The 113,792-nt window shown below is 69.4% G+C and carries 106 protein-coding genes (2 of these 106 running past the window's edge); 52 read left to right on the forward strand and 54 right to left on the reverse strand.

Annotated features, from left to right (window positions below; all coding sequences use genetic code 11):
- A protein-coding gene (locus tag NTM_RS14070) for a fumarylacetoacetate hydrolase family protein (RefSeq protein WP_163766646.1) crosses the window boundary here: on the forward strand, positions 1 to 716 show its 3' portion. Its footprint begins 193 nt before the window's first position; the window shows 716 of its 909 coding nt (coding positions 194–909); the start codon falls outside the window, past its left edge; its stop codon occupies positions 714 to 716.
- 4 nt (positions 717 to 720) lie between these two features.
- On the opposite strand, the gene NTM_RS14075 is transcribed toward NTM_RS14070, so the two are convergent.
- Positions 721 to 1,266: a YceI family protein gene (locus tag NTM_RS14075; RefSeq protein WP_163766647.1), complete on the reverse strand. Its 546-nt coding sequence runs from the start codon at positions 1,264 to 1,266 to the stop codon at positions 721 to 723.
- A gap of 368 nt (positions 1,267 to 1,634) precedes the next feature.
- Between NTM_RS14075 and fdxA the strand changes: the two genes are divergently transcribed.
- The 4 genes from fdxA (at position 1,635) to NTM_RS14095 (ending at position 8,849) form a co-directional block, all read left to right on the forward strand.
- Entirely contained in the window at positions 1,635 to 1,958 is a 324-nt protein-coding gene (fdxA, locus tag NTM_RS14080) for a ferredoxin (RefSeq protein WP_104863929.1), read from the forward strand.
- Positions 1,959 to 1,985: 27 nt separating this feature from the next.
- Positions 1,986 to 3,107 (forward strand): succinyldiaminopimelate transaminase, encoded by a 1,122-nt coding sequence (gene dapC / locus NTM_RS14085; RefSeq protein WP_232079928.1) that lies wholly within the window; start codon positions 1,986 to 1,988, stop codon positions 3,105 to 3,107.
- Positions 3,108 to 3,418: 311 nt separating this feature from the next.
- Positions 3,419 to 5,365: an Ig-like domain-containing protein gene (locus NTM_RS14090; protein ID WP_163766648.1), complete on the forward strand. Its 1,947-nt coding sequence runs from the start codon at positions 3,419 to 3,421 to the stop codon at positions 5,363 to 5,365.
- 40 nt (positions 5,366 to 5,405) lie between these two features.
- Positions 5,406 to 8,849, forward strand: a complete 3,444-nt coding sequence (locus NTM_RS14095; protein ID WP_163766649.1) for a bifunctional proline dehydrogenase/L-glutamate gamma-semialdehyde dehydrogenase — start codon at positions 5,406 to 5,408, stop codon at positions 8,847 to 8,849.
- Here NTM_RS14095 and NTM_RS14100 read toward each other — a convergent pair.
- Positions 8,837 to 9,337: an Rv2253 family sensor-like surface protein gene (locus tag NTM_RS14100; RefSeq protein WP_163766650.1), complete on the reverse strand. Its 501-nt coding sequence runs from the start codon at positions 9,335 to 9,337 to the stop codon at positions 8,837 to 8,839. The two genes, NTM_RS14095 and NTM_RS14100, sit on opposite strands and share 13 nt — an antisense overlap.
- A gap of 166 nt (positions 9,338 to 9,503) precedes the next feature.
- Positions 9,504 to 10,040, reverse strand: coding sequence for an NUDIX domain-containing protein (locus NTM_RS14105; protein ID WP_104863924.1), 537 nt, complete (start codon positions 10,038 to 10,040; stop codon positions 9,504 to 9,506).
- 42 nt (positions 10,041 to 10,082) lie between these two features.
- Here NTM_RS14105 and NTM_RS14110 point away from each other — a divergent pair, with 42 nt between their 5' ends.
- From NTM_RS14110 to NTM_RS14120, 3 genes are all read left to right on the forward strand, one after another.
- Positions 10,083 to 11,501 (forward strand): acyl-CoA synthetase, encoded by a 1,419-nt coding sequence (locus NTM_RS14110; RefSeq protein WP_163766651.1) that lies wholly within the window; start codon positions 10,083 to 10,085, stop codon positions 11,499 to 11,501.
- Positions 11,492 to 11,839, forward strand: a complete 348-nt coding sequence (locus NTM_RS14115) for a VOC family protein (protein WP_163766652.1) — start codon at positions 11,492 to 11,494, stop codon at positions 11,837 to 11,839. Before NTM_RS14110 ends, NTM_RS14115 begins: the two co-directional genes overlap by 10 nt.
- Positions 11,840 to 11,940: 101 nt before the next feature.
- Positions 11,941 to 12,498 carry a M15 family metallopeptidase gene (locus NTM_RS14120; RefSeq protein ID WP_163769486.1) on the forward strand — a complete coding sequence of 186 codons (558 nt, stop codon included), beginning with the start codon at positions 11,941 to 11,943 and terminating at the stop codon, positions 12,496 to 12,498.
- A gap of 55 nt (positions 12,499 to 12,553) precedes the next feature.
- Here the strand turns inward: NTM_RS14120 and NTM_RS29010 are convergent, their stop codons facing one another.
- Positions 12,554 to 14,005, reverse strand: coding sequence for a hypothetical protein (locus tag NTM_RS29010; protein WP_163764962.1), 1,452 nt, complete (start codon positions 14,003 to 14,005; stop codon positions 12,554 to 12,556).
- A gap of 339 nt (positions 14,006 to 14,344) precedes the next feature.
- On the reverse strand, positions 14,345 to 15,289 hold the full coding sequence (dapD, locus tag NTM_RS14130) for a 2,3,4,5-tetrahydropyridine-2,6-dicarboxylate N-succinyltransferase (protein ID WP_104865101.1): 945 nt from the start codon (positions 15,287 to 15,289) through the stop codon (positions 14,345 to 14,347).
- Positions 15,290 to 15,335: 46 nt separating this feature from the next.
- On the opposite strand from dapD, the gene dapE reads away from it, so the two are divergent.
- Positions 15,336 to 16,400, forward strand: coding sequence for a succinyl-diaminopimelate desuccinylase (gene dapE / locus NTM_RS14135; protein ID WP_104865100.1), 1,065 nt, complete (start codon positions 15,336 to 15,338; stop codon positions 16,398 to 16,400).
- A 78-nt stretch (positions 16,401 to 16,478) separates the two neighbouring features.
- The gene (locus NTM_RS14140; RefSeq protein WP_163766653.1) at positions 16,479 to 18,098 is read left to right on the forward strand and encodes an ABC-F family ATP-binding cassette domain-containing protein; all 1,620 of its coding nucleotides are present in this window, start codon (positions 16,479 to 16,481) and stop codon (positions 18,096 to 18,098) included.
- Here NTM_RS14140 and NTM_RS14145 read toward each other — a convergent pair.
- Positions 18,095 to 18,832 carry an ESX-1 secretion-associated protein gene (locus NTM_RS14145; RefSeq protein ID WP_163766654.1) on the reverse strand — a complete coding sequence of 246 codons (738 nt, stop codon included), beginning with the start codon at positions 18,830 to 18,832 and terminating at the stop codon, positions 18,095 to 18,097. The genes NTM_RS14140 and NTM_RS14145 overlap by 4 nt on opposite strands.
- Before the next feature lie 82 nt (positions 18,833 to 18,914).
- A complete protein-coding gene (locus NTM_RS14150; RefSeq protein WP_435405095.1) occupies positions 18,915 to 20,897 on the reverse strand; it encodes an AAA family ATPase in 1,983 nt (660 codons plus the stop codon).
- Between the two features lie 31 nt (positions 20,898 to 20,928).
- On the opposite strand from NTM_RS14150, the gene log reads away from it, so the two are divergent.
- The 7 genes from log to NTM_RS14185 all read left to right on the forward strand — a co-directional run bounded on the left by log (position 20,929) and on the right by NTM_RS14185 (position 26,663).
- Positions 20,929 to 21,492, forward strand: a complete 564-nt coding sequence (gene log, locus NTM_RS14155; protein ID WP_083146385.1) for a cytokinin riboside 5'-monophosphate phosphoribohydrolase — start codon at positions 20,929 to 20,931, stop codon at positions 21,490 to 21,492.
- A 37-nt stretch (positions 21,493 to 21,529) separates the two neighbouring features.
- The gene (gene fadD6 / locus NTM_RS14160; RefSeq protein ID WP_104865097.1) at positions 21,530 to 23,335 is read left to right on the forward strand and encodes a long-chain-acyl-CoA synthetase FadD6; all 1,806 of its coding nucleotides are present in this window, start codon (positions 21,530 to 21,532) and stop codon (positions 23,333 to 23,335) included.
- Between the two features lie 77 nt (positions 23,336 to 23,412).
- Positions 23,413 to 24,288, forward strand: a complete 876-nt coding sequence (folP, locus tag NTM_RS14165) for a dihydropteroate synthase (RefSeq protein ID WP_104865096.1) — start codon at positions 23,413 to 23,415, stop codon at positions 24,286 to 24,288.
- Positions 24,285 to 25,244, forward strand: a complete 960-nt coding sequence (locus NTM_RS14170; RefSeq protein WP_083146388.1) for a glucosyl-3-phosphoglycerate synthase — start codon at positions 24,285 to 24,287, stop codon at positions 25,242 to 25,244. The genes folP and NTM_RS14170 overlap by 4 nt, the downstream gene beginning before the upstream one ends.
- Before the next feature lie 52 nt (positions 25,245 to 25,296).
- Positions 25,297 to 25,674 carry a DivIVA domain-containing protein gene (locus NTM_RS14175; RefSeq protein ID WP_163766655.1) on the forward strand — a complete coding sequence of 126 codons (378 nt, stop codon included), beginning with the start codon at positions 25,297 to 25,299 and terminating at the stop codon, positions 25,672 to 25,674.
- Between the two features lie 5 nt (positions 25,675 to 25,679).
- Entirely contained in the window at positions 25,680 to 26,339 is a 660-nt protein-coding gene (locus tag NTM_RS14180) for a DNA-3-methyladenine glycosylase I (protein WP_232079929.1), read from the forward strand.
- 156 nt (positions 26,340 to 26,495) lie between these two features.
- Positions 26,496 to 26,663, forward strand: a complete 168-nt coding sequence (locus tag NTM_RS14185) for a DUF3117 domain-containing protein (RefSeq protein ID WP_003931055.1) — start codon at positions 26,496 to 26,498, stop codon at positions 26,661 to 26,663.
- Between the two features lie 11 nt (positions 26,664 to 26,674).
- On the opposite strand, the gene glgA is transcribed toward NTM_RS14185, so the two are convergent.
- Positions 26,675 to 27,838, reverse strand: coding sequence for a glycogen synthase (glgA, locus tag NTM_RS14190; RefSeq protein ID WP_179963935.1), 1,164 nt, complete (start codon positions 27,836 to 27,838; stop codon positions 26,675 to 26,677).
- A 161-nt stretch (positions 27,839 to 27,999) separates the two neighbouring features.
- On the opposite strand from glgA, the gene glgC reads away from it, so the two are divergent.
- Positions 28,000 to 29,214 (forward strand): glucose-1-phosphate adenylyltransferase, encoded by a 1,215-nt coding sequence (gene glgC, locus NTM_RS14195; RefSeq protein ID WP_104865093.1) that lies wholly within the window; start codon positions 28,000 to 28,002, stop codon positions 29,212 to 29,214.
- Here the strand turns inward: glgC and NTM_RS14200 are convergent.
- The 7 genes from NTM_RS14200 to NTM_RS14230 all read right to left on the reverse strand — a co-directional run bounded on the left by NTM_RS14200 (position 29,211) and on the right by NTM_RS14230 (position 34,981).
- Positions 29,211 to 29,693: an MSMEG_6728 family protein gene (locus tag NTM_RS14200; RefSeq protein WP_104865092.1), complete on the reverse strand. Its 483-nt coding sequence runs from the start codon at positions 29,691 to 29,693 to the stop codon at positions 29,211 to 29,213. The two genes, glgC and NTM_RS14200, sit on opposite strands and share 4 nt — an antisense overlap.
- A gap of 53 nt (positions 29,694 to 29,746) precedes the next feature.
- On the reverse strand, positions 29,747 to 30,340 hold the full coding sequence (locus NTM_RS14205; RefSeq protein ID WP_163766656.1) for a DUF4126 domain-containing protein: 594 nt from the start codon (positions 30,338 to 30,340) through the stop codon (positions 29,747 to 29,749).
- 25 nt (positions 30,341 to 30,365) lie between these two features.
- Entirely contained in the window at positions 30,366 to 31,040 is a 675-nt protein-coding gene (locus NTM_RS14210; protein ID WP_104865090.1) for a methyltransferase family protein, read from the reverse strand.
- Positions 31,037 to 32,626, reverse strand: a complete 1,590-nt coding sequence (locus NTM_RS14215; RefSeq protein WP_163766657.1) for an ABC transporter permease — start codon at positions 32,624 to 32,626, stop codon at positions 31,037 to 31,039. Before NTM_RS14215 ends, NTM_RS14210 begins: the two co-directional genes overlap by 4 nt.
- Positions 32,626 to 33,531, reverse strand: coding sequence for an ABC transporter ATP-binding protein (locus NTM_RS14220; protein ID WP_163766658.1), 906 nt, complete (start codon positions 33,529 to 33,531; stop codon positions 32,626 to 32,628). The genes NTM_RS14215 and NTM_RS14220 overlap by 1 nt, the downstream gene beginning before the upstream one ends.
- The gene (locus tag NTM_RS14225) at positions 33,524 to 34,183 is read right to left on the reverse strand and encodes a TetR/AcrR family transcriptional regulator (RefSeq protein WP_163766659.1); all 660 of its coding nucleotides are present in this window, start codon (positions 34,181 to 34,183) and stop codon (positions 33,524 to 33,526) included. Before NTM_RS14225 ends, NTM_RS14220 begins: the two co-directional genes overlap by 8 nt.
- A gap of 117 nt (positions 34,184 to 34,300) precedes the next feature.
- Complete coding sequence (locus tag NTM_RS14230) at positions 34,301 to 34,981, reverse strand: O-methyltransferase (protein WP_104865086.1); 681 nt, start codon at positions 34,979 to 34,981, stop codon at positions 34,301 to 34,303.
- Positions 34,982 to 35,146: 165 nt separating this feature from the next.
- On the opposite strand from NTM_RS14230, the gene sigE reads away from it, so the two are divergent.
- The 4 genes from sigE to tatB all read left to right on the forward strand — a co-directional run bounded on the left by sigE (position 35,147) and on the right by tatB (position 38,483).
- On the forward strand, positions 35,147 to 35,992 hold the full coding sequence (gene sigE, locus NTM_RS14235; protein WP_163766660.1) for an RNA polymerase sigma factor SigE: 846 nt from the start codon (positions 35,147 to 35,149) through the stop codon (positions 35,990 to 35,992).
- Positions 35,993 to 36,074: 82 nt separating this feature from the next.
- A complete protein-coding gene (gene rseA, locus NTM_RS14240) occupies positions 36,075 to 36,470 on the forward strand; it encodes an anti-sigma E factor RseA (protein ID WP_163769489.1) in 396 nt (131 codons plus the stop codon).
- Positions 36,471 to 36,560: 90 nt separating this feature from the next.
- Positions 36,561 to 38,057 (forward strand): serine protease HtrA, encoded by a 1,497-nt coding sequence (gene htrA / locus NTM_RS14245; RefSeq protein ID WP_163766661.1) that lies wholly within the window; start codon positions 36,561 to 36,563, stop codon positions 38,055 to 38,057.
- A gap of 3 nt (positions 38,058 to 38,060) precedes the next feature.
- On the forward strand, positions 38,061 to 38,483 hold the full coding sequence (tatB, locus tag NTM_RS14250) for a Sec-independent protein translocase protein TatB (RefSeq protein ID WP_163766662.1): 423 nt from the start codon (positions 38,061 to 38,063) through the stop codon (positions 38,481 to 38,483).
- A gap of 17 nt (positions 38,484 to 38,500) precedes the next feature.
- On the opposite strand, the gene NTM_RS14255 is transcribed toward tatB, so the two are convergent.
- The 4 genes from NTM_RS14255 to NTM_RS14270 all read right to left on the reverse strand — a co-directional run bounded on the left by NTM_RS14255 (position 38,501) and on the right by NTM_RS14270 (position 42,982).
- Positions 38,501 to 39,628 carry an Mrp/NBP35 family ATP-binding protein gene (locus NTM_RS14255; RefSeq protein ID WP_163766663.1) on the reverse strand — a complete coding sequence of 376 codons (1,128 nt, stop codon included), beginning with the start codon at positions 39,626 to 39,628 and terminating at the stop codon, positions 38,501 to 38,503.
- Between the two features lie 52 nt (positions 39,629 to 39,680).
- A complete protein-coding gene (locus NTM_RS14260; RefSeq protein WP_163766664.1) occupies positions 39,681 to 41,060 on the reverse strand; it encodes a lytic transglycosylase domain-containing protein in 1,380 nt (459 codons plus the stop codon).
- 78 nt (positions 41,061 to 41,138) lie between these two features.
- Positions 41,139 to 41,690, reverse strand: coding sequence for a DUF1003 domain-containing protein (locus NTM_RS14265; RefSeq protein WP_104865079.1), 552 nt, complete (start codon positions 41,688 to 41,690; stop codon positions 41,139 to 41,141).
- Positions 41,687 to 42,982, reverse strand: coding sequence for a magnesium transporter MgtE N-terminal domain-containing protein (locus NTM_RS14270; RefSeq protein WP_163766665.1), 1,296 nt, complete (start codon positions 42,980 to 42,982; stop codon positions 41,687 to 41,689). Before NTM_RS14270 ends, NTM_RS14265 begins: the two co-directional genes overlap by 4 nt.
- Before the next feature lie 25 nt (positions 42,983 to 43,007).
- Here NTM_RS14270 and NTM_RS14275 point away from each other — a divergent pair, with 25 nt between their 5' ends.
- The gene (locus NTM_RS14275; RefSeq protein ID WP_163766666.1) at positions 43,008 to 43,964 is read left to right on the forward strand and encodes an HpcH/HpaI aldolase/citrate lyase family protein; all 957 of its coding nucleotides are present in this window, start codon (positions 43,008 to 43,010) and stop codon (positions 43,962 to 43,964) included.
- On the opposite strand, the gene NTM_RS14280 is transcribed toward NTM_RS14275, so the two are convergent.
- Positions 43,961 to 44,665 carry a DUF4190 domain-containing protein gene (locus tag NTM_RS14280; RefSeq protein ID WP_163766667.1) on the reverse strand — a complete coding sequence of 235 codons (705 nt, stop codon included), beginning with the start codon at positions 44,663 to 44,665 and terminating at the stop codon, positions 43,961 to 43,963. The two genes, NTM_RS14275 and NTM_RS14280, sit on opposite strands and share 4 nt — an antisense overlap.
- A 126-nt stretch (positions 44,666 to 44,791) precedes the next feature.
- Here NTM_RS14280 and NTM_RS14285 point away from each other — a divergent pair, with 126 nt between their 5' ends.
- From NTM_RS14285 to NTM_RS14295, 3 genes are read left to right on the forward strand one after another with little or no spacing between them, the layout of a single operon-like run.
- Entirely contained in the window at positions 44,792 to 45,319 is a 528-nt protein-coding gene (locus NTM_RS14285; protein ID WP_104865075.1) for a YflT domain-containing protein, read from the forward strand.
- Between the two features lie 2 nt (positions 45,320 to 45,321).
- Positions 45,322 to 46,497: an ABC transporter ATP-binding protein gene (locus tag NTM_RS14290; protein ID WP_163766668.1), complete on the forward strand. Its 1,176-nt coding sequence runs from the start codon at positions 45,322 to 45,324 to the stop codon at positions 46,495 to 46,497.
- A complete protein-coding gene (locus tag NTM_RS14295; protein WP_163766669.1) occupies positions 46,494 to 47,087 on the forward strand; it encodes a suppressor of fused domain protein in 594 nt (197 codons plus the stop codon). Before NTM_RS14290 ends, NTM_RS14295 begins: the two co-directional genes overlap by 4 nt.
- A 71-nt stretch (positions 47,088 to 47,158) precedes the next feature.
- Here the strand turns inward: NTM_RS14295 and corA are convergent, their stop codons facing one another.
- Positions 47,159 to 48,271 (reverse strand): magnesium/cobalt transporter CorA, encoded by a 1,113-nt coding sequence (corA, locus tag NTM_RS14300; protein ID WP_163766670.1) that lies wholly within the window; start codon positions 48,269 to 48,271, stop codon positions 47,159 to 47,161.
- Positions 48,272 to 48,388: 117 nt separating this feature from the next.
- Between corA and NTM_RS14305 the strand changes: the two genes are divergently transcribed.
- Both NTM_RS14305 and NTM_RS14310 read left to right on the forward strand, forming a co-directional pair.
- Complete coding sequence (locus NTM_RS14305) at positions 48,389 to 49,558, forward strand: NAD(P)-dependent malic enzyme (RefSeq protein WP_104865071.1); 1,170 nt, start codon at positions 48,389 to 48,391, stop codon at positions 49,556 to 49,558.
- Positions 49,558 to 50,424 carry a glycine betaine ABC transporter substrate-binding protein gene (locus tag NTM_RS14310; RefSeq protein WP_163769490.1) on the forward strand — a complete coding sequence of 289 codons (867 nt, stop codon included), beginning with the start codon at positions 49,558 to 49,560 and terminating at the stop codon, positions 50,422 to 50,424. Before NTM_RS14305 ends, NTM_RS14310 begins: the two co-directional genes overlap by 1 nt.
- A 95-nt stretch (positions 50,425 to 50,519) precedes the next feature.
- Here NTM_RS14310 and NTM_RS14315 read toward each other — a convergent pair whose 3' ends face one another.
- The gene (locus NTM_RS14315; RefSeq protein WP_104865069.1) at positions 50,520 to 51,350 is read right to left on the reverse strand and encodes an SDR family NAD(P)-dependent oxidoreductase; all 831 of its coding nucleotides are present in this window, start codon (positions 51,348 to 51,350) and stop codon (positions 50,520 to 50,522) included.
- Between the two features lie 125 nt (positions 51,351 to 51,475).
- Here NTM_RS14315 and NTM_RS14320 point away from each other — a divergent pair, with 125 nt between their 5' ends.
- Positions 51,476 to 51,832, forward strand: a complete 357-nt coding sequence (locus NTM_RS14320) for a DUF732 domain-containing protein (protein ID WP_083144187.1) — start codon at positions 51,476 to 51,478, stop codon at positions 51,830 to 51,832.
- Positions 51,833 to 51,940: 108 nt separating this feature from the next.
- Here NTM_RS14320 and NTM_RS14325 read toward each other — a convergent pair whose 3' ends face one another.
- The gene (locus NTM_RS14325; protein WP_232079930.1) at positions 51,941 to 55,696 is read right to left on the reverse strand and encodes a multifunctional oxoglutarate decarboxylase/oxoglutarate dehydrogenase thiamine pyrophosphate-binding subunit/dihydrolipoyllysine-residue succinyltransferase subunit; all 3,756 of its coding nucleotides are present in this window, start codon (positions 55,694 to 55,696) and stop codon (positions 51,941 to 51,943) included.
- Between the two features lie 256 nt (positions 55,697 to 55,952).
- Positions 55,953 to 56,696: a hypothetical protein gene (locus NTM_RS14330; RefSeq protein ID WP_163766672.1), complete on the reverse strand. Its 744-nt coding sequence runs from the start codon at positions 56,694 to 56,696 to the stop codon at positions 55,953 to 55,955.
- A gap of 143 nt (positions 56,697 to 56,839) precedes the next feature.
- Here NTM_RS14330 and NTM_RS14335 point away from each other — a divergent pair, with 143 nt between their 5' ends.
- Together NTM_RS14335 and NTM_RS14340 are read left to right on the forward strand one after the other, a co-directional pair.
- Positions 56,840 to 58,114 (forward strand): multidrug effflux MFS transporter, encoded by a 1,275-nt coding sequence (locus NTM_RS14335; protein ID WP_104865066.1) that lies wholly within the window; start codon positions 56,840 to 56,842, stop codon positions 58,112 to 58,114.
- 141 nt (positions 58,115 to 58,255) lie between these two features.
- Positions 58,256 to 59,998, forward strand: coding sequence for an MFS transporter (locus NTM_RS14340; RefSeq protein ID WP_163766673.1), 1,743 nt, complete (start codon positions 58,256 to 58,258; stop codon positions 59,996 to 59,998).
- Here NTM_RS14340 and NTM_RS14345 read toward each other — a convergent pair.
- From NTM_RS14345 to NTM_RS14360, 4 genes are all read right to left on the reverse strand, one after another.
- The gene (locus NTM_RS14345) at positions 59,983 to 61,398 is read right to left on the reverse strand and encodes an NAD(P)-binding protein (protein ID WP_163766674.1); all 1,416 of its coding nucleotides are present in this window, start codon (positions 61,396 to 61,398) and stop codon (positions 59,983 to 59,985) included. The two genes, NTM_RS14340 and NTM_RS14345, sit on opposite strands and share 16 nt — an antisense overlap.
- 36 nt (positions 61,399 to 61,434) lie before the next feature.
- On the reverse strand, positions 61,435 to 62,793 hold the full coding sequence (locus NTM_RS14350; RefSeq protein WP_104865063.1) for an FAD-binding oxidoreductase: 1,359 nt from the start codon (positions 62,791 to 62,793) through the stop codon (positions 61,435 to 61,437).
- Positions 62,790 to 66,239 (reverse strand): TM0106 family RecB-like putative nuclease, encoded by a 3,450-nt coding sequence (locus NTM_RS14355; RefSeq protein WP_163766675.1) that lies wholly within the window; start codon positions 66,237 to 66,239, stop codon positions 62,790 to 62,792. Before NTM_RS14355 ends, NTM_RS14350 begins: the two co-directional genes overlap by 4 nt.
- Before the next feature lie 104 nt (positions 66,240 to 66,343).
- Positions 66,344 to 66,904, reverse strand: coding sequence for an LppP/LprE family lipoprotein (locus NTM_RS14360; RefSeq protein WP_104865118.1), 561 nt, complete (start codon positions 66,902 to 66,904; stop codon positions 66,344 to 66,346).
- 106 nt (positions 66,905 to 67,010) lie between these two features.
- On the opposite strand from NTM_RS14360, the gene NTM_RS14365 reads away from it, so the two are divergent.
- The 3 genes from NTM_RS14365 (at position 67,011) to NTM_RS14375 (ending at position 70,633) form a co-directional block, all read left to right on the forward strand.
- Positions 67,011 to 68,699 (forward strand): DEAD/DEAH box helicase, encoded by a 1,689-nt coding sequence (locus tag NTM_RS14365; RefSeq protein WP_104865061.1) that lies wholly within the window; start codon positions 67,011 to 67,013, stop codon positions 68,697 to 68,699.
- On the forward strand, positions 68,696 to 69,847 hold the full coding sequence (locus tag NTM_RS14370; RefSeq protein ID WP_163766676.1) for an acyltransferase family protein: 1,152 nt from the start codon (positions 68,696 to 68,698) through the stop codon (positions 69,845 to 69,847). Before NTM_RS14365 ends, NTM_RS14370 begins: the two co-directional genes overlap by 4 nt.
- A 69-nt stretch (positions 69,848 to 69,916) precedes the next feature.
- Positions 69,917 to 70,633: a siderophore-interacting protein gene (locus NTM_RS14375; RefSeq protein ID WP_163766677.1), complete on the forward strand. Its 717-nt coding sequence runs from the start codon at positions 69,917 to 69,919 to the stop codon at positions 70,631 to 70,633.
- Here the strand turns inward: NTM_RS14375 and NTM_RS14380 are convergent.
- From NTM_RS14380 to NTM_RS14390, 3 genes are all read right to left on the reverse strand, one after another.
- Positions 70,618 to 71,205: a TetR/AcrR family transcriptional regulator gene (locus NTM_RS14380; RefSeq protein ID WP_163766678.1), complete on the reverse strand. Its 588-nt coding sequence runs from the start codon at positions 71,203 to 71,205 to the stop codon at positions 70,618 to 70,620. The genes NTM_RS14375 and NTM_RS14380 overlap by 16 nt on opposite strands.
- Entirely contained in the window at positions 71,205 to 72,446 is a 1,242-nt protein-coding gene (locus NTM_RS14385) for a cytochrome P450 (protein WP_163766679.1), read from the reverse strand. Before NTM_RS14385 ends, NTM_RS14380 begins: the two co-directional genes overlap by 1 nt.
- Positions 72,447 to 72,706: 260 nt before the next feature.
- Positions 72,707 to 73,297: an SDR family NAD(P)-dependent oxidoreductase gene (locus NTM_RS14390; RefSeq protein WP_232079710.1), complete on the reverse strand. Its 591-nt coding sequence runs from the start codon at positions 73,295 to 73,297 to the stop codon at positions 72,707 to 72,709.
- Between the two features lie 168 nt (positions 73,298 to 73,465).
- On the opposite strand from NTM_RS14390, the gene NTM_RS14395 reads away from it, so the two are divergent.
- Complete coding sequence (locus NTM_RS14395) at positions 73,466 to 76,225, forward strand: AAA family ATPase (protein ID WP_232079711.1); 2,760 nt, start codon at positions 73,466 to 73,468, stop codon at positions 76,223 to 76,225.
- On the opposite strand, the gene NTM_RS14400 is transcribed toward NTM_RS14395, so the two are convergent.
- The 6 genes from NTM_RS14400 to NTM_RS14425 are packed head-to-tail and all read right to left on the reverse strand — an operon-like array spanning position 76,222 to position 81,403.
- The gene (locus NTM_RS14400) at positions 76,222 to 77,676 is read right to left on the reverse strand and encodes an ATP-binding protein (RefSeq protein WP_163766681.1); all 1,455 of its coding nucleotides are present in this window, start codon (positions 77,674 to 77,676) and stop codon (positions 76,222 to 76,224) included. The two genes, NTM_RS14395 and NTM_RS14400, sit on opposite strands and share 4 nt — an antisense overlap.
- Before the next feature lie 37 nt (positions 77,677 to 77,713).
- On the reverse strand, positions 77,714 to 78,364 hold the full coding sequence (locus NTM_RS14405; protein WP_083144201.1) for a nitroreductase: 651 nt from the start codon (positions 78,362 to 78,364) through the stop codon (positions 77,714 to 77,716).
- A 10-nt stretch (positions 78,365 to 78,374) separates the two neighbouring features.
- On the reverse strand, positions 78,375 to 79,097 hold the full coding sequence (locus NTM_RS14410) for an SDR family NAD(P)-dependent oxidoreductase (RefSeq protein WP_163766682.1): 723 nt from the start codon (positions 79,095 to 79,097) through the stop codon (positions 78,375 to 78,377).
- Positions 79,094 to 79,834 (reverse strand): SDR family oxidoreductase, encoded by a 741-nt coding sequence (locus tag NTM_RS14415; protein ID WP_104865054.1) that lies wholly within the window; start codon positions 79,832 to 79,834, stop codon positions 79,094 to 79,096. Before NTM_RS14415 ends, NTM_RS14410 begins: the two co-directional genes overlap by 4 nt.
- Positions 79,831 to 80,244: a cupin domain-containing protein gene (locus NTM_RS14420; protein ID WP_104865053.1), complete on the reverse strand. Its 414-nt coding sequence runs from the start codon at positions 80,242 to 80,244 to the stop codon at positions 79,831 to 79,833. Before NTM_RS14420 ends, NTM_RS14415 begins: the two co-directional genes overlap by 4 nt.
- On the reverse strand, positions 80,237 to 81,403 hold the full coding sequence (locus tag NTM_RS14425) for an NAD(P)/FAD-dependent oxidoreductase (protein WP_104865052.1): 1,167 nt from the start codon (positions 81,401 to 81,403) through the stop codon (positions 80,237 to 80,239). Before NTM_RS14425 ends, NTM_RS14420 begins: the two co-directional genes overlap by 8 nt.
- 171 nt (positions 81,404 to 81,574) lie before the next feature.
- Here NTM_RS14425 and NTM_RS14430 point away from each other — a divergent pair, with 171 nt between their 5' ends.
- Positions 81,575 to 82,522 carry an alpha/beta hydrolase gene (locus NTM_RS14430; RefSeq protein WP_104865051.1) on the forward strand — a complete coding sequence of 316 codons (948 nt, stop codon included), beginning with the start codon at positions 81,575 to 81,577 and terminating at the stop codon, positions 82,520 to 82,522.
- A 43-nt stretch (positions 82,523 to 82,565) separates the two neighbouring features.
- Positions 82,566 to 83,591, forward strand: coding sequence for an NAD-dependent epimerase/dehydratase family protein (locus NTM_RS14435; protein WP_163766683.1), 1,026 nt, complete (start codon positions 82,566 to 82,568; stop codon positions 83,589 to 83,591).
- A gap of 57 nt (positions 83,592 to 83,648) precedes the next feature.
- Here NTM_RS14435 and NTM_RS14440 read toward each other — a convergent pair whose 3' ends face one another.
- On the reverse strand, positions 83,649 to 85,010 hold the full coding sequence (locus NTM_RS14440; RefSeq protein WP_163766684.1) for an FAD-binding oxidoreductase: 1,362 nt from the start codon (positions 85,008 to 85,010) through the stop codon (positions 83,649 to 83,651).
- 63 nt (positions 85,011 to 85,073) lie between these two features.
- On the opposite strand from NTM_RS14440, the gene NTM_RS14445 reads away from it, so the two are divergent.
- Complete coding sequence (locus tag NTM_RS14445; protein ID WP_163766685.1) at positions 85,074 to 85,418, forward strand: hypothetical protein; 345 nt, start codon at positions 85,074 to 85,076, stop codon at positions 85,416 to 85,418.
- Between the two features lie 6 nt (positions 85,419 to 85,424).
- Here NTM_RS14445 and NTM_RS14450 read toward each other — a convergent pair whose 3' ends face one another.
- Complete coding sequence (locus NTM_RS14450) at positions 85,425 to 85,904, reverse strand: DUF3237 domain-containing protein (RefSeq protein ID WP_163766686.1); 480 nt, start codon at positions 85,902 to 85,904, stop codon at positions 85,425 to 85,427.
- Positions 85,905 to 86,000: 96 nt separating this feature from the next.
- Between NTM_RS14450 and NTM_RS14455 the strand changes: the two genes are divergently transcribed.
- Positions 86,001 to 86,633 (forward strand): winged helix-turn-helix transcriptional regulator, encoded by a 633-nt coding sequence (locus NTM_RS14455; protein WP_163766687.1) that lies wholly within the window; start codon positions 86,001 to 86,003, stop codon positions 86,631 to 86,633.
- Here NTM_RS14455 and tap read toward each other — a convergent pair.
- Both tap and NTM_RS14465 read right to left on the reverse strand, forming a co-directional pair.
- Positions 86,630 to 87,874, reverse strand: coding sequence for a multidrug efflux MFS transporter Tap (gene tap, locus NTM_RS14460; protein ID WP_163766688.1), 1,245 nt, complete (start codon positions 87,872 to 87,874; stop codon positions 86,630 to 86,632). The two genes, NTM_RS14455 and tap, sit on opposite strands and share 4 nt — an antisense overlap.
- Before the next feature lie 67 nt (positions 87,875 to 87,941).
- Entirely contained in the window at positions 87,942 to 88,616 is a 675-nt protein-coding gene (locus tag NTM_RS14465; RefSeq protein WP_163766689.1) for a sensor domain-containing protein, read from the reverse strand.
- 116 nt (positions 88,617 to 88,732) lie between these two features.
- Between NTM_RS14465 and NTM_RS14470 the strand changes: the two genes are divergently transcribed.
- Positions 88,733 to 89,578, forward strand: a complete 846-nt coding sequence (locus NTM_RS14470) for a uracil-DNA glycosylase (RefSeq protein WP_435405096.1) — start codon at positions 88,733 to 88,735, stop codon at positions 89,576 to 89,578.
- Positions 89,579 to 89,616: 38 nt separating this feature from the next.
- Positions 89,617 to 90,666: an LLM class flavin-dependent oxidoreductase gene (locus NTM_RS14475; protein WP_104865042.1), complete on the forward strand. Its 1,050-nt coding sequence runs from the start codon at positions 89,617 to 89,619 to the stop codon at positions 90,664 to 90,666.
- Here NTM_RS14475 and NTM_RS14480 read toward each other — a convergent pair.
- The 3 genes from NTM_RS14480 to NTM_RS14490 are packed head-to-tail and all read right to left on the reverse strand — an operon-like array spanning position 90,663 to position 92,045.
- On the reverse strand, positions 90,663 to 91,121 hold the full coding sequence (locus tag NTM_RS14480) for a nitroreductase family deazaflavin-dependent oxidoreductase (protein ID WP_163766691.1): 459 nt from the start codon (positions 91,119 to 91,121) through the stop codon (positions 90,663 to 90,665). The two genes, NTM_RS14475 and NTM_RS14480, sit on opposite strands and share 4 nt — an antisense overlap.
- A gap of 3 nt (positions 91,122 to 91,124) precedes the next feature.
- A complete protein-coding gene (locus NTM_RS14485; RefSeq protein ID WP_104865040.1) occupies positions 91,125 to 91,562 on the reverse strand; it encodes an HIT family protein in 438 nt (145 codons plus the stop codon).
- A gap of 9 nt (positions 91,563 to 91,571) precedes the next feature.
- Positions 91,572 to 92,045, reverse strand: a complete 474-nt coding sequence (locus tag NTM_RS14490) for a VOC family protein (RefSeq protein WP_163766692.1) — start codon at positions 92,043 to 92,045, stop codon at positions 91,572 to 91,574.
- Between the two features lie 27 nt (positions 92,046 to 92,072).
- Between NTM_RS14490 and NTM_RS14495 the strand changes: the two genes are divergently transcribed.
- Positions 92,073 to 92,906, forward strand: a complete 834-nt coding sequence (locus NTM_RS14495) for a helix-turn-helix domain-containing protein (protein WP_163766693.1) — start codon at positions 92,073 to 92,075, stop codon at positions 92,904 to 92,906.
- Here NTM_RS14495 and NTM_RS14500 read toward each other — a convergent pair.
- Positions 92,884 to 93,387, reverse strand: coding sequence for a DNA-deoxyinosine glycosylase (locus NTM_RS14500; RefSeq protein ID WP_163766694.1), 504 nt, complete (start codon positions 93,385 to 93,387; stop codon positions 92,884 to 92,886). The two genes, NTM_RS14495 and NTM_RS14500, sit on opposite strands and share 23 nt — an antisense overlap.
- A gap of 25 nt (positions 93,388 to 93,412) precedes the next feature.
- On the opposite strand from NTM_RS14500, the gene NTM_RS14505 reads away from it, so the two are divergent.
- Positions 93,413 to 94,528 carry an adenylate/guanylate cyclase domain-containing protein gene (locus NTM_RS14505; RefSeq protein ID WP_179963936.1) on the forward strand — a complete coding sequence of 372 codons (1,116 nt, stop codon included), beginning with the start codon at positions 93,413 to 93,415 and terminating at the stop codon, positions 94,526 to 94,528.
- A 100-nt stretch (positions 94,529 to 94,628) separates the two neighbouring features.
- On the opposite strand, the gene NTM_RS14510 is transcribed toward NTM_RS14505, so the two are convergent.
- From NTM_RS14510 to NTM_RS14520, 3 genes are read right to left on the reverse strand one after another with little or no spacing between them, the layout of a single operon-like run.
- Complete coding sequence (locus NTM_RS14510; protein ID WP_163766696.1) at positions 94,629 to 96,845, reverse strand: heavy metal translocating P-type ATPase; 2,217 nt, start codon at positions 96,843 to 96,845, stop codon at positions 94,629 to 94,631.
- Positions 96,842 to 97,009: a hypothetical protein gene (locus tag NTM_RS14515; RefSeq protein ID WP_163766697.1), complete on the reverse strand. Its 168-nt coding sequence runs from the start codon at positions 97,007 to 97,009 to the stop codon at positions 96,842 to 96,844. The genes NTM_RS14510 and NTM_RS14515 overlap by 4 nt, the downstream gene beginning before the upstream one ends.
- A complete protein-coding gene (locus NTM_RS14520; protein WP_104865034.1) occupies positions 97,006 to 97,212 on the reverse strand; it encodes a heavy-metal-associated domain-containing protein in 207 nt (68 codons plus the stop codon). The genes NTM_RS14515 and NTM_RS14520 overlap by 4 nt, the downstream gene beginning before the upstream one ends.
- An 84-nt stretch (positions 97,213 to 97,296) precedes the next feature.
- On the opposite strand from NTM_RS14520, the gene NTM_RS14525 reads away from it, so the two are divergent.
- Together NTM_RS14525 and dtd are read left to right on the forward strand one after the other, a co-directional pair.
- Positions 97,297 to 97,932 (forward strand): DUF305 domain-containing protein, encoded by a 636-nt coding sequence (locus NTM_RS14525; protein ID WP_163766698.1) that lies wholly within the window; start codon positions 97,297 to 97,299, stop codon positions 97,930 to 97,932.
- 10 nt (positions 97,933 to 97,942) lie between these two features.
- Positions 97,943 to 98,374 carry a D-aminoacyl-tRNA deacylase gene (gene dtd / locus NTM_RS14530; protein WP_163766699.1) on the forward strand — a complete coding sequence of 144 codons (432 nt, stop codon included), beginning with the start codon at positions 97,943 to 97,945 and terminating at the stop codon, positions 98,372 to 98,374.
- Position 98,375: 1 nt separating this feature from the next.
- On the opposite strand, the gene NTM_RS14535 is transcribed toward dtd, so the two are convergent.
- A complete protein-coding gene (locus NTM_RS14535) occupies positions 98,376 to 99,230 on the reverse strand; it encodes an AIM24 family protein (RefSeq protein WP_163766700.1) in 855 nt (284 codons plus the stop codon).
- Positions 99,231 to 99,306: 76 nt separating this feature from the next.
- On the opposite strand from NTM_RS14535, the gene NTM_RS14540 reads away from it, so the two are divergent.
- Together NTM_RS14540 and abmR are read left to right on the forward strand one after the other, a co-directional pair.
- Entirely contained in the window at positions 99,307 to 99,510 is a 204-nt protein-coding gene (locus tag NTM_RS14540) for a hypothetical protein (protein ID WP_104865030.1), read from the forward strand.
- A gap of 64 nt (positions 99,511 to 99,574) precedes the next feature.
- Positions 99,575 to 100,141: an ATP-binding transcription factor AbmR gene (abmR, locus tag NTM_RS14545; protein WP_104865029.1), complete on the forward strand. Its 567-nt coding sequence runs from the start codon at positions 99,575 to 99,577 to the stop codon at positions 100,139 to 100,141.
- On the opposite strand, the gene NTM_RS14550 is transcribed toward abmR, so the two are convergent.
- Genes NTM_RS14550 through NTM_RS14560 form a run of 3 tightly spaced genes read right to left on the reverse strand, consistent with a single transcriptional unit; the run spans position 100,138 to position 106,000 of the window.
- Positions 100,138 to 102,306 (reverse strand): molybdopterin-containing oxidoreductase family protein, encoded by a 2,169-nt coding sequence (locus tag NTM_RS14550; protein WP_163766701.1) that lies wholly within the window; start codon positions 102,304 to 102,306, stop codon positions 100,138 to 100,140. The genes abmR and NTM_RS14550 overlap by 4 nt on opposite strands.
- Before the next feature lie 59 nt (positions 102,307 to 102,365).
- On the reverse strand, positions 102,366 to 104,270 hold the full coding sequence (locus NTM_RS14555) for an ABC transporter ATP-binding protein (RefSeq protein ID WP_163766702.1): 1,905 nt from the start codon (positions 104,268 to 104,270) through the stop codon (positions 102,366 to 102,368).
- The gene (locus NTM_RS14560; RefSeq protein ID WP_163766703.1) at positions 104,267 to 106,000 is read right to left on the reverse strand and encodes an ABC transporter ATP-binding protein; all 1,734 of its coding nucleotides are present in this window, start codon (positions 105,998 to 106,000) and stop codon (positions 104,267 to 104,269) included. Before NTM_RS14560 ends, NTM_RS14555 begins: the two co-directional genes overlap by 4 nt.
- 116 nt (positions 106,001 to 106,116) lie before the next feature.
- Between NTM_RS14560 and NTM_RS14565 the strand changes: the two genes are divergently transcribed.
- On the forward strand, positions 106,117 to 106,698 hold the full coding sequence (locus NTM_RS14565; RefSeq protein WP_104865025.1) for a DUF3558 domain-containing protein: 582 nt from the start codon (positions 106,117 to 106,119) through the stop codon (positions 106,696 to 106,698).
- Positions 106,695 to 107,240, forward strand: coding sequence for a DUF3558 domain-containing protein (locus tag NTM_RS14570; protein WP_163766704.1), 546 nt, complete (start codon positions 106,695 to 106,697; stop codon positions 107,238 to 107,240). Before NTM_RS14565 ends, NTM_RS14570 begins: the two co-directional genes overlap by 4 nt.
- 12 nt (positions 107,241 to 107,252) lie before the next feature.
- Here the strand turns inward: NTM_RS14570 and NTM_RS14575 are convergent, their stop codons facing one another.
- The gene (locus NTM_RS14575) at positions 107,253 to 107,771 is read right to left on the reverse strand and encodes a SixA phosphatase family protein (RefSeq protein ID WP_163766705.1); all 519 of its coding nucleotides are present in this window, start codon (positions 107,769 to 107,771) and stop codon (positions 107,253 to 107,255) included.
- A gap of 103 nt (positions 107,772 to 107,874) precedes the next feature.
- On the opposite strand from NTM_RS14575, the gene NTM_RS14580 reads away from it, so the two are divergent.
- The 3 genes from NTM_RS14580 to NTM_RS14590 are packed head-to-tail and all read left to right on the forward strand — an operon-like array spanning position 107,875 to position 112,970.
- On the forward strand, positions 107,875 to 109,023 hold the full coding sequence (locus NTM_RS14580) for a metallophosphoesterase family protein (protein WP_163766706.1): 1,149 nt from the start codon (positions 107,875 to 107,877) through the stop codon (positions 109,021 to 109,023).
- Positions 109,020 to 111,671, forward strand: a complete 2,652-nt coding sequence (locus NTM_RS14585; protein ID WP_104865021.1) for an AAA family ATPase — start codon at positions 109,020 to 109,022, stop codon at positions 111,669 to 111,671. Before NTM_RS14580 ends, NTM_RS14585 begins: the two co-directional genes overlap by 4 nt.
- Positions 111,672 to 111,713: 42 nt before the next feature.
- The gene (locus NTM_RS14590) at positions 111,714 to 112,970 is read left to right on the forward strand and encodes an alpha/beta fold hydrolase (RefSeq protein WP_163766707.1); all 1,257 of its coding nucleotides are present in this window, start codon (positions 111,714 to 111,716) and stop codon (positions 112,968 to 112,970) included.
- Positions 112,971 to 113,059: 89 nt separating this feature from the next.
- Here the strand turns inward: NTM_RS14590 and NTM_RS14595 are convergent, their stop codons facing one another.
- Positions 113,060 to 113,792, reverse strand: partial view of an oligopeptide ABC transporter substrate-binding protein OppA gene (locus NTM_RS14595; RefSeq protein WP_163766708.1) — the 3' portion only. It continues 986 nt past the right edge of the window; only the last 733 of its 1,719 coding nucleotides appear in the window; its start codon lies beyond the right edge, outside the window — the gene reads right to left on this strand; the stop codon is at positions 113,060 to 113,062.

Consider the following 113,792-nt stretch of genomic DNA (forward strand, 5'->3'; position numbering starts at 1 on the left):
GCGATTTCATGCTCTATGAGAGACGCGCCGTCGACGCGGCGCGTGGACTGGTGGCGCGGTTCATGCCGGCGGCGGCCCCGGTCGCGCGGGCGTTCGAAAAGGTGTCCGGCCGGACGTTCCCCGCGTTCAGGCCCAAGCCGTTGTTCTACCGCCAGCCCATCTATTACATGTCCAACCACCTGAGCTTCGTGCCGAGTGGGACGCCGATGGAGTTCCCGTCGTACACGGCGGCGCTGGACTACGAGCTGGAACTCGGATTCGTGCTCAAGTCACCGCTGTTCAACGCGACGCCACAGGAAGCGCTCGAGGCGATCGGGGCCTTCGTCGTGGTCAACGATTTCAGCGCCCGCGACGTCCAGCGCGCCGAGATGGTCACCGGACTCGGTCCGCAGAAGGCCAAGCACTTCGCGTCGTCCATGTCGGCGGTCGCGGTCACGGCCGACGAGATACTGCCGCGGGTCGAGAGCCTGACCGGCTCGGTCTCGATCAACGGGACCACCGTCGGCACCGTGTCCAGCGCCGGTCCGCAGTGGTCGATCGGCGAGGTGCTCGCACACGCCTCCCGCGACGAGAGGCTCTATCCCGGTGAGCTTTTCGCCACCGGCACCCTGCCCGGCGGCAGCGGTATGGAGACCGGGCACTGGTTGCGTCCCGGTGACCGTCTGGTGCTGACCATCGACCAGATCGGCGAGGTCAGCCACCAGATCGCGGCCTGACCGGTTACGCCTGCTTGAGCGCCTCGATCTCGAGGGTGATGGTGACCTTGTCGCCGACGACCGTGCCGCCGGTCTCCAGCGGCGCGTCGAAGTCGATCCCGAAGTCTTTGCGGTTCAACACGACCGAGGCGTCGAAGCCGGCGACCTCGCCATGGCCCATACCGGGGTTGACGCCGTTGAACTCCAGCGCCAGCGAGATCGGCTTGGTGACGCCCTTGAGGGTGAAGTCGCCGTCGAGGATGTAGTTGTCGCCGTCCCGGCGCACCGCGGTGGAGACGAACGTCGCGGTCGGGTGGTTCTCGACGTCGAAGAAGTCCGCGTTCTTGAGGTGCGCGTCGCGCTGCTCGTTGCGCGTGTTGACCGAGCCGACGGCGATCTCGGCGCGGACCGACGGGGTGCCGTCCTCGGCGACGGTGATCGCGCCGGAGAACTCGTCGAAGGTGCCCCGGACCTTGCTCACCATGAGGTGGCGCACCCAGAAGTTGACCGAGGAGTGGATGGGGTCGAGCGCCCAGGTTCCGGTGGGCAGTGCGGTGGTGGCGGTGGTCATGAGCGTCTCCTTCGGGAACGGACCGTCGACGGATGGCGACGGAGTCATCCGAGGTAAACGGACCGTGGTCCGAATTAATTCCCCGACGGCCGGGCGGCGGCGGCGAGCGCGCGCGGAAGTCCGGATTCTGTGGCGGGTCGACGGGCAGACACGCGCGCTCGCGGAGACTAGGCGAGGGGTATGTGAGACGTTTAGTATCTGTAACCATGCGCAACCCCTAACCCGGGTTTGCGCGGAAGTTAGGGCACACTGACCCGCGCCTCCGAATCACGGCAGGGATACTTGCTGGGATTGGTTGCGGGGCCAGCGCGGTCCTGCCTGCAGCAGCCCACTGGACAGGTAGTTCGAGAGGACTTGAGGAGAAGTACGTGACGTACGTCATTGCCGAGCCCTGCGTCGACGTCAAAGACAAGGCGTGCATCGAAGAATGCCCGGTCGACTGCATCTATGAGGGCGCTCGCATGCTGTACATCCACCCGGATGAGTGCGTGGACTGCGGTGCCTGCGAGCCGGTGTGCCCGGTGGAGGCCATCTACTACGAGGACGATGTCCCGGATCAGTGGAGCAGCTACACCCAGGCCAACGCGGACTTCTTCACCGAGCTCGGATCGCCCGGCGGTGCGTCCAAGGTGGGGCAGACCGACAACGATCCGCAGGCCGTCAAGGACTTGCCGCCCCAGGGTGAGGACTGAGCTACGGCTGAGTTCGCCAGCCGGCGCCTGAGGTCGGCGTCGTTGCCGGTGTTCCCGTGGGACACCCTGGCCGACGTCACCGCTGCCGCCCGCGCACATCCCGACGGCATCGTCGACCTGTCCGTCGGGACGCCGGTCGACCCCGTCGCCCCGGTGATCCGGGAGGCGCTCGCCGCGGCCAGTTCCGCGCCCGGCTATCCGACCACCCACGGCACGTCGGCGCTGCGCGAGTCCGCCGTCGCGGCGCTGCGGCGCCGGTACGGCATCACCGGTGTCGACCCCGCCGCGGTGCTGCCCGCGATCGGCACCAAGGAGCTGATCGCGTGGTTGCCGACGCTGCTCGGACTCGGCGCGTCCGACACCGTCGTGGTGCCCGAGCTGGCCTACCCGACCTATGAGGTCGGGGCGTTGCTGTCCGGAAGTGCCGTGGTGCGCGCCGATTCGCTGACCCAGCTCGGCCCGTCGGTGCTGTCTGGTCTTCGCGCAAGCGGCTCATCCGCCCCGGCCCTGCTCTACATCAACTCGCCGAGCAACCCGACCGGCAAGGTGCTCGGCGTCGAGCATCTGCGCAAGGTCGTGGAGTGGGCACGTGAGCGCGGCGTGCTGATCGCGTCCGACGAGTGCTACCTCGGGCTCGGCTGGGACGCCGCGCCGCTGTCGGTGCTGCATCCCGACGTGTGCGGAGGCGACCACACCGGCCTGCTGGCCGTGCACTCCCTGTCGAAGACGTCGTCGCTGGCCGGTTACCGGGCCGGTTTCGTCGCGGGTGACCCCGCGGTGGTGGCCGAGTTGCTCGCGGTGCGCAAGCACGCCGGGATGATGGTGCCGACGCCGATCCAGGCGGCGATGGTCGCCGCACTCGACGACGATCTGCACGAGCAGGAGCAGCGGGCGCGCTATCAGCGTCGCCGCGATCTGCTGTTGCCCGCGCTGCAGGCCGCCGGGTTCACCGTCGACCACTCCGAGGCCGGTCTCTACCTATGGGTGACGCGGGGCGAGCCGTGCCGCGACACCCTCGCGTGGCTGGCGCAGCGCGGCATCCTCGTCGCGCCGGGGGAGTTCTACGGGCCGCGCGGTGCGCAGCATGTGAGGGTGGCGTTGACGGCGACGGACGAGCGGATCGCCGCTGCGGTGCAGCGATTGAGCTAGGGCTGCGGTGCAGCGATTGAGCTAGGGCTGCGGTGCAGCGATTGAGCTAGCCTCCCGCCCCGCGCGTTATTGACGTGGTAGAAGTTCACTGATCAGTTGCTCGTATCAGCTCGATCACTTCTTCGAGGGGGGCGGTCGTGCGCTGTGCGAGATACGTCGGTCGAGTCGGTGCGCTGGCCCTGGCGTTGGGAATCGGCACGGCGGTAGCCGCCCCGGCGGCTGCGGACACGTCGACGACCGAATCGTCAACGGAGACTGCCGCCGTCCGTCCGGCGAAGACTCCGTCGAAACCGCAGGTCGGCGATCGCGTCTTGTCACCCGATCCGGAACCGGAGCCGCGCGCCGCCGAGGATGTTGACTCGGAAGACCCGCGGGACGCCGAGGACCCGGAGGATTCCGCCGAGCCGTCGACGGACGACCTCGTCGACCTCGGTGACGAGGTGGACGACACTGACGCCGGCGAATCCGCGGATGCTGCGGCGGTGACGGTGGAACCGGCCGGCGACTCGGCTGAGCCGCCGGCGCGCCACGCACCGGAAGCGGCGATCCCCGAAACCGGTCCGGCCGATTCCGAACAGCACGCGAACCCGCCGGAGCTCGGTGACCCCGTGGACACCGTTGCGCCGCAGGACAATCCCGGCGCTTCCCTGGTGGTGCGCACCCTCGAAGCGCCCGCACCGGTGCCGTCGGTGCGGCAGCCCACGGGCCCGGTGGGGTTGGTTCTCGGTGCACCTCGCGCGCTGGCCGACATCGCGACACGGGCGCTCGCCATGCTGTTCAACCCTCCACCGAAGGCGCCCGGTGATCCGCCGCTGCTGCTCGCCGTGCTGGCGTTCGTCCGCCGCGAGATCCAACGGACCTTCTTCAACACCTCACCCACCGCGACTGCGGACACGGCGACCACGACGCAGGGCGTGCCGATCCGAATCGCGCTGCTGGGCAACGACACCGATCCGGATGCCGGTGATGTCCTGACGGTGACGGGCCATACGCAGCCCGCCCACGGGGTGGTGACGCTCAACGGCGACGGCACGGTGACCTACACCCCGACGGCGGGCTTCAACGGGGTCGACACCTTCAGCTACACGATCTCCGACGGCGCCAGTGCATGGCACGGCCACGGCCTGTTCGGCGTGCACACCGCGACCGCCACCGTGACGATCACGGTGCAGCCGGCCAACGGGGCGCCCACGGCGGTCGACGACAGCGCGACGACGAACGAGGACACGGCGCTGACACTGACCGCGGCGGCACTGGTGGCCAACGACCGTGACCCCCGGGGTGGCCCGTTGAGCATCGGTTCCGTCGGTGACGCGGTAAACGGGCGGGTCACGCTGAACTCCGACGGCTCGGTGACGTTCACCCCGAACCTGAACTACCACGGTGCGGCGTCGTTCACCTACCGCGTCCGCGACGCCGGCGGGACCCTCAGCGACAACACCGCCACGGTCGGCATCGTCGTCACCCCCGTCGACGACGTGGTCTTCCAGTTCTCCTACGGATCCGGGGCGCAGTACTGGACTCCGGAAGCCAAGGCCGCCCTGCAGGCCGCCGCGGCCCGCCTGGCGGAGAACATCGCGACCTCGTCGCAGGTGGTGATCACCTACGACGTCACCGCCGACGACATCCGCAGCGGCTACACCGCGTACGCGATCAGCCCGTGGGGAACCTGGCAGCCGGCAGGGTTCTGGAGCACCGTGGTGCGGGAGAAGATCCTGTCGCAGGGTCAACTCGACGCCAACGGCGCCGAGGCGGACGCGACACTGCATTTCAGTTTCGCCTGGAACTGGGAGTACGGGGACTCGGTCGGCTGGGACGAGATCGACTTCCAGGCCATCGCAACCCATGAGCTGCTCCACACTCTCGGCTTCGTGTCGAACGTGTCGTCGGCGGGGCTGAACACGAACAGGTACTGGTACACGTTCGACGAGTTCCTGGTGGACCGCAACGGAACCCCTGTGGTCGGCGCCGATTTCGCGTGGAACACCGCCTACGACCCGCACCTTTCGGGCGGCAACGGCGGGCTGTTCTTCGGTGGTGCGCACGCGGTCGCCGCCTACGGCGGGCTGGTCCCGCTGCAGGCCGGATCGCTCTCGCACCTCGACAGGGCCACGTTCACCGGTGCCGCAGCCGCTTATATGGGGGAGTTCGGGTACGGGCAGACCCTGCGCAGACTCAGCGCGGTCGAGATCGGCATCCTCGAAGACCTGGGTTACACCGTGGTGCCCGCCGGGGCCGCGGCACTGGTGCTGGTGTAGATCCTGGCGCGCTGTCGGCGCGCGCGGCCATCATGGGGAGATGACCCCGATCGGCAGCGTCGAGGACGCGGTGGCGGAAGTCGAAACCCTGGTGCGGCGCTGGCTGGACGAGGCGGCGGCAGAACCCGTCGCGCCGGCCGCGCGCCGGCTCGCCGACGTGCTGCAGGACCCCGGTGGCCTGGAGTTCACCGTCGGATTCGTCGACGGGGTGATCCGCCCCCACGACGCCCGCGTGGCCGCGGCGAACCTGCGCGCGCTCGCGCGCAACGCGCCCGGATTCCTGCCGCGGCACCTTCGCGTGCTGATCAAGCTCGGCGCGGCGCTGTCCGTCGTCGCGCCCGGCGTCGTCATCCCGATCGCCACCAGGGCGCTGCGCGAGATGGTCGGCCACCTGTTGGTCGACGCCACCGACGCGCGCCTCGGCCGCTCCATCGCCCGGATCCGCAACCGCGGCGTCAGCCTCAACATCAACCTGCTCGGCGAGGCCGTCCTGGGGCGCCGCGAGGCGCAGCGCCGCCTGACCGGCACCGAACAGCTGCTGAGGCGGCCCGACGTCGACTACGTGTCGATCAAGGTCTCGGCGACGGTACCGCCGCACTCACCGTGGTCGTTCGACGAGACCGTCGACCACATCGAAGAGAGCCTGCTGCCGCTGTTCACACAGGCCGCGACGGCGCCGACGCCGAAGTTCATCAACCTCGACATGGAGGAGTACCGCGACCTGGACCTGACGATCGCGGTGTTCACCCGGCTGCTGGACCGGACCGAACTGCACCACCTCGAGGCCGGCATCGTGCTCCAGGCGTACCTGCCCGACGCGCTGAGCGCGATGATGCGGCTGCAGGATTGGGCCCGCGCCCGCCGTGAGCGCGGCGGCGCCGGCATCAAGGTCCGCCTCGTCAAAGGCGCGAACCTGCCGATGGAGCACGTCGAGGCGTCGCTGCACTCCTGGCCTGTCGCGACGTGGCCGACCAAGCAGGACACCGACACCAACTACAAGAGGGTTCTGCACTACGCCCTGCAGCCCGACCGCGCCGCGAACGTGCGGATCGGCGTCGCCGGGCACAACCTGTTCGACATCGCGTACGCGTGGATCCTGGCGGGGCGGCAGGGAGTTCGCGACAGGGTGGAGTTCGAGATGCTACTCGGCATGGCCGAAGCCCAGGCCGAGGCGGTGCGCCGAACGGTGGGCGGCCTGCTGCTGTACGTGCCGGTGGTACACCCGAAGGATTTCGACGTCGCGATCGCCTACCTGGTGCGCCGCCTCGAAGAGGGCGCGAGCACAGAGAACTTCATGTCGGCGGTGTTCGAATTACACAGCGAACACCAGCTTTTCGCTCGGGAGCGGGACCGGTTCGCCGCCTCCCTGGCCGCCGTCGACGACGACGTCCCATTACCCAACCGCCGCCAGGACCGGCGCAGCGACGACCCGTCCGGCGCGGTGTGCCCGGCCGGTGCGTTCACGAACGTGCCCGACACCGACCCGTCGCTCCCCGGAAACCGGGTCTGGGCACGGGCGATCACGGACCGTATCGCGGCGTCGACGGCCGCACAGGACCTGGTGGACGAGACCACCGTCACCACCTCCGGCGCGCTGGAGGCGGTGATCGCCCGCGGTCTGGCCGCCGGCGAAAGCTGGGGGGCGCTGCCCGGTGCCGAGCGCGCCGCCGTGCTCCGGCGCGCCGCGGGCGTGTTGGAGGCTTGCCGGGCCACCCTGCTGGAGGTGATGGCGTCCGAGACGGGCAAGACGCTGGACCAGGGTGACCCCGAGGTCTCGGAGGCGATCGATTTCGCCAACTACTATGCGGCCCTTGCCGAGGAGCTCGACGACATCGACGGCGCGGTCGCCGAACCGGTCGGACTGACCGTGGTCACCCCGCCGTGGAACTTCCCGGTCGCGATTCCCGCCGGCTCCACGCTGGCGGCGCTCGCAGCCGGAAGCGCGGTGATCATCAAACCCGCCCCACAGGCCAAGCGGTGCGGGTCGGTGATGGTGCAGGCGCTGTGGGACGCCGGGATTCCGCGTGCCGCACTGCAACTGGTACACGTCGACGAAGGCGACCTGGGTGCCCGGCTGATCTCCGATCCCAGGGTGGGCCGGCTCGTGCTGACCGGCGCCTTCGACACCGCCGCGCTGTTCCGCCGACTGCGGCCCGACCTTCCGCTGCTCGCGGAGACCAGCGGCAAGAACGCGATCGTGATCACGCCGCACGCCGACATCGACCTCGCGGTGAAAGACCTGGTCTACTCGGCGTTCGGGCACGCCGGGCAGAAATGCTCGGCGGCGTCGCTGGCCATCATGGTCGGCTCGGTGGCACAGTCCAGGCGGTTCCGCGACCAGCTCGTCGATGCGGTGACGTCGCTGAAGGTCGGCTATCCGGCCGATCCCACCGTGCAGATGGGGCCGGTCGTCGAACCGGCGCAGGGGAAGTTGTTGCGTGCGCTGACCACACTGGCGCCGGGGGAGCAGTGGCTGGTGCAGCCCAGCAGGCTCGACGACACCGGGCGACTCTGGTCGCCCGGGGTCAAGACCGGGGTGCGGCGCGGTTCGGAGTACCACCTCACCGAATACTTCGGGCCGGTACTCGGCCTGATCGAGGCCGCCGATCTCGACGAGGCCGTCGCGATCCAGAACCAGGTCGACTACGGGCTGACGGCGGGGCTGCACACCCTCGACCGCGGCGAGATCGAGTACTGGCTGGAGCGGGTCGAAGCCGGCAATGCGTACGTCAACCGGTCCACGGTCGGCGCGATCGTGGGCCGCCAACCCTTCGGCGGATGGAAGAAGTCGGCGGTCGGCGCGGGAACCAAGGCCGGCGGCCCCAATTACCTGATCGGCCTCAGTGACTGGCGCAGCGCCGCCGCCACGCGAGTCGGACATCTCACTCCCGTTTTGAACGAGTTCCTTTCGGCAGCAACCCATCTGAATCTCACACCGGCCGAACTCGAATTCCTGGAGAGGTCCCTCAAATCCGATGCGGCCATGTGGGAGAAGGAGGTCGGGCGCACCCGCGACCTCGCGAACCTGTTGGCGGAGAAGAACGTCTTCCGGTACCGGCCGGTGCCGGTGACGGTGCGCGCCGAGGACGGCGAGCACGCATCCCTGCTGCGCGTGGTCGCTGCCGGTGTGCTGGCCGGCGCCCGGCTGACGGTGTCGACCCCGGCGCCGCTGGACGACGCGATCGCCGGGTTACTGAGCGCGCACGGCGTCTCCTGGCACGTTCACGACGCGCAGGCGTGGCGGAATCTGCTGCGGACCACCGCCCCCGGCCGGGTCCGGTTGCTCGGCGGGAGCCGTGAGGTGTTCGCCGACGCCTGCGACGGCCGAGCGGACATCGCGCTCTACGCGCAGCCGGTCGTCGAGGCCGGACGTGTCGAACTGCTGACCTTTCTGCGCGAACAAGCGATCTCGGTCACCGCCCACCGGTTCGGTTCACCGACCGCGCTTGTCGACGGATTGCTCGACGCGGCTCACGCCGGGTAGGCGGCCACCGGCATCACCACGGTGCCCTTGCACACCCCGTCGAGGATCTCGGTGCGCCACGTCCCGAACATGGAGCCGTCGGCGGTCGGTGCGTAGAACACCAGCGAGCGTGCCGCCGCGTACTCCCGGGGCAGTCCCTCACCGCGGAAGCACTCCCACTGCCAGTTGTAGTTGAACACCCACTGGCGGCCGTCCCAGGTGTAGCGGGACGGCTGCGGGATCGTCGGATTGGACGGCGCGGGCCCGTCGCCGGCGGTCGCCACACACGTGCCGACGCACGTCGTGCTGAACGTGTACTGCGCACTGAAGTCGGGTTCGGGCTGTCGGGTCGCAACGCTGGTGCCGATCTTCTGCGACGCGAACGTCACCACGGTGTACCGGCCACTCCAGTTCGGCGGCGCCGCCGTCGCGGCCGGCGCTGCGCAAACGGACGCCGCGGCAATGACAGTCGCGGCTGTCAACGCGTGACGCGCCCGTGCGGGTGACATGGTTCCTCGCAGTCGTTTTCCAGGTGTGGCCCTTGAAACGTAATTGGCCCTACCGTCAAGTTGCCGTATCGACACGACCCGTTCGGGCACGGTTGGATCACGGGTTGGTATCGGCGGCGCCGCGAATGACGTTCCGGCCGAACGGAGCTCGCGTAGGAGACGAAATTCAGTGCCCGTGTAGCCGCATCAGTGTCCACGCCGCCATCGTCTGGGCGTCGGTGATGACCCGCTCGCGCATCATCTGCTCGACCTCGGCGCGGCTGAACCAGGCGCTGCGCATGTCCTGTTCTTCGTGCTCGCGTTCGTGCGGGCCCTCGGTGATCCCGGTCGCGAGGAACACCCGGCCACGCTGACTGCTCATGCCCGGGGCGACGTCGAGCAACCCGATCTCGGTCAGTGACTCCGCGATCAACCCGGTCTCCTCCCGCAGTTCGCGGGCGGCCAACGCAGCGCCGTCGAGTTCGGCCCGGTCCGGCGCGGTGCCCTGCGGGAACTCCCATCGTCGCAGCCCGATCGGGTACCGGTACTGCTCCACCAGGTGAAAACGGTCACCGTCGCGGGGGATCACCAGCGCATACGTCGGCTTGTCGACCACCGCGTAGACGCCCGCGCTGCCGTCCGGTCGGCGGATGTCGTCCTCGCGGATCGTCAGCCAGGGGTTTCGGTAGATCTCGCGCGTCCCCACGGCCCGGATGTAATCCACACCCACCAGTATGACCAGCAGGCAGGGGTAGCCTCACATCCTGTGCTGTTGGCGTCTTTGAACCCTGCGGCCGTGGCCGCCGGGGCCGACCTCGGTGATGCGGTGCGCATCGACGGGGTGTCGTTGAGTCGGAGTGACCTCGTCGGGGCGGCGACCTCGGTCGCCGAGCGGGTCGCCGGGGCGTCCCGGGTCGCGATCCTCGCTCGTCCGACCGCGACGACGGTGCTGGCCGTCACCGGCTGCCTGATCGCCGGTGTGCCGTTCGTGCCGGTGCCCGCCGACGTCGGCGCGGCCGAGCGGCGGCATATGCTCACCGATTCGCGCGCCCAGGCCTGGCTCGGCGAACTGCCGGAGGACACCGACGGGCTGGCACACATCCCGGTGCGGATGCACGCGCGGTCGTGGCACCGCTACGCCGAACCGGCGCCGGACGCCCCGGCGATGATCATCTACACCTCGGGGACCACCGGTCTGCCCAAGGGCGTGGTGGTCAGCCGCCGCGCGGTGGCCGCCGACCTCGACATGCTGGCGCAAGCCTGGCAGTGGACCCCCGAGGACACGCTGGTGCATGGGCTGCCGATGTATCACGTGCACGGCCTCGTCCTGGGTCTGCTCGGATCTCTGCGGATCGGGAACCGGTTCGTGCACACCGGAAAACCGACACCGCAGGCGTACGCGCACGCGGTCACCGACCTCGGCGGCACCCTGCTGTTCGGGGTTCCGACGGTCTGGTCGCGCATCGTCGAGGACGGCGACGCCGCCCGCGCGCTGGCACCGGCCCGGCTGCTGGTGTCGGGCAGCGCGGCACTGCCGGTGCCGGTGTTCGACGGGTTGTCGGCGCTGAGCGGACATCAGGCGATCGAACGGTACGGCAGTACCGAAACGTTGATCACGCTGAGCACGCTGGTCACCGGCGAGCGCAGACCCGGCTGGGTCGGCGTCGCGCTTCCCGGGGTGCAGACGCGGCTGGTGGCCGACGACGGTGCGCCGGTGCCGCATGACGGTGAGTCGATCGGGCAGTTGCACGTGCAGAGCCCGACGCTGTTCGACGGTTACCTCAACCGGCCGGATGCGACCGCGGAAGTGCTCGGCGACGACGGCTGGTACCACACCGGTGACGTCGCCGCGATCGACGCCGACGGGATGCACCGCATCGTCGGGCGCGCATCGGTCGACCTGATCAAGAGCGGCGGGTTCCGCATCGGGGCAGGCGAGATCGAGACGGTGCTGCTGGGCCACGACGGCGTCCGGGAGGCCGCGGTGATCGGGGCGCCCGACGAGGACCTCGGCCAGCGCATCGTCGCGTTCGTGGTCGGCGACGCGAACCCGGACGAGCTGATCGCGTATGTCGGCCAGCAGCTTTCGGCCCACAAGCGGCCCCGCGAGGTTCGCCTCGTCGACAGCCTGCCCCGCAACGCGATGGGTAAGGTGCTGAAGAAGGAACTGGCGCAATGGCTTTGAGATTCAGCGACCTGTGCATCGACGCCAATGACGTGCAGAAGCTCGCGGCGTGGTGGGCGCAGGTGCTCGGCTGGCCCGCCGAGGACGCCGGTGACGGGGACGTCGTGCTGCGCGCCCCCGCCGGCGCACCGGACTGGCTGTTCCTGCCGGTGCCCGAGGGGAAGACGGTCAAGAACCGCATCCACATGGACCTGACCCCGGACGATCAGCAGGCCGAGGTCGAGCGCGTGATCGGTCTCGGGGCGCGGCGGGTATACATCGGCCAGGGCGACCAGACCTGGGTCGTACTCGCCGACCCCGAAGGCAACGAATTCTGCATCCTGGCAGCGCCCGGGTGACGTCGGCACCGCGAGCGCGCGTGTCTGCCCGCCGCCGCGCCGCCTCTCCTGGCGTCACGCGCACGCTCGTCGCCCTCGGCGGTGCGCTCGCCACCATCCTGATGCCGGCCTGCGGCCGTGCGCCCGAGGTCATGCTCGTGCAGACCAGCATCGTCGTCCCGCCCGCGCCGACCCCGCCCGTCGCCGCCGGTGACACCCTGACCATCGGCACCGCGGCGGTGGACACCACCGGCGGCTGGCTACCTGACGGCGTCCTGCTGTCTCCGTTCGACGCAGCCAATCCGATTCTGTCGCAGCTGGATCCGTCGCTGCTGAGTGCGGTCCAGGAAGCCGCCCGGGCCGCTGAAGCCGAAGGTGTCGAGATGTCGGTGGCCTCCGGCTGGCGTTCGCAAGGCTTCCAGCAGCGACTGTTCGACGACGCGATCGCGACCTACGGCAGCGTCGAGGTCGCCGCGCAGTTCGTCGCGACGCCGGAGGTCTCCAAGCATGTGACCGGGCAGGCAGTCGACATCGGCCCGCCCGAAGCCGACCGGTGGCTCATCGCCAACGGCAACCGGTTCGGGCTGTGCCAGATCTACGCCAACGAGATCTGGCACTTCGAGCGCGCCGCCGACGCCCAGGGCAACTGCCCGCCGCTGAGGCCGAACGCCGCGGGCTGACCGCCGGTGGCGTCAGCCGATGCGCCGCCGTCAGCCGCCCGCGCCGCCGTCGCCGTCAGCCGCCCGCGCCGCCGTCGCCGCCGGCCCCGCCCCCTCCGCCGGTGCGGCCGGTAGCCGACTTCCCGGACTGACCCGACTTGCCTGCGCCGCCCGAGGTGCCCGCGCCGCTGGTGCCGCCGGTGCCGCCGTTGCCACCGGCGCCGCCGCGGCCGCCGGTCCCGTCATCGCCGGTCTTCCCGCTGGCGCCGGACCTGCCGAACAGGCCCTTCGCGCCGGCGCGCCCCGGGTCGCCGCCGGCGCCCCCGTCACCGCCGCGGCCACCGACGCCGCCGGCACCGCCGGCACCGCCTGCCCCGACGACGCCAGGTGAGTGGACGGTGCCGCCCGCTCCGCCGTCGCCTCCCGTACCGCCGTTCGCGCCGTCACCACCGGCGCCGCCGGTACCGCCGTCGCCGCCCTTGCCGCCCTTGCCTCCGAACAGGCCGCCGCGACCACCCGCGCCGCCTGCCCCACCCTTGCTGCCGTTCCCGCCGTCGGCGCCCGCCCCGCCGGTGCCGCCGGTGCCGCCGTCGCCGCCGATGGCGGAACCGCCCCAGGCGGATCCGCCCGCGCCGCCCTGGCCTCCGGACGCCCCGCTGCTGCCGGCCCCGCCGTTGCCGCCGTTTCCGCCCGTCGCCACCCCGTTGGCGGCGAACGCGACGCCGCCGAGCCCGCCGGCACCGCCGTAGCCACCCAGGGCGCCGTCACCGCCGTTGCCGCCGGCTCCGCCGGTGGCGCTTCCGTCGAAGCTGTTCGCCCAGCCGCCGTTGCCGCCCGCGCCGCCGTTCGGCACGTCGACGCAGCACAGCGCGCCGATCGGATAACGACCGCCGTCGCCGCCGTCCCCTCCGTCACCGGCGACGATGTCGCCGTAACCGAGATAGGGGCCCGCGCCGGCGCCGGCCTGGGCGGTCACGCCGCCGGGGACCGGGTTGACCCCCGCCGAACCGGCGACGCCGGGCGCCCCGTTACCGCCCGCGCCGCCATTGCCCCACAGGGTCCCGCCGTTGCCGCCCGCCCCGCCGTTCTGACCGGGCGCGGTACCGTCGCCGCCGCGCCCGCCGTTGCCGAAGAGGCCGGCACTGCCGCCGCGGCCGCCGTTGGCGCCGTTGCCGCCGTTACCCCAGATGATGCCGCCGTCTCGTCCGTTGCAGGCGTTCCCGACGCAGTCGGCCGGGGCATCGGCGCCGTTGCCGAACAGCGGGCGGAACGGTGGGTATCCGGCCGCGGCCTGGGCGGACGCCGGGGCCGCAGACCGGTCGGCGTTGTGGGACGCGGTGGTCGCGCACGACTCGGTGAGCGGCAGACAGTCGGCGTAGGGGGCGGCCGGCAGCGACGATCGCGGCGTCGCGGCCGCGTCGGGTGCGAGCACCAGTGACGCACCGATCGCTGTTCCGGCCAGCCCGGCCGCAACGACCAGACTGGCGAAGAGCGGTGATTTCGCTGATACCTCGACGGCGATGGACACGCTGGAGATCCCTTCTCGAAAGCCGGTGAGGCTGGGAGGCGCTGGTCGACTACCTGGCTTCAAGATCGTCGCGCCAGAGCATAATTTGCGGATGCGTAGAAAACCAAAATGCTGGCAACGTCAAAGACTTCTGCGGGGCACGCAGGGTGTCACCTCGAACACGCGCGCGCTTGACCGAAAGGGGCGCTACCAGCAAATTTCGCGTCCGGCCGGTCGGGCGGTGAGGTGGCGCTCGACGGCGCCGAGAGCGCGCCGCGCGCCACGTATCGTGGCGCGCCGGCGCGCAGACCCGCGCGCTCGCGCGGCGAAGAGGGTGGCGAGGAGGGTGGCTAAGCCACGTCAGTTTGCGTGCAGGGCCTCGTTGAGGGTGATTCCCGTGCCGTCGCGCTTGACGACCTCGACGGCGCCGGTCACGGAGTTGCGGCGGAACAGCAGATTGGCGGCACCGGAGAGCTCGCGGGCCTTGACGGTCTGCCCGTCAGAGGTGGTCACCTTGGTCCCGGCTGTCACGTACAGCCCGGCCTCGACCACGCAGTCGTCACCGAGCGAGATGCCCAGGCCCGCGTTCGCGCCGAGCAGGCACCGCTTACCGACCGAGATGACCTGCGTGCCGCCGCCCGACAGCGTGCCCATGATGGACGCGCCGCCGCCGACGTCGGAGCCGTCGTCGACGACGACGCCCGCCGAGATGCGGCCCTCGACCATCGAGCTGCCCAGCGTGCCCGCGTTGAAGTTCACGAACCCCTCGTGCATGACGGTGGTGCCCGCTGCCAGGTGTGCGCCGAGGCGCACCCGGTCAGCATCGGCGATCCGCACCCCGGACGGCAGCACGTAGTCGACCATCCGCGGGAACTTGTCGACCCCGTGCACCGTGACCGGACCCCGGCGGCGCAGCCGCGCACGCACTCTCTCGAAGCCCTCGATCGCGCACGGTCCGTGGCTGGTCCACACCACGTTGGTCAGCAGCCCGAAGAACCCGTCGGCGTTGAGCCCGTGCGGCGCCACCAGCCGATGCGACAGCAGGTGCAGACGCAGGTAGACGTCGTACGCGTCGACGGCCTTGTCCTGCAGCGACGCGATGGTGGTCCGCACCAGCACGACCTCGACGTCGCGGTCCTCGTCGCGTCCCACCAGCGCGGCCAGTTCGGCGGGCGCCTCTGCGACCGACAACCGCACCGTTCCCGACGGCCCGTCCGCCGTCAGTTCGGGGGAGGGGAACCAGGTATCGAGAACGGATCCGTCGGCCGCGATCGTCGCGACGCCGACGCCAGAAGCTGCAGTCACGATGCAACAGGCTACCGCGCGCCCCGACCGGCTAACGTGGGTAGTTGTGCTGGACTTACACGCCGACCCGGTCGCCCTGACGGCGGCGCTGGTCGACATCCCCAGCGAGTCGCGCCACGAGTCCCGCATCGCCGACGAGATCGAACGCGCGCTGCGCGAGCAGACCACCGGCTTCGACATCATCCGCAGCGGGGACGCGGTGCTGGCCCGAACCGACTACGGCCGGCCGTCGCGGGTGCTGCTCGCCGGGCATATCGACACCGTTCCGGCCGCCGACAACCTGCCGAGCCGGATGCACGACGGGCTGCTGTACGGCTGCGGCACCTCGGATATGAAATCCGGCGACGCGGTATTCCTGCACCTGGCGGCGACCGTCGCCGATCCCGCACACGACATCACGCTCGTCATGTACGACTGCGAGGAGATCGAGGCCACGGCCAACGGGCTCGGCCGCATCGAGCGGGAGCTGCCCGAATGGCTCGCCGCCGACGTCGCGATCCTCGGCGAACCGTCCGGCGGCCTCATCGAGGCCGGCTGTCAGGGCACCCTGCGCGTCGTCGTCCGCGCCGCGGGCACCCGCGCGCACTCGGCCCGGTCCTGGTTGGGCGACAACGCGATTCACAAGCTCGGCGAGGTGCTGGCCCGGCTGAAGGCATATCGGGCCCGCAGCGTCGAGATCGACGGCTGCACCTACCGTGAGGGATTGTCGGCGGTGCGTATCGACGGCGGCATCGCCGGCAACGTGATTCCCGACGCCGCGAGCGTGACCGTCAACTTCCGCTTCGCGCCGGACCGCAGCGTCGAGCAGGCCCACGCGCACGTCCGCGAGGTGTTCGACGGCCTCGACGTCACCATCGAACTCACCGATTCCGCCGCAGGCGCTCTGCCCGGTCTGGCCAAGCCCGCGGCCGCTGCGCTGGTGCAGGCGGCCGGCGGGCAGGTGCGGGCCAAGTACGGCTGGACCGACGTGTCCCGCTTCGCCGCGCTGGGCATCCCCGCGGTGAACTACGGCCCGGGAGACCCGAATATGGCGCACCGCGTCGACGAACACGTCGAGGTCGCGCAGATCACCGCGGTGACCGAGATGCTGCGGCGCTATTTAATCGCTTGACCGCGCCGATAACCTGAAATACATGCTGTCGCTCTAGAGGATTCCGGTTTCTGTCCGCCCCTCACCGAGAGCTTCCGCATGCCGTCGATCATCTGCACGCATCTGTCCTTCTCCTTCGACGCCGGTCCCGCGACGACCACGCTGTTCAGCGATCTGTCGTTCACCCTCGGCGCCGGCCGCACCGGCCTGGTGGCCCCCAACGGCGCGGGCAAGAGCACTCTGTTGCGCCTGATCGCCGGTGAACTGCGGCCCACCTCGGGCACCGTCGGCACCGACGGCGTGGTCGGCTACCTGTCGCAGACCCTTCCGCTGCTCGACGACCGCCGGGTCGCCGAGGTCCTCGGCGTCGCGCCGGTGCTCGACGCGCTGTCCGCTTTGGCAGCAGGCGATTCCGGCGACGCGGTGTTCGCCACCATCGGCGACGACTGGGACCTCGAGGAACGCACCCGGGCCCAGCTCGACCGGCTGGGCCTGGGCCACATCGAGCTCGACCGCTCGCTGCGCTCACTGTCCGGCGGAGAGGCGGTCACCCTCGGGCTGGCCCGCGAACTGCTGCGCCGCCCGGATGTGCTTCTGCTCGACGAGCCCACCAACAACCTCGACGCGGATGCGCGGCAGCGGCTCTACGATGCGCTCGACGATTTCCGTGGGTGTCTGCTCGTCGTCAGCCATGACCGCATGCTGCTCGACCGGATGGACCGGATCGCCGAGCTCTACCGCGGCGAATTGCGGCTCTACGGAGGTGATTTCACCGCCTACGCCGAAGCAGTGCAGGAATCCCAGCGTGCGGCCCAGGATGCCTTCCGTTCCGCCGAGCAGGCCGTCAAACGCGAGAAACGGCAACGCCAGGAAGCCCGTGAACGGCAAGAACGGCGATCGGCGGCGGCGAAACGCACCATCGGGGACGCCGGGTTGCCGAAGATCGTCGCCGGCGCCAGGAAACGCCGTGCCCAGCAGACCGCGGGCCGCACCGACGACGTGCACGCCCGGCGCCTCGACGACGCAGTGGGCCGCCTCGCCGACGCGGAGCGGGCGGTGCGTGACGACGACACGCTGGTCCTCGACCTGCCCGACACCGTCGTCCCGGCCGGACGCACGGTGTTGGACGCCAACGGGATACGGGTGTGCGTCGGGGGTCGAGAGGTGCTCACCGATGTCAGCGTGTCGGTGCGAGGGCCGGAACGGATCGCGCTGACGGGGCCGAACGGCGCGGGCAAGACAACGCTGCTGCGGGTGCTGCTCGGGGAGTTGCCGCCCGATGCCGGCACCGTCGCGACGGCCCGTGGCCGGGTGGCCTACCTGTCGCAGCGCCTGGACCTGCTCGACGACGAGCGCAGCGTCGCCGACAACCTCGCGGCGTCCGCCCCGAGTCTGTCGCTGACCCGGCGGCGGCATCTGTTGGCGCAGTTCCTGTTCCGTGGCGACGCCGTCGACCTGCCCGTGTGCGCGCTGTCCGGCGGGGAACGGCTGCGCGCGACGCTGGCCTGTGTGCTGTTCGCCGAACCCGCACCGCACCTGCTCCTGCTCGACGAGCCGACGAACAACCTCGACCTCGTCAGTGCCGAGCATCTGCGGCACGCGTTGAGCGGCTACCGCGGGGCCTTCATCGTGGTCAGCCACGACGCGGCGTTCCTGGACGCCGTCGGTGTGGATCGTGTGCTGCGCCTGCAGGACGGCCGGCTGACCGAGCGCACCTAAAGCGCCGGGCGAGTCGGCGCGGGCCGCGGTGCGACGGGCGTAACCGGTGCGGCCTGCCCCGGTGGCGCCGTCGCAGGCTCCCGCTCGTCGGTGTCATCGCGCGCGGCTTCGTCGGTGTCGTCACGAGCGGGCTCGCCGGTGTCCTCGGCTTCGGGCGTCTCGACCGCTTCGGCTGACGACGGCGCCTTGTCGGCGAGACCCGTTGTTCCGGAACCGGTTTCCTCTGGTACTCCCGTCTGGGCGAGTCCGGACGCCAGTTGCGCGGGCAGCGTGAGCAGGGCGGGGGCCAACGCCGCCAACGGCGCGGCGAGCTGCTGGCCCAGCGCCCCGAGCTGGCCCAGCTGGCCGACGGCCTGTCCCAGCGCATCGGCGCCGGGTGGGCCGGGTGCGGCCGTCGCGGCGGCAACTTCCGGGGCCGACGTCATCCGGTCGGCAGCCGCACTGATCGCGTCGCCGCCACGCTCGTCGCCGCGTTCGTAGGCCAGCGCGGCCTGGTGCAGCAGTTCGGCGATCGTCTCGCCGGCGGTTTGGGCGCCGGCCACCGAACGGGACCGCCGGCCCAACGTGCCGGCCAGCGCGGTGTCGACGGCGGCGGCGATCGGTCCGTGCGACGCGGCCAGCGGAGCGGAACCGGGCGCGGACGCACCCAGCGCGCCGAGCCCGGTGGCCACCCCGGCGTGGACGTCGGCGAGTGATCGCAGGCCGTGCGGGTCCACCGAAAGGGGCTCGGTCATCGTCACCTCCGGAATCGTCGGTGTGTCGATCCTATGAGCGGAGAACAGGACCCCAGCGCACCAAAAGGCGCTCCAGGAGTGGCTACCTCAGCGCCGCCCGCGCGAACGCGCAGTCGAGGGCGCGGCACAACCGGGCCAGCGTCTCGGCGGCCCGCGGATCGCCCAGCTGCACCCCGTCGCGTGCCGCGCGCAGCGCGACCGCCCGCTGGCCGCCGCGCTCGGCGGCCTTCACGGCGTCACGCGCCGCCGCGACCGCGCCGTGCTCGTCGCCTCGCGCCGACATCGTCCAGGCCCGGGCCAGCGCCAGCTCGGGGGCGAACAGCATCGACTTGAGGCCGTGCTTGGACTCCGCGCGCGACAACGCCTTTCCGGCCTCGACCGTCTGGCCGAGCCGGCCCAGCGCCTGGGCGAGCAGCATCCAGGCCAGCGGTCCCCATGAGTATCCGGTCGGTGCGAGCGTCGCCGCAGCGTTGCGAAGCAGCGGTACCGCCTCGGCGTGCTCACCGGAGGCGATCAGCACATCGGCGGTGAGCACTTCGCCGATCGCCCGGCCCGGCTGACGCCGCTGCGCGAGGTCGGTCAGCCGCCGCGCCAGCTCAAGGGCACGGTCGGTGTCGCCGGTCATCATCAGCGCCGTGGTCTGGCCGAAGCCACTGGTGAACCGCAGCAGGCCGGGCTGGCCGGCCGACAGTGCGCGCTCGGCGAGCGCGTCGACGTCGGCGAACCGGCCCATCCGCGCCGAACTCAACGCCGCCGCCGAGGCCGCCCACCCGACGGCGGTGTCGTCGGCGTGTTGGGACGTCAGCACTTCGTCGGCGAGTTCTGATGCGCGCCCGAGGTTTCCGGCGTTCATCGTGAACGTCGCAGACAGCGCGTCGAGTGTGATCCGCGCCGACGGCGATGTCACCTTGCCCCGTGTCGTGCGCAGGAACGCCGTGGCGCGTTCGGGTTGGGACAGCATCCAGAACTGGTTGGCCGCGGTCGGCAGCGCCCACGCCAGCAGCTCGTCCTCGGTCAGTGCCGCCGGGTCGATCTCGGCGAGGATCTCGTCGGCCTCGCGGCCGCGGCCCTGCCAGGCCAGTGCATACCCGACGGTCAACCGGGCGTCGAGCTGCGGCGACTGGGTCAGCGCGGCCCGGCCGAGCCGTTCGCCCAGATCGAGATCGCCGAGCCGCAGCGCCTCCCGCGCCGCCGCGCACAGCTCGGTAGCGGTCAGGGCGCGGTCGCTGCCGATCGCCAGGAACGCCGTCCGCAGCCGTGACACCACGCCCCGGCCGGGCCCGGACGTGCGCTCGACCACCGCGGTGCGCAGCCGGCGGAGATCCGGGCCGCCGAGCGCGGTGCGGACCGCGTCGAGCAGCAGCGGGTGCGCGGGGCGAAGTTCACCGCCGACGACGGATACGGCGCCGCACTCCAGCGCCGCGTCGACCGCGTCGGCCCCGGCCAGCGTGTCGGCGTCGCTGCGCGGCAACGGATCCGACACCGTCAGGAACTCCAGCACGGTGCGTGCCGGGGCCGGCAGGGTCGCGACGAACTCGTCGGCCTGCGCGAGCAGCCGGGTGTCGTCGTGCCCCGGCGGCCGCACGTCGACGCGGGCCACCAGGCCGTCGCGCCACAGTGTGCTGACCTCGGCGGGTACCGGCGCATCGTCGGTCGTCGCGGTGAGCAGCAGCCGCGCCGTCCCCTCGACCGCCAGCTGATGGACCAGCGCACTCGACAGCGGGTCCAGCAGGTGTGCGTCGTCGACGATCACCAACCGCCCGTCGCCGAGCTGCTCGGCGGCCGCACGTGAGACCGCCGTGGCCGACCCTGTCTCCGGGACCTCGACGAGCCGTTCGAATGCGCCGAACGGCACAGGCTGGCGGGCCGTCGTCGCGAACACCCAGTCCACGCGCGGGAACTCGGCGGCCAGCCGGTCGGCGACGGTACGTGCCAACGTCGTCTTCCCGACCCCGGACGGGCCGATCAGCACCGCGCCCGCGCGGGTCCGCACACCGAGTTCGAGCTGGTCGAGCGCCGGATCGGCGGGCGCGATCACCCATCCGAGAGGCAGAGGCGAAGGCACAAGCCGGAGTCTATGTGGCTAGGTTGGTGGTGTGTCCCGAGATCCAGACCGTGAATGGGCCGTCTGTGTCTACTGCGCCTCGGGTCCGACCCATCCCGCGCTGCTGGAGCTGGCCCGCGCCGTCGGCGCCGGGATCGCGGACAGGGGGTGGACGCTCGTCTCCGGCGGCGGCAACGTCTCGGCGATGGGCGAGGTCGCGAGCGCGGCCCGCAGCCACGGCGGGTACACCGTCGGAGTGATCCCGAAGGCGCTCGTGCACCGGGAGGTCGCCGACACCGAGGCCGACGAACTGGTCGTCACCGACACGATGCGGGAACGCAAACAGGTGATGGAGGACCGCGCCGACGCCTTTCTCGCGCTGCCCGGGGGGATCGGCACCCTCGAAGAGTTCTTCGAAGCCTGGACAGCGGGCTATTTGGGTATGCACACCAAACCGATCGTGATGCTCGACACCACGGGGCACTACGACGGTCTCCTGGCCTGGCTGCGGGGGTTGGTCGGAACCGGATACGTCGCCGAGGACGCGATGCGATCTCTCGTCGTCGTCGACGACGTCGATGCCGCTCTGGCCGCTTGCGCACCCCGGCTAGGGTGACGCACACAACAGCAGCAGCGGAGACAGCGGAGGCACAGTGAGCAAGAAGTCGGGGACCCGCAGCAGCGTCGGTCTGCTCGATATCGCCAAACAGGTACCGGGACTGGTCAGGGACACGCCGACGATCGTGCGCGGTGTGGTCACCGGCTTCGGTGCCCGCCCGACCGCGAAGACGTCCATCGGGAAGGTCTTCCAGGACCGGGCCGCGCAGTACGGCAACAAGGTGTTCCTGAAGTTCGAGGACCGTGAGATCACCTACGCCGAGGCGAACGAGACCGTCAACCGCTACGCCGCGGTGCTGGCCGCCAAGGGGGTCGGCCACGGCGACGTCGTCGGCATCATGATGCGCAACTCCCCGGAACCGGTGCTGCTCATGCTCGCCGCGGTCAAGTGCGGGGCGATCTCGGGGATGCTCAACTACCACCAGCGCGACGAGGTCCTCAAGCACAGCCTCGGGCTGCTGTCGGCCTCGGTCGTGGTCGCCGAGACCGAGTTCGTGGAACCCATCACCGAATCCGGCGCCGACACCGACGGGCTGATCACCCTCGACGAGTTCAAGCAGCTCGCCGAGACGGCGCCGACGAGCAACCCGGCGACCACGTCCGCGGTGCTCGCCAAGGACAAGGCGTTCTACATCTTCACCTCCGGCACCACCGGCATGCCGAAGGCCAGCGTGATGACCCACTACCGCTGGCTGCGCGCACTGGCCGGGTTCGGCGGTCTGGGCATGCGCCTCAACAGCAACGACACGCTGTACTGCTGCCTGCCGCTCTACCACAACAACGCGCTGACGGTGGCGCTGTCGTCGGTGCTGAACTCCGGGGCGACGCTGGCGCTGGGCAAGTCGTTCTCGGCGTCGAAGTTCTGGGACGACGTGATCCGCTACGACGCCACCGCGTTCGTCTACATCGGCGAGATCTGCACCTACCTGCTCAACCAGCCCGAGAAGCCGACCGACCGCAAGCACCGGGTCAGGGTCATCTGCGGCAACGGCCTGCGCCCGGCGATCTGGGACGCGTTCACCGAACGCTTCGGCATCAAGCGGGTCTGCGAGTTCTACGCCGCCAGCGAGGGCAACACCGCGTTCGTCAACGTCCTCAACATCGACAAGACCACCGGGATCTGCCCCAGCCCGATCGCGTTCGTCGAGTACGACGAACACACCGGCGAGCCGGTGCGCGGCGACGACGGCCGGGTGCGCAAGGTCAAGAAGGGTGAGCCCGGCCTGCTGCTGTCGAAGGTCAGCAACTTCCAGCCGTTCGACGGCTACACCGACAAGAAGGAATCGGAGAAGAAGCTGGTGCGCGACGCCTTCAAAGAGGGCGACGTGTGGTTCAACACCGGGGACCTGATGCGGGCCCAGGGGCTCGGGCATGCGGCGTTCACCGACCGGCTCGGCGACACCTTCCGCTGGAAGGGCGAGAACGTGGCCACCACCGAGGTGGAGGCGGCGGTGTCGACCGACCCGCAGGTCGAGGAGGCCACCGTCTTCGGCGTCGAGGTGCCCGACACCGGCGGCCGCGCCGGGATGGTCGCCATCCAGCTCAAAGAGGGCAAGGAGTTCGACGGCAAATCGCTGGCCAAGGCCGCCTTCGACAAACTGCCCGGTTACGCGGTGCCGCTGTTCGTGCGCGTGGTCTCAGAACTGGCTCACACCTCGACGTTCAAGAGCCAGAAGGGGGACCTGCGCAAGGAGGGCTACGGCGGCTCCAGCGGCGAGGGCGACGAGGACGACGTCAAGGTCGAAGACCCGATCTACGTGCTGTCGGGGCGTGAAGAGGGCTACGTCGAGTTCTACGAGGAGTACCTGATCGAGGTCAAGGACGGCAAAAAGCCCAAGTAACGGGCGAATCGGGCGCGCAAAACGACACCGAGCGTCGTCGAGCGCGCCGGATTCGCGGTGAACCGTAGCCTGGGGAGGTGCAGTCGACGTTCCTGGGTAGGCCGGTCGCGGGGGACCGTGCGCTGATCATGGCGATCGTGAACCGCACGCCCGACTCGTTCTACGACCGCGGGGCCACGTTCACCGACGACGCGGCCAAGCAGGCCGCGCACCGCGTCGTCGCCGAGGGCGCCGACATCGTCGACGTCGGCGGGGTCAAGGCCGGGCCCGGGGTCACCGTCGAGGTCGACGAGGAGATCGCGCGGGTGGTGCCGTTCATCGAATGGCTGCGCGAGACGTTCCCCGACCAGCTGATCAGCGTGGACACCTGGCGCGCCGAGGTGGCCAAACAGGCGTGTGCGGCCGGGGCGGACCTGATCAACGACACGTGGGGCGGCGCCGACCCCGACCTGGCGGCCGTGGCCGCCGAGTTCGGCGCAGGCCTGGTGTGTTCGCACACCGGTGGCGCGGTGCCGCGCACCCGGCCGTTCCGGGTCAACTACGGGCTGAGCGAGCGGGGCGTCGTCGACGATGTGCTCGCCGAGGTGACGGCCGCGGCCGAGCGGGCGGTGTCGCTCGGGGTCGCCCGCGACCGCATCCTGATCGATCCGACCCACGATTTCGGCAAGAACACTTACCACGGTCTTAGTTTGTTGCGTCATGTAAAAGAGCTTGTTAACACTGGATGGCCGGTCCTGATGGCGCTGAGTAACAAGGATTTCGTCGGGGAAACTCTGGGTGTGGGACTGACCGAACGCCTCGAGGGCACCCTGGCCGCAACCGCTCTGGCGGCCGCGGAAGGCGCCGCCGTTTTCCGGGTGCACGAGGTGGGTCCCACGCGTCGGGTACTGGAGATGGTTGCGTCAATCCAAGGCGCCCGTCCGCCGAAACACACGGTGAGGGGATTGGCATGACTGTGTTGTCTGACCGCGTCGATGAACTGGCCACCTACGAGGTCGCCGAACACCGCTGGCTGACCGACCGCAGCTGGAGCCGGCCGGACTGGTCGATCGCCGAACTGGTGGCCGCCAAGCGTGGCCGCACGGTGTCGGTCGTGCTTCCCGCCCTGAACGAAGAGGAGACCGTCGCCAGCGTCGTCGAGACCATCACCCCGTTGCTGGGCGGGCTGGTCGACGAGTTGATCGTGCTGGACTCCGGATCCACCGACGACACCGAGATCCGGGCCGTCGCCGCGGGTGCCCGGGTGGTCAGCCGCGAGGTCGCGCTGCCCGAGGTGCCGCCGCAGCCCGGCAAGGGCGAGGTGCTGTGGCGGTCGCTGGCGGCCACCACCGGCGACCTGATCGCGTTCGTCGACTCCGATCTGATCGATCCGGACCCGATGTTCGTGCCCAAGCTGCTCGGTCCGCTGCTGACGACCGAGGGTGTGCACCTGGTCAAGGGCTTCTACCGGCGGCCGCTGAAGGTCAGCGGCAAGGAGGACGCGAACGGCGGCGGCCGCGTCACCGAGCTGGTGGCCCGTCCGCTGCTGGCCTCGCTGCGCCCCGAGTTGATGTGCCTGTACCAGCCGCTGGGCGGCGAATACGCCGGCACCCGCGAACTGTTGACCGCGGTGCCGTTCGCGCCGGGCTACGGCGTCGAGATCGGTCTGCTCATCGACACCTACGACCGGCTGGGTCTGGATGCCATCGCGCAGGTCAACCTCGGCGTGCGCACGCACCGCAACCGGCCGCTGACCGAGCTGGCCTCGATGAGCAGGCAGGTCATCGGCACGCTGCTGTCGCGCTGCGGCGTCCCGGACTCCGGTGTCGGGCTGACCCAGTTCTTCGCCGACGGTGAGGACTACACCCCGCGCACGTCGACGGTGTCCTTGTGCGACCGTCCGCCGATGAACACGCTGCGGCCGCGCTGACCCAACGGGTGGCCGCCCCGCGGTCGTCGGTGCCGTCGGGCACTATCGAGGGGTGACTCTCGTCCTGCTCTACCTCGTCGTACTGGTGCTCGTCGGCATCGTGTTGTTCGCCGTGGGCAGTGTGCTGTTCGGCCGCGGCGAGGTGCTGCCGCCGCTTCCGCAGGGGACCACCGCGACCGTGCTGCCCGCGTCCGGTGTCACCGGGGCCGACGTCGAGGCCGTGAAGTTCACCCAGACCCTGCGTGGCTACAAGGCCAGTGAAGTGGACTGGGTGCTCGACCGGCTCGGCCGCGAGTTGGACATGTTGCGCGGTGAACTCGCCGCGGTGCGCTCGTCCTACGGCCTCGACGCCGAGCCCGGACACGAGGACGCCGACGCGTCGGCCGGGGCGCACGCGCTACCGCCGGAGTACGTGCGGGACGACTCGTGACGGGCATGAAACCGGCGATGGAACCGGACAACCGGATCCGCTGCGGGTGGATCGATCAGTCCCGGCTGTCGGCGGCCGACTTCGTGCTGTATCGCGATTACCACGACACCGAATGGGGCCGTCCGCTGTACGGCTCGCCCGAGCTGTTCGAGCGGGTCAGTTTGGAGGCGTTCCAGAGCGGACTGTCCTGGCTGATCATCCTGCGCAAGCGGGACAACTTCCGGGCGGCGTTCGACGGCTTCGACGTCGAGCGCATCGCGCGCTACGGGGACCGCGATGTCGAACGGCTGATGTCCGAGCCGGGCATCGTGCGCAACCGCGCCAAGATCGAGGCCACCATCGCCAACGCCCGAGTGGTCGCCGACATGTCCGACGCCGGTGAGGATCTCGGGGAGCTGCTGTGGTCGTTCGCACCGGCGGACCGGGCGACGCGGTCTCGACCGGGGAGTCTGGCGGACGTCGCCGCGGTGTCCCCGGAGTCGACGGCCATGGCCAAGGCGCTCAAGAAGCGCGGATTCCGGTTCGTCGGGCCCACGACGGCCTACGCCCTGATGCAGGCCACCGGGATGGTCGACGACCACGTCGCCGACTGCTGGGTGCCGCGCGTGGAGGCGACCGGGGCGGGACGTTCAGCGAATCAAAAGGGCCCGTCAGGGCAGCTATAGCCGGGTCTTCGCACACGACCCGGCCCGGATAGGGAACAATGGAACATGTAGCAGTTCAGAGCCGGGTGCTGTCAGTGCACGCCCAACAGTGCCCAGCTTCCGGCTCACGGACAGACGAGGCCCTGACGGGCACGCCCATTGTGGAGGGAGCACTCGATGGCGGCGATGAAGCCCCGGACTGGAGACGGTCCACTGGAAGCGACCAAGGAGGGGCGAGGCATCGTGATGCGGGTTCCACTGGAAGGCGGAGGCCGACTCGTCGTCGAGCTCACCCCGGAGGAAGCCGCCGCCCTCGGCGATGAGCTCAAAGGCGTAACCAGCTAGCGCCGACTCCTTCAGGCCGAGACCGTGCGATAAATCTGCACGGTCTGTTCGGCGATGCGCGCCCATGAGAAGTGGTCGATGCAGCGCTGCCTGCCCGCCAGTCCGTACCGGCCGGCCCGCTGCGGGTCGGCGACCAGGGCGTTGACGGCCTCGGCGAGGTCACGTTCGAACGTCTCAGTCGCCTCGGCGTCGTAGTGCACCAGGAGCCCGGTCTGCTGGTCGGCGACCACCTCGGGGATGCCGCCGACGTCGGAGGCGACCACCGCCGTCGCGCACGCCATCGCCTCCAGATTCACGATGCCCAGTGGTTCGTACACCGATGGGCACACGAATACCGTTGCCGCGGACAAGATCTCGTCGATCTTCGGCTGAGGGAGCATTTCCCGGACCCAGAACACCCCGGTGCGGCTCTGCGACAGCTGCTGCACCGCCGAGGCGATCTCCTTGGCGATCTCCGGGGTGTCGGGGGCGCCGGCGCACAGCACGAGCTGCACCGCGGGGTCGAAGTGGTGCGCTGCCGCCACCAGGTGGGCGACGCCTTTCTGCCGCGTGATCCGGCCGACGAACGCGACGATCGGACGGGACAGGTCCACACCGAGTTCGGTCAGCACCGACCCGTCGCCGCCGGCTTGGACCGGACGCCACTTGTCGGTGTCGATCCCGTTGAGTACGACATGCACCTTGTCGGGGTCCAGCGCCGGATACGTGCGCAGCACGTCCTCGCGCATCCCGGCGCTGACGGCGATGACGGCGTCGGCAGCCTCCACCGCGGTCTTCTCCACCCACGACGAGATCCGGTAACCGCCGCCGAGCTGCTCGGCCTTCCACGGCCGCATCGGTTCCAGCGAGTGTGCTGTCAGCACGTGCGGCACCCCGTAGAGCAGTGCCGACAGATGCCCCGCCATCCCGGCGTACCAGGTGTGCGAGTGCACCACGGTGGCCTGGGCGGCGGAGTTGACCATGGACAGGTCGGCCGACAGCGTCGCCAGCGCCGGGTTCGCGCCGACCAGCGCCGGGTCGGGCTGGGCCACCGTCGCGCCGGGGCGCGGTGCCCCCATGCAGTGCACGTCGACCTCGCACAGCCGCCGAAGCTGCGCGACGAGCTCGGTGACATGGACGCCGGCGCCGCCGTAGACCTCCGGTGGATACTCCCGCGTCATCATCGCCACCCGCATGCTCCTGACCGTATCCAACTTCTCGAGGCGCTGCGCCGCATCCCCAATTGTCTTGACGGACAGCCCGAAAACCCGTCGTCAGCGGCGTAGGGCGGGCCCGGGACGCGCGAGTTGCCGACGAATGGCTAGCCGCCGTCCCGGCGTGCGGATAGGTTGGAAACATGAGGGAAGCGCCACATGTGCTGGGCATCGTCCTGGCGGGCGGGGAGGGTAAGCGGCTCTACCCGCTGACGGCCGACCGGGCGAAGCCCGCGGTGCCCTTCGGTGGCGGTTACCGCCTGATCGATTTCGTGCTCTCGAATCTCGTCAACGCCCGATTCCTGCGGATCTGCGTTTTGACGCAGTACAAGTCGCATTCGCTGGACCGCCACATCTCGCAGAACTGGCGGCTGTCCGGGCTCGCGGGGGAGTACATCACCCCGGTGCCGGCCCAGCAGCGCCTCGGCCCGCGCTGGTACACCGGGTCGGCGGACGCGATCTACCAGTCGATGAACCTGATCTACGACGAGGATCCCGACTACATCGTGATCTTCGGCGCCGATCACGTGTACCGCATGGACCCCGAGCAGATGGTCCAGCAACACATCGAGAGCGGCGCGGGTGCGACCGTCGCCGGAATCCGGGTGCCACGCTCGGAGGCCACCGCGTTCGGCTGCATCGACGCCGACGACTCGGGACGGATCAGGGGATGGGTGGAGAAACCGGCCGACCCGCCGGGCACGCCCGACGACCCGGACATGACGTTCGCCTCGATGGGCAACTACGTCTTCACCACCAAGGTGCTGATCGACTCGATCCGCGCGGACGCCGAGGACGACGATTCCGACCACGACATGGGCGGCAACATCATTCCCCGCCTGGTGGCCGACGGAATGGCTTCGGTCTACGACTTCAGCAACAACGAGGTGCCCGGTGCCACCGAACGCGACCACGGCTACTGGCGTGACGTCGGCACGCTGGACGCGTTCTACGACGCGCACATGGACCTGGTGTCGGTGCACCCGATCTTCAACTTGTACAACAAACGCTGGCCGATCCGCGGCGGCGCCGAGAACCTGGCCCCGGCGAAGTTCGTCAACGGCGGGTCCGCCCAGGAATCGGTGGTCGGCGCGGGCAGCATCATTTCGGCTGCGTCCGTTCGCAATTCGGTGTTGTCCTCCAACGTCGTGATCGACGACGGCGCCATCGTCGAGGGCAGCGTGATCATGCCGGGCGTGCGCATCGGCCGCGGCGCGGTGGTGCGGCACGCGATCCTGGACAAGAACGTCGTCGTCGGCCCGGGCGAGATGGTCGGGGTGGACCTGGACAAGGACCGGGAACGGTTCACCGTCAGCGCCGGCGGCGTGGTGGCCGTCGGCAAGGGTGTGTGGATCTAACCCACCGGCACCCGGCGGGGGCGGTCCGAGCGCGGCCACACGTAGGGCAGGTCGGCGGGGACATCCGGGAACCAGCTCCGGTAATGGTCGGGGTCCTTGCGCACCAGCGAGGATCGGTGGCTGAGATGAAACGCCGGGTCGCCGAGCCACGGGGGTAGCTCACCCGCGGCGGCCAGCTCGTCCTGGGATCTGATGTCCGCGAGACCGGTGCCCGCCGCGAGGTCGGACCGCAGCGTCGCCGCGCAGGTGTCGTCCCGGCCCTGGGCGCACCACACCGCGCACACGTCGAGTCCGTATCGCACCAGGGCCTCTTCATAGCCGGCCCACATCGCCGCGGCGGGGTGATGGCGCCATCCGTAACCGGCAACGGTGAGCGCGCGCAGCACCTGGATGGTCTCCACCCGCTGCTTGCCGAGCCGCCGGGTGTCGAGCACCTCCGCGGACGCGGTGAACCCGGCGCACGGCAGGAACGTCTGCATCCCGCCGGGGTACCCGCTGCCCGCACGAGCATGGGTCTGTGTCTGTGGATGGGTCAGCGTCCGGGCGAGGCCCGGCGTGCGGTACGGCGCCTGCGGACCAACCGGACCGCGACCCACGCCAAGGCGAGCACCGCGACCAGGACGAGTATCGGCACCAAGATCGCGACGAAAACCAGCGCGAGGCTGGCGATGTCCTCGGCGGTGCTGAGCATCGGTGCGGCCATTCCGGCCGTCGCGACGTTGGCGGCCGGGCGCACCGTGGACTTGGTCAACGACACCACCAGTGCGATCGCGATGCCGATCGCCACCGGGATCCACTGCCCGGACTGTGCGAAGGCGGCGGGGTCGGTGACGACCGCGGTCTGCGCGGACGTGCCAGACCCGAAGACGATGCCGCCCGCGGCCGGCCGCACGAACGTCTGCACCGCGTCGTTGAGGCTGTCGAGCGCGGGCACCTTGTCGGCGACGACCTCGACGACCAGCAGCACGGCCACGATCACCATGACCCAGCCGTTCGTCAGCCACTCCCACCCGGCAGGCAGGTTCACCAGGCCGGTGAACCGGGCCAGTAGCCCGAGCGCGAGCAGCGGGATGTAGGCGTTCAGCCCGGCCGCCGTCGCCAGGCCGAACCCGGTGAGCAGCTCCATGCGAATCAGTATGCGGCGAGCGCGCTCACCACACCCCGGGGATCAACCGGGCCCGCACCTGCCGGGTGTACTCGCGGTAACCGGGAAGTTCCTCCGTCAGCATCTTCTCCTCGTCGAGAATGCGGGCGACCATCAGCGGGGCCGCCGCGGCGACGCCGGCCAGGCCCCACAGCGAGTCCAGCGCCGGCGGTGTCGCGAACATCATCAACGCGGCCCCGGAGTACATCGGATGGCGGACCACCCCATACAGGCCGGTGGAGACGAGGGTCTGCCCAGGTTCGACGGTGATGCTGGCCCCGGCGAAGTTGTTCTGCACGATGACCAACTGGGTGATCCCGAGACCGACGCCGACGAGCAGGTTTGCCAGCAGCGTGAGCCATGTCGGCACGTGTGACCACCCGAACCGATGGTCCAGCGCGCACAGCACGAAGGTCGCCAGCACCAGGACCATCACCGCGGTGATGACGAGACGCTGGACCGGCCGGGTCTCGGCCGTCGGGCCGGCCTTCATCCGCCGGGCCAGTACCTCGGGGTGGCGGACAGCCAGGTACACCGACGGGGTGAGCGTCGTGACGAGGAAGACCGCGGTGAACACCCAGGCCTGCCAGTAGTCGAGCGTGCCTGCGGGCCAGAACAGTACGGCGGCGAAGACGACGAGTCCGATCAGCGTGGATGCCAGTGCCTGCAGCTTGATCTTCATACCGCGTCCCTGCTCCGGTAGATCCCCACCGCCAGCGCGGTGAAAAGCGTTGCCGCGAGCACCATCACGGCCATGGCCGGCACCGGGACCTCGGCCGGCGCGGTCGTCTGCCCGACCGGCGAGAGGTCCAGCACCCAGTCCGGTAGCCGCAGAAGGGCGCCGAGATACAGCGAGGCGACCACGAAGGTCACCGCCAGCCAGCCGATCCAACTGCGCCGCACCGCGACCGCGACCGCCGCGACGCCGGCGAGAACCGCCAGCGCCGGCACGAACGCCAGACCGGCCAGCGTCAGCCGCACGACCAGGCCTGGCTCGTGGACGGTGACCGCGGCGCCCACGCCGTTACCGAGCCCGGCCGCGAGCATGAGCACCGCGGCGCCCGCCGTCGCCGCCGCGACGGCGGTGACCAGCCAGCGCCACCTCGGCACCGATCCGGCCAGCACCGCCTCGCCGAGTCCGGACTCCTCGTCGCGGTAGACCCGCAGCACCGCCGAGACCACGTATGCGCCCGCCGCAGCGGCCAGGAACTGCGACATCGTGGTGTACACCCCGTCACGTCCCTGCGCCGAGAGGATCTGGGCGATGAGCTCGTTGCCCTCGGCCGCGTCGAGCAACGACTTCGTCATCGACCCGAACGCCAGCCCGGCAATGAACAGCCCTGCGGCCCATCCGAGCAACTGCCCCCGTTGCAGCAGTAGCTGCAGTCCGAACACCCCGCGCACCGGTGCGGCGCCGGGATGTTCGCCGCTCGACGACACGGTCGCGTCGTCGAACTCACGGCGGGCCTCGAGCGCGGCGGCCAGCGCGACCAGCGCCGGTGTCACGGCTGCGAGCAGCGCCAGGGGCCACCACCGCAGGTCGACGAACGCGCGCATCTGCTGTGCCCACGCGATCGGGGAGAACCAGCTCAGCGTGCTTCCCGAGTTGTCGATGACGTCGCCGATCCCGCGAACCAACGCGGAAACGGCGAGCACCGCCATCGCCGCGCCGGTCGCCGCCCTGGCCGTACGCCACAGTTGGGCAGTCACCGCGGACACGGCGGCGAAGACCGTCGCCACCGCGGTGACACCGATACACATTGCGGCCGAGTCGGCGACAGCGAAACCCGCCGCGACTGTCGCCGCCGTCATCGTCACCGCCAGAACGATGTTCACACCGCAGGCGACGGCCAGTGCCGCCGTGGTCCTGGCGTGGCGGCCGACGGCCGATGACAGCACCAGTTCGGCGACCCCGCTCTCCTCCTCGGCGCGGGTGTGCCGGACCACGGTGAGAATGGCCAGGATCGACGTCGCGACGATCAACGTGAGCATCAGCTCGTTGGCGATCATCGCGCCGAGATCGGTCTCGTTGGCCCCGAACATCGGGCCGCCCATCATGATGCCCGCCGGTGTCCTGAGCAGGTTGACTCGCGCAAGGCGTTGCGCCTCTTCGGGATACGCGAGCTCGAGCGCGTTAGGGGTGTACACCAGGAGCAGCGTCAGCGTCGCGATCCACACCGAGAGCCGGACCCGGTCCCGCCGCAGCGCGAGCCCGACCAGCCGCGTGGTGCCGGTCCACGCCTCGCCGCGCAGGGATGGAGCGGTCATCACGGTGCCGCCGCGTGGTACTCCTGCAGGAACATGTCCTCCAGGGAGGCGGGGGAGACGGTCAGGTCGTCGATGCCGAGCGCGGTCAGATCGGTCATCGCCCGGCCCAGATCGTCACGGTCGACCGAGAATCGAAGTTGCCCGTCCTCGGTGCGCAGATCGTGCACATACGGCGCGTGAGCGAGCGAGCCGCCGTCGTCGCGCGTCCGGGCGACGACGGTGGTGCGCATCAGATGGCGCATCTCGGCCAGCGCCCCGGACCGGACCGTGCGGCCCGCCCGCACGATCGTCACGGCGTCGCAGAGCTTTTCGACCTCGGCGAGGATGTGGCTCGACAGCAGGACCGCGGCGCCGCGGTCGGCGACCTCGCGGACGCATTGCTGGAACACCTTCTCCATCAACGGATCCAGTCCCGATGTCGGCTCGTCGAGGACGAACAGCTCGCTGCGGGTACTGAACGCGGCGACGATCGCGACCTTCTGCCGATTGCCCTTGGAGTAGGTGCGCGCCTTCTTGTGCGGGTCGAGTTCGAAACGCTCGATCAGCGCATCGCGGCGCTTGGCATCGACGCTGCCGTCCCCGCGCAGCGAGGCCAGGAAGTCGATGGCCTGCATCCCGGTCAGATTCGGCCACAGCGTGACATCGCCGGGCACGTAGGCGATCCTGCGGTGCAGACCGACCGCGTCGCGCCACGGGTCGCCGCCGAGAAGTCGTACGGTGCCGCCGTCGGCGCGCAGCAGCCCCAACAACACCCGGATGGTCGTCGACTTCCCCGCGCCGTTGGGTCCGAGGAACCCGGTGACGTCGCCGGGGGCGACAGTGAGGTCGAGACCGTCGAGCGCCGTGGTGCGCCCGAACGACTTTCGCAGTCCGGCGATCTCGACCGCAGGCGTGATATCAGCCATTGTCCGCTCCGGGTGTCGCGGTGAACGGAACCCCTCGCGCGCGTTGCGCGGCGAACGCGTCGTACATCGTCGAGTCCGCCATCAATCCCTGGGTGTAGAGCTCGAGCGCGGGCAGGATCATCTGCTCGGCGTAGTCGTGGAGCACGACCTTCAGGTCTGTGCTCTCGTGCAGCTGCAGATAGAGCAGGAAACCGCCGCCCCCGGCCAGCGCGAGGAAGCGAGCCCTCGCCTTCGGATCCGCACTCGGCTTGATCGTGCCGGCCCGCACGCCCTCCTCGATGTACAGCTCGGTGTTCTCGATCATCGTGCGCCACAGCATCTTCGACAGCTCTCCGCCGTTCTGCATGCTGCGTACCAGGTACGCCATAATCGGCGCGTACTCCTCGATCTCGGCCATCGCCGCGAACCACGTCGCGGGGTCCGAGCTCGTGATCGACTCCTGTTTGCTCGCCAGCACGGTTTCGGCGATGAAGTTGTCGCACGCCTTGCGCAACCCCTCCTTGGAGCCGAAGTGGTGGATCACCAGCCCGGGGCTGACGTCCGCGGCGGCGGCGATCGCGCGCACGCTGACCGAGAAGCCGTCGCGGCCGAACAGCTCTATCGCAGCGTCGCGGATCCGCGCCGTGGCGGTCAGATCATCGGCTGAACGCATGTTCAGTACGTTAAACGTGCGTTCAGTGCGGCGTCAAGGATGTGCCGCGAGCAGACGCATACTCCGGCGTGTCGTGTGGGACTCGCCGGAGTATGCGTCTGCTCGCGCAGGGAAAGGTCAGTCGCGCGCGGCGGCCAGCAGACCGTCGCCGAGCGGGATCAGCACCGGCGTGAGCCGCTCGTCCTCGGCGATCAGGCGCGCGGCCTCGCGTACCGCGGCCACCTCGTTGTCCTTCGCCGACGCATCGCCTGCGCGTCCGCCGAGGGCCGCCCGGTGCACGACGATCGCACCGCCCGGACGCAGCAGTCGGACCCCTTCGACGACGAACTGGGGCTGATCGGCGGGCTCGGCGTCGATGAAGACCAGGTCGTAGGACTCGTCGGCGAGTCGGGTCAGCACTTCCTGGGCCCGTCCGCTGATCAGCCGGGTCCGGCCGGGACCGACGCCGGCCTCGGTGAACGCCTGCTTGGCGATGCGCTGGTGTTCGGGTTCGACGTCGATCGTGGTCAGCACGCCGTCCTCGCGCATGCCCGAGAGCAGCCACAGGCCGCTGACCCCGGCGCCGGTGCCGACCTCGACCACGGCACGCGCCCGGGTCAGCTTGGCCAGCACGCACAGCAAGGCGCCGACCGCGGGGGTCACCGCGCCTGCGCCGATGTCGACCGCACGCTCCCGGGCGGCCGCGACGATGGAGTCCTCGGAGATCGAGTGTTCGGCGTGGTTGACGATCGCTTCGGCCTGACGTGCCCGCGCGGAGGGTTCGCCGGAGTTCGCTCCAGGCTCGTCGGTGTTGGCCATGCCCGCAGCGTAGAACCAACGCCGTCGCCCGCCGCACCGACACGCCCGCGTGCGCGACCAGAGTCACACCTGTTTCCGCTGCTAGAAAAAGGGGTAGCGGTCTTTCTCAGGAAAAGTTCAGTTTGCTCATATGCCTGGCACACGGGCGCGGGAAATGGTGATCGCATGACACACGGCGCATCCAGCGCACGTATCGACTCCGTGCAGCCGGGGAACAACCGGGCGACGCCTCGCGTTTCCGATCTTGAAGGGTCGCCGACCGGCGGCCGACTGAATGAGCGCCACTTCGATCTGGAGGATGCGACGACCATCATCAACGGCCCCGTGTCCACTGCGCCGGCGAGCGCGCCGGCTCCGGCTCCTGTTTCTCCGGCTCCTGTCTCGATGGCCCATCTCGAGCAGTTCACCGAAGCCGAATGGGTCGAACCATCCGAGGAGTTGACCGGCACCGCGGTATTCGACGCGACCGGGGACAAGGCCGCGATGCCGAGCTGGGACGAACTCGTCCGTCAGCACGCCGACCGGGTGTACCGCCTGGCCTACCGGCTGTCCGGTAATCAGCACGACGCCGAGGACCTGACCCAGGAGACGTTCATCCGGGTGTTCCGCTCGGTGCAGAACTACCAGCCGGGCACTTTCGAAGGCTGGCTGCACCGCATCACGACCAACCTGTTCCTGGACATGGTGCGCCGTCGCGGGCGCATCCGGATGGAAGCGCTGCCCGAGGACTACGACCGGGTGCCGGCCGACGAGCCGAACCCGGAGCAGATCTACCACGACTCCCGGCTCGGGGCCGATCTGCAGGCGGCGCTCGATTCGCTCGCGCCCGAGTTCCGCGCCGCGGTGGTGCTGTGCGACATCGAAGGCCTGTCCTACGAGGAGATCGGCGCGACGCTCGGCGTGAAGCTCGGTACGGTGCGCAGCCGCATCCACCGCGGCCGCCAGGCGATCCGCGAGTACCTGTCCCGTCACGCCGACGCCGGCGCCGGGGACATGGTCACATCTGCATGACGTTCCCGCGCTTGAGTCGGGCGTGTCGCGCTACATTCGAAGGAGCGCGTTGACAACGGACGGACTGGAGAGGAGCTGGGTCGTGTTCGATCCCGGGCATGCCTTCCGCCGGGCGTTCTCCTGGCTGCCCTCCCAGTTCGCCTCCCAGAGTGAGGACCCCGTCGGTCCGCGGCAGTTCGGTTCCACCGAGCATCTGTCCACCGAGGCGATCGCCGCGTTTGCCGACGGCGAGCTGCGGATGGCCGCGCATCTGCGCGCCGCGCATCACATGTCGTTGTGCCAGGAGTGCGCGATGGAGGTCGACGCGCAACGGCAGGCGAGGGAAGCGTTGCGGGATTCCTGCCCGGTCTCGATGCCCAGCTCTTTGCTGGGCCTGTTATCGCAGATCCCGGACCGCGCACCGGCCGACGCACCGGAGTCGGCCGACACCCCGCAGTTAGCTGACAGCCCTCAGCGTCTTCGCCGCAAGCGCCGGTAGGGTGGACACGGAGCCGACCGCCGGCGACTGTCGGCGATTGCCGGCATCGATTCCGACACCAGGCACAGGCGAGGGAAGGGCGATGAACGGGTGAGCAATCTGGACGAGACCGGTCGGGAGCGTCTTGAGCCGCGCCCCGTGTCGCGCCCTCCCGTCGACCCGGCGGCGCAGCGCGCGTTCGGCCGTCCGGCCGGCGTGAGTGGTTCGTTCCTCGGCGCCGAGAAGCACATCGACCAGGGCGAATACACCCCCAAGGATCAGGCCCCCGACCCGGTGCTCGCGGAGGCGTTCGGCCGTCCGCACGCGGGCGTGGACTCGCTGCAGCGGCACCCTACCGACGCCGGCGCACTGGAGGCCGAGCGCGAGGGTGACGACGAGGACGTCGACGATCCGTGGCGCAATCCCGGCGCACCGGCCGCCCTCGGCACCCCTGCGCTGCCCGCGGCGGCTCCGACCCAGGTCAACGCACCGGTCGGCAAGCTCGGTGTGCGGGACGTGCTGTTCGGCGGCAAGGTGTCCACGATCGCGCTGATGGTGCTCGGTCTGATCGCGCTGCTGATCGGCGTCGCCGGGGGCTGGGTCGGCCGCACCACCGCCGAGGTGGTGTCGGCGTTCACCACCTCGAAGGTCACGCTGGAGACCGGCGGGGGCGACGACAACGGTGAACCGCGTGGCCAGTTCGCCAAAGTGGCCGCCGCGGTGGCTGACTCCGTGGTCACCATCGAGGCCAGCAGCGACCGCGAGGGATCGCAGGGCTCCGGCGTCGTGATCGACGGCCGCGGCTACATCGTCACCAACAACCACGTCATCTCCGAGGCGGCCACCAACCCGAGCGACTTCAAGATGTCGGTGGTGTTCAACGACGGCAAAGAGGTGCCCGCGAACCTGGTCGGCCGGGACCCGAAGACCGACCTGGCGGTCCTGAAGGTCGACAACGTCGACAACCTGACCGTCGCCCGGATGGGTGACTCGGAGAAGCTGCAGGTGGGCGAGGAAGTCATCGCCGCCGGCGCGCCGCTGGGGCTGCGCAGCACCGTCACCCACGGCATCATCAGCGCGCTGCACCGGCCCGTCCCGCTGTCCGGTGACGGCTCCGACACCGACACCGTGATCGACGGTGTGCAGACCGACGCGTCGATCAACCACGGCAACTCCGGCGGTCCGCTGATCAACATGGACGCCGAGGTCATCGGCATCAACACCGCGGGCAAGTCGCTGTCGGACAGCGCCAGTGGCCTGGGCTTCGCGATCCCGGTGAACGAGGTCAAGCAGGTCGTCGAGACGCTGATCCGCAACGGCAAGATCGCGCATCCGACGCTGGGCCTGACCGCCCGTTCGGTCAGCAACGACGTCGCCAAGGGTGCGCAGATCGCCGATGTGAAGCCGGGCAGTCCGGCAGAGCAGGCCGGACTGCTGGAGAACGACGTCGTCGTCAAGGTCGGGGACCGCGAGGTCGCCGACGCCGACGAGATGATCGTCGCGGTGCGTCAGCTCAAGATCGGTGTGCCCGCCCCCGTCGAGGTGGTCCGCGACGGCCGGACCGTGACGCTGACGGTGACACCCAACGGCGACGACAGCGCTTCATAGCCGATGTTCGCGAACGTCGGTTGGGGCGAGATGCTCATCCTCGTCATCGCCGGGCTGGTGATCCTCGGACCGGAACGGCTGCCCGGGGCGATCCGGTGGACCTCCGGTGCGGTGCGCCAGGTGCGCGACTACGTCTCCGGGGCGACCAGCCAACTGCGCGAGGATCTCGGCCCGGAGTTCGACGACCTGCGTGAGCCGCTGTCGGAACTGCAGAAGTTGCGGGGCATGACCCCGCGTGCGGCGCTGACCAAGCATCTGCTCGACGGCGACGACTCGATATTCACCGGCAAGTTCGACGCCAAGAACCCGGGCTCGGGTACACCGCAGAATCCGCCGGCCAAACCGCAGTCCGGGCCGGGACCGGCTGCGGCGGCACCTCCTGCGGCCGAGCCGACCGCGACCCCGTTCGACACCGACGCGACCTGACGGCGCGCCGGGGACGGTCAGCGACCGGCCGGATCCAGGCCCAGTGACATCCCCGCCAGGCCGCGCTTGCGGCTCGACAGCGTATCGGCGATCTTGCGAAGTTCCCTGCCCGCCAAGGAATCCGGGGCGCTGAGCACCAACGGCACCCCCGAGTCGCCCGCGGCCACCAGCTCCGGGTCCAGCGGGACCTGACCGAGCAGCGGCACGTCGGCGCCGACAGCCCGCGACAGGCTCTCGGCGACCTGGCGTCCGCCGCCCTCGCCGAACATCTTCAAGGTGGGGCTGTCGACCATGTTCTCGACGACGCCCGCGATGCGCTGGCGGGTCTGGATCGCGATCGCCCCGGCCCGTTCGGCAACCTCGGCGGCCGCCAGCTGCGGGGTGGTGACGACGAGGATCTCCGCGCCGGGGATGAGCTGCGCCACCGAGATCGCGATGTCGCCGGTGCCGGGCGGCAGATCCAGCAGCAGCACGTCGAGGTCGCCCCAGTACACGTCGGCGAGGAACTGCTGCAGCGCGCGGTGCAGCATCGGTCCGCGCCACACCACCGGGGTGTTGCCCTGGGTGAACATCGCGATCGAGATCACCCGCACGTCGTGGGAGACGGGCGGCAGGATCATCGAGTCGACCTGGGTGGGCCGGTCCTGGGTGCCCATCATCCGGGGCACGGAGTGGCCGTAGATGTCGGCGTCGAGCAGCCCGACGGACAGCCCTCGCGCGGCCATCGCCGCGGCGAGATTGACCGTGACGCTGGACTTGCCGACGCCGCCCTTGCCGGATGCGACCGCGTACACCCGCGTCAGCGATCCGGGCTGCGCGAACGGGATGACCGGCTCGCGCGAGTCGCCACGCAGCAGCTTGCGCAACTCGGCGCGCTGCTCGTCGTTCATCACGTCGAGGGTGACCTTGACCGCGCCGGTGCCCGGGACGTCCTGCACCGCCCGCGTGACGCGGTCGGTGATCTCGGTCTTCTTCGGGCAGGCCGAGGTGGTCAGATACACCTCGACGTGGACCGAGGCGTCGGATTCGACGGTGACGCTTTTGACCATGCCGACTTCGGTGATCGGCCGACGCAACTCGGGGTCGATCACCTTGGTCAGGGCGGCACGTACCGCCGCTTCCAGGTCGTGCGGAGTAGAGGACATCACCGGCGAGTCTAGGCGTCGGCGCGCCGTGGTCACGAATTCGGGCGCGGCGTCAGGCGACAGGCCCGGGCGCCGGTCCCGGAGCGGGACCGGGTGCGGGTCCGGGTGCCGGCGGAAGCCCGACCGGGGCCGGCGGCAGCAGCGGCCCCGGCGCCGGGGGCGCGGCCGGTGCGGGGGCGAGGTTCAGCGGGCCCGCCGGGACGGGTGCGGGCGCAGCTGCCGCGGGCGGCAGGTCCTGGATGCAGAACACCGCGCACTGGGCGGGCTTCTGCGGCGGCTGCTGCACCCACGGCGGCACCCAGGCCGGCGGCGGCGCGGGCACCGCGGGCAGCGGCGCGGCCTGCGGCATCGGGCCCGGAGGCGGACCGAGTGTCTGGCCGGCCCCGAAGCCGGGCAGTCCGGTGTTGATCTGGCTGGCCACGTCGGTGCGTTCCATCAGGGGGATCAGCGACAGCGGATCGCTGGCGGGCAGTCCGGCCGCGTTGATCGGCAACCCGGGGCCCAGCCCGGCGCGCCGGTCCAGGTGCGCGGTCAGCGTCGCGCTCTCGCTGTCGCTCAGCTCGGGGATCGATCCGGTGATCGGCGGCAGGTCCACCGGGACGACGCCGGTCGCGTACGCGGCGGCCCAGCTGAGCACGTTCTGCGCGTAGGCCATCGAGTTGTTGTAGCGCAGGATCGCCGACATCACGTCGGCCTGGTTGCGCAGGTTCAGGCCACCGCTGCACAGGTAGCGCGCGGCGGCCAGGGCCGCGTCGTAGACGTTCTGCACATCGGCCTTGCCGTCACCGTCACCGTCGGAGGCGTAGCGCGACCAGGTGCCGGGCAGGAACTGCATCGGCCCCATCGCCCGCGCGTACACGACGCGGTCGGCGGTGCGGCTCTCGACGATGACCTCGTTGCCCGGCAGCGTGCCGTCCAGCGTGGGACCGTAGATCGGGCGGACGGCGGTGCCGCGCGCATCGGTCGCGCCGCCGTAGGAGTGCATCGACTCGATGCGGCCGATGCCGGCCAGCAGGTTCCAGCTGACGCCGCATCCGGGGTACGCGGCGGCCATCATGGCCTCGGCGTTGCGGTAGGCCGCCAGGTTCACCGACGGGATGCGCAGTGTCCCGGGCGCGTTGACGACGGTCGGCGGCGGCGGGGCCGACGCGGTGCTGGCGACCGTGCGCAGCGGGGCGGGCGGTTTGGCGACCGCGACCACGGACGGGCCCGAACGGTCGACGACGGTGGCTCCGGTCGGGGCTCCGATAGCGGCCAGCGGCATCACCGCGGTGTCGCGGGTCGGGTCGATCGTCACGGGCGCGGAGGCGCCGACGGCGCCGGCGAGAACCAGGGGAGTCAGCACGGCAGCCACACCAACCGCAGGATTGCGAACGACGTGCCCTGCTCGACGCCGCGCTGCGCGGAGGGCGGGTCCTCCCCCTATGTGCACTCAACCGTCCTAGCTGTGAGATCGCTTGTGAACCCCGTCACCATACCTATTCGGCAACGGCGGTGTAACGGCATTCGATCAGCCGTGTCCGGTGGATTTCTTGGCCTTACGTTCGCCGGTGTCGTGTTTGCTCGTTCCGTCGGCGCCGTCGACGGCGTGCTCGTGCAGCTTCTCCAGCATGTCGCGCACCTCGTCGAGTTCGCGGCGCAGATAGTCGCGGGTGGCGACCTCGCCGACAGCCAGCCGTAGCGCGGCGAGTTCGCGGGCCAGGAATTCGGTGTCGGCCTTGGTCTGCTCGGCCCGTCGGCGGTCCTCCTCCAGCGACACCCGGTCCCGGTTCTCCTGGCGGTTCTGCGCGAGCAGGATCAGCGGCGCCGCGTACGCCGCCTGCGTCGAGAACGCGAGGTTGAGCAGGATGAACGGGTACGGGTCCCACTGCCAGGCGAACGCGCCGAAGTTCAGCGCGATCCAGACGATGACGACGATGGTCTGGATCGCCAGATACCGCCCGGTGCCGAGGAACCGGGCGATGCGCTCGCTGAATCGGCCGACCGCCTCGATGTCGAGCCGCGGCCCCAGGAACCGGGACATCCGCGGCGTGTCGAGGCGCTGCCGCGATGATTCGCTCATGTCGTCTTCTCCGCGGTGACGATCAGCGGCTCGGATTCGTTCTCACGCCAGTTGTCGGGCAGCAGGTGGTCGAGCACGTCGTCGACCGACACGGCGCCGAGAAGGTGGTTCTGGTCGTCGACCACCGGGCCGCACACCAGGTTGTACGCGGCGAAGTATCGGGTCAGGGCGCCGAGGGAGTCCTCGGGAGACAGATTCGGCAGGTCGGTGTCGACGATCCCGCTGACCAGTGTCGCGGGCGGCTCGCGCAGCAGGCGCTGGGTGTGCACACAGCCCAGATAGTGGCCGGTCGGTGTCGCGGTCGGCGGGCGGACCACGAACACCAGCGATGCCAGTGCCGGAGTCAGGTCCGGATCACGTACGCGCGCAAGGGCTTCCGCGACGGTGGTGTCGGGGGCGAGCACCACCGGCTCCGAGGTCATCAGACCGCCCGCGGTGTTGGGGGAGTGGCTGAGCAGCCGGCGGACGTCTTCGGAATCCTCCGGATCCATCCGGCGCAGGAAGGATTCGGCGTCGGCCGGGGCCATCGTGCCGAGCAGGTCGGCGGCGTCGTCGGGATCCATCGCCTCCAGCACATCGGCGGCGCGGTCGGTCTTGAGCTGGTGCAGCACCGTCACCTGCTCGTCTTCGGGCAGCTCCTGCAACACGTCGGCGAGACGTTCGTCGTCGAGCGCGTTGACCACCTCGTGGCGCCGCTTGTCGGGCAGTTCGCGGATCGCGTCGGCGACCTCGACGGCGCGCTGGCCCTCGAACTGCTCGAGCAGCTGCGCGACGCCCTGATCGGGCATCGCCAGCCCGGACGGGGTGAGGCCGTGCACGTGCTGCCAGTCCACCTGGGACACATTGCTGCGCCGGCCCAGCCTGCGCTGCGGACGCACCGCCACCCGGGTCACCACCCAGTCGCGTGTGCGGGTCTGTTCGATGCCGAGGTCGACCACGACGACGTCGACACCTGCCAGCTCGGGGAGGTCCGGATCGTCGACGCGCACCCGGGTTTCCAGCACCTGCCCCAGCACCAGCACCTCGCCGGGGCGTTGGGAGAACCTGCGCAGCGACACATTGCCCGTCGACAGGGTCACCGCCCCGGGTTCGATCGCGGTGACCCGCAGGATCGGGACGAAAATCCTTCTGCGGTTCAGCAATTCGATGACAAGCCCGAGGACTCTGGGTTGCTGTCGCACGATGCTGATGCCGACGACGACATCCCGCACGCGGCCGATGGATTCGCCGTCGGGGCCGAGCACCACCATGCCCGCGAGCCGAGCCGCATAGACCCTGTTGACCGACGCCATGGTTGTCAGGGTAGAGAGTGTTGTTGTGGAAAACCGGTATCGGCCCCGTCGGACGTGCCTGTCCGTGCCGGGCAGTAGCGACAAGATGATCCAGAAGGCCAAGAGCCTGCCCGCCGACGAGGTGTTCCTCGACCTCGAAGACGCCGTCGCCCCGGATGCGAAAGTGCAAGCGCGCGCACGGGTTGCGGAAGCCCTGGCCGAACCCGGATGGGCCGGTCAGCTGCGCGGGGTGCGGATCAACGACTGGACCACACCGTGGACCCACGCCGACATCATCGAGGTGGTGTCACGCGCGGGCGCGTCGCTGGACATCGTGGTGCTGCCCAAGGTGACCGACGTCTCACACATCCACGCGCTGGATCTGCTGCTGACCCAACTGGAGGCCACTCACGGTCTGCCGTCGGGGCGTATCGGGATCGAGGCGCAGATCGAGGACGCGCGCGGTCTGACCAACATCGACGCGATCGCGTCCGCTCCGCGGGTGCAGGCCCTGGTGCTCGGCCCGGCCGATCTGATGGCGAGCCTGAACATGCGCACCCTGGTGGTCGGGGAGCAGCCCGAGGGCTACGACGTCGGCGACGCCTACCACCACATCCTGATGCGGATCCTGGTCGCCGCGCGGGCCAACGGGATCGCCGCGATCGACGGGCCGTTCCTCAAGGTGCGCGACGTCGTCGCGTTCCGCCGGGTGGCGGGCCGGTCGGCGGCGCTGGGCTATGACGGCAAGTGGGTGCTGCACCCGGATCAGATCGAGGCGGGCAACGAGTTGTTCAGCCCTCGCCAGGAGGCCTACGACCACGCCGAGCTGATTCTCGAGGCCTACGAATGGCATACCTCGCAGGCCGGTGGCCTCAGGGGCGCGGTGATGCTCGGCGACGAGATGATCGACGAGGCCAGCCGCAAGATGGCGCTCGTCATCGCGGGCAAGGGGCGCGCCGCGGGTATGCAGCGCACCGGCGAACGGTTCACCCCGCCGGACTAGACCCCCGCGGCGGCGACGATCACCACCAGGACGAGCGAGATGACCAGGCCGAACGCGCCGATCGCGGTGCCTGCGATGGCCATCTCCTTGCCGGACTGGCCGGTGGTCTTGATCTGGTTGAGCGCGATGATGCCGAGGACGATCGCGACGATCGACGCGACGGTGCCCGCGAAGCACGCGAAGATCAGTGGGATCGCGACCAGCGATGTGACCAGCGAGCCGACGGCCAACCCGTTGTTGCCCTGCTGTGCCGGTGCCCCGTAGCCGTAGTCGGCACCGGGGTAGCCGCCGGAGTAATCCCCATAGGGCGGTGGCGGAGGCGGATAGGCGGGGCCGCCGAATCCGGGCGGCGGGTATCCCGGCGGCCCGTAAATCGGCTGGCCGTATCCCTGTGGGGGGTAGGGCGGCGGTCCCGCGCTCGGGGGCGGCCCGAAACCGGGTGGCGGCGGGGGATACGGGGGTGAGGCGAGGTCGCCGGGCGGCGGGAATCCGGTCGCAGGCGTCGGAGGTACATAAGTGGGCGGGCTGTAGGCCGGCGACGGTGGGTAGCCGTGCGCAGGGGTGTCGTCCAGAGACGGTTCGGGCGCGTCCGGGGTGCTCTCGATCGGGGGCGCTTCGTGGCCGGCCGAGGGCGGCTCGGAGCCGCTCGGCGCGGAATCGGAGGATTCGGCCGGACGGGGGTCGTTGTCCGAACTTGTCATGAGGATCAACCTAGCCTAGAACCGGATACGCCGAGGTAAGCCCGGTTCGGGGCACCTCCGGGGTAGGCCGGGCGTTATCAGTGGACTAGCGTTGTGTTTCTGTGAAGGAAAGGCAGTGAGGACACCATGACCAGCCCCTTCCAACCTGGACAGAATCCTGGCGCGCCTGCGCCCGGTCCCGCCGCGGGGCGGGGACGTCAGGCCGGCCTGCCCACGCCGCCCAAGGGTTGGCCTATCGGGTCCTATCCGACGTACGCCGAGGCGCAACGCGCCGTCGACTACCTCTCGGATCAACAGTTTCCCGTCCAGCAGGTGACCATCGTCGGCGTCGACCTGATGCAGGTGGAACGCGTCACGGGCAGGCTGACATGGCCGAAGGTGCTCGGCGGCGGCGTGCTGACCGGCGCGTGGCTGGGCCTGTTCATCGGACTGATCCTCGGGTTCTTCAGCCCGAATCCGTGGAGCGCGCTCGTCACGGGTCTGATCGCCGGTGTGTTCTTCGGTCTGATCACGTCCGCCATTCCTTACGCGATGGCGCGCGGCACAAGGGATTTCAGCTCGACACTGCAGTTGGTCGCCGGTCGCTACGACGTGCTCTGCGACCCGCAGAATGCCGAGAAGGGCCGGGATCTGCTGGCCCGCTTGACGCTCTGACGATGGCAGAGATCGTTCTGGACCGGCTGACGAAAAGTTACCCGGACGGTACGGCCGCGGTCAGGGATGTGACGCTCACGGTGGCCGACGGTGAGTTCGTGATCCTGGTGAGCCCGTCCGGGTGCGGTAAATCCACCACGCTGAACATGATCGCGGGGCTGGAGGAGATCACCTCCGGAGAGGTGCGCATCGGCGGGCAGCGGGTCAACGAGCGCTCGCCGCGAGACCGGGACATCGCGATGGTGTTCCAGTCGTTCGCGCTGTATCCGCACATGACCGTCCGCGAGAACATCGCGTTCCCGCTGACTCTGGCCAAGACGGGTAAGCACGAGATCGCGCAGCGTGTCGAGCAGACCGCGAAAACCCTTGACCTGACCGATGTTCTGGACAAGAAGCCGACGGCACTGTCGGGCGGTCAGCGGCAGCGGGTGGCGATGGGCCGCGCCGTCGTGCGTGACCCGCAGGCGTTCCTGATGGACGAGCCGCTGTCGAATCTCGACGCGAAGCTGCGGGTGCAGATGCGCACCGAGATCGCGCGACTGCACAGGCGGCTGGGGACCACGACGGTATACGTCACGCACGACCAGACCGAGGCGATGACGCTCGGCGACCGGGTGGTCGTGATGCGGGCCGGTGCGGTCCAGCAGATCGGCACACCGGACGAGCTGTACCGCGCTCCGGTGAATCTGTTCGTGGCCGGCTTCATCGGCTCACCGTCGATGAACTTCTTCCCGGCTGCGCTCACCGAACTCGGGGTGCGGCTGCCGTTCGGCGAGATCCCGCTGACCGGTGCGGTGTACGAACGGCTGGTGGACCATCCGTCGCGACACGATCTGATCGTCGGGGTCCGGCCCGAGCATCTGGCCGATGCGGCGGTGATCGACGCGTACGCGCGGATCGGCGCGTTGGTGTTCGACGTGACGGTCGAGATGGTCGAGTCGTTGGGCGCCGACAAGTACGTGTACTTCGGGATGGACGGGCCGCCCGCCGATGCGGCGCAACTGGCCGAGGTCGCCGCGGAGGCCGGCGCCGAGGCGTACGAGTTCGTCGCGCGGGTGCCGATGCGGTCGGCCGCGCGTTCGGGTGCCACGTTGCGGTTGGCGCTCGACCCGGCGGATGTGCTGATCTTCGATCCCCGAACCGGTCAGAATCTCTCGCTCCCAACGGGTTCGGCATGAGCGACGTCGTCGCCGCGGTTCGCGCGCATCTGATCGAGCACTTCGCCGCCCGCGGCGTCACCGCCGAACCGGACCAGGCCAGCGTCACCTTCCTCGGTGCGGACCGGATCGACGTGCTGCGCTTCGCCGGTCCGGGAGAAGGTGCGGTGCACTATGTCTCGCTCGGCTGCTCGAAACAGCCGATGGTCGACCCGGCCGAGATGATCGCCGACCCGGTGCAGGGGCCGCGCGCCGAGGTCGTGGTCGCGCTGCGCGGACCGTCGCCTGCGGGGCTGTCCCGATCCCTGGCGGTGGTGGCGGCAGCACCGGCCGTCGAGGGTCTGGTGCTGGCGCCCGATGCGTTGGTGGATCTGGAGATGCCGCTGTGGGAGGGCGCTCCGTTCACGGCTTTTCTGTTGGGGCGCAGCGACATCGACGATGTGGTGTTGCCGGAGCCGCTGTCGCCGGTGGTGGTGCTCTCGGCGGTGCCGATCACCGCGACCGAAGCCGCCTGGGTACGGCTGAAGGGCGCGGAGGCGATGAGGGAGGCGTGGGTGCAGGACGGGGTCGACCCGACGGACCCACGGCGGCGAGCCGCCAATCCAACGTGAGCGGCGAGCCGCCAATCCGGCCTGAGCGGCGAGCCGCCAATCCGGCTTGAGCGGCGAGCCGGCGGGAATCGCTACAGCCAGTTGTTGTGCCGGAAGTTGCGGTAGAGCACGACGCACACGGTCGTCATGATCAGCAGCACCAGCGGGTATCCGAACGTCCAGTTCAATTCGGGCATGTTCGCGAAGTTCATGCCGTAGATGCCTGCCATCGCGGTCGGCACCGCGGCGATCGCGACCCACGCGGAGATCTTGCGCATGTCGACGTTCTGCTGCATCGCGACCTTGCCGAACGCGGCCTGCACCAGCGAGCTGAGCAGCTCGTCGTAGCTGGCGATGCGCTCGGAGGCTTTGATGGTGTGGTCGAGCACGTCGCGCATGTACTGGCGGACCTCGCGGTCGATCAGGTCGGCGTGCTCGGTGCCGATGCGTTGCAGATCGGTGGTCAGTGGGCCGACCGCGCGGCGCAGTTCCACGACTTCGCGCTTGAGCAAATAGATGCTGCCGATGTCGGTCTGTGTCCCGGGGGAGAAGATGTCCTCCTCCATCGCGTCGATGTCGTGCTCGATCAGCACGGTGACCTCGAGATAGGTGTCGACGATATGGTCGGCGATCGCGTGCATCACCGCACACGGACCGTGCGCGAGGTTGTCGGGGGCGGCTTCGAGGCGTTTGCGTACGCCCGAGAGCGCGCTGTGTTCGCCGTGCCGGACCGTGATGACGAAGCCGTCGCCGACGAAGATCATCACCTCGCCGGTCTCGACGATCTCGCGGGCGTTGGCGATCGACTCGTGCTCGACGTACACCACGGTCTTGAGCACCAGGAACAACATGTCGTCGTAGCGTTCGAGCTTCGGGCGCTGATGCGCGTGCACCGCGTCCTCGACGGCGAGTTCGTGCAACCCGAACACCTCGGCGACGGTGTGCATCTGACGTTCGTCGGGTTCGTGCAGGCCGATCCAGACGAACGCGGGACGGCCCTCGTCCCTGATCGCGCACACCTTCGCCAGCGCCGCCGCGGGGGAGTAGTCGCCCGGCAGTCGCCGTCCGTCGCAGTACACACCGCAGTCGACGACGGCGTCGCTGACCGGGACCTCGGGACCCGGTCCGGCGGGCTCAGGCTTGTGCAGCCGGGCCTTGTGCACCAGCCGCGGCGGACGGGGAGGCAACGCTCGGAATGCGGCCATGTGCCACCTCCCTGTATCGGTGTCCGGGCAAATCGTACGCGTCGGATATGTGTCTGCCCGTTCTCACGAACGGGGAACCCGTTCCTGTGAGATTGCGGGGTCGGATACTGTGACGCCGTGGCTGAACAGGTTCGCACGCCCCAGGTTGTCGTCGATGACAACGAGATCTTCGAAGCGCACGAGGGCGGCAAGCTCTCCATCGGTCTGAAATCCCCACTGGACACGCAGCGCGCACTGTCGATCGCCTACACCCCCGGTGTGGCGCAGGTCAGCCGCGCCATCGCCGCCGACAAGACGCTGGCCAGGAGGTACACCTGGGCCAACCGGCTGGTCGCGGTGGTCAGCGACGGCAGCGCCGTGCTGGGCCTCGGCGACATCGGCGCGGCCGCCTCACTGCCGGTGATGGAAGGCAAGAGCGCACTGTTCAAGACGTTCGGCGGCTTGGACTCGATCCCGATCGTGCTCGACACCAAGGACCCCGACGAGATCGTCGAGACGCTGATCCGCCTGCGCCCGACGTTCGGGGCGGTGAACCTGGAGGACATCTCGGCGCCCCGCTGCTTCGAGATCGAGCGGCGTGTCATCGAGGCCCTCGACTGCCCGGTCATGCACGACGACCAGCACGGTACGGCGATCGTCGTGCTCGCCGCGCTGCTCGGTGCGGTGAAGGTGCTCGACCGCGACCTGCGGTCGCTGAAGGTCGTGGTGTCCGGTGCCGGTGCCGCCGGCGTCGCCTGCACCAACATCCTGCTCAACTCCGGCATCACCGACATCGTGGTGCTCGACAGCAAGGGCATCGTCGAGAACGGCCGCGGCGACCTGAACTCGTTCAAGGCCGAGCTGGCCGGACGGACCAACCCGCGCGGGCTGACCGGTGGGGTCGCCGAGGCTCTCGACGGCGCCGACGTGTTCCTGGGGGTGTCGGCCGGGCTGGTTCCCGAGGAGCTCATCGCGACGATGGCGCCCAACGGCATCGTGTTCGCGCTGTCCAACCCCGACCCGGAGATCCACCCGGACGCCGCGCGGAAGTACGCGGCCGTCGTCGCCACGGGCCGCAGTGACTTCCCGAACCAGATCAACAACGTGCTGGCCTTCCCGGGCGTGTTCCGCGGTGCGCTCGACGCCGGTGCGCGCCGGATCACCGAGAAGATGAAAGTTGCTGCGGCCGAGGCGATCTTCTCGGTCGTGGGTGACGATCTGACCGTCGACCACATCGTGCCGAGCGCGCTGGATCCGCGGGTCGGACCGGCCGTCGCGGCCGCGGTGGCCGCCGCATCCGAGGACTGATCGGGCTGAGCCGCACGCGCGCCCCGCGCCGGCTGCGGCCGGCCGCGCTGCTGGTCGCCGTCGGCATCCTCGCGGGCTGTGGCGGGCCGGCGGCACCGCCGTCGATCCCGGTCGGCGCATCCGCTGATCCGGAGGCGCAGCTCGTCGCGCAGCTGTACGTCGCGGCGCTGCGGTACTACGGAAATCCCGCGCATGTGCAATCCGCCGAGGATCTGCTCAGCGGGCTCGACGCCGGCGAGATCCGCGTCGCGCCCGGGTTCACCGGGCGGTTGCTCGCACAGCTGGCACCGGAGTCGGCGGCGCGCTCGGACGAGCAGGTGTACCGCACGCTGCTCTCGGCGTTGCCGGAAGGCATCGCGGCGGGGGACTACACCACCTCGGCGCAGGACAAGCCCGCACTCGCGGTCGCGGAGCGCACCGCCGAGGAGTGGGGTGACCCCGACATCGCCGCGGTGGCCCGCGACTGTCCGGGGCTGACGGTGGGGGCGACCGATGACCGTCACCCGGCCCGCATCGGCAGCTGCGAGCTGGGGGCCCCGCGTGAGTTCGCGGACGACGACGCGATGTTCGACGCGCTGCGCGGCGGGCAGATCGATGCGGCGTGGACCTCGACCGCGGCCTCGGATGTGCCGGCGGAGGCGGTGGTGTTGTCGGACAAGACGTCGCTGATCCGCGCCGAGAACCTGGTGCCGCTGTACCGGCGCAACGAGCTGTCCGAATCGCAGGTGCTCGCGCTCAACGAGATCGCCGGCGTGCTCGACACCGGATCCCTGGCCGATATGCGCAGGCAGGTCGCCGAGGGCACCGAGCCGGGCCTGGTGGCGGGCCGGTGGCTGGAGCAGCACCCGCTCGGCGTCGGCAACTAGAAACTAGGAGACCCGGCACCGCGAGCGCGCGGGTCTGCCCGGCGACTCGCCGCCCCCAGTGGCGGTCAGCGCGCGCTCGTCGCCGCCGAAAGCGCTTACTTCGCCGGCGGTGTCAGCCGGGCGACGGCCTTCGGGAAGACGCTCTGGTACCCGGCGCCGAGCGCACGGATCAGGACCTCGAACATCTTCGCGTCGTTGCCGATCAGGATGCGGGCCTTGTTCTTGCGGACGCCGTCGAGGATCACCTGAGCGGCCTTCTCCGGCGTGGTGCTGGCGAGCTTCTTGTCGAACGTCTTGGCCAGCGCCTCGGGGTCGAGTCCTTCGGCGGCCGACGCGTTGCGGGCGATCGCGGTCTTGATGCCGCCGGGGTGCACGCACGACACCTTGACCGGATGCCCGGCCAGCGCCATCTCCTGGCGCAGCGCCTCGGTGAAGCCGCGGACGGCGAACTTCGCCGAGTTGTAGGCGGCCTGCCCGGGCACCGAGAACAGTCCGAACACCGATGAGACGTTGACGACGTGCCCGTCGCCGGAGGCGATCAGGTGCGGAAGAAATGCCTTGGTGCCGTTGACGACGCCCCAGAAGTCGACGTCCATCACCCGCTCGAAGTCCTTGAACTGGGTGATCTCGATGTCGCCGGTGAACGCGATACCCGCGTTGTTGTAGATCTGGTTGACCTTGCCGAAATGCTCGGCGACCTCGTCGGCGTACTGCAGGAACGTCTCACGTTCGGTGACGTTGAGCCGGTCGCTTTTCACGTGGGCGCCGATGGCCTTGAGGCGCTGCTCGGTGGCGGCCAGGCCCTCGGTGTCGACGTCGCTGATGGCGACCAGTGCGCCGGAGCGGCCGAGTTCGACCGCAAGCGCCTGCCCGATACCGGAACCGGCGCCGGTCACGACGGCTACCTTCCCCGCGAAGCCCTGCATACCACTCCCTCGGTTGTTGAACGCGTGTCGAGTCGTTGTGAGCTTACCCGGTACCCCGGGTCCCGTGTATTGCGGCGTCGGCGCGTGCGGGTAATGACCGGGGCGCCGAGAGCGACAATGAGGACATGAAGTTGACGTACCCGGCCGTCGCGGCCGCGGTGGCCTCGGCCGCCGTCGCGATGGCCACGCTGTCCGCCCCGCCCGCCCAGGCAGACTCGACCACCGATGCGTTCCTGTCCACGCTGGCGCACTACCGGCTCGGTGACATCGATCCGGCCACCGCCGTGCGGGTCGGTGAAACCGTCTGTCCGATGCTCGCCGAACCCGGTCAGAACGCCGCGAACGTCGCCGCCGACGTCGCCGACGCACTGGGCCGTCCGCTTGGTCCGGCCACCATGTTTACCGGACTGGCGATCTCGATCTTCTGCCCCAGGGCGGTCAACGCGATGACCGATGGGGTGCCGTTCTCGTTCCTGCGCTGACCGCGGCGCGCTCGACGGCCGTGACCGTGCGCTGAGTGCACACAGGTCACGGCGCGTCGAGGTACAGACACGCGCGCTCGCGGTGCCGAGGCGACCGACTGCCGAACGTCAGCCGAACGCCTCGTCGATGATCTCCTGCTGTTCGACGGCGTGCACCTTCGACGAGCCCGACGACGGCGCCGACATCGCGCGGCGCGAGATCCGCTTGATCCCGGTCAGCTTCTCCGGCAGCACCTCGGGCAGCGTCAGGCCCAGCGTGGGCCACGCACCCTGGTTGGCCGGCTCCTCCTGCACCCAGAAGAACTTCTCGGCGTTCGGGTACTGGTCCAGCGTCTCGGCGAGACGCCGCTTCGGCAGCGGGGCCAGCTGTTCGAGCCGCACGATCGCGACGTCGTCGCGGTCTTCCTTGCTCTTGCGCGCCGCCAGCTCGTAGTACAGCTTGCCGCTGGTCAGCAGCACCCGCGTGGCCTTCGACCGGTCGCCGGTGCCGTCGGTGTAGGTGGGCTCTTCGAGTACCGACCGGAACTTCGCCTCGGTGAAGTCGCGCAGATCGCTGACAGCGGCCTTGTTGCGCAGCATCGACTTCGGCGTGAACACGATCAGCGGCCGGTGGATACCGTCCAGGCCGTGGCGGCGCAGCAGGTGGAAGTAGTTCGCCGGCGTCGACGGCACCGCGATCGTCATCGACCCCTCGGCCCACAGCTGCAGGAACCGCTCGATGCGGCCCGATGTGTGGTCCGGGCCCTGACCCTCGTGGCCGTGCGGCAGCAGCAGCACGACGTCGGAGAGCTGGCCCCACTTGGCCTCGCCGGAGCTGATGAACTCGTCGATGATCGACTGTGCGCCGTTGACGAAGTCGCCGAACTGCGCCTCCCACAGCACCAGCGCGTCGGGGTTGCCCACCGAGTAGCCGTACTCGAAGCCGACGGCCGCGAACTCCGACAGCGCGGAGTCGTAGACCATGAACTTGCCGCCAGTCGGGTTGCCGTCGGAGTCGACGGTCAGCAGCTGCAGCGGGGTGAATTCCTTGCCGGTGTGGCGGTCGATGATCACGGCGTGGCGCTGGGTGAAGGTGCCGCGACGGGTGTCCTGACCGGTGAACCGGATCGTGCGGCCCTCGGCGAGGAAGGTGCCGAGAGCGAGCAGCTCGGCGAACGCCCAGTCCACCTTGCCCTCGTAGGCCATCTCGCGACGCTTCTCCAGCACCGGCTTGACGCGCGGGTGCACGTTGAAGTCCTCACCGAACGCCAGGTGTGCGTCGCCGATGCGGGCCAGCAGTGACTTGTCCACCGCGGTCTTCATCCCGGCCGGCACCATCTGGTCGGCCTCGACCGACGCGCTCGGTTCGACCGCGTGCTTCTCGAGATCCCGGACCTCGTTGAACACCCGCTCGAGCTGGCCCTGGTAGTCGCGCAGTGCGTCCTCGGCCTCCTTCATCGAGATGTCGCCGCGGCCGATCAGCGCCTCGGTGTAGGTCTTGCGGACACCGCGCTTGGTGTCGATGACGTCGTACATGTACGGCTGCGTCATCGACGGGTCGTCGCCCTCGTTGTGCCCGCGCCTGCGGTAGCACAGCATGTCGATCACGACGTCCTTCTTGAACTTCTGCCGGAAGTCGACGGCGAGCTTCGCCACCCACACCGCGGCCTCGGGATCGTCGCCGTTGACGTGGAAGATCGGCGCGCCGATCATCTTCGCGACGTCGGTGCAGTACTCCGAGGAGCGTGAGTCGTACGGCGAGGTGGTGAACCCGATCTGGTTGTTCACGATGATGTGGATCGTGCCGCCGGTGCGGTAACCGCGCAGCAGCGCCAGGTTCAGCGTCTCGGCCACCACACCCTGCCCGGCGAACGCGGCGTCGCCGTGCAGCATCATCGGTACGACGGTGAACTGCTCGGAACCGTCCTCTTCCTCGCCGACGTCGAGCAGATCCTGCTTGGCCCGGACGATGCCCTCGAGCACCGGGTCGACGGCCTCCAGGTGGCTCGGGTTGGCGACCAGCGATACGTCGATGTCGTTGTCGCCGAACATCTGGATGTAGGTGCCGTTGGCGCCGAGGTGGTACTTCACGTCGCCGGAGCCGTGTGCCTGCGACGGGTTCAGGTTGCCCTCGAACTCGGTGAAGATCTGGCTGTACGGCTTGCCGACGATGTTGGCGAGCACGTTGAGCCGGCCGCGATGGGGCATGCCGATGACCACCTCGTTGAGGCCGTGCTCGGCGCACTGGTCGATCGCGGCGTCCATCATCGGGATGACGGTTTCCGCGCCTTCGAGCGAGAAGCGTTTCTGCCCGACGTATTTCGTCTGGAGGAAGGTCTCGAACGCCTCGGCGGCGTTGAGCTTGCTCAAGATGTACTTCTGCTCGGCGACCGTCGGCTTCTCGTGCTTGACCTCGATGCGCTCCTGCAGCCACTGCTGCTGCTCGGGCTCGAGGATGTGGGTGTACTCCACACCGATGTGGCGGCAGTACGCGTCGCGCAGCAGGCCCAGGATGTCGCGCAGCTTCTTGTGGGTCGACCCGGCGAACCCGTTGACCTTGAACTCGCGGTCGAGGTCCCACAGCGTCAGCCCGTGGGTGTTGACGTCGAGGTCGGGGTGGCTGCGGAAGCGGGTCTTGTCCAGGCGCAGCGGATCGATGTCGGCCATCAGGTGACCGCGGTTGCGGTACGCGGCGATCAGTTCGATGACGCGCGCGTTCTTGTCCTCGATCGAATCCGGGTTGTCGATACGCCAGCGCACCGGCTCGTAGGGGATGCCCAGCTCGCGGAAGATCTCGTCGTAGAACTCGTCGTCGAGCAGCAGTTGGTGGATCGTGCGAAGGAAGTCGCCGGATTCCGCGCCCTGGATGATGCGGTGGTCGTAGGTCGACGTCAGCGTCATCAGCTTGCCCACGCCGAGATCGGCGATGCGTTCCTCGCTGGCGCCCTGGAACTCCGCCGGGTACTCCATCGCGCCGGCGCCGATGATCGCGCCCTGGCCCTGCATCAGCCGCGGCACCGAGTGCACGGTGCCGATGGTGCCCGGGTTGGTCAGCGAGATCGTCACGCCCGCAAAGTCTTCGGCGGTCAGCTTGCCGTCGCGGGCGCGGCGCACGATGTCCTCGTAGGCGGCGATGAACTGCCCGAAGTGCATCGTCTCGCAGTTCTTGATCGCGGCGACCACCAGGGAGCGCTTGCCGTCCTTGCCGGGCAGATCGATGGCCAGGCCCAGGTTCGTGTGAGCCGGGGTGACCGAGTTCGGCTTGCCGTCGATCTCGGCGTAGTGCCGGTTCATGTTCGGGAACTTCTTGACCGCCTGCACGATCGCGTACCCGAGCAGGTGGGTGAACGAGATCTTGCCGCCGCGCGTGCGTTTGAGGTGGTTGTTGATGACGATGCGGTTGTCGATCATCGCCTTGGCCGGGATGGCCCGCACGCTGGTCGCGGTCGGCACCTCCAGCGAGGCGGACATGTTCTTCACCACGGCCGCGGCCGCGCCGCGCAGTACCTGGGTCTCGTCCTCGGTGGCGGAGGACGCGGTGGCGGCCGGCTTGGCGTTGGCCGCCGGCTTGTCTTTGGACTTGTCGGCGGACTTGTCCGCACTCTTTTCGGCGGTCTTCTCCGCGCTCTTCGTGGGGCCCTTGTCAGCCTTCTTCGGCGCGGGCTTGTCGGTCTTCGACGGTGCGGAGCCGCCGTTGCTGCTCGCGGGTTTGGGGGCCGGGGCCGGCTCGGCGGGGGCGGTCGGCGTCTTCGCCGAGGACCTGCCGTTGGAATTCGACGCCGCGCTGGACGCGGCGTCGGTGGTGGGCTCAGGGGAGTAGTCGACGAGGAACTCGTGCCAACTGGGGTCGACCGATGACGGATCCTCGCGGAATTTGCGGTACATCTCTTCGACCAACCACTCGTTCTGACCGAATGGTGAAGGTGAACTCACGGCTGCTCTTCGCCTCAATTCTTCGCTTCGGGCCGGCGACCCGCGGCCGCCCGCCTCCCCTGTGTCAACCCGGTGTGCAGTCCCGCGTTCCTGCCGTAATAAAGGCTAGCGCTTCCGCCGTGACGTCGACCAGGCAACGTCGTTATGGTCATTCCGGTCACGCCCGCCGGACGCGGGCGGGATGAGCGGGGGATGATCTGCGCGCCGGCTACGTCCGCGGCGCGGGCAGCAGGCGCAGCGTCGAGGGCCAACGCTGCGGCGGCTCGCCGAACGCCCGGTGGGCGTTGCTGACGATCTTCTTGCTCATCATCCGGTTCCCGACACCACCGACGACGGCGCCGATGCCGACCGGCAGCATCTTGCCGAACGCCAGCGCCCCCCGCTTGAGGGTGTACCGCTTGACGAAGTACCGCAGCAACCGGCTGTTCAACTGCGACAGCGCGGGCAGCGGCAGCGTCGCCGCACCGTCGGACACCCACGCCCCGCTGGTGCGGCCCCGGCCGAGCAGGTCGGCGACCGCCCGCTTGCTGTCCTCGCCCACCAGCACCGACAGCACCAGGGCGCGGCGCCGCTCGCGGTGTTCGGCCGGGATGCCGTGCACCTCGGCGATGGCCAGCACGTACAGCGCGGTCGCCTCGAGGAACACCACCGTCTCGCCCCCGATCGCCGACATCGCCACCAGTGTGCCGATCCCCGGATAGGCCGCCGCCGAACCGACCGCCGCGCCGCTGGCGGTCACCGCGGCCATGTACTGGGTGTCGAGCTTGCGGATCACCTCGGCCGGCGTCGCTCCGGGATTCTGCTCGCGCAGGCGCTCGACGTGGGCCCGCACGGCGGGACCCTGCACGCGCGCGCCCCGCTCGATGATCTGCGAGAGCACCTTGGCCGCCACGCCCGGATCCTCGTCCTGCACGGCAGGTAGCTGACTCTTGGCTCGCGACCTGGCACTCATGGGCGCTTCCTCCCTGTGTGAACCTGGTTTCAGGCTAGCCCTCGTGAAACGAACGGCGGCGCGCCACGCGTGCCCGAACGTGATCGCGGTCACTGTTCGCGCGACGGGGAAGAAATTATTGGAAAGCGTCGCTAATCATTTCCATGGCAGTATCCCCGGACGTGGATGTGAAGCCGGACGCGGCGGGCCAGGGCCAGGCCCCCAGTCGCATCAAGATGATCTTCGTGCTCGGCCTGCTGGTCGCGCTCGGCCCGCTGACCATCGACATGTACCTGCCGGCGCTGCCCAAGATCGCCGAGGAGCTGTCGGTGACGTCGTCGGTCGCCCAGCTCACCCTGACCGGCACGCTGGCCGGACTGGCGCTCGGCCAGCTGATCATCGGGCCGCTGTCGGACTCGCTGGGCCGCCGCAAACCGCTGTTCGGCGGCATCGTGCTGCACATGATCGCGTCACTGGTGTGCATGTTCGCCCCGAACATCGCCGTACTCGGCGTTGCCCGCGGGCTGCAGGGCATGGGCGCCGCAGCGGGCATGGTGGTCGCCATCGCGGTGGTCGGGGATCTGTACAAGGACAACGTCGCGGCGACGGTGATGTCGCGGCTGATGCTGGTGCTCGGGGTCGCCCCGGTGCTCGCGCCGTCGCTGGGCGCGGCGGTGCTGTTGCACGGGTCCTGGCACTGGGTGTTCGCCGCACTGGTGGTGATCGCGGCGGCGCTGCTGGTGATGGCCGTCCTCGCGCTGCCCGAGACGCTGCCCGTCGGTCACCGTCGCCCGCTGAAGGTCAGGAGCATCGGCGCGACCTATCTGGAACTGCTGCGCGATGCACGGTTCGTGATCCTCGTGCTGGTCGCCGCGCTCGGCATGTCCGGACTGTTCGCCTATATCGCGGGTGCGCCGTTCGTGCTGCAGGACAGGTTCGGCGTCGGCCAGACCGCGTTCGCGCTGATCTTCGGTGCCGGGGCCGTCGCGTTGATCGGCACCACCCAGTGCAACGTGCTGTTGCTCAAGCGGTTCAGCCCGCAGCAGATCATGGTCTGGGCGCTGGTCGCCGCATCGGTGTTCGGGGTGGTCTTCGTGGCGCTGGCCGCCGGGCAGGTCGGCGGCGTGTACGGCTTCGTGATCCCGGTGTGGGCGATCCTGGCCGCGATGGGTCTGGTGATCCCGAACGCCCCCGCCGTCGCGCTGACCCGGCACCCGGACGCCGCGGGCACTGCCGCCGCGCTGCTGGGCGCGGTCCAGTTCGGCGGCGGCGCGGCGATCGCCCCCGTGGTCGGGGTGCTGGGCAACGACGAACTGGCCATGGCCGTGGTGATGGCCGCCGGGGTGATGATCGCGCTGGCGCTGCTGCTGCTGACCGGAGTGCACCGGGCCACCGAGCCCGCGGGCATCCCCGGCGACGCGGTCGCCGAAGCGGCCTGAACCGGGGGACGCGCCGGGGCCGACTTGTCGGGGCCCCCGCCGGACCGTAGCGTCGGGGCTCAGTGCTGTTTCCGACGCTGTTCCTGACGTTCCTCCGCTTCTCCCCGTCGTTCCTCCCCGTGACTTTGGCTGGCTCCCACCATGTTTGACACCGCGACCGCGCGCGCCCAGAGCGTCAATCCCTGGCATGCGCTGTGGGCGCTGCTGATCGGGTTCTTCATGATCCTGGTCGACGCGACGATCGTGGCCGTCGCGAACCCGGCGATCATGGCGAGCCTCGGCGCCGGCTACGACGCGGTGCTGTGGGTGACCAGTGCCTACCTGCTGGCCTACGCGGTTCCGCTGCTGGTGGCCGGGCGCCTCGGGGACCGCTACGGGCCGAAGACCATGTACCTCATCGGGTTGGTGGTGTTCACCGCGGCGTCGCTGTGGTGCGGACTGTCCGACACGATCGGCATGCTCGTCGCCGCCCGGGTGGTGCAGGGTCTCGGCGCGGCGCTGCTGACCCCGCAGACGATGACGGTGATCACCCGGACGTTCCCGCCACACCGGCGCGGGGTGGCGATGAGCGTCTGGGGCGCCACCGCCGGCGTCGCGACGCTGGTCGGTCCGCTCGCCGGTGGCGTGCTGGTCGACCACCTCGGCTGGCAGTGGATCTTCATCGTCAACGTGCCGATCGGGGTCATCGGCCTGGTGATGGCCGTCTGGCTGGTCCCGTCGCTGCCCACCCAGGCGCGGCAGCGCTTCGACATACCGGGGGTGGTGCTCTCCGGGGTCGGCCTGTTCCTGATCGTGTTCGCGCTGCAGGAAGGTCAGTCCCACGGCTGGGCGGCGTGGATCTGGGTGACGGTCGCGGCCGGGATCGCGGTGATGGTGGCGTTCGTGTACTGGCAGTCCGTCAACACCGGACAGCCGCTGATCCCGCTGGTGATCTTCTGGGACCGCAACTTCTCGATGTCCAACCTCGGCGTGGCCACCATCGGGTTCGTCGCGACCGGGATGATCCTGCCGCTGATGTTCTACGCGCAGTCGGTGTGCGGTCTGACCCCGACGCAGGCGGCGTTGCTGACCGCGCCGATGGCCATCGCGACCGGTGTGCTGGCCCCGTTCGTCGGCAAGCTGGTCGACCGGTCCCATCCCCGGTCGGTGGTCGGGTTCGGGTTCTCACTGATGGCGATCGGGCTGACCTGGCTGTCGATCGAGATGACCCCGGCGACTCCGATCTGGCGGCTGTTGCTCCCGCTGACCGCGATGGGCGCCGCGATGGCGTTCATCTGGTCGCCGCTGGCGGCCACCGCGACCCGCAACCTGCCGCCGGAGCTGGCCGGTGCCGGTTCCGGTGTCTACAACACCACCCGTCAGGTCGGGTCGGTGTTCGGCAGCGCGGGCATGGCTGCGCTGATGACCTACGAGCTGTCGGCCAAGATCCCCGGTGCCGCCGACACGGCGCCGCAGGTCGAGGGTGCGGCCGCGCCGTTGCCGGAGTTCCTGCACGCCCCGTTCGCACTCGCGATGTCGCAGGCGATGCTGCTGCCCGCGTTCGTCGCGTTGTTCGGGCTCATCGCCGCACTGTTCCTGCTCGGGTTCCTCGGCGCCGACTCCGCGGAGGTGCCGGCCGAACCGATGGAGCCCTACGACCCCGACCACGAGCTGTACTGGGCCGACGGTGAGGACGAGTACATCGAGTACGAGGTGGAGTGGGTCGACGACACCCCGGACGAGTACGCCTGGGACGATCCCGCGGCCGAGATCGCCGGCGCCGACACCGACGTGCTCGGCTCGGTGCCCGGGCCCGCTGTGCGTGACGACGAGCAGTGGCGGCGCATCCTCGAGCAGCTGCTGGACGAGCCGAGCGGCAACGGGCGGTCTCACACCCGCGACTGATCCGGCTCCCCGGCAGCGGCCATCAACTCGTCCAGCGCGGCGTTGGCCTTGTTCAGCGCCACCGCCAGCGCGCCGATCGCCTTGTCCCGGACCCGTTCCTTGCCCGGCGGGAACACCGGGAACAAAGTGCGCGCCGCGTTGAGCCGTGCGGTGTCCAGCCACGCCGACAGGTCCGGATCCCGCAGCCAGCGCACCGTCGCGACGTTGTCCTCGCGCATATGCCGCAGCCAGTCGACCGGAGCGTCGGGGTGGGTGATCGGCACGCACAACGCATTGCGGGTCGCGTCGTCGGGGTAGGCCGCCTCGACGTGGGCGATGAACGCCGAGCTGAACACCTGCTGGCAACTGCGCACGCTCTGCAGCGTGATCCGGTCGCCGTCGAACACCGGCACCGACGGTGGGCGGGGCAATCCCTGGGTGGTGCAGTCGACATACAGCGACGGGCCCGCGGGCAGCGAGGCGCCGACGAAGCGGACGTGGTCGTGGCCGGCATGCTCGATGTGCCCGAGCCGGACCACGTCGCCGACGCGGCGCAGCTGTTCGAGCTCGCGCGCCGACACGATCGCGCAGTGGTACATCGTGGGCCGCACCGACGGATCGAGCCGGAACAGCACTTCGGCGGCCTCCAGCCGATCGAACAGGTCGTCGAGCGTGTCCGCGTCGGTGACCGCCTGCATCCGGGCGGCCATCGCGTCCCGCAGCCGCGGGGCGAAGTCCGGTCCCGGCTGGATGTTGGCCCGGTTGAGCAGCCACGAGTCCCGGGGCCGGACCCATCGCACCCGGTCCGGGCGAATCCCGTTGTGCAGCAACCACAGCACGCAGTCCATACCGGTCTTGCCGCCGCCGACGACGGTGAAGTGATCGTGCTCGGCGGCGTGGCGCGGCAGGTCGTTCGGCGCGACCACCGCTACACCGTCGGCGACCGAGAACGGCGGTCGCCGCATCGACTGCACCACGGTCAGCAGATAGGTCGCGTCCACCGTCCGGCGTCCCGCCGTGACCGTCTGCTCGGTGCCGTCGAGGACGCGAATCCTGTTGTCGCCCAGATAGCGGGTCATCGGTAGGTAGGTGAGCCGACCCGTCGGCAGCATCCGGTCGCGCATCACCCGGTCGTAGTACGCGCACACCTCGTGTCCGGTGGCGAGCTCGAAGAACCCCTCGTTGAAACCGCTGCGGTCGATCGCGTCCTCGTTGCCGAGGGCATGGGAGTTCACCCCGTAGTACGCCGACGGCTGGTGTAGCCGGACGAACGGGTAGACCGAGTTCCAGTGCCCACCCGGCTGGTGGTTCGCGTCCACGAGCACGACCGTCGCGTCCGTCTCGGTCAGCAGGGTGTCGACGAACGCCATGCCCATCGCCCCGGCCCCGACGACGAGGTAGTCGGCCTCGATGCTGGTCATCCTCCGCCACGGTACCGAAACCGCGCGAGGGACGACTCAGTCGAACAGCACCGCGCGGTTGAGATAACCGGTCGGGTCGAACGCGTTTTTCACCGCGCGCATCGCGGCGATGTCGGCTTCGGTACGCGCCATCGACAGGTAGTCGCGCTTGCGGGTTCCGACGCCGTGTTCGGAGCTGACGTTGCCGCCGTGGCCCGCGATCAGCGCCATCATCGCCGAATAGAGCTCGCGCTCGGCGGCGCCGGTCAGCGCGCAGCGCACGATGTTGAGGTGCAGGTTGCCCTCGCCGATGTGGCCGAAAAGCACCGGGATCGCATCGGGGGCGTGTTCGCCGATCAGCGCCGCGGCATCGCCGGCGAACGGCTGGATGGACGAAAGGGGGAGCGACACATCGAATTTCAGCGGCGGTCCGTACACGCCGAGCACCTCTGCGATCGACTCGCGGACCTGCCAGAGTCGCTGCTGGGCGTTCGTGTCGACACCGACGGCGGGTTCGCCGCAGAGCTCCGCGGTCTCCAGCGCGTCGGCCAGCCGCTCGGTCAGGTCCGTCTCCCCGGCCAGTTCGATCAGCAGTTGCCAGGCGCCGTCGACCGGGGCCGCCACCCCGGCGTGCTCGGCGGTCAGCGCGCTCGCCCGCGCGTCGATCAGCTCGAGGGCCGCGATGCCCTCCATGTCGCGGAACACCCGCCCGGTGGTGACCAGCGCGTCCAGGTCGGCGAAACCGCAGATCGCGGTGACCCGTTGGCGCGGGGTGGGGTGCAGGCGCAGATCGAGGGCGGTGATCACCCCCAGCGTGCCCTCGGCGCCGACGAACAGCGACGCCAGGTCGTATCCGGTGTTGTCGCTGCGCACCTGGCTGTGGCGGTGCACCACGGAGCCGTCGGGCAGGACGACGTCGAGCCCGAGCACCTGTTCGCCCATGTTGCCGTAGCAGACCGTGCGCAGCCCGCCCGCGTTCGTCGAGGCCATCCCGCCGACGGTCGCGGAGTCGCGCGCGGCGAGATCGACGCCGAACACCAGTCCGGCCGCGGTGGCCGCCCGCTGCACCTCGGCCAGCGTGACCCCGGCGCCGACGCGGATCCGGCGTTCGACGGTGTCGACCTCGCCGACCTCCCGTAGCCGCTCCGTGGACACCAGCACGTCGTCGTGTTCGGGCACCGTGCCCGCCACCAACGAGGTCCGGCCGCCCTGCACGGTCACGGCCACGCCCGCATCGCGGCACGCGCGCAGCACCGCGGCGACCTCGTCGGTGGAACCCGGCCGCACCAGCACCGAGGCCCGCCCCCGGTAGCGCCCGGTGTGGTCGACGCTGCGGCCGTCGAGCACGTCGCGGTCGGTGCTCACGTAGGTGGCTCCGACGATCTCCGTCAGCCGCTCGGTCAGCGCTTCGCTCACCCCGTCGGTGTATCACAAGTGGGCAGCGACAGGAACGCACCCAACTCGACCAGCCGGTCCGGCGTGCCGGGCAGGTAGTCGGTCAGATGCGGTGAGCGCACGATGACCGCGAGGTACTTCGCGCGGCTCACCGCGACGTTGAGCCGGTTGCGGTTGAGCAGGAACGAGATCCCGCGCGGCACATCGTCGATCGAGGACGCCGTCATCGACACGAACACCACCGGCGCCTGCTGTCCCTGGAATTTGTCCACCGTGCCCGCGCGCACCTCGGTCAGGCCGGCGGCGTCCAGGCGCCGACGCAGCTGCACCACCTGCGCGTTGTACGGCGTCACGATCAGGATGTCGTCCTGGACCAGCGGTCGGGTGACGTCCTTGTCGGTCCACGGTGTGCCCAGCAGTCGCCGGATCTCGGCGACGATCGCGTCGGCCTCCTCGGGGCTCTCGTTGGCGTTGCCGAGGTGGTCGACGGGCAGCGTCCGAACGCCGGGTGCGACGCCGTCGAGACGGCGTGCGGTGGTGACCGCCTCGTGCGAGTGCAGGCGTTCGTCGTAGGACAGCTTCGACACCGCCCGGCACACGTCGGGATGCATCCGGTAGGAGCGGTCCAGGAAGTAGCCGCGTTCGGGTGGCAGCGTGTGGTGCCCGTCGACGAGCCAGCCGAGCGCCGACCCGTCGACGGGCTCGGGGTGGGTGCCCTGGCTGACCTGCGGCAGCTGCTGCGGATCGCCGAGCAGCAGCAGGTTGCGGGCCGCCCGTGCGACGGCGACGGTGTTGGCGAGGCTGAACTGGCCGGCCTCCTCGATCACCAGCAGGTCGAGGCTGTCGCGGTCGAACTTGTTGGCATTGGCGAAATCCCACGCCGTCCCGCCGACCACGCAGCCGTCCTGGCAGACGAACTGTGCGTAGTCGTCGCGGTCCAGCTCGGTCCATCCGGTGCTGATGGTGTGCAGCTTCTTGCCGACGCGGGCGCCGTCCACCCCGGCGGCCATCACATCGCGGAACAGGTTCTCCACCACCGCATGTGACTGTGCGACCACCCCGATCCGCCAGTGATGCCGGGTCACCAGGGCGGCGATCACCTGCCCCGAGGTGTAGGTCTTGCCGGTGCCGGGAGGGCCGTGCACCGCAAGGTAGGAGGAGTCGAGATCCAGTAGGGCAGCGGTGATGTCGGCGACGACATCACCGGTGCGCGGCAGCGCGGCGCCGCTGCGGGTGCGCGGCGGGCGGCGCAGGAAGATGTCGGTCAGCGCGTCGGCGGGTAGGTCCGGCAGCCCGGCGGCGAACAAGGACGCGGTGTCGGCTATCGCGTCCTGCAGCATGGCCGTGCTGATCGGGGGGCCAGGGGTCAACGCGAAGGGCAGTTGGTCGAAGACCGGGCCGTCCTTGGGTTGACGTTCGACGATGACGACCTCGGTGGGTGCCTCCGGATCGTCGCAGCCGGTGACGGTCACCGTCGCGTACCCGCGCCGGTCCGGGTCGTCGGCCAGGCCCGTCGGCGACGGCGGGTCGTACAGCGCGTACATGGTGCCCGCCAGTTCGCCGTTGGCGAGCTCGCCGAACAGCCGGAGGTGGCGTTGCGGTTTACGGGCCCGCGGCGGGGTGTGCCAGTCGGCGACGATCTCGTGACGCTCGGCGATGAACACATCGCTGTCGTCGGCCCATTCGTCGACCGGGTTGTTGACGCGGTCGAAGTGGCCCCACCAGAACGGCTTGTCCTCGCGTTTGTGAAAACCCTTGGCGGCGGCCATCATCGCCGCGGCGTGCTGCTGCGGTGTGCGTTCGGAGATGCTGTCGCCCGCGAACTTCAGCAGCGCGCGCTCGACCGCGTCGACCTCGACGGTGCGTGGCTCGGGACCGCCGGGCACGCGGGCCGGCCCGCGCGGCGGCACTCCTGATTCGATGGCGCGGGCCATCATCCAGTCGCGCAGCCGCCGGGTGGAGCGGCAGTCGTAGCGGTTGTACTCCTCGATCTCCTTGAGCACGGTGGCGGCGTCGTCCGTGCGGCCCTCGGCGATCAGGTCGCAGTACCTGGCGTACTCGGTGATCGATGCGGTGGCGGTGGTGACCTCGCCGTCGCGCAACTCGTTGCCCATGTACAGCGGTTCCAGCGATTTGATGCTGTAGTTCTCGGTGCCGACGCGAATGCTCTTGCGCACCAACGGGTACAGGTCCACCAGCACGCCGTCGCGCAGCAGCTCGTCGACCTCGGCCTCGCCGACGCCGTAGCGGCCGGCCAGCCGCAGCAACGTGCTCTTCTCGTAGGCCGCGTAGTGGTAGATGTGCATCTTCGGGTAGCGGTTGCGCCGCTTACGCACGAACTTCAGGAAGTCCTCGAGCGCTTTCCGTTCCTGGGTGCGGTCGTGCGCCCAGAACGGGTGGAACCCGTCCGTCTGGGCCGGCGAGCCGGCCGATCCGGCGAGGGTCAGCACGCCCCACAGGTACTCCAGGCCCCAGTCGCGGCCGTCGGTGGTCCACAACGGGTCACCCTCGAAATCGAAGAACAGATCGCCTTTGTCGGCGTCGGGCAGCACCATCAGCGGCTGAGGGTCGACCAGCTCGTAGGGCGGCTTACCGTCGACGCGCTCGGCGATCTGCAGCCGGGCCTGCGCTGTGAGGGCGGTGACCGTCCGCGTCGACAGCTCGGGTACCGGCCCGTCGTGGGAGGCCAGTTCGTGCACCGTCGTGATGCCGGCGTCGAGCAACCGGGCCCGCGCGCTGACCCGCATCCCGGCGACAAGCAGCAGATCGTCGCGCTCGCGCACCTGTGTCTCGCACTCGGAGCAGCGGAAACACGCGCGGATGTGCTCGTCCTCCCACGCGACCGCCCGGCCACCGGCCAGGTGATCGTCGAGCAGCCGCTGCAGCGCGTCTCGGCGTGGCCGGTACACCGGCAGCAGCTCGTCGACGGGGTAGCTGACCGCGGTGCCGTCGCCGAGTACCAGGTCCACCCCCGGCGCCACCGGAACTCCTGCGGCGGTGAGGGTTTCGACGTAGGCGGCCATCTGCAGCAGTGCCTCGACCTTGACCGAGCGGGCGAGCTTGGTGTCGCGCAGCCGGTAGCGGCCGTCGTCGTCGAGCAGCAGGAAGTCGGCGAAGCCGGCGAACCGGCCGTCGAACATCGCCGCCTGGTAGACGACGGGGGAGCGGTGCTCGACCGCGCGCAGCGTCTGTTCGGCCGCGGCCGTCAACCCCGCGACGGTGTACCGGGGACGGCCGATGACCGTCACCTCGGTACCGGCCTTCAGCGTGTCCAGGTGCCGCTGCTCGTGCTCGTCACCCAGCGTCGCGGTGCGGGCCAGCAGTTCGTCGTCGCCGGACACCGCGGGACCCCAGCCCAACCGAGCGTCGAACGACCGCAGCAGCGCGTACTCGCAGCGCGCCGCGGCCGCGAGGTCGGAGGCGCTGTAGATGACACGGTCAACGCCGGCGTCGGTGGCGACGAACACGCAGCCACTGTAGGTGAGCGCCCCGACACCCTGCCCCCGCGAAATATCATTCCGGGCAGTGCTCGGCGGCCTCCGCGCAGCCCGGAATGATATTTCGCGGGTACCTAGCCGGGCGTGTTGCCGATCAGCTCCACACCGCTGCCGTTCCAGCGGAACTTGACCACGCTGTCGAGGCCAGGCACGCCGCTGGAGTACTTCAGCGCGACGGTGTCCCCGGTGGTCTGGGTGCCGTCGAGGTCGTTGAACCCGTACGTGTCCGGAACGCCCGTCGGGATGAACTTGCCCTGGTGGAACAACACCGCGCGGGTGTTCGGGTTGGACTGGTTGGTGTTGGCCTTGATGATCACCGCCGACAGCTGGGCGCACTCGTTGTAGTTGCCCGCCAGCGGCTCGGGGTTCCACGCCTGACCGCTGCGCGGGTCGCGGGGCAGCTCCGACACCGCCTTGGCGATCTCGGGGGCGGCCAGGTCGGTGGCGCACGGATCGTCGGCGGGCGCGGGGCCCGGGAGCGGTCCGGCGGGCGGTGGAGCCGCGGGGGCCGCGGGCGCCGCGCTGACCGGTGCGGTCTGGTCCGGTGTCTTGGACACCGTCGAGTCGCCGGGACTGCATGCCGTGACGGTGAGTGCCGCCGCCACCACACAGATGTTGGTCGCCGCCCAATTCACGTTGGGCACCGTACGGCAGTCCGCGTGGCCGTGGGGCAAGGCTCGCCCGGGCCAGAAGTCACGGTCGGCCGGATCACCGTCTTGTACGCACTAGACTTCTTCCTCGATGACGTCTACAAACGCGGAGCCCGACCCCGCTGCCCTGACCTTTTCCGACCTGCAGATTCACCCTGCGGTGCTGAAGGCTGTCTCCGACGTCGGCTACGAATCACCCTCACCGATCCAGGCCGCCACCATCCCCGCCATGTTGAACGGCTCCGATGTGGTCGGCCTCGCACAGACCGGCACCGGCAAGACCGCTGCGTTCGCGATCCCGATCCTGTCCAAGATCGACACCGAGAGCCGCAACACCCAGGCCCTGGTGCTGGCCCCGACCCGTGAGCTCGCGCTGCAGGTCGCCGAGGCGTTCGGCCGTTACGGCGCCCAGCTGCGCGTCAACGTGCTGCCGATCTACGGTGGCTCGTCCTACGTGCCGCAGCTGGCCGGACTCAAGCGCGGCGCGCAGGTCGTCGTCGGCACCCCGGGCCGGGTGATCGACCACCTGGAGAAGGGCAGCCTGGACCTCTCCCATCTGGATTACCTGGTTCTCGACGAGGCCGACGAGATGCTGCAGATGGGCTTCGCCGAGGATGTCGAGCGCATCCTGGCCGACACCCCCGAGTACAAGCAGGTCGCGTTGTTCTCCGCGACCATGCCACCGGCGATCAAGAAGATCACCGCCAAGTACCTGCACGATCCGGTCGAGGTCACCGTCAAGTCCAAGACCCAGACCGCCGAGAACATCACGCAGCGCTACTTCCTGGTGTCGTATCCGCGCAAGATGGATGCGCTGACCCGGCTGCTGGAGACCGAGCAGGGCGACGCGATGATCGTGTTCGTCCGCACCAAGCAGGCCACCGAGGAGGTCGCCGAGAAGCTGCGCGCCCGCGGGTTCGCGGCGGCGGCCATCAACGGCGACATCCCGCAGGCCGTCCGCGAGCGCACCATCAGCCAGCTCAAGGACGGCACCATCGACATCCTGGTCGCGACGGACGTCGCGGCCCGTGGTCTGGACGTCGAACGGATCAGCCACGTCGTCAACTTCGACATCCCGCACGACCCCGAGTCCTATGTGCACCGCATCGGCCGCACCGGGCGCGCCGGACGCTCGGGTACGGCGCTGCTGTTCGTGACGCCGCGCGAGCGTCACCTGCTCGGCGCGATCGAGCGTGTCACCCGGCAGAAGCTGGTGGAGTCCGAACTGCCGTCGGTCGAGGACGTCAACGAGAAGCGGGTCGCGAAGTTCCGCGACTCGATCACCGACGCGCTGGACAAGCCCGGCATCGACCTGTTCCGCACGCTGGTGGAGGGTTACGAGCGCGACCACGACGTCCCGATGGCCGACATCGCCGCGGCGCTGGCGCTGCAGAGCCGCAACGGTGAAGAGTTCCTGATGACGGAGCCGCCGCCGGAGAAGCGCCGCGAGCGTCCGGACCGTGGAGACCGCGGCGACGCCTCGTCGCGTAAGCCGCGCGAGCGGCGCAGCGATCTCGCGACCTACCGCATCGCGGTCGGCAAGCGGCACAAGGTCGCGCCCGGCGCGATCGTCGGCGCCATCGCCAACGAGGGCGGGCTGCACCGCAGCGACTTCGGCCACATCACGATCAAGATGGACCACTCGCTGGTGGAGTTGCCCGCGAAGCTGTCCGGGAAGACGCTGAAGGCGTTGGAGAACACCAAGATCCAGGGCCAGCTGATCCAGCTGCAGCCCGATCGCGCACCGAAACCTCACAGAGGGAAGCCCAAGACGAAGTGACCGTGTTTTCTCGGCCGCCCGGTTCCGGCATCGACGCCGCCGGCGGCCTGGAGTCCGTCACGCGTGAGCGCGTCTCGTCACTGACCGGAATCCGCGCGGTCGCGGCGCTGCTGGTGGTGCTCACCCACGCCGCCTACACCACGGGCAAATACCCGCAGGGCTATGTGGGCCTGGTGTATTCGCGGATGGAGATCGGCGTGCCGATCTTCTTCGTGCTGTCCGGGTTCCTGTTGTTTCTGCCGTGGGTGAAGGCCGCGCACTCCGGCCAGGCATCCCCGTCGGTGCGCCGGTACGCGTGGCACCGGGTGCGGCGCATCATGCCCGCCTATGTGGTCACGGTGATCGCGGCCTATCTCGTCTATCACTTCCGCACCGCGGGCCCGAACCCCGGCCACACCTGGGAAGGCCTGTTCCGCAATCTCACGCTGACCCAGATCTACACCGACGACTATCTGTATTCGTTTCTGCACCAAGGGCTTACCCAGATGTGGAGCCTGGCGGTCGAGGTGGCGTTCTACGTGGTGCTGCCGGCGCTGGCGTACCTGCTCCTGGTGGTGCTGTGCCGGCGGCAGTGGCGTCCCGGGCTGCTGCTGACCGGGCTGGTGGCGTTGGCGCTGGTGTCCCCGGCGTGGCTGTGGCTGGTGCACTCGACCGACTTCCTGCCCGACGGCGCGCGGCTGTGGTTGCCGGGATACCTGGCGTGGTTCGTCGGCGGGATGATCCTGGCCGCACTGCAACCGCTGGGGGTACGTGCCTACGCGGCGGTGTGCGTGCCGTTGGCCATCGTCTGCTACCTGATCGCTTCGACCCCGATCGCCGGCGAGCCGACGACCTCGCCCGCCGCGCTGCACGAGGCTCTTTTCAAGACCGCGTTCTACACCGCGATCGCGACGCTGGTGGTGGCCCCGCTCGCGCTGGGCAACACCGGGTGGTATTCGCGCTTCATGGCGAGCAGGCCGATGGTCTTCCTCGGCGAGATCTCGTACGAGATCTTCCTGATCCACCTCATCACGATGGAACTCGTGATGGTCGAGATCATGCGCAAACCGGTCTACACCGGATCGATGTGGCAGCTGTTCTTCGGCACGATGATCGTCACGATCCCGCTGGCCTGGGTGCTGCACCGGTTCACCCGCTTGCGGACCTGACGCGGGGCCCTGCCACACCCCGGAGAAGTTAGGTTATCTTGGCCTAAGTATTCGAAGGGGTGATGGTTGATGTCGGACGCCAAGTTGTCACGCGGGTTCGCCGGTGCGGTGCTCAAGCTGCTGCGGGCGGGTGACTACGAGCTGGCGGTGACCGGCCGCACCGAGGTCAGCCCGCACTATCTGCGGCTGAGCTTCCGTGCCGGGGGACTGCTGGACGATCGTCCGTTGCACCCCACGCAGTGGGTCCGGCTGTGGTTCTCCGATGCGGGCAAGCTGCACCAGCGCGGCTACACCCTGGTCAACCCCGACCCGGCCAACGACAGTGTCGACATCGAGTTCGCGTTGCACGACGGTGTCGCGTCCAACTGGGCCGAGCGCGCACAGCCGGGCGACACCATCGAGGCGACCGTGCTCGGCAGCAACTTCGCGCTGCCCGAGCCGCGCCCGGCGGGCTATGTGATCGTCGGCGACACCGCGTCGCTGCCGGCGATCAACTCGCTGCTCGACGCGATCGGCGACGCGCCGGCGCGGATCTTCCTGGAGGCCGCGCACGACGACGACAAGCAGCTGCCGGTGCGCCGTCCCGCCGACGTGACGTGGGTGGACCGCAAGAACTCCGGCGAGGCGCTGATCGAGGCCGTCGGCTCGGCGGCCTTCGACGCCGCCGACCACTTCGGCTGGGTCGCCTGCGACAACCGCACCACGCGCGCGGTGGCCAAGCTGATGCGCGAGGACTACAAGATCGCGCGCAAATCGATCAAGGCGCAGGCCTACTGGGTCGCCTGATCGGCCCGTTCCGGGAGCACGATCGGTACGACGAACTCTTCGAGCATCGCGCGCTCGTCCGCTTCGTCGTGGCCGGGGAACAGCATCAGCGAGGTCATCACGCGGACCAGCCAGCGAGCCCGGTGCGCGACGAGTTCGGCGTCGTCGGGCCCGAGCGAGATCACGAAGGCCTCGGTCAGCGCCTTGATCACCTCGGACTGCTCGGCCATCTCGGCCCCGATCGGGCGTTGGGTGGTGGCGAACCACGACGACAGCGCCGGGCTTTCGCGCACGTTGCGCAGCGAGTTCAGCATGCCTTCGATCAGCCGCTCACGCGGATCGTCGAACGACATGATGTGCTCGGTCATCTCGCGGTACAGACGGTAGCTCTCGCGGTGCACGTAGGCCGTGTAGAGGGCTTCCCGATTCTCGAAGTAGCGGTACAGCGTGGCCCGCGAACAGCCGGCGGCCGCGGCGATCTCGTGCATGCCGACGGTCGCGGCGGGCTGTGCGGCGAACAGCTCCCCGGCCGCGTCCAGGATCCGGTCGGCGGCGACCTCGGTGCGTCGGGCCGCCAGCCAATCGCCGGCCATCAGCCCACCACCGTGAACGGCACCGACAGCGGCCGCCGGACGTAACTGCCGCCCGACCACACGATCCCGGCCTCGTCGACCTCGAAATCCGGGATCCGGGTGAGTAGTTCGGTCAGTGCCACCCGGGACTGCATGCGGGCAGCCGCGGCGCCCAGGCAGTGGTGCGCGCCATGGCTGAACGTCAGGATGTTGCGTGGCCTGCGGGTGACGTCGAGTTCTGCTGCGGTGTCGCCGAATTGGCGTTCATCACGGTTGCCGGAGCCGTAGAGGAACATCACCCGGCGGCCCTGCGGGATCGTCACGTCGCCGATCGTCACGTCCCGGGTCACCGTGCGGCCCAGCATCTGTACCGGCGAGGTGAGCCGCAGGAACTCGTCGACGGCATCCGGGATGAGCTCCGGTCGCTCGCACAGCAGCCTGCGTTGGTCGGGTCGCTGGTGCAGCAGTTGCACCGAGCCGCCGAGCATTCCGGTGGTGGTGTCGTTGCCCCCGGTGACCATCGTGAACGTGAACGCCAGGATCGACAGCACGCCTGAGATGTCGCCGTCGGCGCCGACACCGGCCGCCACCAGGTGTGAAACCGTGTCGTCCTCGGGTTCGACCCGACGGCGCTCGATCAGCGCGGTGAAGTAGCCCATCATCTCACCGAGCGCATCGCCGAGTGTGCCCAGCGCGCCGCCGATTCCGCCCTCGCTGGTGTTGGCGGCGACGATCGCGTCGGTCCAGCCGTCGAACTTGCCGCGGTCCTCCTCGGGCACCCCGAGATAGTGCGCGACGACCATCGACGGCAGCGGTTTGAACAGTTCGGCGACGATGTCTCCGCCGCCGGCGGCCCTGAGCCGCTCGATCCGCTCGACCACGTAGTCGCGGACCTTGGGTTCGACGGCCTCCACCTGGCGTGGGGTGAATCCGCGCGCGACGAGCTTGCGGAACTCGGTGTGCGCCGGCGGGTCCTGCATGACCATCGGCGGATTGTCGGCGAGCCCGATCAGGTCCAGCTCGCCGTAGTTCACCGTGAGGCCCTGCGCGGACGAGAACGTCTCGTGGTCGCGGGCGGCGGCCCAGATGTCGGCGTGGCGGGACAACACGTAGAAGTCGTGCTCCGGTCGGTCCGCGGGGACGACGTGGTGTACCGGATCGTGGTCGCGCAGCGCCCGGTACATCGGCCACGGATCACGCCAGGTGTCCGCCGTGGCCAGCTCGAACCTGGCAGGCGAGCTGTGAGACAGAAGTGCGACCATGTCTTATGGGTACGACACATTCGAGAAGATGTCAATCATTCGTGGGATTCTCATCGATCGCGGATCTCATTGTCGATGGCGGACGGGCGGATCTGCTGACGCTGCGCAGCGCCGGCAGGCCGGGCGCAGCCCAGCGCCGCTGATGCCGCTCCGACGCCGGTTGAGAGTTTCCGGTGATCATCACCCTGACGCGCATTTGCCGGGCCTCGATGTTCAGCGAGACGATGACGGAAGCAGTGGCCGACGTCGTTTCATGGCCGTCACATGATGCTCGCTCCGCCATCGACGACGAGCGTGGCGCCGGTGATGAAGCTCGCGCGACTGGAGGCGAGGAAGGCGATTGCTTCGGCGATTTCAGCAGGTTTGCCGGCGCGTCCCAGGGGATTCGGCTCCGCCGGTATCTGCGTCACCACGGTGTTGACGCGGATGCCCGCGGAGCCGAACTCGGCGGCCCAGGTTCGGGTCAGTGCGGCGACGGCACCTGTCGCCGCCGACGCGACGTTGACGATCGCCCCGCCACCGTGGCGGGTCATGCAGGGGGCGACGGCGGCCACCAAAAAGTACAGACCGGCCAATGCATCAACGTCCACGACGTCGGCGTTGTTGACCAGGATGTCGACCGGCACCTGCCGGGCGAGGTGGTCGACGGATTCCAGGTCGGCCAGGTCAGCGGCGATGAACCGGGCGCCTGGACCGAGTTCGTCGACGGCGGCCCGGCCTGCGCCCGTCTGTCGGCCGCTGAGGATGAGCTGAGCACCGGCCTGCTTGAGCAGGCGTGCGGTGACCCGTCCGAGTTCCGAGGCGCAGTCGGTCACCAGGGCCGTTCGTCCCGGCTCCTCCGAAGTGCTCACAACCTGCACTCCCTTCGGTGGCATTCGACAACAGTGGCAGTCGGGGCACCGGCAGGGACCACGGAAAACCCGTAGTCCGCTGGTAGCCCTGCATCCGTCGTGCAGACGTGACAGGATTTGCCGATAACCGCGGCCGGGGGGCGTGGGCTGCACCGGCGTTCCAGACAGGTGGTCATCTCGATCGTGACGGCGATCCACGACCGAAGCAGTGGGGTGTTGCCGGGCCGCACCGCCGAATGCCTGGCGCTGCGTGAGTTGTTGGACGCGCTGCGCTGCGGGCGCAGCGAAGTGCGAGTGCTGCTGGGTGAGGCCGGTATCGGGAAGACGGCGCTGCTGACGTTTCTTCGCGAGTCCGCCGCGGATTGCACCGTGTTGACCGCGGTCGGAGTCGAATCCGACATGGAGTTGGCGTTCGCGGGCCTGCAGCAGTTGTGCGCCCCGTTGATGGATCACCGGCTGGGTTTGCCGCCACCGCAGCGGGAGTCGTTGGAGGGGGCCTTCGGGCTCAGCGATACCGGCGCCGCGCCGAACAGGTTCCTGGTCGGGTTGGCGGTGCTCGGGCTACTTGCGGCCGCCGCGGCGGACCGACCCGTGGTGTGTGTCGTCGACGATGTGCAATGGCTGGACCAGGCGTCTGCGCAGACGCTGTTCTTCGTCGCGCGCCGTCTGCAGGCCGAGTCCGTGGGTTTGGTCTTCGCGTCGCGTACCCCGATCGACGGCACCGCGGGGTTGCCCACCCTGGTGGTGGGCGGGCTCGACGACGGTGACGCGCGCAGGTTGTTGGAGTCGGCCTTCCCAGGACGACTGGATGCGGCGATCCTGGACCGGATCGTCGCCGAGGCGCGGGGAAACCCGTTGGCGCTGTTGGAGACTCCGAAGGACGTCACCGCCCTGCACGCGGGTACCGTCAGCGCCGGCGTCGAAGAGCACTACCGCGTCCTGATCGCCGATCTGCCCGACGACACCCGAATGCTGCTGCTCGTCGCGGCCGCCGAACCGGTGGGAGACCCTGCCCTGCTGTCGCGTGCGCTGGCGTATCTGGACCTCAAACCTGCCGCGATGACGCCCGCGTACGACCTCGGTCTGATCGCGGTCGACACCAGGGTGCAGTTCCACCACCCGCTGGCGCGATCGGTGGCGTACCGCTGTGCCACCGGCGATCAGCGACGGCTCGCGCATGCGGCGCTGGCGGCGGTCACCGATCCCGCTGTCGACCCGGACCGGCGGGCCTGGCACCGCGCGCTGGCCGCCGACTCCCTCGACGAGCAGGTGGCACTCGAGCTGGAGAGCTCCGCAGGCCGGGCGCTGCAGCGCGGCGGAACGGCCTCTGCCGCAGCCTTTCTGACGCGCGCGGTGGAGTTGACGCCCGACCCGGCCCTCCGTGCCGGCCGCGCCCTGGCCGCTGCCGAGGCCCACCGCGAGATCGCATCGTTCGACAGCGCGCGCCGCCTGTTGGCCACCGCGGCACTGGGGCCGCTGACTGACCTGCAACGAGCCCGGTCCGCGCAACTACGGACCCGACTGGCGTTCGCCTCTGCACGCGCCGTCGGTGACCCCGACGCGCTGGTGACCGCCGTGTCGCAGTTCACGGCGGTAGCGGATCAGTTGATGGCGCTCGACACCGCCCTGGCCACCGAGGCGTACCTGGAGGCCCTCAGCGCGGCGATGTACGTCGGGCGCATCGGAGACGGGTTGGCGGCCGAGGTCGCCATCACCGCCCGCGCCGCGCTGGCGAAACTGCAGCCGAGGACCCCGCTGGATCTGGTGACCCATGCGCTGGCTCACCGGTTGGCCGTGGGTGCCGTCGAGGCGATGCCGGCCATGCGCCGCGCCCTGGCCGCGCTCAAGGAGTCCACCAGGGATCTCGGCCAGGGATGGTTTTGGCGGGCATTCCCGCTCGTTCACGATTGCCTGATCCATGAGACTTGGGATGACGGCTGGCGTGATGTTTCGGCGCACGCGGTGAAGCTGGCCACTGACAGCGGGACGCTGGCGCTGCTGCCGTCGGCGCTGCTATCGCGGGCCGGTGCAGCCGTGGAGAACGGTGAATTGGCCACGGCCGGTGCGCTTGTCGCCGAGGCCAACGACCTGGCGATCGCCATCGACTACGCCCCGTTGAAGTACCACTGGATCATCGTGGCGGCCTGGCGGGGCGACGAAGCCGAAGCCACCCGATTGACAACGGCAGCCCTGGAATCCGGCCGGGCCCGTGGCGAGGGTCGGGTGATCGGGCTGGCGTACTACGCCACCGCCGTGCTCAACGTGGGGCTGGGCCGCTACGCCGACGCCCTGGCTGCGGCCCGTCATGCCGGTGAATACGACGACCTCGGGTTCTATCCCGAGTTGCTGGCCGAGATGGTCGAGGCTGGTGTGCGCTGCGATGACCGTGTGGCCGCCGAGCAGGCCTTCGCCCGCCTACGGGAGCGGACGCGGGCGGCCGGCACACCCCGAGCCCTGGGCTCACTGGCGCGCTCGCGGGCGCTACTCAGCAGCGGCGAGCAGGCTGAAGCGCTCTACCGGGAGGCGATCGGCCATTTCGAGGCGACGTCACAGCGGATCCAGCTGGCCCGGGCCCGACTGCTGTACGGGGAGTGGTTGCGCCGTAACGGCCCCGCCACTGTCGCCCGAGTGCCGCTGCACCTCGCCCACCAGGAGTTCGTCCAGATGGGATCGATGGCCTTCGCGGAGCGGGCCCGCCGCGAATTGCAGGCTGCCGGCCAGAAGACCCGCAAGCAGCCGACGGCCGCCGGTGATGAATTGAGCCCGCAGGAGCGGCAGATCGCCGAGCTGGCAGGCCAGGGCCTGACCAATCAGGAGATCGCCGGTCAGCTGTTCATCAGCGCGCACACTGTGGAGTGGCATCTGCGGAAAGTGTTCACCAAATTGGGCATTCGATCGCGCCGCGAGCTCCGGCGGAAGTTCGGCTAGCCGCCCGGGGCGGGGGCCTCCAGCGGCAGGCACACGATGAACCGGGTGTCGCCCGGCCTCGACCGCACGGAGATGAGGCCGCTGTGCCGGTCGACGACGATGCGCCATACCAGATCAAGCCCGAGCCCGAGGCCGTCCCCGACGGGCTTGGTGGTGAAGAACGGGGTGAAGATGCGGTCGATGATGTCGTGCGGAATGCCGGGTCCGTCATCGCAGATCTCCACCCGGATCATCGAGTCGTTCTCCCGCCGGGTGCGCACGGTCAGCGTGCCGCGGCCGTTCATCGCGTAGAGGGCGTTGTCGATCAGATTGGTCCACACCTGATTGAGATCGGCGGGATAGCAGTGCAATTCGGGCAGGGTCTGGTCGAGGTCCTTGACCAGGGTGACCGGATGGCCCATCATGGCGATCTTGTCGCCGAACATCAGCACGGTGCTACGCAGCATCTGGTGGACGTCGATGCACTGGTAGGGGCCGCGATCCATCTGAGAGTAGGGTTTGGCGCCGTTGACCACCGCGGCGATGCGGGCGCCGGCCTCGGCGATCTCCCGGATGCGCATCTCGCTGTCGATGAACTGTTTGAGCCAGCTGATGGCGCACTCCAGGCACGCCGGTGCGACGGCCGCCGCGACGCGGTCCAGCCAGCTGACGTCCAGACCGGCCTCCACCAGGGTGGGGGCGTAGCGCCAGCTGTCGTCGATGCCGTGCTCGCCGAACCAGTCGTCGATTGCGTCTTCGCGGTCTGCGGCCTCCATCGGTGAGAGTGTTTCTGCTGCAGTGCTTGCGGTGATGTCAGCCTGCAGCGTGAGCAGGGCCGGCAGCGCGTCCGGGTCGGTCACCGCCAGGACACCCAGATTGCGGTGCGACTCGGCCAAGCTGTCGCGCAGGTCGGCAACGGCCCGGACCGTGGCCGCAGCGGGGTTGTTCAGTTGATGGGTGAGTCCGGCTGTCAGGGTGGCCAGGGCATGCTGCTTCTCTTGCAGGCCCAGGAGCTGTCGCTGGCGCAGCCCGCCGATCGCGGTGCTCTCCAGTAGGTGCACCGCGACGGGCCACACCGTCTGCATGAACCGAGCAAAGAAGTCGGCGGCCACCACGAACAGCCGCGACCGCCGTGTCACCCGCACGGTGACGTCGTAGACGGTGGCGCATCCGGCGATCGCGCCGAAGTAGGTACCGCGCTCGGATGTACGGTGCAGTTCGACGTCGTGGGCCCCCGAGCGCTTCGTCGTCACCACGTCGCCGCCGTCGAGAAGTACGTAAAACGATTGCGCCAATCCACCTTCCCGGCACACCGGACCGGCGTCGACGTCGGTGATGATTCCGTTGGAGCCCAGAGCGTCGAGTTGCTCGTCGGTGAGGAACTCGAAGAGGAACACCGTACGCAGCTCGTCCTTGAGGCTCTGCGACGCAACGCAGCGGCCCGGGTCGAGGAGCTCGCGCCACCCCGCCATGGGTCGGCCGGTGCGCAATGGCGGCTGCACGTCCACGTCAGTCCTCGAGAAACACGACGTTCGCGGTCACCGGATTGCGTGGCGTGTTGATGCTGTTGGCCGGAAAAGCCGGATCGGCGTAGCCGATGCAGATTCCGCACAGCACGGTGAGTTCGTCGGGAATGTCGAGTTGCTCGCGCACCACGTCCGGGTAGAGGGCGGTGGATACCTGGACACAGCTGTCGAGGCCCCGTTCGGTCAACGCCAGCAGCAGGGTCTGCAGGAACATACCCACCCCGATGGCGTCGGGCAGCCCCAGATCGCGGTGCATACATACGATTCCGGCCACCGGGGCGTGGAAGAAATCCCAGTTGCGCAGCTGCGCGGTCCAGCGGCCCTCGCTGTCGTCGCGAGCCACGCCCATGGCGCCGTACAGCAGGGCGCCGAGCTCGCGGCGCAGATGGCTGTGCGAGTCGGGCAGACCGAGATTCGGGGGCGGGGTGGTGCGCACCTGCTTGGCCAACGCAGCGCCGAGACGAACACGCCGAGCACCGGAGGCCAGGAAAACCCGCCAGGGTTGGACATTGGAGTTCGAGGGTGCGCGCATGGCCAAAATCAGCGCCTCCTGCAGTAACTCCTGCGGTACGGGTTTGTCCGGCAGAAACATTCGGGAGGAGTGCCGGCGAAGCACCACGTCGTCGAAGTCCATCGTTCTCCTATCAGACGGCGGTGCCGCCGCCGTCGACGTGCAGGGTGGTTCCGGTGATGAAGCTGGCACGCGGGGAGACCAGAAAATAGATGGCCTCGGCGATCTCGGTGGGATCTGCGGTCCGCCCGAGCGGGAGTGCGCGGCCGAGTTCGTCGTTGGTTTCCCCCCATTCGGCCGCGACACCCTCGGTGGCGGTCGGGCCTGGCGCGACGTTGTTGACTCGGATGTTGTGCGGACCGAACTCGACTGCCCACGTTCGGGTCAACTGCTCGACGGCTGCTTTGGATGCGCTGTACACCGACGCGCCGGGAACACCTTTGGACGCCACCATGGAGGTGACGTTCACGATGGCCCCGCCGCCGCGTCGGATCATGACGGGCGCCGTCTCGGCCACCAGGAAGTAGAGCCCTCGGACATTGGCGGCGAAGGTGTGTCCGAACTCGTTCTCGTCCTGGTCGATGGTCAAGCCGGCAGGGAAGCGAGCGGCGTTGTTGACCAGGATGTCGACCTCGTACTTCTTGGCCAGCCGTTCCACACCGGCGGGGTCGGCCATGTCGACGGCGGCGAATTGTGCTGTCGGACCGAGTTTTTCCTTTGCCTGCTGTCCGCGTTGGGAGTTGCGGCCGGTGATGATCACCGAGGCGCCCCCGTCCACCAGTCGCTGGGCTGTCGCAAAGCCGATGCCGGCGGTCCCGCCGGTGACCAGGGCGGTACTGCCGGCAAGTTCGGTCATCGGTCCAGCCACTCTGCGAGCCGGGTGGTACCCAGCTCGGCGCCATCGCCGGTGACCAGGCTGTTCTGCTGTACCGGGACACCGAAGTAGGTGGCCTGCGGATCGACGATGACAGGTAGATTCTTACCCTGAGCGGCGAAGACGGCGCGGGCCAGGTCGGCAAACGACATTTTCTCCGGCCCGCCGAAGTTGAGGACAGCGTTGTGCGGCGCCTCGGTGGCCACCCGCGCGACCACGCCCGCGACCTCGGCTGCAGCAACGGGCTGGATCAAGGCGTCCGGCGCATGGACCTGACCGTCGACCACCAGTGATCCGGCGATTCCTTCGGTGAATTCGTGGAACTGGGTGGCCCGCACGATGGTGTAGGGCACGCCGGAGTCGGCCACCAGTTGCTCCTGGAGATGCTTGCCGTGGAGGTAGCCGTCGGCCTCGATGCTGCCGACACCGACGATCGACAACACCACGTAGTGCCGCACATCGGCCTTCTTGGCTGCCGCGAGCAGCGTGGTGGCCGAGGCGGTGAAGAACTCCAGTGCCGGTCCGGGTTCCAGGGTGGGGGAGTTGAGTACGTCGACGACCACATCGGCGCCCTCGAAGGCAGCGCCCACACCGTCTCCGCTGACAGCGTCGACCCCGGAGGACCGAGAAGCGGCTTTGACGTGATGTCCTGCGGCGCGAAGTAATTCGACAACCTGGGCGCCGATCAGGCCGGTAGCGCCCACCACGGTGATCTTCATGACTGTCCCTTCTGAAATCGGCGGTTCTTGCGTTGTTCGAGTTCTGCGCCGTCGACGAGGACGAACATGTCGACGCCCGGCTGACAGAGCATGGTGACCAGGAAACGTAGCGGGATGTCCTCGCGGTTGTTGCCGTCCGAGTAGTGGATGACGTCGCCGCCCGGTTCCCAGAACGCCTCGCCGGCCTTGATGACCCGCGGTGCTTCCCCCTCGAGCTCGAAGAGCATCTCTCCCTCGAGGACGTAGCCGAAGCACGGCCCACCGGGATGACGATGCGGTGGCGCGCCTGTGTCTCCCGGACCCCATTCGATGATCGCGGTCATCGCGTCGGCGCCCTCGGGGATGAGGGGCGGTTTGACCGATTGGATGACGGTCATCGCCGTCATGAGCTTGTCCATGACGTCAGACATCGACTGTTCCTCTCTTCAGATTCTTCTGTCGTTTACCGCCTTTGGGCCAGAAATAGCTGCCCGGGTTGCGGGCCTCCTTGGCGAGGAAGGAGACCGTGCCCTTGCACACTGATTCCTTGATGGTGGCGGCGAGGCGACCGCCGAGGTGCAGCGGCAGCGCTTCGTCGTTGAAGTGCGACATCTGGATGGTGCCGGCGTGGCGGCCCAGGCTGATGCACTGGCCCACCGAGGCCGGGTTCAGGTTCTCGGGAGCGTTCCCGTCGAGTCGCGCCAGGACGGTGTCGGCGGCGTGGGAGGCCAGCGGCATGGCGAGTTGGCAGCTCATCCGCAGCGGCTGTGCAGACGGTGAGGCCGCGTCTCCGGCGGCGATGATCGCGGGATCGTCGACGCTGGTGAGAGTTTCGTCGGTGAGCAACCGGCCCAGTCGGTCGGTGCTCAGTCCGCTGTCGGCGGCCAGTGTGGGGACGCCGAAACCCGCGGTCCACACGGTGGCCGCACTCGGTAGTTCCTTGCCGTCCCGCAACGCGATTCGGTCTGGCTGAACTTGCGTGACGGTTTCGTTGTCGACGACGGTCACACCGAGCTTGCTCAGGCGCTTGGCCACCGAGCGGCGGCCGCCCTTGGCCAGCGAGGGGCCCAGCGCACCGGTGACCAAAGTGACGTTGCGGCCGGCTTCGGCGAACTCGGAGGCGGCTTCGATACCCGTAAGGCCGCCGCCGACCACCACGATCGGCGCCTGGATCGGAATGTCGACCAGGCGGGCGGCCAGCCGCTGCGCAGCCTCTAGTTCGCCCAGCGGATAGGCGAATTCAGCGGCACCCGGTATAGCGGCCGGGACCGGGGCGGTGCTGCCGACGGCATAGATCAAGTAGTCGTAGTCAAGGGTTGCGCCAGAGGACAGCCGCAGCGAGTGAGCGGCGGCGTCGATGCGCTCGGCACTGTCGACCACCAATGTCACCGAGCCGGCCAGCACCGTCGAATAGTCCTCGATTGCGTCGTCGTTACCGGCGACCAACTGGTGCAACCGGATTCGTTCGACGAACTGCGGCCGCGGGTTGACCAGGGTGACGTCGATGTCGGGGCGTTGGCGCAGCCGGTTGGCGGCCAGGACACCGGCGTATCCGCCGCCGACGACCACGATGCGCGTGGTGGTGCTCATCTGTTTCTCCTCACGCCTACGACGCTGCCATCCAGGGGCTGGTCAGGGACCACGGAAAACCCGTAGTCCTCGGCCCGTGGCGCGCTACACCCGGTAGTCACGCGCTGCATGCGGCAAGGACTACGGGTTTTCCGTGGTCCCTGGTCTGCGCTGTGCTGGAAGGCTGCCGGTATGAGTGATCACGTGCTGGAACCGGCGGCCCAGGAGTTCGCCGATGCGACCGCCACACCACCGTTCCTTTATGAGTTGGGCCCAGAGGGCGCTCGCAAGGTGCTCGACGATGTGCAGGCTGCTCCGATCGACAAGCTCGACGTCGACGAGCGGTGGGTCACGGTGCCCTGCGAAGACGGCGACGTGGCCGTGCGGATCGTGGCGCCGCCCGCCGCGCATGGTCCGCTGCCGGTGGTTCTCTACATCCATGGCGGGGGCTGGGTGCTAGGCAATGCGGCGACCCATGACCGCCTGGTGCGCGAGTTGGCGGTCGGTGCCCACGCGGCAGTGGCGTTCGTGGAGTACGACCGCTCACCGGAGGCGCGGTACCCGGTGGCGATCGAGCAGGCCTATGCCACCGCCCAATGGATTACGGAGCGCGGCGCCGGCGAGGGGTTGGACGCCGCGCGGATGGCTGTGGCCGGTGATTCAGTGGGCGGTGACATGGCCGCTGCGGTGGCGATCATGGCCAAACAGCGCGGCGACGTCACCTTCATCCATCAGTCGCTGTACTACCCGGTGACCGACGCCGCACAGGACACCAGCAGTTACCGAGAGTTCGCCGAGGGCCCGTTTCTCACAGCGAAGTCGATGGCGTGGTTCTGGGACTGCTATCTGCCCGACGCGGCGACGCGCTCGGAGATCACCGCCTCGCCGCTGCGCGCCACTGTCGACGACCTGCGGGATTTGCCGCCGGCGCTGGTGATCGTCGACGAGAACGACGTCCTGCGCGACGAGGGCGAGGCCTATGCCCGGAAACTGACCGCGGCCGGTGTGCGCACGACGAGCGTCCGGTTCAACGGCATCATCCACGACTTCATGATGCTCAACCCGCTCCGCGGCACCGCGGCAACCACCGCGGCGGTCGAACTGGCGGTCCACACATTGCGGAAAGCCTTCGAGAAATGAACACAACCGATGAGATTGCCCCGACCAGATCTCGTCGACGCGGATGAGTGACAAGTCCTTGGTGCTGGTAACCGGTGCCGCCGGCTATGTCGGCAGCCACGTCGTCAGTCAACTGCTCCGCCGGCGATACCCGGTGCGCGCCGCCGTGCGTAGCCGAGCCCGAGCCCGGGAACTCTCCGAAACCGTTGCCGGGCAGGGGCTGGACCCGGGACTGATCGAGATGGTGCCGGCCGACCTCACTGCTGACGACGGGTGGCCGGAGGCGGTCGCCGGAGTCGCAGACGTGCTGCATATCGCCTCACCGTTCCCGGCCGAAGCTCCTGAGAACGACGATGAGATCATCATCCCCGCGCGCGAAGGCGCCCTACGGGTCCTGCGTCACGCCCGCGATGCGGGCTGCCGCCGGGTCGTCATGACGTCCTCGTTCGCCGCCGTGGGGTACTCCGACAAAGCGGGCGAGCACTGGACCGAGGACGACTGGACCGACCCGGACGACGACAACACCGCCTATATCCGGTCCAAGGCCATCGCCGAGCGCGCAGCATGGGACTTCATCGAAACGCAGGGCGGCGGGCTCGAACTGACGACGTTGGTGCCCGTGGGTATTTTCGGTCCCACTCTCGGCCCGCATCTGTCCACGTCGGTGAAGTTCATCCAGTCGATGCTCACCGGTGCTCTCGATCGAGTTGCTCCGCAGTACTTCGGCGTCGTCGACGTGCGCGACGTCGCGACCGCCCACTTGCAGTCGCTGGCGACGGCCGGCGCAGCCGGTGAACGCATCCTGCTGGCAGCCGACGGACCTGCGGAGAGCTTTCTGGGGATCGCGCGCATCCTGCGCGAGCGTCTGGGTGTCGCGGCGGCGAAGGTCCCCACCAGCGAGTACAGCGAAGCCGAAGTCCGCGAACTCGCTCAGACAGTGCCGGCGTTGCGCGAGGCGGTGTCTCGGCTCGGTCGGCGCCCGCAGATCAGCAACGCAAAGGCCAAGGCGGTGCTGGGCTGGGTACCGCGTCCGGTTGGCGAGACCATTCTTGATACCGCGCAGTCGCTGATCGCCAACGACCTGCTGTGATCACAGGATGAGACGAACTTACGCAAGCCTTGCGTCGACGGCTTGATCGAGGACCGGTCAGAAGCCCGCGCCGGGGTTCAGGATGCCGTCGGGGTCGAGCGCGGCCTTGATCCGGCGGTTGAGCTCCATCGCCTCGGGACCGAGCTGACCCGCCAGCCACGGCCGCTTGAGCCGGCCGACCCCGTGCTCGCCGGTGATGGTGCCGCCCAGCGCCAAGGCCAGCTCCATGATCTCGCCGAACGCCTGCTGGGCGCGCTGTTCCATCGCGGCGTCGGACGGGTCGAACACGATCAGCGGATGGGTGTTGCCGTCTCCGGCGTGCGCGATCACCGAGATCAGCAGCTCCCGCTCGGCGGCGATCTTCTCGACCCCGCTGACCAGGTCGGCCAGCGCGGGTAGCGGAACGCCGACGTCTTCGAGCAGCAGTGATCCCTTGGCTTCGACGGCGGGGATCGCGAACCGGCGGGCCGCGACGAAGGCCTCACCCTCGTCCGGATCCGACGTCGAGAACACCTCCGTCGCGCCGTGCCGGGTGAAGACCTCGGCCATGAACTCCGCGTCCTGCGCCCCCGACGGGCCGCGGTCGTCGCTGGCGGCGACCATCATCGCGGCGGCGGTGCGGTCGAGACCCATCTTGAGTTTGTCCTCGACCGCGTTGATCGCCGTCGCGTCCATGAACTCCAGCATCGAAGGCCGGATCTTGCCGGTGATCGTCACGACCGCGTCCGCCGCGTCGGCCACCGAGTCGAACGTCGCGACCACGGTGCACGGGGTGTTCTGTGCCGGAAGCAGTTTCAGGGTGACCTCGGTGACGATGCCCAGCGTCCCCTCGCTGCCGACGAACAGTTTGGTCAGCGACAGCCCCGCCACATCCTTGAGGCGAGGTCCGCCGAGGCGGACGGCGGTCCCGTCGGCCAGCACGACCTGCAGGCCCAGCACGTAGTCGGTGGTCACCCCGTACTTCACGCAGCACAGCCCGCCGGCGTTGGTCGCGATGTTCCCGCCGATGCTGCAGATCTCGAACGACGACGGATCCGGGGGATACCAGAGCCCGTGTTCGGCCACCGCCTTCTTGACCTCGGCGTTGAGCAGGCCCGGTTGCGCGACGGCGGTGCGGGTCACCGGGTCGACGGCGATGTCGCGCATCCGCTCGGTGCTGACGACGATGCTGCCGTCGAGAGCCGTTGCGCCACCGGACAAACCGGTACCCATGCCGCGCGGGACGACGGCGACCCGGTTCGCGGCGGCCCAGCGCAGGACGGCCTGGACCTCCTCGGTGCGCCGGGGCCGCACCACCGCGGCCGGGGTGCCCGCGCTCGGATCGGCCGCCCGGTCCTGTCGGTACGACTGGAGGATGTCGGGATCGGTGACGACGGTGCCTTCTGGGAGCTCGGAGATCAGGGCGGCCAGCTGGTGCACAGCCGCCAGTGTAGGCCCGGGCGATGTGAGATCACGGCCGTGTTACGGCTATCGTTTTCGGGCATGCGGGACAAAGTGGTCTTCGCTCAGGTGAGGGCGTTGCAGGGGCGGAAGAGGTCGGCACGGTTGTCGGCGCCGGCGTTGGAGATCCATGTGCGCGCGGTCGCGGATCGCACCGGCGCGGCGTACCCGGCGTTCGTGCCCGACGAGCGGCTCGATGCGATCGCCCCGGGGCCGGTGACGACGATGGCAGCGCTTGAGCTGTGTATGGCGGGGATGTGGTACCGGGCCTCGGACGGCTACGTGATCGCCGACTTGGATCTGATCGAACATTTCGCGCGCCCGGTCGGGCGGCGCTGGTTGCATGCGGTCGGCCGATTCTTCAAGGACTACCTGATCCCGGTCTGAGCATGGTCAGTGCACCGCGAATACGCGATAGTGCACCTGAGTGAGCGAGACCTGGTTGAGTGCGACCGTGTGCACGCTGTTGAGCCAGCGGTAGCGTGCGTCGTCGGTGTCGAACAGGGGCGTCGAGTGCGCCGACATCTGGTCATGCCGGATCAGCTCGCCCGCGGCGAATCGCGTTGTCGTGGCGTCGTCCATCCAGACCCGCCCGGTGCTGGTGAGGTGGATGTGGGCGCCGTCGTCGGTGCGCACCGTGGCCCGGACGTCCAGCCGAGCCACCCCGTCGGTGCCGAACAGGATCCAGTCGCCGCCGCCGGGCAGGACATCGCCGGCGATGCGCGGTCCCTCGCAGCGCCCGCGCCGGATCGCGTAGGTCAGGCGGCGTCCGACCGGGGTGTCGAAGATATGGACGGGGTCGAATTCGATGCGGATGTCCAGCAGGTGCTCGAGTGCGGGCGTGGCGTCGATGTCCACGAGAGGTGTTGTCACCGGCCCTCCTTCAGCGTTCGAGCCGACGTTACGACTAGAGCTTGGAAAAAACAAGTATTAACTTGGAAAAACCAACCAAATCGGTATGCTGGCCTCGTGCCCTCCCGGACGTACGGCCAGTACTGCGCGCTGGCCAAGAGCCTCGACGTGGTCGGCGACCGCTGGACGCTGCTGGTGGTCCGGGAACTGCTCGACGGGCCGGCCCGTTACGGCGATCTGCTCGCGGCGCTGGCGCCGATCGCGACGGACATGCTCGCGAACCGGTTGCGGCAGATGGAGACTGACGGCCTGGTGGTCAGGCGGCACCTGCCCAAACCGGCGTCGGGCGCGGTGTACGACCTGACCGATGACGGCCGCGCACTCGAAGGCATCGTCGACGCGCACGCCCGCTGGGGTCGGCGCCTGCTCGGTACCCGCCGGCCCGGTGACGTGGTCCGGCCGCAGTGGCTGGCCCGAGCCGTGCGTGCGTTCGTGCGTGACGACCGCGACGGCCCGCCGGTGACGCTGCGCCTCGTGGTCCCCGAAGGGGAGGTGACCCTCGCGGTCGGCCCGGACGGGATCGAGGCTGCCGGCGAAGATGCGCCGGTCGATGTCACGCTGCGAGGTCATGCCGAAACCCTGCTCGCCGCAATGGATCCGGAGCGGTTCGGGGAACTGGCAGCCTCTGGTGCGCTCCAGGTCGACGGTGAGCCGGACGCCGTACGCCGGGTCGGAGAGTTGTTCGGTTAAGTGCCACGGGGCTCGGCGTCGAGTTCGCGCAGCGCGGGCAGGAACACCGCCGCAACCCCGAGCGCCAGCATCGGCAACGACAGCGCGAGGAACGTGGTGTGCAGGCCGGTCGAATCGGCCAGCGGGCCGGCCACGATCAGCCCGAGCGGGCCCGCGGCATACGCCAGCGACCCCATCACCCCGACCACCCGGCCGCGCAGATGCTGCGGGGCCCTGGTCTGCATCACGTAGTTGTAGATCGGCGCGATCGGCCCGTAGACGAACCCGACCACCGCGCACAGCACCAGGATGACCGGCAGCGGCGGCAGGAACGCGATGACCGTCATCGCCACCCCGAGCGTCAGCACCGCGATCAGCATCACGGTGCGCCGCTTCATATATCGCGACATCACCGCGTAGCCGAGCGCGCCGATCAGCCCGCCGACGCTCAGCGCCATCAGTACCCAGCCCAGCTGGGCCGGCTCGTTGCGGTCGGTGAAGTACTTCGGGAACAGCACGCTCTCCATCGGCATGTACAGACCGGTGGCCGCCAGGTCGACGAACGCGAGCGTGCGCAGCACCTTGCTGTTCCACACGAACCGCAGACCTTTGACGATCCCGGCCCACACCCCGTCCGACAACGTCTCGGGGGCCGGCTTCCCGGTGCCCTCCAGTCGCAGCGCGCCGATTGCCGCGATGGACAACGTGAATGCCGCCGCGGTCACCCACATGGTGTCGATGCCGCCGAGCGTCGCGATCAACAGCCCGCCGATGCCGGGCCCGACGATGTAGGCCAGGTTGAACACGGCCTCGTACACCGAATTCGCGTGGTCGAGTGTCCAGCCCGCCTTCTTCGCCGCCTCCGGCAGCATCGTCTCGCGTGCCGTCATCCCGGCGGGGTCGAAGAACGCCCCGAGCGCGGCCAGCCCGGCCAGCACCGCGACGTTGACGACCTGTGCGCCGAACATCAACGCCAGCAGCGGAACCGCCGCGACCGACAGCGCCGAGAGCGCATCGGAGATCATCGACACCCGCCGCCGGCCCAGGAAGTCCACGGCCGCACCGGCGATCAGCGTCGCGGCCAGCAGCGGCAGCGTGCCCGCCATCGCGACCACCGACGCATCCAGCGCCGACCCGTTGCGCTGCAGCACCAACCACGGGAACGCGACCAGCGAGATGCCGTTGCCCGCGCCCGCCATCAGCGCCGCGAACATGATGAGCAGCAGCGGCGTACGCGAGCGCGGTGCGGTGTCGGCGGTCATGGGTATCGCCGGACAGTAGCAGTGCGAATGCCCGGTGACGACCGACTTTTCCGCCTATGGCGTTATGTCACCACTGCGCGTCGACCTTGTCCGCGATCTGCCGGGCGATCCGCACCGCAGAATCGCCTGGCGCGGCGCTGCACGTGTTCACGTCGACGATCACATTGTTGCGATGCACGAGTGCGCGTCCGCAGCCCCACCCGGGCGCGGCGGCGTCACGTTGCATCGCGACGGTGCTCAATGTGTCACCCTCGCTGACGATCTCGCCCACCGTCCACCACGATCCGCTCTGCGTGTGGGTGTACTCATGGCACTGCGGCCACTGCTGAACCGACGCGTCGAGGAATTCTGCGGCTTTCTCCAGATAGGGGAACAGCACCACGGACTGCTTGACGTAGTGTTTCCAGCCTTCTCCGTCGTTGAGGCTCTCATCGCGCGAGGCGGTATAGCCGCTGTTGGCGTAGACCTGCAGTTCGGCGGCGCCGTCGACGGCGAGGCATTCCGGCGGCGCCATGATCGCGCTGTGGTCCGACAGCGCCGACTGCGCCTCGATCACGCCCATCGCGGGCGTCCCCATCGCCGCGGCGATCTCCTCGGGGGGCAGCAGTACGGCGCCGAGCTCGCGCTCCACCAGCGGCCGCGGGATCATCGTGCGGGTCGGCGTGGCCGACTCGGCGCTACTGGTGCTGGCACAACCGCTGACCATGATCGCGATCCCCGCAATGGCTGCCGCTCGTCGCATGTCACCCTCCCCATTCGAAGTGCTCAGCGCCTAATGGTGGGGCAACGACGGCGACCCCTCCGTGAGGGAAACGGCGTTTCGTGATAACGATGAACGATGCTTCTTGGTAACGAATGATGCGTCGTCTCACCGACGGCCTGCCGCATCCACGCACCGGTGAGCTTTTCGAGAGCCCGGTGCGGCCCGGCAGCGGCTGGCCGGGTGATCCGGCGACCGCGCGCACCGCGGTCGCGGCGACGGCCGCCGACGTGGCGGCGCTGGCCGCCGCGGCGAAAACCCTCAAGCAGGTCGACGCCGGAGTGTCGGTGTGCCGCGCCTGCCCTCGGCTGGTGCGTTGGCGCGAAGAGGTCGCCACGGTCAAACGTAAATCCTATGCCGACCAACCGTATTGGGGTAGACCCGCACCGGGTTTCGGCTCGGCGACGCCGCGGGTCTTCGTGGTCGGACTGGCCCCGGCGGCGCACGGCGCCAACCGCACCGGGAGGGTCTTCACCGGCGACCGGTCCGGCGACTTCCTGTTCGCGTCGCTGCACCGCAGCGGGCTGGCCAACCAGGCCGTCGCCACCGACAGCGCGGATGGCCTTGAGCTCATCGGCGTCCGGGTCGCGGCGGCGGTGCGCTGCGCCCCGCCGGACAACGCACCGTCACCGGCCGAGCGCACCACCTGCGCGCCCTGGCTGGACGCGGAGTGGCGGCTGACCGGCCCGTCGGTGCGGGTGATCGTCGCGCTGGGCGGCTTCGCCTGGCAGGTCGCGTTGGCGATGGTGCGCCGGGCCGGTGGGACGGTGCCGGTGCCCGCGCCGAAGTTCGGGCACGGAGCCACCGCGGTGCTGCAGCCCCCCCACGGTGAGGTCACGCTGCTGGGCTGCTTCCACCCCAGCCAGCAGAACACCTTCACCGGCCGGCTCACAGGGCAGATGATGGACGACATCTTCGCCACGGCGGCGGAGATCTCGGCGTGACCGGGAACGGAACGGCCTCAGCAGGCGTTGTGCGATCAATGCGCCTTTCAGTCCTCGACCTCGTGCCCGTGCGTTCCGACCAGAGCACCTCCGACGCCCTGGCCGCGACGACACAGCTCGCCCAGGCCGCCGACCGGCTCGGATACACCCGCTACTGGGTGGCCGAGCACCACAACATGCCCGCGGTCGCCGCGACCAGCCCGCCGGTGCTGATCGCCCATCTGGGCGCGCACACGTCGTCGATCCGGCTCGGCTCCGGCGGGGTGATGCTGCCCAACCATGCGCCGCTGGCAGTCGCGGAGCAGTTCGCGCTGCTGGAGGCCGCCCATCCTGGCCGGATCGACCTCGGAATCGGGCGCGCGCCGGGCTCCGACCCGGTCACATCGCTGGCGTTGCGCGGCGCGGCCGGGCGCGACGACCGCGACATCGAGGCCTTCCCCGAATACCTCGACGACGTGATGGCGCTGATGGGCCGCACGGGCGTGCGGGTGCCGCTGCCCCGCGACCTGATGCGCGACAACTACATGCTCAAGGCCACCCCGGCCGCGGCCTCGGTGCCGACGCTGTGGCTGCTGGGGTCGTCGATGTACTCCGCGCGCCTCGCCGCGGCCAAGGGGCTGCCGTACGTGTTCGCGCACCACTTCGCCGGCCAGGGCACGCTGGAGGCGTTGCAGTACTACCGCGACAACTTCCAGCCGAGCAACCTGGCCTCGGAGCCGGTGACGTTCCTGACGGTCAACGCCGTCGTCGCCGAAACACATGACGAGGCAATGCGTCTGGTGCTGCCGAACCTGCAGATGATGGCGCGGCTGCGGACCGGTCAGCCGCTGGTGCCGCTGGACCTCGTCGAGGACGCCGAGGCGCTGGACATGGGGCCGCGGGCGCAGGCGGTGATCGACGGCGGACGCAACCTGGCCGTGGCGGGCGCCCCCGCCGAGGCGGCCGATCAGGTGCTGTCGCTGGCCGAGAAGTTCGGCGTCGACGAGGTGATGGTCAACCCGGTCGCATCGGCGTACCGCGGCGTGGACCCGGCCACCGCGCCGGCCCGGGTGGCCACGCTCGAGCTGCTGGCCAAGGAGCTCTTCTAGGTCTTCGGCGTGAGCCGGACGATCGGGATCTTGCGTGACGTCCGCTTCTGGTAACCCTCGTAGCGGTTCGCGTTGCCGTCGTTGACCATCTTCCACAGCCGCGGGTAGTCGGGGTCGCCGGCGAGCACCGGTGTCGCGGTCACGGGAAACCGCTTCGGTCCGATGTTGATCTCGACGTCCGGGTCGGCCTTCAGATTGTGGTACCAGCCGGGCGCCTTCGGGTCGCCGCCCTTGGACGCGACGACGTAGTAGCTGCCGCCGTCGGGGAAGTACGACAGCGTGTTGGTCCGGCGCTGCCCGGTCTTGGCGCCCACGGTGTGCAGTAGCAGTGACGGCGCGACCCCGGGCAGCGGGATGCGGTGCCCGATGCGTCCGTCGGTGCTCTTGTACAGCTTGTCGTGCAGCATCAACAGTCGAGTGCCGATGTTGCGTTCGAGCCACAGCGCGATTCCCATGGGTCAATCCTTCTCGGCGGCGTCCACCTGCGCCAGTGCCTCCCGCAGCAGGCGGCCGGTGGCCTCGCGGTCGGGGTCGCGGCGTACCAGCATCCCCTTGGCGAAGGACAGCTTGTCGCCGGACTGCCGGGGCACCACATGCAGGTGGATGTGGAAGACGGACTGGAACGCCGCCTTGCCGTCGTTGATCGCGATGTTGTTGCCGTCGGCGTGCAGGCCCGACCTGCGGGCGGCCTTGGCGATCCGCTGGCCGATCGCCGTCATCCCCGCCAGCGTCGAGGCCGGGGTGTCGGTCAGGTCCACGGTGTGGACCTTCGGGATCACCAGCGTGTGGCCCCGGGTGAACGGCCGGATGTCGAGGATGGCGAGGTAGTCGTCGTCTTCGTGGATGCGGATGGCGGGAGCATCCCCGGCGACGATGGCGCAGAACACGCAGGACATGCCGCCACGCTAGTTGACGTTCTCCTTCGCCCACGCGGCCAGGCGGCGGTCACGCTCCTCGGCGGAGACGTCCTCCACCCGCGTCATCACCGTCCAGCGCACACCGAACGGGTCACGCAGCGACGCGAACCGGTCTCCGGTGGCGAAGTCCTGGGGCTTCTCGCGGATCACCGCGCCGGCCTGCTCGGCCTTGGCGACCACGCCGTCGACGTCCGCGCAGTACAGCGCGACGGAGTAGGTGACGGTGTCGTCGGCGGCCGACGGGGCGCGGGTGCCGTACGCAGCGGCCGGGTCGCCGAGTTGCAGGCGGCCCGAGCCGAAGTCGAGCTCGGCGTGGGCGACGGTGCCGTCCGGTCCGTCCATCTTCTCGACCAGGACGGCGCCGAACACGCGGGTGTAGAAATCGATGGCGTCGGCGGCGCGCTCGACACACAGGAACGGGGTCAGGCTGGTGTAGCCGGCGGGAATCGGTGCGACAGTCATGGGACCGAGTTTCGTAGCCTCGACAGTGTGGACGCTTGGAAAAACGCGACAGCCGGCCAACCGCTGCGCGGCGTGGTCGGGCGTCCGGGCAGCACCTCGATGTTCGACCTGCGTCGGTGGCCCGCCGACGGCGTGACCGCACGGTACGTGGAGCATTTCTGGTCGGTGTCCTGGGACCTGCGGGGCAAGGACCCGTTCGACAACACCGTCATCACGTTCCCGTCGCTGCACCTGACCCACGAGTGGGGCGAAGACCGTGCGCGGCACGGGTTCCCGTTGCCGAGCACACTCGTCCACGGCGTCGTCGAGCAGGTCTTCCGCACCACGATCAGGGAGCGGGGCTGGGTGGTCGGCGCCCGATTCCGGCCCGGCGGGTTCACCGCGAGGTTCGGTGGCGACGCGTCGGCGCTGACGGGGCGGGTGGAACCGGTCGGAGAACTGTTCGGCGAGGCCGTTCGGGTGCCCGACGACGTCGACGGGGCCGGGGTCGAACTGGATCGGCTGATCGGACGCGGCGCCGCACCCGACGAGGTGTACCCGGTGTTGACCAGACTGGTGGACCGGATCAGGGACGACAGCGGCATCCATCGCGTCGACCAGGTGCTGACGCATTCTCCGTGGAGTGTGCGTACGACACAGCGGGTGTTCCGCCGCTACGTCGGGGTGCCGGTCAAGTGGGTGCTGTGCCGGTATCGCCTGCAGAACGCCGCGCTGCAGATCGAATCGGACCCCGGCGCCGACTTCGCCGATCTGGCGGTGCGGCTGGGCTGGTACGACCAGGCGCATTTCATCAACGACTTCCGCGCGATGCTGGGCTGCACGCCGGGTGAGTACGCCGCTAGGTACGCGACGCCGCGGTGATCTGTTGCCATTCGGCGAGTTTGGCGTCGAACGACATGGTCTGCGCCGGGCTGGTCGACGGCAGCCGGGTGTAGTGCAGGGTATCGGGCCCGCCGACGAGCCGCCGGTAGTTCTTCTCCGCCGCCGCGCCGTTGAAGTACACGTGCGTGATGGTCGGATGGGTCGCATAGAACGCCCCGAAGTCGTTGGGCACCATGCTGTCCGGTTCGACCGCGGAATCGAGGCTGCCGACGCGCCGGCAGTGCTTGAGCACATCCCACACGGCGACCCCGGCGCCGGTCAGTGCGGCGACCCGCTCGTCGTACGGTGCCGTGGCGTCGAACTCGAACAGGGCCGCGGTGAGACGCCAGAACGCGTTGCGGTCGTACCAGTAGTAGCGCTGCGCGCGCAGGGACGCGACGCCGGGCATGTTGCCGAGGATGAGGATGCGCGCGTTGGCCGAGACCAGCGGCGGGAAGCTCTCCAGGGTCGGCGACGTCATGGTCCCGACCGTATACGTTGGCCGGGTGGCCGAAGACTTCGATCTGGAGACCAGCGGATTGCTCGACGGGCTCGACGGTGCCGCCCGCACCGAACGCGCCGAGCTGATCCGCTGGCTGTTCGAGCGCGGCGTCGGTGCCGATCAGATCCGGGGCACTCCGGCGCCGATGCTGTTGGCCTCGCGGCGGGTCATCGGAGACGACGGCGAGCTCGTGTCGGCGCGGCAGGCGGCCGCCGCGGCGGGCGTCGAGCTGGAACTGTTCGAGCGGATTCAGCGCGCGATGGGCTTGCCCCGGGTCGATGATCCGGACGCCGAGGTGTTCCTGCGCGCCGATGCGGAGGCGGCGAAGTTCACCCGCGAGTTCCTCGACGTCGGGATCGCGCCGGACGAGCTGGTGCAGATCACCCGGCTGCTCGGCGACGGGCTCTCGAGAGCGGCCGAGGCGATGCGGCACGCCGCGCTTGCCGCGGTGATGAGGCCGGGTGCAACGGAATTGGAGATCGCACAGGCGTCCGAGGAACTGGTCGGCAACGTGGCGCCGCTGCTGGGCCCGATGATTCAGGAAGTCCTGTTGCTGCAACTGCGGCACGCGATCGAGACCGAGGCCGTGAACGCGACCGAACGCGCCGAGGGCCAGCATCTGCCCGGTGCGCGGCTGGTGACGATCGGGTTCGCCGATCTGGTCGGGTTCACCAGGCTGGGAGAGGCGCTGCCGCCGGAGGAATTGGAACAGCTGGCGCAGAAGCTGGCCGATCTCACGCGCGAGATCGCGGTGGCGCCGGTGCGGTTCATCAAGACGATCGGTGACGAGGTGATGTTGGTCAGCCCGGAGCCGGCGCCGCTGCTGGAGGCGATGCTGCGGCTGGTCGACGAGACCGAAGGCGACGACGACTTCCCGCGGCTGCGTGCCGGGGTCGCGACCGGGATGGCGGTGAGCAGGGCGGGGGATTGGTTCGGCAGCCCGGTGAACCTCGCGGCGAGGGTGACCGGTGCGGCGCGGCCGGGGACGGTGCTGGTGGCCGAATCGGCGCGGGATGCGATCGGTGACGACGACCGCTTCAGCTGGTCGTTCGCCGGCGGCAAGCATCTGAAGGGCATCAAGTCGGAGGTGAAGACCTTCCGCGCCCGGCGGGTGGGCTAACCCTTCCGCTGACTTTTCCCGCGAGCAGACGCAAACTCGCACGACACGCCGGGCGACTCGCCCGAGTTCGCGTCTGCTCGCGGGGAAGGTTGAGGACCGTTCAGCGCGACGGGGTGAACGCGCGCAGGCGCAGGCTGTTGCTCACCACGAAAACCGAGCTGAAAGCCATTGCCGCGCCGGCGATCATCGGGTTCAGCAGCCCGGCGGCCGCCAGCGGTAGCGCGGCGATGTTGTAGGCGAACGCCCAGAACAGGTTGCCCTTGATGGTGCTCAAGGTCTTGCGGGACAGCCGGATCGCGTCAGGCACGGCGCGCAGGTCATTGCTGACCAACGTCAGGTCGCTGGCCTCGATCGCGACATCGGTGCCGCTACCCATCGCCAGCCCGAGGTCGGCCTGGGCCAACGCGGCGGCGTCGTTGACCCCGTCGCCGACCATCGCCACGACCTTGCCCTCACTCTGCAGCCGTTTGACCGTGTCGACCTTCTCCTGCGGCAACACCCCGGCGATCACCTCGTCGATGCCGACCTCGGCGGCCACCGTGCGCGCCACCGATTCGTTGTCCCCGGTGACCATGATCGGCGTCAAATCGAGCTGCCTCAGCAGCGAAATGGCCTCCGCGGAAGACGGTTTCACCGCATCGGCCACCGCCAGGGCGCCGCGTGCGCGCCCGTCCCATCCGATGGCGACCACGGTTCGGCCATCGGATTCCGCTCGGGCGACCGCGGCTGCCAGTTCGTCCGGCACCACGAAGGATCTGTCCGCCAGCAGCGCGACGCGTCCCATCAGCACTCGTCGGCCATCGACGTCGCCTTCCACGCCGAGGCCGCGCAGGTTCGAGAACGCGCCGACCGCCGGCAGATCGCCGAGCTTCTCCCGCGCCCCCGCCGTGATCGCCTCTGCGATCGGGTGTTCCGACGGGCTCTCGACAGCGCCGGCCAGCCGAAGTACCTCGTCGGGCTGCTCGCCGTCGACCGCGACAACGTCCACCAGCGTCATATCCCCGGTGGTCACCGTGCCGGTCTTGTCGACGATCACGGTGTCCACCCGCCGCGTCGACTCCAGCACCTCGGGGCCCTTGATCAGAATTCCGAGCTGGGCGCCGCGTCCGGTACCGACCATCAACGCCGTCGGCGTCGCCAGTCCTAGCGCACACGGGCACGCGATGATCAGCACCGCGACGGCCGCCGTGAACGCCGCCGCCAACGACGCGCCGCTGCCGATCCAGAACCCCAGCGTCGCAACGGACAACGCGATCACGATCGGCACGAAAACCCCGGAGATCCGGTCGGCGAGCCGCTGCGCCTGGGCCTTGCCGTTCTGGGCGTCCTCGACAAGTCGGGCCATCTGCGCCAACTGGGTGTCCGTGCCGACGCGCTCGGCCCGCACCACCAACCGGCCGTCGGCGTTCACCGTCGCGCCGACCACCTGGTCGCCGGGCTGCACCTCGGCGGGCACCGACTCACCGGTGAGCATCGACGCATCGATCGCCGACGCCCCGTCGACGATGACACCGTCGGTGGCGATCTTCTCGCCCGGCCGGACCACGAACTCGTCGCCGACCCGCAGCTGATCGACCGGTATGCGGTGCTCCGTGCCGTTCCGAAGCACCGTGACCTCTTTGGCGCCCAACTCCAGAAGTGCCCGCAGTGCCGCACCGGCACGGCGTTTGGCGCGCGCCTCGAAGTATCGGCCGGCCAGGATGAACGTCGTGACCCCGGCAGCCGCTTCGAGGTAGATGTTGCCGCTGCCGTCGGTGCGGGCGATCGTCAGCTCGAACGGGTGCGTCATCCCCGGAATGCCTGCGGTACCCCAGAACAGCGCGTACACCGACCAGCCGAACGCGGCCAGGGTGCCGACCGAGATCAACGTGTCCATGGTGGCGGTGCCGTGGCGCAGGTTCGTCCAGGTCGCCTGGTGGAACGGCCACGCACCCCACACCACGACGGGGGCGGCCAGCGTCAGCGACAACCACTGCCAGTAGGTGAACTGCAGCGCGGGCGCCATCGCCATCGCGATCACCGGCACCGACAGCGCCACGCAGATCAACAGGCGCTGTCGCAGGGAGGCCGTCGGGTCGACGGGTTCCTCCGCCGCCGCGTCCGCTGCGGGCGCCGGCGGCGCCGCCTGGTACCCGGCCGACTCCACGGCCGTCACCAGCTGCTCGGCGGTGACGTCGTCACCGAACTCGACGCGGGCCTTCTCCGTTGCGAAGTTGACCGTGGCCGTCACGCCGTCGAGCTTGTTGAGCTTCTTCTCCACCCGCGCGGCGCACGACGCACACGTCATGCCGCCGATCGACAACTCGATGGTGTTCATCTGTGGCTCCCGTGCGGATGCTCACCGCTGACCGGGTGGGCATCCGGTGCAACCACGTCGGGGCCGAACGCGCTGCCGACCCACATCGCGGCCGCGAAGACCACGACGAGCGCGGCGACGAAAGCGGCGATCCTGACGGGGGTGGGCATGGTCGATCCGGTCACCCGGCCAGCGTGTAGCCGGCCTCTTCGACGGCGGCGCGGATCGCGGCGTCGTCGACCGGGGTGTCGCTCGAGATCGTGACCGTACCCTGGGAGACGTCGACGTCGACCTCGACGACGCCGGGGACCTGGGTGAGCTCGGCGCGCACGGAATTCGCGCACCCGCTGCAGCTCATACCCTCGACGGTGATGGTGGTGGTGCTCATGAGGCTCCTCTCCGTGACGCTTGCTAAGACCTAGCATACCCCCCTAGGGTATCCATGGACACCCGCACTCGAAGGGAGCACGAAGTGTTGTCGAAACGCAGTCTGCTGGCCGGAACGGCCGCTGTGGGGGCCACCCTCGCAGTGGTGCTCTCCGGTTGCAGCGACGTCGGCACCGAATCGGCCGAGCACGACCACGGCAGCCACGAGCACGAGACGACGTCGGCACCTGCCGACGCCGCTCAAGGCGCGCACAACGAGGCCGACGCGACCTTCGCCCGCGACATGATTCCCCACCACGAGCAGGCCATCGTGATGAGCGACATCATCCTGGTCAAGCCCGATATCGATCCCCGGGTGACCGAACTCGCCACCCAGATCAAGGACGCGCAGGGGCCCGAGATCGCGACCATGCAGGGCTGGCTCACCCAGTGGGGCGTGCAGACCCCGTCCGGACATGCAGGTCACGGCGGCATGAGTGGTCACGCCGAGATGGGGATGATGACCGACCAGCAGCTCGAACAGCTGCGTCAGGCGCAGGGCGCCGACGCCGCCCGCCAGTTCCTCGAAGGCATGATCGTGCACCACGAGGGCGCGGTGAGGATGGCGCAGACCGAGGTCGACACCGGTCAGTCGGAGGAAGCCGTGCACCTCGCGCACGAGATCATCGAGACCCAGCAGCGCGAGATCGCCACGATGAAGGAGATCCTCGACTCGCTGTAGGTTCGCGAACATGCGAATCCTCGTGCAACGCGTCACCTCTGCCGCCGTCACCGTGGCCGGCGACGTCGTCGGCAGGATCGAGCCCCGGACCCAGGGACTTCTCGCGCTGGTCGGCGTCACCCACGACGACGATCCACCCAAGGCCAAACGCCTCGCCGAAAAGCTTTGGGGCCTGAGGATTCTCGACGACGAGAAGTCGGCGAGTGATATCGATGCGCCGATCCTGGTGATCAGTCAGTTCACCCTGTACGGCAACACCACCAAAGGCAGGCGGCCGACGTGGAACGCCGCGGCGCCGGGTCCGGTGGCCCAACCGCTCGTCGACGAGTTCGCCGACGCGCTGCGCTCGCTCGGCGCCACGGTGCAGACGGGGGTGTTCGGCGCCGACATGCAGGTCGAACTCGTCAACGACGGTCCGGTCACCGTGGTGCTCGAGCTGTGAGCTACGCGGTCGGGGAGACCGGGGCGCCCTCGGAAGGCTGGACGATCACGAAACCGTTGCCGTAGAACGACACCTGCATGGCCTCGCCCGACCCGCGGCCGATCAGAGCGCCGGCCTTGAAGCTGGTCTTGAGTTGGGTCTGCAGGTTCGCCGACCAGGCCACCACGGCATTGGTGTCGGCGAACGTCGGCGCTTCGGCCGCGTCGAGCACCACCGGGGGTCCGTCCGTGGTCAGCGCCACCCAGCCGGTACCGCGCAGCGTGGTGTTGAACAGCCCGCCGGCGACCATGCTGCCGCCCCGGACACGCTCGATGTTCCAGTCCAGGCTCGACGAGAACGCCAGCACGTTCTTGCCGCTGATCGACAGCCCGGAGTTGTTCAGGTTGAGCAGGTGCACGTCATATGAGCGCTCGGCCAGGAAGACGTCACCCTGCCCCTGGCAGCGCATCAGCGGCAGTCCCTCGCCGGTCAGCGCCTTCTTGATGAACTTCGACGCGCCCCCGCCCTCGAAGGAGAATTCGACATTGCCCTGATACGCCACCATCGAGCCCTGACGCGCCATGAACGGCTCGCCCAAGCGGACCCGAAGCATCTTCGTGTTCTGGTTGGCGATCGCCTTGGCTTCCTTCTCGCTGAACCGGCCGTCGACGAGATCGCCGGTGATACCGGTGAATCCGTCGGCGCCGCCGGGCACCGGCTGCGCCTGCTGCGTCGGCGCCGCGCCGCCACCGAGCGGTGCGCGGTGTACCTGGCCGGCCTGGGACACCTGGTCGGTCCACTGCGCTCCGTCATGCCATCGGTAGTCGAACCGACCCTCGGGGTCCGGCTGCCAACTTCCCTGTCCGGGACCTGTCATCGCCGCCTCCTCTAGCGAAACTGCCGACATCACACTATGAGCCGACAGCGCGGGGATCAGCTGGCATTCTGACGGGATGGCCAAGGAAATCGACCGACAGCGGGCCCGGGGTGCGCTCTCCGTCGTCAAACAACACCCCGGCATGGTGCTGTTCGCGGTGTCGCCCGCATTGCTGGTGATCGCGCTCGTGTGGTGGTTGGTGAGCCCGGGATGGGCCCTCGTCCTGTTGATCGCCGGCCTGCTCGGCGGCGGCGCGGCAGTGGTTCTCAAGCGCACCTGACACAGCGGTTCCGCCGGCAGCGAACACCGCTCCAGCTGTGATGTAACGGTGTAATCATGTAAACATGCGACACCATCCCCACGGTCGACGAGCCCACCGCTCCGGCGGTTGGCAGCAGGCCGACCAACCCGACGCCACCGACGCCGCCGACTGGTTCGGCGGCCGTCTTCCCGATGACTGGTTCGACGGTGATCCCGAGGTCACCGTCGACCGCGAAGAGATCACCGTGGTCGGGCGCCTTCCCGACCCGGAGGGCCCCGAGAGCGAGGCCCGTGCGTCCGGACGGGCCGCCCGGTTCCGCGAGCAGACCCGTGCCGACCGGATGCGCATCGCCGACGAGGCCGAAGCCCGCTATGGCCGCAAGGTCGCCTGGGGGGTGCAGGTCGGCACCGGCGACGGCGCCGAGCGGATTCTGTTCACCCACCTGGCGGTGCCGGTGATGACCCGGTTGCGTCAGCCCGAACGGCAGGTGCTCGACACCCTGGTCGACGCCGGGGTGGCGCGGTCGCGCTCCGATGCGCTCGCCTGGTCGGTGCGGCTGGTCGGTGAGCATGCCGACGAATGGCTCGGCAAGCTGCGCGACGCGATGCGCGAGGTCGACGAGCTGCGGTCCGAAGGTCCGCAACTCTAGGGCGCGAGCCGCTCGACCGCCACGTAGGTCGAGCTCAACGCGGGGGTCTGCGACAGCGGATCGACCGGTCCGCCGTCGACCAGCAGATTGCGGTTGACCCCGAACGACTCCGGCGCCGATCCGCCTCGCGGGTCGAAAACCCTTGAGCCCCAGCCGTGATCGATGATCACCACACCGGGGCGGGGCTGGTCGGAGAGCGATGCCGCCAGCTCGACCGCGCCGACGGGGGAGTGCACCTTGACCCGGTCGCCGTCGCGGATGCCCAGTGACGACGCGTCATCGGGATGGATGACGACCTGGCTGCCCTTGCCGGACGGGTGCAGGCCGGGAAGCTCGTTCAGCCACGAGTTCATCGAGTGCCGGTGACGGCGGTTGGCCAGCTGGAGCGGGTATCCGTGCGGCGCCGCCGGTGCCGGCTCGGCCAGCAGTTCCCTTGTGCGCGCGACAAACTCGGGCGGCGCGACGTGCACCCGCTTGTCGGGGGTGCGCAGCGCGTCGCGGAAGTGCCCGTATTCGCGTGGCCCCAGCACCCAGCCGTGCCGCCGGGACCGCACCTCACGCCAGGAGAGCCTGCGCCCGTTGAACTTCCGCCCGGTCGCCACCACCAGCCGGTCCACCCAGTGCGGGGTGAACTCGAGTCCGGGGCGGCCGGTGGCCCGCGCCGCGGTCCGGGTGGCCTTGATGAACGAATTGAGTCCCTTCACGCCGAAGAGCGGCCTACCCATCGCGATGGCGAGATCGACGAAGATCCGCCACTCCTGGCGCGCCTGCGGCGGCGGATCGACGGCCTTGACCCCGTAGTGCAGGTACGGTTCGTCGCGCATGTTGCTGGTGAACGACAGCAGGTCGTCGCGCTCCAGCCAGTGCACGGCGGGCAGCAGCCAGTGCGCGTGGCGGTGGCTCTCCCGCTGGACGAAGTCGATCGCGACCAGCAGATCCAGTTGAGCCAGCGCCGCATCGAGGCGAGCGCCGTCCGGGCCGGAGACCACCGGATTGCCGCAGTTGATCACCATCGCCCGGATCTGACCCGGTCCCGGCGTGGTGATCTCGTCGGGCAGCTCGGCCAGCGCATGCGCGCCGGCCACCATCTCGCGGCCCGACACCCGGTTGCGGTGCGGGGCCGCCTTCACCAGGCCGGCCATCCGGATCGCGTCGACGTAGCCCGGTTCGAAGCGGCGACCGCCGGGCCGGTCCATCCGCCCCGTGATCACATTGAGCACATGGCCCAGCCACTCGCCGATCGTGCCGGTCAGATGCATCGACACCCCGGTGCGGGTGACCACCATCGCGGCCTTCGCGGTCGCGAAATCCCGTGCCACCGACTCGATCTGGCCGCGTGTGAGGTCGCAGCGGTGCGCCAGGTCGTCGAGGTCCGCGTCGGCGGCAAGCGCCCGTAGCTCAGCGATTCCGTGGGCGAGGTCGGTGCAGTCCTGCCTGTGCTCGAGACCCTCGTCGAGGATCACCTTGACCATGCCCAGCAGCAGCGCCCAGTCCTGGCCCGGGCGTATCGGCAGATGAACGTCGGCCCGCGCGGCCGAGTCGGTACGGACCGGGTCGACGACGACGATCGTCGCGCCGCCGGCCTGCCGGGCCAGTGCCCGGCGCCACCCGCCGGGCACCGTCTCCAGCCAGTTCCACGCGCTCACCGCCGGATTGGTGCCGACGAGCAGGAAGTAGTCGCAGTGGTCGACGTCGGACACCGGTGCCATCAGGATCGAGCCGTACATCGCCTGGGCGACCACATGCATCGCGTTCTGGTCCACCGACCCGACCGCGTAGCGGCTCCGGGTGCCGATCGCGTCGAGCCAGGCGTTCATGAAGATCACGTTCGACGACGAGAACCCGGCCGGATTGCCGTAGTACACCCCGACCGCGTCGGGGCCGGCCGCGTCGATGGCGGCGTTCATCCGGGCCGCGATGTCCCTGATCGCCTCGTCCCAACTCGCCTCGACGTAGCGCTCGCCGACGCGGCGCATCGGAGCCAGGATCCGCCGCGGGTGCTCGACCAGCCGTCCCGCGGTGCGGCCCTTGGCGCAGAAGTCCTGCCAGCTGTGCGGGTTCTGCTTGTCAGCGGAGATCTTGACCACCCGGTTGTCCGCGACAGTGACCTCGATGCCGCAGCCGGCCAGACAGTATCGGCAGAAAGTGTGCACGGTCTGCGTCATGCCGTCATGGTGCCCCGGGGCCACCGCAGCCGTCCCCGAAACGGAATTGAGCGAAGCGATTACCTGTTGACCATCGTCCAGTACTCGCCGCGACGGGCCAGCAGCTCGTCGTGTGTACCGCGTTCGACGATCTTGCCCGCCTCCATCACCAGGATCACATCGGCATCCCGGATCGTCGAAAGCCGGTGCGCGATGATGAAACTCGTGCGGTCCCGGCGCAGCGCGCGCATCGCGTGCTGGATCAGCACCTCGGTGCGGGTGTCCACCGAGCTGGTCGCCTCGTCGAGGATCAGCAGCTGCGGCCGGGCCAGGATCGCGCGGGCGATCGTGATCAGCTGCTTCTCGCCGGCGCTGATGTTGGTGCCGCCGTCGTGGATGCGGGTGTCGTAGCCGTCGGGCAGCGTGTGCACGAACCGGTCGACGTAGGCCGCGGTGGCTGCCTCGATCACGTCGTCACGCGTGGCGTCGGGGCGGCCGTAGGCGATGTTGTCGTAGATGGTGCCCGCAAACAGCCAGGTGTCCTGCAGCACCATCCCGATCCGGGAACGCAGTGATGCGCGGCTGACGGTGGTGATGTCCGTGCCGTCGAGCAGGATCCGACCCGAGTCGACGTCGTAGAACCGCATCAGCAGGTTCACCAGCGTGGTCTTGCCCGCGCCGGTGGGCCCGACGATCGCGACGGTCTGGCCCGGTTCGGCGACCAGCGACAGATCCTCGATCACCGGGGTTTCGGCCCGGTAGCCGAACCAGACCCGCTCGAATTCCACCCGGCCGCTGCGGCGGTCGGCGACGGCCGGCAGCGCAGGTGCCGGGTCGGCCGGCTCCTCGTCCGCGTCGAGCAGGTCGAACACCCGCTCGGCGCTGGCGATCCCGGACTGCATCGTGTTGTACATGCCCGCGATCTGGGTCAGCGGCTGGTTGAACTGCCGGACGTACTGGATGAACGCCTGGATTCCGCCGAGCGTGATCTGTCCGGTCGCGACCTGGATGCCGCCGACGACGGCGACCGCGACGTAGCTGAGGTTGCCGATGAAGATCGTGGCGGGGGAGACCAGCCCGGACAGGAACTGGGCGCCGAAGCTCGCGTGGTAGACGTCGTCGTTGAGGGCGCGGAACTCGTCCTCGGCGCGGGCGCGGTGGCCGAAGGTCTTGACGACGGTGAACCCGCTGTAGGTCTCCTCGATGTGGGCGTTGAGCCTGCCCGTGTTGGTCCACTGCGCGATGAACAGCTTGCGCGACCGCCGTGCGATCGAGCGGGTCACCCACAGCGACAACGGGACCGTCACCACCGTCAGCAGTGTCAGCATCGGCGAGATCGTCAGCATCATCACCAGCACCGCGAACACCGTCAGCACGGAGGTGAGCAGCTGGGTGATCGACATCGTCAGTGACTGCTGCAGGTTGTCCACGTCGTTGGTGACCCGGCTGAGCACCTCACCGCGCTGCCGGGAGTCGAAGTAGCGCAACGGCAACCGGTGCACCTTGTTCTCCACGTCGGCGCGCAGCCCGACCATGGTGCGCTGGACGACGACGTTGAGCAGCCGCGCCTGCAACCAGACCATCAGTGCGGCAACCAGATACAGCGCGAGCGCAAGCGTCAGCGTGCGTGCGACCGCGCCGAAGTCGACGCCCTGACCGGGCACGACGTCCATGCCCGACAGCAGATCCGCGTAGGTGGTGTCGCCGCGGGCGCGGGCGGCCTCGACCGCCTGCTCCTTGGTCATCCCGGCGGGCAACCCACGGCCGATCACCCCGTTGAACAGCAGATCGGTGGCATGCCCGAGGATGCGGGGACCGACGACGCCGATCGCGATGCCGCCGACCCCGAGCAGCATCACCGCGACGGTCATCCCGCGTTGCGGCATCAGCTGTTTCAGCAGCCGGACGGCCGAGCCCTTGAAGTCGCGGGAGCGTTCCTGCGGGGGTTCGGCCATCCGGATCCCGCGCGCGAGCGGCCCGCTCATCGGTCTCCCGCCGTCACCGACTGCGAGTCGGAGAACTCGCGGTACGCGTCGCAGGTCTGCATCAGTTGTTCGTGGGTGCCGGTGCCGACTACACGGCCGTCGTCGATGACCACGATCTGATCGGCGCCGGCGACGGTGGAGATCCGCTGCGACACGATCAGCGTCGTCGCGTCCGCGGAGACCTCCCGGATCCGCTCCCGCACTCGCGCGTCGGTGTGCACGTCGAGCGCGGAGAACGAGTCGTCGAACAGGTAGATCGCCGGCCGGCGGATCACCGCGCGCGCGATCGCCAGCCGCTGCCGCTGTCCGCCGGAGAAGTTCATCCCGCCCTGTGCGACCCGCATCCCGAGGCCGTCGGGATGGCCGGCGACGAACTCGTCGGCGCAGGCCACCCGTAGTGCCTCCCACATCTGGTCGTCCGTCGCATCGGCCTTGCCGTACCTCAGGTTGTCGGCGATGGTGCCGGCGAACAGGTAACCGCGCTGCGGAACCAGCCCCAGCGTGTTCCACAGGACCTCGATGTCGAGATCGCGCACGTCGACGCCGTCGACGCGGACCGCTCCGCCCGTCACGTCGTAGAGCCGGCACACCAGAGCCACCAGCGTCGACTTGCCCGAGCCGGTGGAGCCCACCACCGCGGTCGTCGTCCCGGGCCGTGCCGTGAACGAAACCTGCTGGAGCACAGCCCGCTCCGCACCGGCATAGCTGAAGGTCGCGTCGTCGAACCGGATCTCGCCGCGCAGCGCCGAGGGAGCGGATGGGGTGGGGGAGTTCGCGATCGCCGGGCTGGTGTCCAGCACCTCGGTGATCCGCTCCGCGCACACCGACGCGCGCGGGATGATCACCAGGATGAACGTCGCCATCAGCACTGCCACCAGGATCTGCATGAAATACGACAGGAACGCGATCAGCGATCCGACCTGCATCTGACCCGCGTCGATCCGCATGCCGCCGAACCAGATCAGCGCCACGCTGGAGATGTTGATCACCAGCGTGGTGACCGGCAGCATCAGCGCCTGCCAGCGTCCGGCCTCGATCGCGCTGTCGGCCAGCGCGGTGTTGGCCTCGGCGAACCGGTTGCGCTCGAACGGTTCCCGGGCGAACGCCCGCACCACCCGCAGGCCGGTCAGCTGCTCGCGCATCACCCGGTTGATCGCGTCGATCTGACGCTGGACCCGCCGGAAGATCGGCAGCAGCCGCGTCACGATCCCGTAGTTCGCCAGGGCCAGCACCGGCACGCTGACCACCAGCAGCCATGACAGCCCGGCGTCCTGGTGGATGGCCATGAAGATGCCACCGACGCACATGATCGGGGCGGTGACCAGCATCGTGGCGGTCAGCTGCACCAGCAGCTGGATCTGCTGCACGTCGTTGGTGGTCCGGGTCAGCAGCGACGGCGCGCCGAAGCGGGCCGTCTCCTCGGCCGAGAAGCCGGTGACGTGGTGGAACATCGTCGAGCGCATGTCGCGGCCCACCCCCATGCTGGCGCGCGACCCGAAGTACACCGCCCCGACCGCGCACACCACCTGCAGCGCCGTGACCGCGAGCATGACCGCACCCAGCTCCACGATGCGGCGAACGTCACCCTGCGCGACACCGTCGTCGATGATCGCGGCGTTGACGGTCGGCAGGTACAGCGTGGCCAGCGTGCTGACGACCTGCAGCCCGGCCACCGTTGCCAGCAGTGCGCGGTAAGGCCGGGTGAATCGTCGCAGCAGCTCCCAGAGCATCCCGTTACTGTCGCACACCGCCGCTATGCCGACGGCGCGGCGTTTGCACCTGAGAATCACATAAATGAGCAGGTCAGTCGGCATGTCGGTGGTTGACCCGATGGGGTGCCGCTACAGTGCATGGCGTGACTGGAAGCTACCGCGGATTTCGTCGGCCGGTGAAGGCCCTGGCCGTCGTCGCTGTGGCCGTGATTCCGGTGCTCGCGGCGTGTTCGGACTCCGAACCGCAGGGCCCGGTCGTGCCCTCGACGGAGGCGCCGCAGGAGAACATCTCGCACGGTCCGTTCTTCCCGCAGTGCGGCGGTGTCAGCGACGAGGAGGTCGGCGCGGTCACCGAGATCCCCGGGCTCGTCAACACCGCGAAGACCTCCGTGGGCTGCCAGTGGCTGTCCGGCGGCTCCATCCTCGGTCCGCACATCTCGTTCTCCTGGTTCCGCGGCAGCCCGATCGGGCGCGAACGCAAGACCATGGAGCTCTCGCGCACCAGCGTCGAGGATCTCAACATCGAGGGCCACGACGGTTTCATCGGCATCAACGAGGACCCGGATCCGAAGATCGGCGTCAACCTCTGCGAGGTCGGCATCCAGTTCGACGACGACTTCATCGAGTGGTCGGTCAGCTACGCCCAGCCGCCGTATCCGGACGCCTGCGAAGTGGCCAAGGAACTCACCCGCCAGTCGATTGTGAATTCGAAATGACCCGACGTCTGTTCAAAGCTGTGGCCGCCGCGGCCGCCGGCCTGGTCGTGCTGACCGGCTGCACACAGACCGTCGACGGCACCGCGGCGAAGTCCGGTACCGGCACCGTGCCCCGCAACGACAACTCCGAGCGCAAGTACCCGAACCTGCTCAAGGAGTGCGAGGTCCTGACCGAGGACATCCTCGCCGAGACCGTGGGCGCCGACCCGCTGGACATCCAGAGCACGTTCGTCGGTGCGATCTGCCGCTGGCAGGCCGCCAACCCGGCCGGGCTGGTCGACATCACCCGGTTCTGGTTCGAGACGGGCAGCCTGGACAACGAGCGTGACGTCGCCCAGCAGCTGGAGTACCAGATCGAGGAGCGCAACGTCGCCGGTATCCAGTCAATTGTCATGCGGCCCAACGATCCCAACGGTGCATGCGGGGTCGCCAGCGACGCCGCGGGCGTGGTCGGCTGGTGGGTCAACCCGCAGACACCCGGGATGGATGCCTGCGGAATGGCGATCAAGCTGATGGAGTTGACGCTGGCCACCCGGGCCTGACACTCAGCGCGCTCAGCGCGCGGTATGAAAATCCGTGAGCTCCGCCCCCCGCAACGCCCACTGATCCCACGGTGCGCTCGAGCGCAGCACCGCGATCGACGATGTCGGATACTTCTGCGAGATCTGCGCCGCCGCAGCGCCGTTACCGGACTCCTCGTCGGCCAGCCCGAGCGCGACCGACGACATCACCGGCTCGTGGCCGATCACCAGCAGCGTCGCGACCTCGTCGTCGAAGCGTGCCTGCACACCGTTGATCTCCTCGATGAGGATGCCCGCGGTCGCGTCGTAGAGCCGGTCTACGAACTGCACCGGCGCGGTGATACCGGTCTGTTCGAGCGTCTGGCGTGTCCTGGTCGCGGTCGAACACATTACCGCGTCCACCCCGCCGAACGTCGCGCGGATCCAGTCGCCGGCCAGCGCTCCCTCCCGGATACCCCGCGACGACAGCGGCCGATCGTGGTCGACCACCCCGTCCGGGTAGTCGGACTTCGCGTGGCGCAGCAGGAGCAGGGTGCGGCGTGGCTCGCTCATCCATTAAAGGTAGGCCATGCCGGTGCGCGTCCACAGACTTGTCGGCGGGCGGCCCTACAGTAGCGGTGCCCTCGAGGAAAACCACGGGAAAGGACGGGCTGAGATGCGATTTCTCCACACCGCTGACTGGCAGCTCGGAATGACCCGGCACTACCTCAACGGGGATGCGCAGCCACGGTATTCGGCGGCGCGCCGGGGTGCGGTGGCCGCGCTCGGTTCGCTGGCCGACGAGCTCGGGGCCGAGTTCGTGGTCGTCGCCGGCGACGTGTTCGAGCACAACCAGCTGGCCCCGCGTGAGGTCAGCACCGCGCTGGAGGCGATGCGCGCGATCAAGGTCCCGGTGTACCTGCTGCCGGGCAACCACGACCCGCTGGACGCGTCGTCGGTGTACACCAGCGCGCTGTTCACCTCGGAGCGGCCCGACAACGTCGTGGTGCTCGACACCCCGGGGGTGTACGAGGTCCGGCCCGGGCTGGAGTTGGTCGCCGCGCCGTGGTTCTCGAAAGCGCCGACCACCGACCTGGTGGCCGCGGCACTCGACGGTATCGAGGCCGACGGCACCACCCGCGTCGTCGTCGGGCACGGTGCGGTGGACATCCTGGTCCCCGACAAGGACCGTCCGTCGCTGATCGCCCTGGACGCGGTCGAGTCGGCGATCGCCCGCGGCGCGATCCACTATGTGGCTTTGGGGGACAAGCACTCCCGCATGGATGTCGGGTCGACCGGGCGCATCTGGTATTCCGGATCCCCCGAGGTCACCAACTACGACGACATCGAACCCGACCCCGGGCAGGTGCTGGTCGTCGACGTCGACGAGACCGACCCCGCCCGGCCGGTGCGGGTCGACGCCCGCCGTGTGGGTTCCTGGCGGTTCATGTCGCTGCGCTACACCGTCGACAACAGCCGCGACGTCGCCGACCTCGACATCAACCTCGACCAGATGCCGGACAAAGAGCGCACCGTGATCCGTCTCGGGCTGACCGGGACGCTGACGGTCACCGACCGCGCGGCACTGGATGCGTGCGTGGACCGCTACGCGCGGTTGTTCGCCGCGCTGGTGCCGTGGGACAAGCAGACCGACATCGCGGTGATGCCCGCCGACGGGGAGTTCGACGACCTCGGCATCGGCGGGTTCGCCGCCGCGGCGGTCGAGGAGCTGGTCAGCGCCGCGCGCACGACCGGCGACGACGCCGACGACGCCCGCGCCGCGCTGGCGCTGCTTCTGCGACTCACCGAAGGAGGCGCAGCGTGAAACTGCACCGGCTGGTCTTGACCAACTACCGCGGAATCACCCACCGCGACATCGAGTTTCCCGAACACGGCGTCGTCGTCGTCAGCGGCGCCAACGAGGTCGGGAAGTCCTCGATGGTCGAAGCGCTCGACCTGCTGCTGGAGTCCAAGGATCGCTCGACCAAGAAAGAGGTCAAGCAGGTCAAGCCGACCCACGCCGACGTCGGGGCCGAGGTCACCGCCGAGATCTCCGCCGGCCCGTACCGGTTCGTCTACCGCAAACGGTTCCACAAGAAGCCCGAGACGGAACTGACGGTGCTCGCCCCCAAGCGGGAACAGCTCACCGGTGACGAAGCCCATGAGCGGGTGCGGGCGATGCTCGCCGAGACGGTCGACCTCGACCTGTGGCAGGCGCAGCGGGTGCTGCAGTCCGCGCCGATGACCGCCGCCGACCTGTCCGGCTGCGATGCGCTGTCGCGCGCGCTGGACGTGGCCGCCGGCGAGGTCGACGACGACCCGGCCCCCGGCGGTGCCGTCGACACGCTACTGATCGACCGCATCGAGGAGGAGTTCCGGCGCTACTTCACCGCGACCGGCAGGCCCACCGGCGAGTGGTCGGCCGCGACCGCCCGGCTGCGTGACGCCGAGCAGCAGGTTGCGCAGTGCGCGGCGGCGATGGCCGAGGTCGACGACGCGGTGCGCAGGCACGCGGTCCTCACTGCCGACATCGCCCGCATCACCGACGAAAGCGCCGCTGCGGCAACACATCTGACGACGGCGATGCGGGCCGCCGAGGACGTCGCGAAGCTGCGCGCGGACCTGGACCAGGCCGCGCTGCGCGCCCAGGCCGCCGATGCCGCGCACGCGGCATCGCAGACCGCGTTGACCGAACGCAGGCGCAGCCGCGCCGAGATCGACGAGCGCAACGCGGCGATCACCCGGCTGCAGGCCGAATCCGCCGCCGCCGCCGACGATCTCGATACCGCCGCCGAGGTGAAGACCGCCGCCGACGAGGCCGCCGAGGCCGCCCGGGAAGCGCTGAGCGCCAGCCAACAGCGCGCCGACACCGCCCGCGCCGCCGTGCAACGCCTGGCCGACCGCGAAGAGGCCGACCGGTTGGCCGCCCGGCTCGCCACCATCGAGCGGCACCAGCGCGAACTGGACGCCCTCAGCGCTGAACTCGCGACCATCACGCTGACCGACAAGCTGATGGCCGCGATCGAGCAGGCCGCGGCCATCGTGGACAGGGCCGCCGCGGCCGTCGAAAACGCCTCGGCCCACGTCGAATTGGTGGCGACGACCGACCTCGAGGTCACCGTCGGCGACACCACCGTGACGCTGGACGCCGGCGGACGGTGGGAGGCCGGGATCTCGGCAGCCACCGGTGTCGATGTCGCGGGGGTGCTGTCGCTGCGCATCACACCGGCGGCGTCAACGGCGGCCACCCAGGAGAAGCTCGACCTGGCGACCGCCACGCTGGCCGAGGCGCTGCGGCATGCCGGTGTCGACGACCTGGCCGCGGCGCGGTCGCTCGACCTGCGCCGCCAGGAGCTGCGGGCCGCGTGCCAGCAGGTGCGGGCGGTCCTGGAGGCGCTGACCGTCGACGATTCCGCCGACGACCTGCGGGCCCGGCTGGCCGCCGTCCAACAGCGGTTGCCGGCCGAGGACGGGCTGTTCGACGCCGACCCGGCCGCACTCGAGCCCGCTGCCCAGCGGCTGGAACTCCTCGAGGCGACCGCGGCGCATCAGGAGGCTATCCGCGACTGCGAGACACACCGCAAGGTCGCCGAACAGGCCGGACGGCTGCTGGCCGAACGCGAACTCAACGCCGCCAGGATCGCGCAGAAGCTGCAGTCCGCGCAGCAGGAGCTGGCCGCGATCACCGAGCGGCTCGCCGAGCAGCGTGCGCTGCTGGCGGACGACCACCTCGCCCTCAAGGCCGAGGCCGACGCCGAGGCGGCCGCGAAAGCCGGCGCGACGGTTGTCCAGCTGTCCGAGGAGTTGGCCAGACACCAGCCCGAGGCGGTCGCGGCCGCGCTCGCCGACGCGCAACGATCCGTCGCGGTGGTCACGGCACGGCGCGAGGAGGCGGCCGAAGCGCTGCGCGAGGTGGCCGCGCAGCTGAAGGTGTTCGGCACCGAGGGACGCAAGGGCAGGCTCGACGCCGCCGAGACCGAGCGCGAACACGCCCAGGCCGAGTTCACCCGGGTGCAACGGCGCGCCCGTGCCGCACAGCTGCTCCGATCGGTGATGGGCAGGCACCGCGACGCGATGCGACAGCGCTACGTCGACCCGTTCCGCGGCGAGGTGGAACGGTTGGGCCGCATCGTGTTCGGCGAATCGTTCGAGGTCGACGTCGACAGCGCGCTGCGCATCGAGCACCGCACGCTGGGCGGACGCACCGTGCCGTACGACTCACTGTCGGGCGGCGCGAAAGAGCAGCTCGGCATCGTGGCCAGGCTGGCCGGCGCGGCGCTGGTCGCCAAGGAGGACAGCGTTCCCGTGGTGATCGACGACGCGCTGGGCTTCACCGACGCCGGCCGGTTGACCAAGATGGCCGAGGTGTTCGACGCGGTGGCCGGCGACGGCCAGGTGATCATCCTGACCTGCAGTCCACAGCGCTACGCCGACGTGCGCAGCGCCCACCACATCGAGCTGGTCGCGGGCTGACCCCGGCGGCGTGCGCGGCGCCGGCGGGGCACAATGAGCGCGATGACGATGAATGCGAGGCGTCGCCGCGTGCACGCCAAGCTCGCGGCACTGCCCGGGGTGCGGCCGGTTCGCAGGCCGGTGCATCCCGGCGGGGATGACGCGTTCGACGTCTACTACGTGCGGACCGGCCGCAAATCGGCTCATCCGCTGGTCGTCATCCCGGGCGGGCCCGGCGCGGCGTCGATCGCGCTGTATCGGACGTTCCGCAAGCATGCCGCGCTCGCCGGTCTCGACGTCATCATGGTCGAACACCGCGGTGTCGGACTGTCCCGCCACGACGACTCCGGCGCCGACCTGCCCCCCGACGCGTTGACGGTCGACGCCGTCGTCGACGACATCGCCGCGGTGCTCGACGACGCCGGGGTCGAGCGCGCCGATGTGTACGGCGCGTCCTACGGCTCCTACCTGGCCGCCGGGATCGGCGTGCGGCACCCGGGCCGGGTGCGGTCGATGGTGCTCGACTCTCCGCTGCTGTCGGCCGACGACATCATCGATGTACGTGCCCAGGTTCGGCGGGTGCTGTGGGACGGTGCGGCGGGGCCGGGAGTCGCCGCCGAGGTCCGGCAGCTGGTGGCCCGCGGCGGCCTGACGTCCGAGGGGCTGCTGCTGGCGATCGGCCTGTACGAGCTCGCCGGCCCCGAAACGCTGCGCCGTCAGCTGGACCTGTTGCTCGCCGGTCGCGACCGGCTCTGGAAGCTCGCCGAGACCGTCACCAAGTTCGTGACCGAACGCAGGACCGCGTTCCACCACGAGCCGGACCTGGTGGAACGGATCGCCTTCCGCGAGTTGAACTATGGCGCGGTACCCGACGGTGAGCCGCTGGACCCTGCCGTCGCGCTGCGCGGAATGGCCACCGGCGACGCCGACTTCGTCGCCGAACCCTACGATCTTCGGTCGGCGATGCCCGGCTTCACCTGGCCGACGGCGGTGATCTCCGGCGGCCGTGACCTGACCACGCCGCCGGCCGTCGCGCGCCGTGCCGTCGAGTTGATCCCGGACTCGGTGCTCGTCGAACTGCCCACCGCAGGCCACAGCATCCTCGACATCCGTGAGCATGCGGCGCTGGAGATCTGCAAGGTCGTCAGCGCCGGGCGCATCTCCGAACTGCCCTCACGCGGTGGCGAATTGGACGCCATGCCGGCCAACCTCTCGATGCGGCTACTGGTCGGTGCGATCGCGGTGGCCGCCCGGGTGGAATCGGCGGTGCCCGGTGCGGCGCCGAAGGCCGTGCGGGCGGGCACCGGCCAGACGACCTGATCGAGTTCTGCACCAGGGTTGTGCCGACGGTGGCATCGCGACCCTGGTGCAGAAGTCGCGGCCCCCAGCATCTCCAAGGACCGCTGGCCCTACTTCATGAAGCCGATCGCCGAGAAGTTCAGGTCACCGATCCCGGACGGGCCGTAGTTGGCGAGATTGCTGCGCACGGCGGTGTTGCCCGGTGCCTGGAACAGCGGAAGGCTGTGGCCGATCGCCCAGACCATCTTGTCCAGTTCGTTGGCCAGGGTGCGTGCCTTGGCGGTGTCCAGTTCCGAGAGTGTCTGTTCGATCTTCGCGTCGATCTCCGGGCTGCCGATCTTGCCGTAGTTGCTCTCGCCACCTGTGGCGAGCGTCTGGTTCAGGCTGCTCAGCGGGAAAGCGTCGCCGCCCCAGGCGAACTGCGCGATGTCGAAGTTTCCCGGCGTGATGAAGTCACTGAACAGCCTGCCGCCGGCGGCCGGTACCAGCTCCAGGTTGACCCCGATCTGCGCGAGCTGGTTCTGCGCGATCTGGGCCACGCTACGGGTGCTTGCACCGTCGTAGAACACGTCACGGAGGGTCAGCCGCTTGCCGTCCTTCTCCCGGAACTGGCCGTTGAGTTTCCAGCCCAGCTCGTCGAGTTCGGTCTTGGCGGCCTCGGGATCGAATTTGATGCTGTTGTCCTGGTAGCCCTCCTGGCCGGCCAGGTAGATGTGGTTGTTCAACGCTGTGGGCGCGTCGGTGAGCCCGCGCTGGGTGACCGCCGCGATCGCCTGCCGGTCGATGCCCTTGCTGATAGCGGTCCGCAGCGCGGGATCGGCCAGCAACGCACCCTCGCTGCCG

Origin of the sequence: Mycolicibacterium parafortuitum (genome assembly GCF_010725485.1) — a bacterium.
Lineage (GTDB): Bacteria > Actinomycetota > Actinomycetes > Mycobacteriales > Mycobacteriaceae > Mycobacterium.

Bases quoted from the DNA above. Each gene is read 5' to 3' on its own strand.
- NTM_RS14075 (WP_163766647.1), bottom strand. From the start codon at position 1,266: ATGACCACCGCCACCACCGCACTGCCCACCGGAACCTGGGCGCTCGAC.
- NTM_RS14095 (WP_163766649.1), top strand. From the start codon at position 5,406: ATGACCCCGATCGGCAGCGTCGAGGACGCGGTGGCGGAAGTCGAAACC.
- NTM_RS14100 (WP_163766650.1), bottom strand. From the start codon at position 9,337: ATGTCACCCGCACGGGCGCGTCACGCGTTGACAGCCGCGACTGTCATT.
- NTM_RS14115 (WP_163766652.1), top strand. From the start codon at position 11,492: ATGGCTTTGAGATTCAGCGACCTGTGCATCGACGCCAATGACGTGCAG.
- NTM_RS14120 (WP_163769486.1), top strand. From the start codon at position 11,941: ATGCCGGCCTGCGGCCGTGCGCCCGAGGTCATGCTCGTGCAGACCAGC.
- NTM_RS14140 (WP_163766653.1), top strand. From the start codon at position 16,479: ATGCCGTCGATCATCTGCACGCATCTGTCCTTCTCCTTCGACGCCGGT.
- NTM_RS14145 (WP_163766654.1), bottom strand. From the start codon at position 18,832: ATGACCGAGCCCCTTTCGGTGGACCCGCACGGCCTGCGATCACTCGCC.
- NTM_RS14170 (WP_083146388.1), top strand. From the start codon at position 24,285: ATGACTGTGTTGTCTGACCGCGTCGATGAACTGGCCACCTACGAGGTC.
- NTM_RS14180 (WP_232079929.1), top strand. From the start codon at position 25,680: ATGAAACCGGCGATGGAACCGGACAACCGGATCCGCTGCGGGTGGATC.
- NTM_RS14185 (WP_003931055.1), top strand. From the start codon at position 26,496: ATGGCGGCGATGAAGCCCCGGACTGGAGACGGTCCACTGGAAGCGACC.
- glgA (WP_179963935.1), bottom strand. From the start codon at position 27,838: ATGCGGGTGGCGATGATGACGCGGGAGTATCCACCGGAGGTCTACGGC.
- glgC (WP_104865093.1), top strand. From the start codon at position 28,000: ATGAGGGAAGCGCCACATGTGCTGGGCATCGTCCTGGCGGGCGGGGAG.
- NTM_RS14200 (WP_104865092.1), bottom strand. From the start codon at position 29,693: ATGCAGACGTTCCTGCCGTGCGCCGGGTTCACCGCGTCCGCGGAGGTG.
- NTM_RS14205 (WP_163766656.1), bottom strand. From the start codon at position 30,340: ATGGAGCTGCTCACCGGGTTCGGCCTGGCGACGGCGGCCGGGCTGAAC.
- NTM_RS14210 (WP_104865090.1), bottom strand. From the start codon at position 31,040: ATGAAGATCAAGCTGCAGGCACTGGCATCCACGCTGATCGGACTCGTC.
- NTM_RS14215 (WP_163766657.1), bottom strand. From the start codon at position 32,626: ATGACCGCTCCATCCCTGCGCGGCGAGGCGTGGACCGGCACCACGCGG.
- NTM_RS14220 (WP_163766658.1), bottom strand. From the start codon at position 33,531: ATGGCTGATATCACGCCTGCGGTCGAGATCGCCGGACTGCGAAAGTCG.
- NTM_RS14225 (WP_163766659.1), bottom strand. From the start codon at position 34,183: ATGCGTTCAGCCGATGATCTGACCGCCACGGCGCGGATCCGCGACGCT.
- NTM_RS14230 (WP_104865086.1), bottom strand. From the start codon at position 34,981: ATGGCCAACACCGACGAGCCTGGAGCGAACTCCGGCGAACCCTCCGCG.
- sigE (WP_163766660.1), top strand. From the start codon at position 35,147: ATGACACACGGCGCATCCAGCGCACGTATCGACTCCGTGCAGCCGGGG.
- tatB (WP_163766662.1), top strand. From the start codon at position 38,061: ATGTTCGCGAACGTCGGTTGGGGCGAGATGCTCATCCTCGTCATCGCC.
- NTM_RS14255 (WP_163766663.1), bottom strand. From the start codon at position 39,628: ATGTCCTCTACTCCGCACGACCTGGAAGCGGCGGTACGTGCCGCCCTG.
- NTM_RS14265 (WP_104865079.1), bottom strand. From the start codon at position 41,690: ATGAGCGAATCATCGCGGCAGCGCCTCGACACGCCGCGGATGTCCCGG.
- NTM_RS14270 (WP_163766665.1), bottom strand. From the start codon at position 42,982: ATGGCGTCGGTCAACAGGGTCTATGCGGCTCGGCTCGCGGGCATGGTG.
- NTM_RS14280 (WP_163766667.1), bottom strand. From the start codon at position 44,665: ATGACAAGTTCGGACAACGACCCCCGTCCGGCCGAATCCTCCGATTCC.
- NTM_RS14285 (WP_104865075.1), top strand. From the start codon at position 44,792: ATGACCAGCCCCTTCCAACCTGGACAGAATCCTGGCGCGCCTGCGCCC.
- NTM_RS14290 (WP_163766668.1), top strand. From the start codon at position 45,322: ATGGCAGAGATCGTTCTGGACCGGCTGACGAAAAGTTACCCGGACGGT.
- NTM_RS14295 (WP_163766669.1), top strand. From the start codon at position 46,494: ATGAGCGACGTCGTCGCCGCGGTTCGCGCGCATCTGATCGAGCACTTC.
- corA (WP_163766670.1), bottom strand. From the start codon at position 48,271: ATGGCCGCATTCCGAGCGTTGCCTCCCCGTCCGCCGCGGCTGGTGCAC.
- NTM_RS14315 (WP_104865069.1), bottom strand. From the start codon at position 51,350: ATGCAGGGCTTCGCGGGGAAGGTAGCCGTCGTGACCGGCGCCGGTTCC.
- NTM_RS14320 (WP_083144187.1), top strand. From the start codon at position 51,476: ATGAAGTTGACGTACCCGGCCGTCGCGGCCGCGGTGGCCTCGGCCGCC.
- NTM_RS14325 (WP_232079930.1), bottom strand. From the start codon at position 55,696: ATGTACCGCAAATTCCGCGAGGATCCGTCATCGGTCGACCCCAGTTGG.
- NTM_RS14330 (WP_163766672.1), bottom strand. From the start codon at position 56,696: ATGAGTGCCAGGTCGCGAGCCAAGAGTCAGCTACCTGCCGTGCAGGAC.
- NTM_RS14335 (WP_104865066.1), top strand. From the start codon at position 56,840: ATGGCAGTATCCCCGGACGTGGATGTGAAGCCGGACGCGGCGGGCCAG.
- NTM_RS14340 (WP_163766673.1), top strand. From the start codon at position 58,256: ATGTTTGACACCGCGACCGCGCGCGCCCAGAGCGTCAATCCCTGGCAT.
- NTM_RS14345 (WP_163766674.1), bottom strand. From the start codon at position 61,398: ATGACCAGCATCGAGGCCGACTACCTCGTCGTCGGGGCCGGGGCGATG.
- NTM_RS14365 (WP_104865061.1), top strand. From the start codon at position 67,011: ATGACGTCTACAAACGCGGAGCCCGACCCCGCTGCCCTGACCTTTTCC.
- NTM_RS14375 (WP_163766677.1), top strand. From the start codon at position 69,917: ATGTCGGACGCCAAGTTGTCACGCGGGTTCGCCGGTGCGGTGCTCAAG.
- NTM_RS14380 (WP_163766678.1), bottom strand. From the start codon at position 71,205: ATGGCCGGCGATTGGCTGGCGGCCCGACGCACCGAGGTCGCCGCCGAC.
- NTM_RS14385 (WP_163766679.1), bottom strand. From the start codon at position 72,446: ATGGTCGCACTTCTGTCTCACAGCTCGCCTGCCAGGTTCGAGCTGGCC.
- NTM_RS14400 (WP_163766681.1), bottom strand. From the start codon at position 77,676: ATGGCGGGGTGGCGCGAGCTCCTCGACCCGGGCCGCTGCGTTGCGTCG.
- NTM_RS14405 (WP_083144201.1), bottom strand. From the start codon at position 78,364: ATGGACTTCGACGACGTGGTGCTTCGCCGGCACTCCTCCCGAATGTTT.
- NTM_RS14410 (WP_163766682.1), bottom strand. From the start codon at position 79,097: ATGACCGAACTTGCCGGCAGTACCGCCCTGGTCACCGGCGGGACCGCC.
- NTM_RS14415 (WP_104865054.1), bottom strand. From the start codon at position 79,834: ATGAAGATCACCGTGGTGGGCGCTACCGGCCTGATCGGCGCCCAGGTT.
- NTM_RS14420 (WP_104865053.1), bottom strand. From the start codon at position 80,244: ATGTCTGACGTCATGGACAAGCTCATGACGGCGATGACCGTCATCCAA.
- NTM_RS14425 (WP_104865052.1), bottom strand. From the start codon at position 81,403: ATGAGCACCACCACGCGCATCGTGGTCGTCGGCGGCGGATACGCCGGT.
- NTM_RS14430 (WP_104865051.1), top strand. From the start codon at position 81,575: ATGAGTGATCACGTGCTGGAACCGGCGGCCCAGGAGTTCGCCGATGCG.
- NTM_RS14435 (WP_163766683.1), top strand. From the start codon at position 82,566: ATGAGTGACAAGTCCTTGGTGCTGGTAACCGGTGCCGCCGGCTATGTC.
- NTM_RS14445 (WP_163766685.1), top strand. From the start codon at position 85,074: ATGCGGGACAAAGTGGTCTTCGCTCAGGTGAGGGCGTTGCAGGGGCGG.
- tap (WP_163766688.1), bottom strand. From the start codon at position 87,874: ATGACCGCCGACACCGCACCGCGCTCGCGTACGCCGCTGCTGCTCATC.
- NTM_RS14465 (WP_163766689.1), bottom strand. From the start codon at position 88,616: ATGCGACGAGCGGCAGCCATTGCGGGGATCGCGATCATGGTCAGCGGT.
- NTM_RS14470 (WP_435405096.1), top strand. From the start codon at position 88,733: ATGCGTCGTCTCACCGACGGCCTGCCGCATCCACGCACCGGTGAGCTT.
- NTM_RS14475 (WP_104865042.1), top strand. From the start codon at position 89,617: ATGCGCCTTTCAGTCCTCGACCTCGTGCCCGTGCGTTCCGACCAGAGC.
- NTM_RS14480 (WP_163766691.1), bottom strand. From the start codon at position 91,121: ATGGGAATCGCGCTGTGGCTCGAACGCAACATCGGCACTCGACTGTTG.
- NTM_RS14485 (WP_104865040.1), bottom strand. From the start codon at position 91,562: ATGTCCTGCGTGTTCTGCGCCATCGTCGCCGGGGATGCTCCCGCCATC.
- NTM_RS14490 (WP_163766692.1), bottom strand. From the start codon at position 92,045: ATGACTGTCGCACCGATTCCCGCCGGCTACACCAGCCTGACCCCGTTC.
- NTM_RS14500 (WP_163766694.1), bottom strand. From the start codon at position 93,387: ATGACGTCGCCGACCCTGGAGAGCTTCCCGCCGCTGGTCTCGGCCAAC.
- NTM_RS14510 (WP_163766696.1), bottom strand. From the start codon at position 96,845: ATGAACACCATCGAGTTGTCGATCGGCGGCATGACGTGTGCGTCGTGC.
- NTM_RS14520 (WP_104865034.1), bottom strand. From the start codon at position 97,212: ATGAGCACCACCACCATCACCGTCGAGGGTATGAGCTGCAGCGGGTGC.
- dtd (WP_163766699.1), top strand. From the start codon at position 97,943: ATGCGAATCCTCGTGCAACGCGTCACCTCTGCCGCCGTCACCGTGGCC.
- NTM_RS14535 (WP_163766700.1), bottom strand. From the start codon at position 99,230: ATGACAGGTCCCGGACAGGGAAGTTGGCAGCCGGACCCCGAGGGTCGG.
- NTM_RS14540 (WP_104865030.1), top strand. From the start codon at position 99,307: ATGGCCAAGGAAATCGACCGACAGCGGGCCCGGGGTGCGCTCTCCGTC.
- abmR (WP_104865029.1), top strand. From the start codon at position 99,575: ATGCGACACCATCCCCACGGTCGACGAGCCCACCGCTCCGGCGGTTGG.
- NTM_RS14550 (WP_163766701.1), bottom strand. From the start codon at position 102,306: ATGACGCAGACCGTGCACACTTTCTGCCGATACTGTCTGGCCGGCTGC.
- NTM_RS14555 (WP_163766702.1), bottom strand. From the start codon at position 104,270: ATGAGCGGGCCGCTCGCGCGCGGGATCCGGATGGCCGAACCCCCGCAG.
- NTM_RS14560 (WP_163766703.1), bottom strand. From the start codon at position 106,000: ATGCTCTGGGAGCTGCTGCGACGATTCACCCGGCCTTACCGCGCACTG.
- NTM_RS14570 (WP_163766704.1), top strand. From the start codon at position 106,695: ATGACCCGACGTCTGTTCAAAGCTGTGGCCGCCGCGGCCGCCGGCCTG.
- NTM_RS14575 (WP_163766705.1), bottom strand. From the start codon at position 107,771: ATGAGCGAGCCACGCCGCACCCTGCTCCTGCTGCGCCACGCGAAGTCC.
- NTM_RS14580 (WP_163766706.1), top strand. From the start codon at position 107,875: ATGCGATTTCTCCACACCGCTGACTGGCAGCTCGGAATGACCCGGCAC.
- NTM_RS14590 (WP_163766707.1), top strand. From the start codon at position 111,714: ATGACGATGAATGCGAGGCGTCGCCGCGTGCACGCCAAGCTCGCGGCA.